The sequence below is a fragment of the Streptomyces sp. L2 genome, assembly GCF_004124325.1.
Classification (GTDB): domain Bacteria; phylum Actinomycetota; class Actinomycetes; order Streptomycetales; family Streptomycetaceae; genus Streptomyces.
Genome location: NZ_QBDT01000001.1, coordinates 6,102,256 through 6,216,915 on the forward strand (window position 1 = coordinate 6,102,256; position 114,660 = coordinate 6,216,915).

Annotated in this window: 104 protein-coding genes, 1 tRNA gene, 1 pseudogene and 1 riboswitch (1 of these 107 only partly in view); of the genes and pseudogenes, 58 read left to right on the forward strand and 48 right to left on the reverse strand. The window is 72.1% G+C overall.

Annotated elements, in window-relative coordinates; genetic code table 11:
- The first annotated feature begins 56 nt into the window (after positions 1-56).
- The 10 genes from uvrC (at position 57) to pgi (ending at position 11,395) form a co-directional block, all read left to right on the forward strand.
- A complete protein-coding gene (gene uvrC, locus DBP14_RS27260; RefSeq protein WP_129309748.1) occupies positions 57-2,171 on the forward strand; it encodes an excinuclease ABC subunit UvrC in 2,115 nt (704 codons plus the stop codon).
- A complete protein-coding gene (gene rapZ, locus DBP14_RS27265; protein ID WP_129309749.1) occupies positions 2,168-3,151 on the forward strand; it encodes an RNase adapter RapZ in 984 nt (327 codons plus the stop codon). Before uvrC ends, rapZ begins: the two co-directional genes overlap by 4 nt.
- Positions 3,148-4,191 (forward strand): uridine diphosphate-N-acetylglucosamine-binding protein YvcK, encoded by a 1,044-nt coding sequence (gene yvcK, locus DBP14_RS27270; RefSeq protein ID WP_129309750.1) that lies wholly within the window; start codon positions 3,148-3,150, stop codon positions 4,189-4,191. The genes rapZ and yvcK overlap by 4 nt, the downstream gene beginning before the upstream one ends.
- On the forward strand, positions 4,182-5,171 hold the full coding sequence (gene whiA / locus DBP14_RS27275; RefSeq protein ID WP_129309751.1) for a DNA-binding protein WhiA: 990 nt from the start codon (positions 4,182-4,184) through the stop codon (positions 5,169-5,171). Before yvcK ends, whiA begins: the two co-directional genes overlap by 10 nt.
- Before the next feature lie 330 nt (positions 5,172-5,501).
- Complete coding sequence (gene gap, locus DBP14_RS27280) at positions 5,502-6,509, forward strand: type I glyceraldehyde-3-phosphate dehydrogenase (RefSeq protein ID WP_129309752.1); 1,008 nt, start codon at positions 5,502-5,504, stop codon at positions 6,507-6,509.
- Between the two features lie 144 nt (positions 6,510-6,653).
- Positions 6,654-7,865, forward strand: a complete 1,212-nt coding sequence (locus DBP14_RS27285) for a phosphoglycerate kinase (RefSeq protein WP_129309753.1) — start codon at positions 6,654-6,656, stop codon at positions 7,863-7,865.
- A 2-nt stretch (positions 7,866-7,867) separates the two neighbouring features.
- A complete protein-coding gene (gene tpiA, locus DBP14_RS27290) occupies positions 7,868-8,644 on the forward strand; it encodes a triose-phosphate isomerase (RefSeq protein ID WP_129309754.1) in 777 nt (258 codons plus the stop codon).
- Between the two features lie 108 nt (positions 8,645-8,752).
- Entirely contained in the window at positions 8,753-8,989 is a 237-nt protein-coding gene (secG, locus tag DBP14_RS27295) for a preprotein translocase subunit SecG (protein WP_129309755.1), read from the forward strand.
- A 210-nt stretch (positions 8,990-9,199) separates the two neighbouring features.
- Entirely contained in the window at positions 9,200-9,535 is a 336-nt protein-coding gene (locus tag DBP14_RS27300) for an RNA polymerase-binding protein RbpA (protein WP_003976875.1), read from the forward strand.
- Positions 9,536-9,745: 210 nt separating this feature from the next.
- The gene (pgi, locus tag DBP14_RS27305) at positions 9,746-11,395 is read left to right on the forward strand and encodes a glucose-6-phosphate isomerase (RefSeq protein ID WP_129309756.1); all 1,650 of its coding nucleotides are present in this window, start codon (positions 9,746-9,748) and stop codon (positions 11,393-11,395) included.
- Between the two features lie 74 nt (positions 11,396-11,469).
- Here the strand turns inward: pgi and DBP14_RS27310 are convergent, their stop codons facing one another.
- The 3 genes from DBP14_RS27310 to DBP14_RS27320 form a co-directional block, all read right to left on the reverse strand.
- A complete protein-coding gene (locus tag DBP14_RS27310) occupies positions 11,470-13,752 on the reverse strand; it encodes an FtsX-like permease family protein (RefSeq protein ID WP_129309757.1) in 2,283 nt (760 codons plus the stop codon).
- Between the two features lie 139 nt (positions 13,753-13,891).
- A complete protein-coding gene (locus DBP14_RS27315) occupies positions 13,892-14,647 on the reverse strand; it encodes an ABC transporter ATP-binding protein (protein ID WP_129309758.1) in 756 nt (251 codons plus the stop codon).
- On the reverse strand, positions 14,644-15,159 hold the full coding sequence (locus DBP14_RS27320) for a PadR family transcriptional regulator (protein ID WP_129309759.1): 516 nt from the start codon (positions 15,157-15,159) through the stop codon (positions 14,644-14,646). Before DBP14_RS27320 ends, DBP14_RS27315 begins: the two co-directional genes overlap by 4 nt.
- A 129-nt stretch (positions 15,160-15,288) precedes the next feature.
- On the opposite strand from DBP14_RS27320, the gene DBP14_RS27325 reads away from it, so the two are divergent.
- The 5 genes from DBP14_RS27325 (at position 15,289) to DBP14_RS27345 (ending at position 21,987) form a co-directional block, all read left to right on the forward strand.
- A complete protein-coding gene (locus tag DBP14_RS27325; protein WP_129309760.1) occupies positions 15,289-16,560 on the forward strand; it encodes an ABC transporter substrate-binding protein in 1,272 nt (423 codons plus the stop codon).
- A gap of 211 nt (positions 16,561-16,771) precedes the next feature.
- On the forward strand, positions 16,772-18,379 hold the full coding sequence (locus tag DBP14_RS27330) for a glycoside hydrolase family 13 protein (protein ID WP_129309761.1): 1,608 nt from the start codon (positions 16,772-16,774) through the stop codon (positions 18,377-18,379).
- Between the two features lie 65 nt (positions 18,380-18,444).
- Positions 18,445-19,770, forward strand: a complete 1,326-nt coding sequence (locus DBP14_RS27335; protein ID WP_129309762.1) for an ABC transporter substrate-binding protein — start codon at positions 18,445-18,447, stop codon at positions 19,768-19,770.
- 7 nt (positions 19,771-19,777) lie between these two features.
- Positions 19,778-21,151: an ABC transporter permease subunit gene (locus DBP14_RS27340; protein WP_129309763.1), complete on the forward strand. Its 1,374-nt coding sequence runs from the start codon at positions 19,778-19,780 to the stop codon at positions 21,149-21,151.
- Complete coding sequence (locus DBP14_RS27345) at positions 21,148-21,987, forward strand: carbohydrate ABC transporter permease (RefSeq protein WP_129309764.1); 840 nt, start codon at positions 21,148-21,150, stop codon at positions 21,985-21,987. The genes DBP14_RS27340 and DBP14_RS27345 overlap by 4 nt, the downstream gene beginning before the upstream one ends.
- Positions 21,988-22,119: 132 nt before the next feature.
- Here the strand turns inward: DBP14_RS27345 and DBP14_RS27350 are convergent, their stop codons facing one another.
- The 6 genes from DBP14_RS27350 to tkt all read right to left on the reverse strand — a co-directional run bounded on the left by DBP14_RS27350 (position 22,120) and on the right by tkt (position 29,404).
- On the reverse strand, positions 22,120-22,617 hold the full coding sequence (locus DBP14_RS27350) for a lamin tail domain-containing protein (RefSeq protein ID WP_129309765.1): 498 nt from the start codon (positions 22,615-22,617) through the stop codon (positions 22,120-22,122).
- A gap of 146 nt (positions 22,618-22,763) precedes the next feature.
- Positions 22,764-23,546 carry a 6-phosphogluconolactonase gene (gene pgl, locus DBP14_RS27355; protein WP_129309766.1) on the reverse strand — a complete coding sequence of 261 codons (783 nt, stop codon included), beginning with the start codon at positions 23,544-23,546 and terminating at the stop codon, positions 22,764-22,766.
- Complete coding sequence (opcA, locus tag DBP14_RS27360) at positions 23,543-24,628, reverse strand: glucose-6-phosphate dehydrogenase assembly protein OpcA (protein ID WP_129309767.1); 1,086 nt, start codon at positions 24,626-24,628, stop codon at positions 23,543-23,545. Before opcA ends, pgl begins: the two co-directional genes overlap by 4 nt.
- Positions 24,625-26,163, reverse strand: a complete 1,539-nt coding sequence (zwf, locus tag DBP14_RS27365) for a glucose-6-phosphate dehydrogenase (protein ID WP_129309768.1) — start codon at positions 26,161-26,163, stop codon at positions 24,625-24,627. The genes opcA and zwf overlap by 4 nt, the downstream gene beginning before the upstream one ends.
- Position 26,164: 1 nt before the next feature.
- Positions 26,165-27,283 carry a transaldolase gene (tal, locus tag DBP14_RS27370; RefSeq protein ID WP_129309769.1) on the reverse strand — a complete coding sequence of 373 codons (1,119 nt, stop codon included), beginning with the start codon at positions 27,281-27,283 and terminating at the stop codon, positions 26,165-26,167.
- 33 nt (positions 27,284-27,316) lie between these two features.
- The gene (gene tkt, locus DBP14_RS27375; RefSeq protein WP_129309770.1) at positions 27,317-29,404 is read right to left on the reverse strand and encodes a transketolase; all 2,088 of its coding nucleotides are present in this window, start codon (positions 29,402-29,404) and stop codon (positions 27,317-27,319) included.
- Positions 29,405-29,829: 425 nt separating this feature from the next.
- Between tkt and DBP14_RS27385 the strand changes: the two genes are divergently transcribed.
- The 3 genes from DBP14_RS27385 (at position 29,830) to DBP14_RS27395 (ending at position 32,474) form a co-directional block, all read left to right on the forward strand.
- Positions 29,830-30,786 carry a heme o synthase gene (locus tag DBP14_RS27385; RefSeq protein WP_164992417.1) on the forward strand — a complete coding sequence of 319 codons (957 nt, stop codon included), beginning with the start codon at positions 29,830-29,832 and terminating at the stop codon, positions 30,784-30,786.
- An 81-nt stretch (positions 30,787-30,867) separates the two neighbouring features.
- Positions 30,868-31,188, forward strand: coding sequence for a hypothetical protein (locus DBP14_RS27390; RefSeq protein ID WP_129309771.1), 321 nt, complete (start codon positions 30,868-30,870; stop codon positions 31,186-31,188).
- A 173-nt stretch (positions 31,189-31,361) separates the two neighbouring features.
- On the forward strand, positions 31,362-32,474 hold the full coding sequence (locus DBP14_RS27395; protein WP_129309772.1) for an amidohydrolase family protein: 1,113 nt from the start codon (positions 31,362-31,364) through the stop codon (positions 32,472-32,474).
- Between the two features lie 12 nt (positions 32,475-32,486).
- Here DBP14_RS27395 and DBP14_RS27400 read toward each other — a convergent pair whose 3' ends face one another.
- The 3 genes from DBP14_RS27400 to DBP14_RS27410 all read right to left on the reverse strand — a co-directional run bounded on the left by DBP14_RS27400 (position 32,487) and on the right by DBP14_RS27410 (position 35,356).
- Positions 32,487-33,500, reverse strand: a complete 1,014-nt coding sequence (locus DBP14_RS27400; RefSeq protein WP_129309773.1) for a COX15/CtaA family protein — start codon at positions 33,498-33,500, stop codon at positions 32,487-32,489.
- Positions 33,501-33,570: 70 nt separating this feature from the next.
- Entirely contained in the window at positions 33,571-34,344 is a 774-nt protein-coding gene (locus DBP14_RS27405; RefSeq protein ID WP_129309774.1) for an ABC transporter permease, read from the reverse strand.
- Positions 34,345-34,432: 88 nt separating this feature from the next.
- Positions 34,433-35,356 carry an ABC transporter ATP-binding protein gene (locus tag DBP14_RS27410; protein ID WP_129309775.1) on the reverse strand — a complete coding sequence of 308 codons (924 nt, stop codon included), beginning with the start codon at positions 35,354-35,356 and terminating at the stop codon, positions 34,433-34,435.
- 571 nt (positions 35,357-35,927) lie between these two features.
- On the opposite strand from DBP14_RS27410, the gene DBP14_RS27415 reads away from it, so the two are divergent.
- The 11 genes from DBP14_RS27415 to dapD all read left to right on the forward strand — a co-directional run bounded on the left by DBP14_RS27415 (position 35,928) and on the right by dapD (position 44,526).
- The gene (locus DBP14_RS27415; protein ID WP_129309776.1) at positions 35,928-36,671 is read left to right on the forward strand and encodes an ArsR family transcriptional regulator; all 744 of its coding nucleotides are present in this window, start codon (positions 35,928-35,930) and stop codon (positions 36,669-36,671) included.
- Positions 36,668-38,089 carry a Fe-S cluster assembly protein SufB gene (gene sufB, locus DBP14_RS27420; protein WP_129309777.1) on the forward strand — a complete coding sequence of 474 codons (1,422 nt, stop codon included), beginning with the start codon at positions 36,668-36,670 and terminating at the stop codon, positions 38,087-38,089. The genes DBP14_RS27415 and sufB overlap by 4 nt, the downstream gene beginning before the upstream one ends.
- A gap of 59 nt (positions 38,090-38,148) precedes the next feature.
- Complete coding sequence (gene sufD / locus DBP14_RS27425; protein WP_129309778.1) at positions 38,149-39,333, forward strand: Fe-S cluster assembly protein SufD; 1,185 nt, start codon at positions 38,149-38,151, stop codon at positions 39,331-39,333.
- Positions 39,330-39,647 carry a non-heme iron oxygenase ferredoxin subunit gene (locus DBP14_RS27430; RefSeq protein WP_129309779.1) on the forward strand — a complete coding sequence of 106 codons (318 nt, stop codon included), beginning with the start codon at positions 39,330-39,332 and terminating at the stop codon, positions 39,645-39,647. Before sufD ends, DBP14_RS27430 begins: the two co-directional genes overlap by 4 nt.
- Before the next feature lie 7 nt (positions 39,648-39,654).
- On the forward strand, positions 39,655-40,419 hold the full coding sequence (sufC, locus tag DBP14_RS27435; protein ID WP_129309780.1) for a Fe-S cluster assembly ATPase SufC: 765 nt from the start codon (positions 39,655-39,657) through the stop codon (positions 40,417-40,419).
- Positions 40,416-41,672: a cysteine desulfurase gene (locus DBP14_RS27440; protein WP_129309781.1), complete on the forward strand. Its 1,257-nt coding sequence runs from the start codon at positions 40,416-40,418 to the stop codon at positions 41,670-41,672. The genes sufC and DBP14_RS27440 overlap by 4 nt, the downstream gene beginning before the upstream one ends.
- A gap of 11 nt (positions 41,673-41,683) precedes the next feature.
- Complete coding sequence (gene sufU, locus DBP14_RS27445; protein WP_129309782.1) at positions 41,684-42,157, forward strand: Fe-S cluster assembly sulfur transfer protein SufU; 474 nt, start codon at positions 41,684-41,686, stop codon at positions 42,155-42,157.
- Positions 42,154-42,486 carry a metal-sulfur cluster assembly factor gene (locus tag DBP14_RS27450; protein ID WP_129309783.1) on the forward strand — a complete coding sequence of 111 codons (333 nt, stop codon included), beginning with the start codon at positions 42,154-42,156 and terminating at the stop codon, positions 42,484-42,486. The genes sufU and DBP14_RS27450 overlap by 4 nt, the downstream gene beginning before the upstream one ends.
- Before the next feature lie 130 nt (positions 42,487-42,616).
- Positions 42,617-42,937, forward strand: coding sequence for a multidrug efflux SMR transporter (locus tag DBP14_RS27455; protein ID WP_129309784.1), 321 nt, complete (start codon positions 42,617-42,619; stop codon positions 42,935-42,937).
- Positions 42,937-43,491, forward strand: coding sequence for a TetR family transcriptional regulator (locus DBP14_RS27460; RefSeq protein WP_129309785.1), 555 nt, complete (start codon positions 42,937-42,939; stop codon positions 43,489-43,491). Before DBP14_RS27455 ends, DBP14_RS27460 begins: the two co-directional genes overlap by 1 nt.
- 45 nt (positions 43,492-43,536) lie before the next feature.
- The gene (gene dapD / locus DBP14_RS27465) at positions 43,537-44,526 is read left to right on the forward strand and encodes a 2,3,4,5-tetrahydropyridine-2,6-dicarboxylate N-succinyltransferase (RefSeq protein WP_129309786.1); all 990 of its coding nucleotides are present in this window, start codon (positions 43,537-43,539) and stop codon (positions 44,524-44,526) included.
- 54 nt (positions 44,527-44,580) lie between these two features.
- Here the strand turns inward: dapD and dapA are convergent, their stop codons facing one another.
- Entirely contained in the window at positions 44,581-45,495 is a 915-nt protein-coding gene (gene dapA, locus DBP14_RS27470) for a 4-hydroxy-tetrahydrodipicolinate synthase (protein ID WP_129309787.1), read from the reverse strand.
- A 146-nt stretch (positions 45,496-45,641) separates the two neighbouring features.
- Between dapA and DBP14_RS36235 the strand changes: the two genes are divergently transcribed.
- From DBP14_RS36235 to DBP14_RS27485, 4 genes are read left to right on the forward strand one after another with little or no spacing between them, the layout of a single operon-like run.
- Positions 45,642-45,803, forward strand: coding sequence for a hypothetical protein (locus DBP14_RS36235; RefSeq protein WP_164992215.1), 162 nt, complete (start codon positions 45,642-45,644; stop codon positions 45,801-45,803).
- On the forward strand, positions 45,800-46,495 hold the full coding sequence (locus DBP14_RS27475) for a hypothetical protein (protein ID WP_129309788.1): 696 nt from the start codon (positions 45,800-45,802) through the stop codon (positions 46,493-46,495). The genes DBP14_RS36235 and DBP14_RS27475 overlap by 4 nt, the downstream gene beginning before the upstream one ends.
- A gap of 51 nt (positions 46,496-46,546) precedes the next feature.
- Positions 46,547-46,966 (forward strand): phage holin family protein, encoded by a 420-nt coding sequence (locus DBP14_RS27480; RefSeq protein ID WP_129309789.1) that lies wholly within the window; start codon positions 46,547-46,549, stop codon positions 46,964-46,966.
- On the forward strand, positions 46,963-47,511 hold the full coding sequence (locus DBP14_RS27485; RefSeq protein ID WP_129309790.1) for a DUF3618 domain-containing protein: 549 nt from the start codon (positions 46,963-46,965) through the stop codon (positions 47,509-47,511). Before DBP14_RS27480 ends, DBP14_RS27485 begins: the two co-directional genes overlap by 4 nt.
- A gap of 122 nt (positions 47,512-47,633) precedes the next feature.
- Here DBP14_RS27485 and DBP14_RS27490 read toward each other — a convergent pair whose 3' ends face one another.
- The gene (locus DBP14_RS27490; protein ID WP_129309791.1) at positions 47,634-49,460 is read right to left on the reverse strand and encodes an endonuclease/exonuclease/phosphatase family protein; all 1,827 of its coding nucleotides are present in this window, start codon (positions 49,458-49,460) and stop codon (positions 47,634-47,636) included.
- A 282-nt stretch (positions 49,461-49,742) separates the two neighbouring features.
- On the opposite strand from DBP14_RS27490, the gene DBP14_RS27495 reads away from it, so the two are divergent.
- The 3 genes from DBP14_RS27495 (at position 49,743) to DBP14_RS27500 (ending at position 53,295) form a co-directional block, all read left to right on the forward strand.
- Complete coding sequence (locus tag DBP14_RS27495; protein WP_129309792.1) at positions 49,743-51,170, forward strand: hypothetical protein; 1,428 nt, start codon at positions 49,743-49,745, stop codon at positions 51,168-51,170.
- 104 nt (positions 51,171-51,274) lie between these two features.
- Positions 51,275-51,344: transfer RNA gene (locus DBP14_RS36240), tRNA-Lys, on the forward strand.
- A 367-nt stretch (positions 51,345-51,711) separates the two neighbouring features.
- Entirely contained in the window at positions 51,712-53,295 is a 1,584-nt protein-coding gene (locus tag DBP14_RS27500; RefSeq protein WP_129309793.1) for a TROVE domain-containing protein, read from the forward strand.
- A 106-nt stretch (positions 53,296-53,401) separates the two neighbouring features.
- Here the strand turns inward: DBP14_RS27500 and DBP14_RS27505 are convergent, their stop codons facing one another.
- From DBP14_RS27505 to DBP14_RS27540, 7 genes are all read right to left on the reverse strand, one after another.
- Entirely contained in the window at positions 53,402-54,568 is a 1,167-nt protein-coding gene (locus tag DBP14_RS27505) for a TerD family protein (protein WP_129312118.1), read from the reverse strand.
- A 127-nt stretch (positions 54,569-54,695) separates the two neighbouring features.
- Entirely contained in the window at positions 54,696-55,685 is a 990-nt protein-coding gene (locus DBP14_RS27510; protein ID WP_129309794.1) for a zinc-dependent alcohol dehydrogenase family protein, read from the reverse strand.
- Positions 55,682-56,527, reverse strand: coding sequence for a carbohydrate ABC transporter permease (locus DBP14_RS27515; protein WP_129309795.1), 846 nt, complete (start codon positions 56,525-56,527; stop codon positions 55,682-55,684). Before DBP14_RS27515 ends, DBP14_RS27510 begins: the two co-directional genes overlap by 4 nt.
- On the reverse strand, positions 56,524-57,462 hold the full coding sequence (locus DBP14_RS27520) for a sugar ABC transporter permease (protein WP_129309796.1): 939 nt from the start codon (positions 57,460-57,462) through the stop codon (positions 56,524-56,526). The genes DBP14_RS27515 and DBP14_RS27520 overlap by 4 nt, the downstream gene beginning before the upstream one ends.
- The gene (locus DBP14_RS27525) at positions 57,459-58,832 is read right to left on the reverse strand and encodes a sugar ABC transporter substrate-binding protein (RefSeq protein ID WP_129309797.1); all 1,374 of its coding nucleotides are present in this window, start codon (positions 58,830-58,832) and stop codon (positions 57,459-57,461) included. Before DBP14_RS27525 ends, DBP14_RS27520 begins: the two co-directional genes overlap by 4 nt.
- 107 nt (positions 58,833-58,939) lie before the next feature.
- Positions 58,940-59,710 carry a DeoR/GlpR family DNA-binding transcription regulator gene (locus tag DBP14_RS27530; protein ID WP_129309798.1) on the reverse strand — a complete coding sequence of 257 codons (771 nt, stop codon included), beginning with the start codon at positions 59,708-59,710 and terminating at the stop codon, positions 58,940-58,942.
- Between the two features lie 359 nt (positions 59,711-60,069).
- Positions 60,070-60,879 (reverse strand): NAD(P)-dependent oxidoreductase, encoded by an 810-nt coding sequence (locus DBP14_RS27540; protein WP_129309799.1) that lies wholly within the window; start codon positions 60,877-60,879, stop codon positions 60,070-60,072.
- Between the two features lie 209 nt (positions 60,880-61,088).
- Between DBP14_RS27540 and DBP14_RS27545 the strand changes: the two genes are divergently transcribed.
- The gene (locus DBP14_RS27545; protein WP_129312119.1) at positions 61,089-62,252 is read left to right on the forward strand and encodes a hypothetical protein; all 1,164 of its coding nucleotides are present in this window, start codon (positions 61,089-61,091) and stop codon (positions 62,250-62,252) included.
- Here DBP14_RS27545 and DBP14_RS27550 read toward each other — a convergent pair.
- Positions 62,189-63,421: an MFS transporter gene (locus tag DBP14_RS27550; protein ID WP_129309800.1), complete on the reverse strand. Its 1,233-nt coding sequence runs from the start codon at positions 63,419-63,421 to the stop codon at positions 62,189-62,191. The two genes, DBP14_RS27545 and DBP14_RS27550, sit on opposite strands and share 64 nt — an antisense overlap.
- Before the next feature lie 177 nt (positions 63,422-63,598).
- Between DBP14_RS27550 and DBP14_RS27555 the strand changes: the two genes are divergently transcribed.
- From DBP14_RS27555 to DBP14_RS27565, 3 genes and pseudogenes are all read left to right on the forward strand, one after another.
- Positions 63,599-64,180 (forward strand): TIGR03086 family metal-binding protein, encoded by a 582-nt coding sequence (locus tag DBP14_RS27555; protein ID WP_129309801.1) that lies wholly within the window; start codon positions 63,599-63,601, stop codon positions 64,178-64,180.
- A 47-nt stretch (positions 64,181-64,227) separates the two neighbouring features.
- Positions 64,228-65,026, forward strand: a pseudogene (locus DBP14_RS27560) (MBL fold metallo-hydrolase).
- 125 nt (positions 65,027-65,151) lie between these two features.
- A complete protein-coding gene (locus tag DBP14_RS27565; protein WP_129309802.1) occupies positions 65,152-65,949 on the forward strand; it encodes an HAD family acid phosphatase in 798 nt (265 codons plus the stop codon).
- 55 nt (positions 65,950-66,004) lie between these two features.
- Here DBP14_RS27565 and DBP14_RS27570 read toward each other — a convergent pair whose 3' ends face one another.
- The 4 genes from DBP14_RS27570 to DBP14_RS27585 form a co-directional block, all read right to left on the reverse strand.
- Positions 66,005-67,456, reverse strand: a complete 1,452-nt coding sequence (locus DBP14_RS27570; protein WP_129309803.1) for a penicillin-binding transpeptidase domain-containing protein — start codon at positions 67,454-67,456, stop codon at positions 66,005-66,007.
- Positions 67,457-67,511: 55 nt separating this feature from the next.
- The gene (locus tag DBP14_RS27575) at positions 67,512-68,171 is read right to left on the reverse strand and encodes a response regulator transcription factor (RefSeq protein WP_129309804.1); all 660 of its coding nucleotides are present in this window, start codon (positions 68,169-68,171) and stop codon (positions 67,512-67,514) included.
- On the reverse strand, positions 68,168-69,424 hold the full coding sequence (locus DBP14_RS27580; RefSeq protein ID WP_241741292.1) for a histidine kinase: 1,257 nt from the start codon (positions 69,422-69,424) through the stop codon (positions 68,168-68,170). Before DBP14_RS27580 ends, DBP14_RS27575 begins: the two co-directional genes overlap by 4 nt.
- Before the next feature lie 167 nt (positions 69,425-69,591).
- Entirely contained in the window at positions 69,592-70,362 is a 771-nt protein-coding gene (locus DBP14_RS27585; protein ID WP_129309806.1) for an IclR family transcriptional regulator, read from the reverse strand.
- Between the two features lie 130 nt (positions 70,363-70,492).
- Between DBP14_RS27585 and DBP14_RS27590 the strand changes: the two genes are divergently transcribed.
- The 5 genes from DBP14_RS27590 to DBP14_RS27610 all read left to right on the forward strand — a co-directional run bounded on the left by DBP14_RS27590 (position 70,493) and on the right by DBP14_RS27610 (position 75,319).
- Complete coding sequence (locus DBP14_RS27590; RefSeq protein WP_129309807.1) at positions 70,493-72,022, forward strand: aldehyde dehydrogenase (NADP(+)); 1,530 nt, start codon at positions 70,493-70,495, stop codon at positions 72,020-72,022.
- A gap of 148 nt (positions 72,023-72,170) precedes the next feature.
- On the forward strand, positions 72,171-72,779 hold the full coding sequence (locus DBP14_RS27595; RefSeq protein ID WP_129309808.1) for a DUF1349 domain-containing protein: 609 nt from the start codon (positions 72,171-72,173) through the stop codon (positions 72,777-72,779).
- A gap of 48 nt (positions 72,780-72,827) precedes the next feature.
- On the forward strand, positions 72,828-73,349 hold the full coding sequence (locus DBP14_RS27600) for a GNAT family N-acetyltransferase (RefSeq protein ID WP_206739365.1): 522 nt from the start codon (positions 72,828-72,830) through the stop codon (positions 73,347-73,349).
- A 76-nt stretch (positions 73,350-73,425) separates the two neighbouring features.
- The gene (locus tag DBP14_RS27605) at positions 73,426-74,142 is read left to right on the forward strand and encodes a DsbA family oxidoreductase (RefSeq protein WP_129309809.1); all 717 of its coding nucleotides are present in this window, start codon (positions 73,426-73,428) and stop codon (positions 74,140-74,142) included.
- Positions 74,143-74,254: 112 nt separating this feature from the next.
- Positions 74,255-75,319 (forward strand): aminotransferase class V-fold PLP-dependent enzyme, encoded by a 1,065-nt coding sequence (locus DBP14_RS27610; protein WP_129309810.1) that lies wholly within the window; start codon positions 74,255-74,257, stop codon positions 75,317-75,319.
- Positions 75,320-75,432: 113 nt separating this feature from the next.
- Here DBP14_RS27610 and thpD read toward each other — a convergent pair whose 3' ends face one another.
- Genes thpD through ectA form a run of 4 tightly spaced genes read right to left on the reverse strand, consistent with a single transcriptional unit; the run spans position 75,433 to position 78,591 of the window.
- Positions 75,433-76,332, reverse strand: coding sequence for an ectoine hydroxylase (gene thpD, locus DBP14_RS27615; RefSeq protein ID WP_206739366.1), 900 nt, complete (start codon positions 76,330-76,332; stop codon positions 75,433-75,435).
- On the reverse strand, positions 76,329-76,739 hold the full coding sequence (locus tag DBP14_RS27620; protein WP_129309812.1) for an ectoine synthase: 411 nt from the start codon (positions 76,737-76,739) through the stop codon (positions 76,329-76,331). Before DBP14_RS27620 ends, thpD begins: the two co-directional genes overlap by 4 nt.
- A gap of 48 nt (positions 76,740-76,787) precedes the next feature.
- A complete protein-coding gene (ectB, locus tag DBP14_RS27625; protein ID WP_129309813.1) occupies positions 76,788-78,059 on the reverse strand; it encodes a diaminobutyrate--2-oxoglutarate transaminase in 1,272 nt (423 codons plus the stop codon).
- 13 nt (positions 78,060-78,072) lie between these two features.
- Positions 78,073-78,591 (reverse strand): diaminobutyrate acetyltransferase, encoded by a 519-nt coding sequence (gene ectA / locus DBP14_RS27630; RefSeq protein WP_129309814.1) that lies wholly within the window; start codon positions 78,589-78,591, stop codon positions 78,073-78,075.
- A gap of 44 nt (positions 78,592-78,635) precedes the next feature.
- Between ectA and DBP14_RS27635 the strand changes: the two genes are divergently transcribed.
- Complete coding sequence (locus DBP14_RS27635) at positions 78,636-78,851, forward strand: hypothetical protein (protein WP_129309815.1); 216 nt, start codon at positions 78,636-78,638, stop codon at positions 78,849-78,851.
- Between the two features lie 47 nt (positions 78,852-78,898).
- Here the strand turns inward: DBP14_RS27635 and DBP14_RS27640 are convergent, their stop codons facing one another.
- Positions 78,899-80,020, reverse strand: coding sequence for an aminotransferase class V-fold PLP-dependent enzyme (locus tag DBP14_RS27640; RefSeq protein WP_241741047.1), 1,122 nt, complete (start codon positions 80,018-80,020; stop codon positions 78,899-78,901).
- Positions 80,021-80,177: 157 nt separating this feature from the next.
- Between DBP14_RS27640 and DBP14_RS27645 the strand changes: the two genes are divergently transcribed.
- From DBP14_RS27645 to DBP14_RS27670, 5 genes are all read left to right on the forward strand, one after another.
- A complete protein-coding gene (locus DBP14_RS27645) occupies positions 80,178-81,020 on the forward strand; it encodes a transporter substrate-binding domain-containing protein (protein WP_129309817.1) in 843 nt (280 codons plus the stop codon).
- Positions 81,021-81,022: 2 nt separating this feature from the next.
- On the forward strand, positions 81,023-81,856 hold the full coding sequence (locus DBP14_RS27650; RefSeq protein ID WP_129309818.1) for an amino acid ABC transporter permease: 834 nt from the start codon (positions 81,023-81,025) through the stop codon (positions 81,854-81,856).
- Positions 81,853-82,647, forward strand: coding sequence for an amino acid ABC transporter ATP-binding protein (locus DBP14_RS27655; protein WP_129309819.1), 795 nt, complete (start codon positions 81,853-81,855; stop codon positions 82,645-82,647). The genes DBP14_RS27650 and DBP14_RS27655 overlap by 4 nt, the downstream gene beginning before the upstream one ends.
- Positions 82,648-82,920: 273 nt before the next feature.
- Positions 82,921-84,012, forward strand: a complete 1,092-nt coding sequence (locus tag DBP14_RS27665; protein WP_129309821.1) for an amidohydrolase family protein — start codon at positions 82,921-82,923, stop codon at positions 84,010-84,012.
- Positions 84,013-84,169: 157 nt separating this feature from the next.
- A complete protein-coding gene (locus tag DBP14_RS27670; RefSeq protein ID WP_129309822.1) occupies positions 84,170-85,102 on the forward strand; it encodes an SCO1860 family LAETG-anchored protein in 933 nt (310 codons plus the stop codon).
- 53 nt (positions 85,103-85,155) lie between these two features.
- Here the strand turns inward: DBP14_RS27670 and cobC are convergent, their stop codons facing one another.
- From cobC to cobM, 6 genes are all read right to left on the reverse strand, one after another.
- Positions 85,156-86,217, reverse strand: a complete 1,062-nt coding sequence (cobC, locus tag DBP14_RS27675) for an Rv2231c family pyridoxal phosphate-dependent protein CobC (protein ID WP_129309823.1) — start codon at positions 86,215-86,217, stop codon at positions 85,156-85,158.
- Entirely contained in the window at positions 86,207-87,136 is a 930-nt protein-coding gene (locus DBP14_RS27680) for a sirohydrochlorin chelatase (RefSeq protein WP_129309824.1), read from the reverse strand. The genes cobC and DBP14_RS27680 overlap by 11 nt, the downstream gene beginning before the upstream one ends.
- On the reverse strand, positions 87,133-87,774 hold the full coding sequence (locus DBP14_RS27685) for a precorrin-8X methylmutase (RefSeq protein ID WP_241741048.1): 642 nt from the start codon (positions 87,772-87,774) through the stop codon (positions 87,133-87,135). Before DBP14_RS27685 ends, DBP14_RS27680 begins: the two co-directional genes overlap by 4 nt.
- Before the next feature lie 184 nt (positions 87,775-87,958).
- Positions 87,959-89,650: a precorrin-3B C(17)-methyltransferase gene (gene cobJ, locus DBP14_RS27690; RefSeq protein WP_129309825.1), complete on the reverse strand. Its 1,692-nt coding sequence runs from the start codon at positions 89,648-89,650 to the stop codon at positions 87,959-87,961.
- A complete protein-coding gene (gene cbiE, locus DBP14_RS27695) occupies positions 89,647-91,086 on the reverse strand; it encodes a precorrin-6y C5,15-methyltransferase (decarboxylating) subunit CbiE (RefSeq protein WP_129309826.1) in 1,440 nt (479 codons plus the stop codon). Before cbiE ends, cobJ begins: the two co-directional genes overlap by 4 nt.
- On the reverse strand, positions 91,083-91,901 hold the full coding sequence (gene cobM, locus DBP14_RS27700; RefSeq protein ID WP_129309827.1) for a precorrin-4 C(11)-methyltransferase: 819 nt from the start codon (positions 91,899-91,901) through the stop codon (positions 91,083-91,085). Before cobM ends, cbiE begins: the two co-directional genes overlap by 4 nt.
- Positions 91,902-92,014: 113 nt before the next feature.
- Between cobM and DBP14_RS27705 the strand changes: the two genes are divergently transcribed.
- A complete protein-coding gene (locus DBP14_RS27705) occupies positions 92,015-92,746 on the forward strand; it encodes a ZIP family metal transporter (RefSeq protein ID WP_129309828.1) in 732 nt (243 codons plus the stop codon).
- A gap of 17 nt (positions 92,747-92,763) precedes the next feature.
- Here DBP14_RS27705 and cobI read toward each other — a convergent pair whose 3' ends face one another.
- The 10 genes from cobI to DBP14_RS27755 form a co-directional block, all read right to left on the reverse strand.
- Entirely contained in the window at positions 92,764-93,495 is a 732-nt protein-coding gene (gene cobI / locus DBP14_RS27710; protein WP_129309829.1) for a precorrin-2 C(20)-methyltransferase, read from the reverse strand.
- The gene (locus tag DBP14_RS27715; protein WP_129309830.1) at positions 93,492-94,961 is read right to left on the reverse strand and encodes a cobyrinate a,c-diamide synthase; all 1,470 of its coding nucleotides are present in this window, start codon (positions 94,959-94,961) and stop codon (positions 93,492-93,494) included. The genes cobI and DBP14_RS27715 overlap by 4 nt, the downstream gene beginning before the upstream one ends.
- Positions 94,955-95,554: a cob(I)yrinic acid a,c-diamide adenosyltransferase gene (cobO, locus tag DBP14_RS27720; RefSeq protein WP_129309831.1), complete on the reverse strand. Its 600-nt coding sequence runs from the start codon at positions 95,552-95,554 to the stop codon at positions 94,955-94,957. The genes DBP14_RS27715 and cobO overlap by 7 nt, the downstream gene beginning before the upstream one ends.
- Entirely contained in the window at positions 95,554-97,566 is a 2,013-nt protein-coding gene (locus DBP14_RS27725; protein WP_129309832.1) for a putative cobaltochelatase, read from the reverse strand. Before DBP14_RS27725 ends, cobO begins: the two co-directional genes overlap by 1 nt.
- A 169-nt stretch (positions 97,567-97,735) precedes the next feature.
- Entirely contained in the window at positions 97,736-101,386 is a 3,651-nt protein-coding gene (gene cobN / locus DBP14_RS27730; protein WP_129309833.1) for a cobaltochelatase subunit CobN, read from the reverse strand.
- Positions 101,383-102,927, reverse strand: coding sequence for a cobyric acid synthase (locus DBP14_RS27735; RefSeq protein ID WP_129309834.1), 1,545 nt, complete (start codon positions 102,925-102,927; stop codon positions 101,383-101,385). The genes cobN and DBP14_RS27735 overlap by 4 nt, the downstream gene beginning before the upstream one ends.
- Positions 102,924-103,868: a cobalamin biosynthesis protein gene (locus DBP14_RS27740; protein ID WP_129309835.1), complete on the reverse strand. Its 945-nt coding sequence runs from the start codon at positions 103,866-103,868 to the stop codon at positions 102,924-102,926. The genes DBP14_RS27735 and DBP14_RS27740 overlap by 4 nt, the downstream gene beginning before the upstream one ends.
- Positions 103,869-103,964: 96 nt before the next feature.
- Positions 103,965-104,107, reverse strand: a riboswitch (cobalamin riboswitch).
- A 137-nt stretch (positions 104,108-104,244) separates the two neighbouring features.
- Positions 104,245-104,472: a hypothetical protein gene (locus DBP14_RS27745; protein ID WP_129309836.1), complete on the reverse strand. Its 228-nt coding sequence runs from the start codon at positions 104,470-104,472 to the stop codon at positions 104,245-104,247.
- A gap of 32 nt (positions 104,473-104,504) precedes the next feature.
- Positions 104,505-105,773, reverse strand: a complete 1,269-nt coding sequence (locus DBP14_RS27750; protein WP_129309837.1) for an inorganic phosphate transporter — start codon at positions 105,771-105,773, stop codon at positions 104,505-104,507.
- Between the two features lie 166 nt (positions 105,774-105,939).
- Entirely contained in the window at positions 105,940-106,719 is a 780-nt protein-coding gene (locus DBP14_RS27755; RefSeq protein WP_129309838.1) for a lysozyme, read from the reverse strand.
- A 158-nt stretch (positions 106,720-106,877) separates the two neighbouring features.
- On the opposite strand from DBP14_RS27755, the gene DBP14_RS27760 reads away from it, so the two are divergent.
- From DBP14_RS27760 to DBP14_RS27770, 3 genes are all read left to right on the forward strand, one after another.
- Positions 106,878-107,621: a class II aldolase/adducin family protein gene (locus DBP14_RS27760; RefSeq protein ID WP_129309839.1), complete on the forward strand. Its 744-nt coding sequence runs from the start codon at positions 106,878-106,880 to the stop codon at positions 107,619-107,621.
- Between the two features lie 285 nt (positions 107,622-107,906).
- The gene (locus DBP14_RS27765; protein WP_129312121.1) at positions 107,907-109,004 is read left to right on the forward strand and encodes an alpha/beta fold hydrolase; all 1,098 of its coding nucleotides are present in this window, start codon (positions 107,907-107,909) and stop codon (positions 109,002-109,004) included.
- A gap of 556 nt (positions 109,005-109,560) precedes the next feature.
- Positions 109,561-111,012 (forward strand): hypothetical protein, encoded by a 1,452-nt coding sequence (locus DBP14_RS27770; RefSeq protein ID WP_206739367.1) that lies wholly within the window; start codon positions 109,561-109,563, stop codon positions 111,010-111,012.
- 23 nt (positions 111,013-111,035) lie between these two features.
- Here the strand turns inward: DBP14_RS27770 and DBP14_RS27775 are convergent, their stop codons facing one another.
- A complete protein-coding gene (locus tag DBP14_RS27775; RefSeq protein WP_129309840.1) occupies positions 111,036-111,449 on the reverse strand; it encodes a VOC family protein in 414 nt (137 codons plus the stop codon).
- Positions 111,450-111,713: 264 nt separating this feature from the next.
- Between DBP14_RS27775 and DBP14_RS27780 the strand changes: the two genes are divergently transcribed.
- From DBP14_RS27780 to DBP14_RS27790, 3 genes are all read left to right on the forward strand, one after another.
- Complete coding sequence (locus DBP14_RS27780) at positions 111,714-113,312, forward strand: ABC-F family ATP-binding cassette domain-containing protein (RefSeq protein ID WP_129309841.1); 1,599 nt, start codon at positions 111,714-111,716, stop codon at positions 113,310-113,312.
- A 335-nt stretch (positions 113,313-113,647) separates the two neighbouring features.
- Positions 113,648-113,869, forward strand: coding sequence for a helix-turn-helix domain-containing protein (locus tag DBP14_RS27785; RefSeq protein WP_010355597.1), 222 nt, complete (start codon positions 113,648-113,650; stop codon positions 113,867-113,869).
- A gap of 138 nt (positions 113,870-114,007) precedes the next feature.
- Positions 114,008-114,660, forward strand: the 5' portion of a protein-coding gene (locus DBP14_RS27790) for an enoyl-CoA hydratase/isomerase family protein (RefSeq protein WP_129309842.1). 151 nt of this gene lie beyond the right edge of the window; only the first 653 of its 804 coding nucleotides appear in the window; its start codon is at positions 114,008-114,010; the stop codon falls past the right edge of the window.

The following is a 114,660-nucleotide window of genomic DNA, read 5'->3' on the forward strand; positions in this document are numbered from 1 at the left end:
CGGGCGTTGTCCACAGGCCCGGCGCGGTGTCGGTGCCCGCCAGTAGGGTGTGAGACATGGCCGATCCCTCCAGCTACCGCCCCAGGCCGGGTGACATCCCGGACTCCCCCGGGGTGTACAGGTTCCGTGACGAGCACCGCCGGGTGATCTACGTCGGGAAGGCGAAGAGCCTGCGCCAGCGCCTGGCGAACTACTTCCAGGACCTGGCGAACCTGCACCCGCGCACCCGGACGATGGTGACCACCGCCGCGTCCGTGGAGTGGACCGTGGTGTCCACGGAGGTCGAGGCACTGCAGCTGGAGTACTCCTGGATCAAGGAGTACGACCCCCGGTTCAACGTCAAGTACCGCGACGACAAGAGCTACCCGTACCTCGCGGTGACGATGAACGAGGAGTTCCCCCGGGTCCAGGTGATGCGCGGTCACAAGAAGAAGGGCGTGCGGTATTTCGGGCCGTACGCGCACGCGTGGGCCATCCGGGACACCGTCGACCTGCTGCTGCGGGTGTTCCCGGTGCGCACCTGCTCGGCGGGCGTCTTCAAGAACGCGGCCCGCACCGGCCGGCCCTGCCTGCTCGGCTACATCGGCAAGTGCTCCGCACCCTGCGTCGCCCGGATCGCCCCCGAGGACCACCGCGACCTGGCCGAGGACTTCTGCGACTTCATGGCCGGCCGCACCGGCGCCTACCTCCGGCGCCTGGAGAAGCAGATGATGGAGGCGGCCGAGGAGATGGAGTACGAGCGGGCCGCTCGCCTGCGCGACGACGTCGAGGCTCTGAGGAAGGCCATGGAGAAGAGCGCGGTCGTGCTCGCCGACGCGACCGACGCGGACCTCGTCGCGGTCGCCGAGGACGAGCTGGAGGCCGCCGTACAGATCTTCCACGTGCGCGGCGGCAGGGTGCGCGGCCAGCGCGGCTGGGTGACCGACAAGGTGGAGGAGATCACCACCGGCGCCCTCGTCGAGCACGCCCTGCAGCAGCTCTACGGGGAGGAGAGCGGGGACGCCGTCCCCAAGGAGGTCCTCGTCCCGGCGCTGCCCGAACCGGTCGAGCCGGTCCAGGAGTGGCTGACCGGCCGCCGTGGCTCGAACGTGTCGCTGCGCATCCCGCAGCGCGGCGACAAGAAGGCGCTCATGGAGACCGTGCAGCGCAACGCCCAGCAGTCACTCGTCCTGCACAAGACCAAGCGTGCCTCCGACCTGACCACCCGTTCGCGCGCCCTGGAGGAGATCGCCGAGGCCCTCGACCTGGACAGCGCCCCGCTGCGGGTCGAGTGCTACGACATCTCCCACCTCCAGGGGGACGACGTCGTGGCCTCCATGGTCGTCTTCGAGGACGGGCTGGCCCGCAAGAGCGAGTACCGGCGCTTCCAGATCAAGGGCTTCGCCGGGCAGGACGACGTGCGCTCCATGCACGAGGTGATCACCCGCCGCTTCCGGCGCTACCTCGCCGAGAAGGAGCGGACGGGGGAGTGGGCCGACGGAGCCGACGGAGCGGAGACCGCCGACGGAGCCGGGACGGACGCCGGCGCCGGGACCGTGCTGCCCGACGGCGACCCGCTGGGCGGCTCCCTCAAGGACGACGAGGGCCGTCCCAAGAAGTTCGCCTACCCGCCCCAGCTCGTCGTCGTCGACGGCGGCCGGCCGCAGGTCGCCGCCGCCCGGCGGGCCCTGGACGAGCTGGGAATCGACGACATCGCGGTGTGCGGTCTCGCCAAGCGCCTGGAGGAGGTGTGGGTGCCCGGTGAGGACGACCCCGTGGTCCTGCCCCGCACCAGCGAAGGCCTCTACCTGCTCCAGCGCGTCCGTGACGAGGCCCACCGCTTCGCGATCACCTACCAGCGGGCCAAGCGCGCCAAACGCTTCCGCACCGGCGCCCTGGACGACGTGCCGGGCCTCGGGGAGACCCGCAAGCAGGCCCTGATCAAGCACTTCGGCTCGGTCAAGAAGCTGCGGGCCGCCACCATCGACGAGATCCAGCAGGTCCCCGGCATAGGCCGCAAGACGGCCGAGACCATCGCCGTGGCCCTCGCCCGGGCGACCCCGGCCGCACCCGCCGTGAACACGGCGACCGGAGAGATCATTGAGGAGGAGGAACCCGAAACGACGGCGGGTTCCCCCGGGGAGCCCGTCACGGCGGGCCACCCGGACGAACGACGGGGGCAGGAGACATGAGCGAGCACGACGCACGGCCCGCAGCGGAGCGAGAACAGACGCACCCGGAAGCGGACGCGGTTCAGGAAAACGGAGCACAGGTGAGTACGGACGTCACGCCGGCCATGGCCCCCGAGGCGGCCATCCCCGAGCTGGTGATCATCTCAGGCATGTCCGGAGCGGGCCGCTCGACGGCGGCGAAGTGCCTGGAGGACCTCGGCTGGTTCGTCGTCGACAACCTGCCGCCCGCCCTCATCCCCACCATGGTGGAACTGGGCGCCCGCTCCCAGGGCAACGTGGCCCGGATCGCGGTCGTCGTCGACGTACGCGGCCGGCGCTTCTTCGACAATCTGCGCGAGTCCCTCGCCGACCTGGAGGCCAAGCACGTCACCCGGCGGATCGTCTTCCTGGAGTCCTCCGACGACGCGCTCGTGCGCCGCTTCGAGTCCGTGCGCCGCCCGCACCCCCTCCAGGGCGACGGCCGGATCGTCGACGGCATCGCCGCCGAGCGCGAACTGCTGCGCGAGCTGCGCGGCGACGCCGACCTGGTGATCGACACCTCCAGCCTCAACGTGCACGAGCTGCGCGCCAAGATGGACGCCCAGTTCGCCGGCGAGGAGGAGCCCGAGCTGCGGGCCACCGTGATGTCCTTCGGCTTCAAGTACGGCCTGCCCGTCGACGCCGACCTCGTCGCGGACATGCGGTTTCTGCCCAACCCGCACTGGGTCCCGGAGCTGCGGCCGTTCACCGGCCTGAACGACGAGGTCGCCGCCTACGTCTTCAACCAGCCCGGCGCCAAGGACTTCCTCGACCGGTACGCCGAACTGCTCCGGCTCATCGCGGCCGGCTACCGGCGTGAGGGCAAGCGGTATGTGACCATCGCCATCGGCTGCACGGGCGGCAAGCACCGCTCGGTCGCCATGTCGGAGAAGCTCGCCGCGCGCCTCGCGGCCGAGGGCGTGGAGACGGTGGTCGTGCACCGGGACATGGGACGGGAATGACAGAACGTACATCGCGGCTGAGCAGGCTGCGCCGGGCGGTGCCCGAGGCCCGCGGAGGCCGCTCCCGGCGGCGCGGGACCCAGCCCAAGGTCGTCGCGCTCGGCGGAGGCATGGGCCTGTCCGCCTCGCTCGCCGCGCTGCGCCGGATCACCGGTGACCTGACCGCCGTCGTCACCGTGGCCGACGACGGCGGTTCCAGCGGGCGCCTGCGCGACGAGCTGGGCGTGCTGCCGCCCGGCGACCTGCGCAAGGCGCTGGCCGCCCTGTGCGGGGACGACGACTGGGGGCAGACCTGGTCCCGCGTCATCCAGCACCGCTTCCAGTCCCAGGGCGACCTGCACGACCACGCGGTCGGCAACCTGCTGATCGTCGCCCTGTGGGAGCAGCTCGGCGACCACGTCCAGGCCCTGGACCTGGTCGGCAGGCTGCTCGGCGCGCACGGGCGGGTGCTGCCCATGTCCGCCGTGCCGCTGGAGCTGCAGGCCCTGGTCAAGGGGCACGACCCGACACGCCCGGAGGACGTGGACACGGTCCGCGGGCAGGCCACGGTCGCGCTCACCCCGGGCGAGGTGCAGTCCGTGCACCTGGTGCCGCACGACCCGCCGGCGGTGCCCGAGGCCGTCGAGGCGGTCCGGGACGCGGACTGGGTGGTCCTCGGCCCCGGCTCCTGGTTCTCCTCGGTCATCCCGCACCTGCTCGTCCCCGAGCTGCTGGACGCCCTCACCGAGACCAAGGCCCGCCGCGTGCTCTCCCTGAACCTCGCGCCGCAACCCGGAGAAACCGAGGGCTTCTCCCCGCAGCGTCATTTGGAGGTTTTGGGGCGACACGCCCCTAAACTCGCCCTGGACGTGGTGCTGGCCGACGAGGCCGCCGTGCCCGACCGCGAGTCGCTCGCCGAAGCCGCCAAGCGGCTGGGAGCCGCGGTCGAGCTGGCTCCGGTGGCCCGGACCGACGGTTCGCCCCGGCACGACCCGGAGCTGTTGGCCGCCGCGTACGACCGTATTTTCCGGATGCATGGAAGGATCGGCCCATGGCGATGACGGCAGCGGTGAAGGACGAGGTCTCCCGGCTCCCCGTCACCCGGACCTGCTGCAGGAAGGCGGAGGTCTCCGCCATTCTGCGGTTCGCCGGCGGCCTCCACCTGGTGAGCGGGCGCATCGTGATCGAGGCGGAGCTGGACACCGCGATGGCGGCCCGCCGTCTCAAGCGGGACATCCTGGAGATCTTCGGCCACGGCTCCGAGCTGATCGTGATGGCCCCCGGCGGACTGCGCCGCGGCTCGCGGTACGTGATCCGGGTCGTGGCCGGCGGCGACCAGCTGGCCCGGCAGACCGGCCTGGTCGACGGCCGGGGCCGGCCGATCCGCGGGCTGCCCCCGCAGGTCGTCTCCGGGGCCACCTGTGACGCCGAGGCGGCGTGGCGCGGGGCCTTCCTGGCGCACGGCTCGCTGACCGAGCCCGGCCGCTCCTCCTCGCTGGAGGTGACCTGCCCCGGCCCGGAGGCCGCGCTCGCCCTCGTCGGCGCCGCCCGCAGACTGTCGATCGCCGCTAAGGCCCGCGAGGTCAGGGGCGTGGACCGGGTCGTCGTCCGCGACGGCGACGCGATCGGCGCCCTGCTCACCCGCCTCGGGGCGCACGAGTCCGTGCTGGCCTGGGAGGAGCGCCGGATGCGCCGCGAGGTGCGGGCCACGGCGAACCGGCTCGCCAACTTCGACGACGCCAACCTGCGCCGTTCGGCCCGGGCCGCGGTGGCCGCCGGCGCCCGGGTGCAGCGCGCCCTGGAGATCCTCGCCGACGAGGTCCCCGAGCACCTCGCGGCCGCCGGGCGGCTGCGCATGGAGCACAAGCAGGCCTCCCTGGAGGAGCTTGGCGCGCTCGCCGACCCGCCGCTCACCAAGGACGCGGTGGCCGGCCGGATCCGCCGCCTGCTGGCGATGGCCGACAAGCGCGCCTCGGACCTCGGCATCCCCGGCACGGAGGCCAACCTGACCGAGGAGCTGGCGGACAACCTCGCGGGCTGACGGCCCGTCAGCACACCGTACTCGACAGGTGAGCGCGCCCCCCTCTCAACGGTGCGCGCGAACCCCGGTCCACAGGTGAGCGGACCCGCTCACGAACGAGTGAAATCGGCGTCAAAAACGGGCGACATTCCGGAGCGAATTCGGGTGAATCGACGGCCGTTCCCTGGTGGTCCGTACCCCTACTGACGGGTACGGACCACCTGCCCGTGTATGCGGCATCTCGATGTCACTCAGGGGGCATCAGAGGGGTAGGGTCGGGGGTGGTCGGGGACATCCCAAACAGAGCTCGCCGGCACCGCATGGCCGGCGTACCAACGAGGAGATCGGTTCGTGACGATCCGCGTAGGCATCAACGGCTTCGGCCGTATCGGTCGCAACTACTTCCGCGCGCTGCTGGAGCAGGGCGCCGACATCGAGGTTGTGGCCGTCAATGACCTGGGTGACACCGCGACCACGGCTCACCTGCTGAAGTACGACACGATCCTGGGCCGCCTGAAGCAGGAGGTCTCCCACACCGCCGACACCATCACGGTCGGCTCCCACACCATCAAGGTGCTCTCCGAGCGCAACCCGGCCGACATCCCCTGGGGTGAGCTGGGCGTCGACATCGTCATCGAGTCGACCGGCATCTTCACGAAGAAGGAGGACGCCGCCAAGCACATCGCGGGCGGCGCCAAGAAGGTCCTCATCTCGGCTCCGGCCAAGGACGAGGACATCACCATCGTGATGGGCGTCAACCAGGACAAGTACGACGCGGCCAACCACCACGTCATCTCCAACGCCTCCTGCACCACCAACTGTGTGGCGCCGATGGCGAAGGTCCTCGACGAGAACTTCGGCATCGTCAAGGGTCTGATGACGACGGTGCACGCGTACACGAACGACCAGCGGATCCTGGACTTCCCGCACAAGGACCTGCGCCGCGCCCGCGCCGCCGCCGAGAACATCATCCCGACCACCACCGGTGCCGCCAAGGCCACCGCCCTGGTGCTCCCGCAGCTCAAGGGCAAGCTGGACGGCATCGCGATGCGCGTCCCGGTCCCGACCGGCTCGGTCACCGACCTCGTCGTCGAACTGGGCCGCGAGGTCACGAAGGAAGAGGTCAACGCCGCCTTCCAGAAGGCCGCCGAGGGCGAGCTGAAGGGCCTGCTCGAGTACACGGAGGACGCGATCGTCTCCTCCGACATCGTCAACGAGCCGGCCTCCTGCACCTTCGACTCGTCCCTGACCATGGTCCAGGACGGCAAGAACGTGAAGGTCATCGGCTGGTACGACAACGAGTGGGGCTACTCCAACCGCCTCGTGGACCTCACGGTCTTCGTCGGCGGCCAGCTCTGATCGCCGAAGATCGCAAGCGCAGGACCTCGCAGTGACAGCAGGGCTCGGGCAGCGCACCGTCGCGCTGACCGGGCCCTGTCTCGCGCACGGAACACGCCCTCTTACGATCAAGGGCACCACGAGCCCTCCTCAGGAGTCCCCTCAATGAAGACGATCGACGAACTTCTCGCCGACGGCGTAAGCGGAAAGCGGGTCTTCGTCCGCGCCGACCTCAACGTGCCGCTGGCCGGCACCACCATCACCGACGACGGCCGCATCCGCGCGGTCCTGCCCACCGTCGAGGCCCTCGCCGACGCGGGCGCCCGGGTGGTCGTCGCCTCGCACCTGGGCCGCCCCAAGGGCGCCCCGGACCCCGCGTTCTCCCTCGCGCCGGCCGCCGCCCGCCTCGGCGAACTCCTCGGCTCGGACGTGGCCTTCGCGGCCGACACCGTCGGGCAGTCCGCCCAGGACACGGTCGCGGGCCTGAAGGACGGCCAGGTGGCGGTCCTGGAGAACCTGCGCTTCAACCCCGGCGAGACCGCCAAGGACGACGCCGAGCGCGACGCGTTCGCCGACCGGCTCGCCACCCTCGCCGACGTCTACGTCAGCGACGGCTTCGGCGCCGTGCACAGGAAGCACGCCTCGGTGTACGACCTGGCGAAGAAGCTGCCGCACTACGCCGGCCACCTGATCAGCACCGAGGTCGGCGTGCTGAAGAAGCTGACCGAGGACGTGCGGCGCCCCTACGTCGTCGCGCTCGGCGGCGCCAAGGTCTCCGACAAGCTCGCCGTCATCGACGAACTGCTCGGCAAGGCCGACCGCCTCCTCATCGGCGGCGGCATGGCCTACACCTTCCTCAAGGCCCAGGGCCACGAGGTGGGCATCTCCCTCCTGCAGGAGGACCAGATCCCGGCCGTCACGGAGTACCTGCGGCGCGCCGAGAAGCAGGGCGTCGAGCTGGTGCTACCCGTCGACGTCCTGGTCTCCCGGGAGTTCCCGGACCTGAAGACCAAGGCTCCGGCCGAGTACACCGTGGTCGACGCGGACAAGATCCCCGCCGACCAGGAGGGCCTCGACATCGGCCCGAAGACCCGGGAGCTGTACGCCTCGAAGCTCGCCGACGCCGCGACCGTCTTCTGGAACGGTCCCATGGGCGTCTTCGAGCACCCCGACTACGCCGAGGGCACCAAGGCGGTCGCCCAGGCTCTCCTCGACTCCGACGGCTTCACCGTCGTCGGCGGCGGTGACTCCGCCGCCGCCGTGCGTACGCTCGGCTTCGACGAGAACGCATTCGGCCACATCTCGACCGGTGGCGGCGCCTCCCTCGAATACCTTGAGGGCAAGACGCTCCCCGGCCTCGCCGCACTGGAGGACTGACCGTGAGTACCCGCACGCCGCTGATGGCGGGCAACTGGAAGATGAACCTCAACCACCTCGAGGCCATCGCGCACGTCCAGAAGCTCGCCTTCGCCCTGGCCGACAAGGACTACGACGCCGTCGACGTCGCCGTCCTGCCGCCCTTCACCGACCTGCGCTCCGTGCAGACCCTGGTCGAGGGCGACAAGCTGAGGATCAAGTACGGCGCTCAGGACATCTCGGCGCACGACTCCGGTGCCTACACCGGCGAGATCTCCGGCCCCATGCTGTCCAAGCTGAAGTGCACCTTCGTGGCCGTCGGGCACTCCGAGCGCCGCCAGTACCACGCCGAGACGGACGAGATCGTCAACGGCAAGGTCAAGGCCGCCTACAAGCACGGCCTGACTCCGATCATGTGCGTCGGCGAGGAACTGGAGGTCCGCGAGGCGGGCAACCACGTCGCCCACACCCTCGCCCAGGTCGAGGGCGGCCTGAAGGACCTCCCGGCCGAGCAGGCCGAGACCATCGTGATCGCCTACGAGCCCGTCTGGGCCATCGGCACCGGCAAGGTCTGCGGCGCCGAGGACGCCCAGGAGGTCTGCGCCGCGATCCGGGGCAAGATCGCCGAGCTGTACACGCAGGAGCTGGCCGACCGGGTCCGCATCCAGTACGGCGGCTCCGTCAAGGCCGGCAACGTCGCCGAGATCATGGCGCAGGCCGACATCGACGGCGCCCTGGTCGGCGGCGCCTCGCTGGACGCCGACGAGTTCGTCAAGATCGTGCGCTTCCGCGATCAGTGAGCCCGTCCGTGAGTAGGCGGTAGCGACGATACGTCGTACTCTTGCGGGGGCACGGCCGCTGTGCTGTGCCCCCGTCGTCCATCCGAGTCCGAGGAAGTTGGTCCAGCCGTGGTTTTGGGGTTCTCGATCGCCCTGATCGTCTTCAGCCTGCTGCTGATGCTGCTGGTGCTGATGCACAAGGGAAAGGGCGGCGGCCTCTCCGACATGTTCGGTGGCGGCATGCAGTCGTCGGTCGGCGGTTCCTCCGTCGCCGAGCGCAACCTCGACCGGATCACCGTCGTGATCGGTCTGCTGTGGTTCGCGTGCATCATCGTCCTCGGCATTCTGATGAAGTCGAACGCCTGACCCCCGCGTCACAAACACATACATTCCGGTACGTAAGGCCCCATGGTCGGCACGCGCTCCCGAGCGCGGCCTATCATGGGGCTCGCGGCTGAGCGGGCCCTTGTAACTCCAATCACTGGACGCGCGTTGGGCCTTACGTAGACTGAGGCGCTCGCGGCGAAGCGGAACGCCGACTCGCTTCGCGGCACCATCACGCAGGGAGTTACGACCGTGGCAAGTGGCAACGCGATCCGAGGAAGCCGGGTCGGGGCGGGGCCGATGGGCGAGGCCGAGCGTGGCGAGTCCGCGCCCCGGCTGCGCATCTCCTTCTGGTGCTCCAACGGGCACGAGACGCAGCCCAGCTTCGCCAGCGACGCGCAGGTCCCCGAAACCTGGGACTGCCCGCGCTGCGGCTTCCCCGCCGGACAGGACCGGGACAACCCGCCGGACCCGCCGCGCACCGAGCCGTACAAGACGCACCTCGCGTACGTACGGGAGCGGCGCAGCGACGCGGACGGCGAGGCGATCCTCGCCGAGGCACTCGCCAAACTGCGCGGCGAGATCTAGTACTTGACCGGCCGGACGCCTGTGGCGCCCGGCCGGAGGCGTATCCGGCGGCCCCGGGGCCGCCGGTGCGCCGTTCGGGCTGCGCGCGCCGGCCCACGCGCCGCCGCCGTGCTCCGCCTGCCCTCACCGCGCCCGCTGATCAACTAGGTTGGGACGAGCAGCGGGGCAGCACGCAAGCGGACAGGCGCAGGAAAGAAGGCTGACGTCGACATGAACGCAGACGGCCGGGCACGGCTCAACCAGACGCCCGAGTGGACCGCGCTCGCCAAGCACCGGGAGGAGCAGGCCGGCGTCCAACTGAGGGAGCTGTTCGCCGCCGATCCCGGGCGCGGTACCGGGTACACGCTGCAGGTCGGTGACCTGTACATCGACTACTCCAAGCACCTGGTCACCGACGAGACGCTGCGGTTGCTGCGTGAGCTGGCCGCCGCCACCGACGTCTTCGGACTGCGGGACGACATGTTCCGCGGCGAGAAGATCAACGTCACCGAGGGCCGGGCCGTCCTGCACACCGCGCTGCGCGCCCCGCGCGGCACGGTGATCGAGGTCGACGGGGAGAACGTGGTCCCGGCGGTGCACGCCGTGCTAAACCGGATGGCCGACTTCGCCGAACGGGTCCGCTCCGGCACCTGGAGAGGGCACACCGGCAAGCGCATCAAGAACGTCGTCAACATCGGCATCGGCGGCTCCGACCTGGGCCCCGCGATGGCCTACGAGGTGCTACGGCCCTACACCGACCGCTCGCTGACCGTCCGCTTCGTCTCCAACGTCGACGGCGCCGACCTGCACGAGGCCACGCGCGACCTCGACCCGGCCGAGACGTTGTTCATCATCGCATCCAAGACCTTCACCACCGTCGAGACGATCACCAACGCGACCTCCGCCCGCTCCTGGCTGCTGGCCGCGCTCGGCGACGAGGAGGCGGTGGCCCAGCACTTCGTGGCGCTGTCGACCAACGCCGAGAAGGTCGCCGGGTTCGGCATCGACACGGCCAACATGTTCGAGTTCTGGGACTGGGTCGGCGGACGCTACTCGTACGACTCCGCGATCGGCCTCTCGCTGATGATCGCCATCGGCCCGGACCGGTTCCGGGAGATGCTGGACGGGTTCCACCTGGTCGACGAGCACTTCCGCACGGCGCCCGCCGAGGCCAACGCCCCGCTGCTGATGGGCCTGTTGGGCATCTGGTACGACAATTTCCACGACGCCCAGTCGCACGCCGTACTGCCGTACAGCCACTACCTCTCCCGGTTCACCGCGTATCTGCAGCAGCTGGACATGGAGTCCAACGGCAAGCACGTGGCGCGGGACGGCAGGGAGGTGGACTGGCAGACCGGGCCGGTGGTGTGGGGCACGCCCGGCACCAACGGGCAGCACGCCTACTACCAGTTGATCCACCAGGGTACGAAGCTGATCCCGGCCGACTTCATCGGTTTCGCCGAGCCGGTCGCCGAGCTGAGCGGTGAACTCAAGGCTCAGCACGATCTGCTGATGGCCAACTTCTTCGCGCAGACCCAGGCGCTGGCCTTCGGCAAGACGGCCGAGGAGGTACGGGCCGAGGGGGTGCCGGAGGAACTGGTGCCGCACAAGACGTTCCGGGGCAACCGGCCTACGACGACGATCCTCGCCCGGGAGCTGACGCCGTCCGTGCTGGGACAGTTGGTCGCCCTGTACGAGCACAAGGTGTTCGTACAGGGGGCCGTGTGGAACATCGACTCGTTCGACCAGTGGGGTGTGGAGCTGGGGAAGGTGCTGGCCAAGCGGGTGGAGCCGGCGCTGAGCGAGGGGGTGGCTGTGCCGGGGCTGGACGCGTCGACGCTGGCGCTGGTCGAGAAGTACCGGTCGCTGCGCGGGCGTTGACCATTCTTTCCCACCCGCCCACCCGACTCGGTGGGTCTCATAGGCACCCTCCCAGTCAGGGTGCCTCGGGCCGTCTACCCCACCGCGCTCAGTGTGTCCGCTGATCTGCGGCGGGTTGCCCGGGACGCCGGGAGGGTGGAGAGGGCGGCTGCTCCGAGGACGGCGCCCGCGGTCAGCAGGGAGAGGACCGTGGGCGAGGGGAGCTGGGCGATGCCCGCGCCGATGCCCGTGGAGATGCCCTGGGCGTCGATCAGGTGGCGGGCCAGCGGGAGGCCGAGGGCCGTGGCGGCGAGGGTCGCCGTCACGGCCGTGCACGCCGTCGCCGTGACGGTGATCGCCGTGATCTGGCGCGGGGACATGCCGATCGCCTTCAGCGCCAGCAGGTCCCGCTCGCTCTCGCGGACGGTGCCGCCGATGGCGGTGAGCAGTTCGACGATGCCGATGAGGGCGAGGACGGCGACCAGACCCGCGATGACCCCGCGCAGCGGGGACAGCCCGTCGGCCGGGTTGGGGACCGCGTGGACGTCCAGGTGCCCCTGCCCGGCCTGGCCCAGATCGGCGGCGACGCGGTGCGGGTCGGCGCCGGGGCGCAGCCGTAGCTGGTAGAGGGTCGGGGTGATCCCGGGGTCGTTGGCGCGCAGCGTGTCCAGCGAGGTGGAGATGACGCGGCCCGCGTTCTCCGGCTCGATGCTGCGGCCCACGATGTGCAGGATCTGCGGCTGGTCGCCGACGGTCATCCGGACCCAGTCGCCGACGTGCACGTCCAGCAGGGTCAGCAGCCCCTGGCCGGCGACCGCCTCGTCCGGACCCCGGGCGGGACGCCCCTGGGCCAGCGCGTACGGATAGGGGTCCTGGCGGGTGCCGAGGCCGCGCAGCGCGATCGTGCTGGTCTGGCCGGGCACCAGCGCCGCCACCTCGACGCCGGGGTAGGCGGCGGCCACCTGCGGGTCGTGCGTCAGCAGGGCCCGGGTCCGCGCGTCGCTCAGGTCGCCGTCGGAGCGGACGGTCAGGGCGGCCGACAGGCCGATGCGCTCGGGGCTGCTGTGGAAGCGGTCGATGGTGGTCCAGGCGCTCAGCGCGACCACGATCAGCAGCAGCGGCAGGGTCAGCCTGCCCACCGTGGCCAGGGAGCGCCGGCCACCGGTGAACGTCCGGTGGCAGCCGAGGACGAGTGCGGGGGGCAGCCGCAGCCCCAGCGCCTTGCGGGCCACTGTGGTGAGCCGGCCGCCCGCCACCGCGCCGGGCCGCTGTACCGGCACCGGCGGCACGCGGCCCGCCCGCCAGGCGGCGAGTCCGGTGACCGCAGCGATGAACAGGACCGCGCCGACCGGCACGGCCACCAGCGCCACGGTGTGACCGGGCAGCCCCTGCCAGACCCCGACCGCGTCGCCGAGCCGTCCGGGCACCTCGCCGCCCAGCCCCTTGATCAGGGCGGCGGCGGCCACGGCGCCCAGGACGGCGTACGCGACATGCTGGAGCAGGAAGATCCGCACCACCTGCGCCGGGGTGAAGCCGATCGCCTTCAGTACCGAGATGTCCCTGAGGTGACCGCGTATCCGGGTGCCGATCGCCCCGTGCACCGCGAACCCGGCGGCGGCCAGCGCGCCCAGCCCGAACACGCCCAGCACTTGTCCGAGCAGCCGGTTGTCGCCCTGGGCCGCGGCCTGCGCCTGCCGCCAGGTGGACACCTCGTCGACGGCGCCGGCGCCCAGCACGGTGACGGCACGCTGGACGGCGTAGTCCGTGTCGGCCGGGTTCTTCAGCCGCAGCCCGACCACCTGGCTGCCGGGATTGCGTACGGCGGCGGGCGGCGCCCACACCAGGCCCCGCTGCTCGCCGGGGCTGTAGCGCCGCTCGGGGCGGTCGGCGATGCCGACGACGGTCAGGGTCCGGGCCGTGCCGGGCAGGCTCAGGGTGTCCCCGGGCTCGGCGAGCAGGGCGTGGGCGAGTCTGCTCTCCAGCACCACGCCGTTCGGCTCGGCGGGCGTCAGCCAGTGGCCGGCGACGAGCAGCGGCCGGCCCACGGTGGGCCGCTCCGGCGTGCCGCGCAGCTCCACGGAGGCCCGGGTGCCGCGGGAGGAGACGGTCGCGGACTCGGCCGGGTAGGGCCCGGCGATGTCCTCGACGCCGTCCAGCCGGGTCAGCTTGGCGGTGTCGGCGGACGGCACGGCGTGGATCCACACGTGCGCGCCGCGGGACTGGGTGAAGATGCGTTCCCACGGGTTGGTGGCATAGCCGAACAGCGCCGCCGCCAGCAGCAGCGAGGCGACGATGCCGGCGGTGGCGAGCACGATGAACAGTGCCTCGCCGCGGTGCGTGCGCAGATCGGAGTGGGCCCAGCGCAGGGTGGCTCGCACGGCCCTCAGCCCCTCGTCCCGGCCGGCACCCTCGGCCCCGACAGGCTCGTCCCGGCCGGCACCCTCGGCCCCGGCAGCGCCCTCGTCCCGGCCGGCAGGCCCGGCCCGCACCGCTGTGTCCGCTCGCCGTGCACCCCGCTCAGTCCTTCAGTCTCAGCACGCCGGAGACGCCGGTGCGGCGGGCCGGGGCGGTGTCGAGGGCGGCGTCGTCGGCTATGCGGCCGTCGAAGAAGCTGATCACCCGGTCCGCGGCGCTGGCCAGCCGGGCGTCATGGGTGACGAGGACGATGCTCTGCCCGCGCCCGTGGAAGCGGGACAGCAGCCGCATCACCTCGCGGGTGCCCTTGCTGTCCAGGCTGCCGGCGGGTTCGTCGGCCAGCAGCAGCGGGGGATGGTTGACCAGGGCGCGGGCCAGGGCGACGCGCTGCTGCTCACCGCCGGACAGCTCGCCCGGCATGCTGCGCTCCTTGCCCTCCAGGCCCAGCTCGGCCAGCAGCGCCTCGCGCTCGGCGCGGGCCCGCTTGGGCGGGACGCCGGCGAGCAGCGCGGGCAGCTCGACGTTGTCGGCGACCGACAGGTTCGACACCAGGTTGAAGAACTGGAAGACGATGCCGATGGCCTTGCGGCGCTCCACCGCCCAGCGGGCCTCGCTGTAGGAGTCGGTGCACTCGCCGTCCAGCCAGATGCTGCCCGCGTCCGCGCGCTGCAGCCCGCCCAGCAGGTGCAGCAGCGTCGACTTGCCGGCGCCGGACGGGCCGGTGACGGCGACGAACTCGCCCCGCCGCACCGACAGGTCCACCCCGCGGACGGCGTGCGCGGGCGCGCCCTCGCCGTAGTGGGTCTTGGTCAGGCCCTCGGCCCGGAGCAGGGGGGTGCCGGGGCTGTCGTCGCTCATCGCAGCTCCTCCAGTTCCTCCTGGCACCGCTCCAGCCAGTCGAGGTCGGCCTGCAGGTGCAGCATCGCGCCCTCGATGAGCAGGTGGGCGATTCGGTTGTCCCGGTTCTCGGCCGCGGCCAGTTTCGACAGATTGCGCATGGTGGTGAGGTACTGGCGCCGTTGCTTGTTGATGAGGGCGATCTGATCGGCGAGACCGGACTGCGGGGCGAGCGCGAGCTTCATGAAGAACTCGTCTCGCACCCGTGGCTCGTCCTCGGTCTCCTCGAACCAGGCGTGCAGCGCCTCGCGCCCGGCATCGGTGAGGTGGTAGACCTTTTTGTTGGGCCGGCTGGACTGCTCGACGTCCTCGCCCTCGATCAGTCCCGACTTCTCGAGGCGGCCGAGGGTCACGTAGATCTGGCCGACGTTCGGCTGAGGGTACGCGGAGCCCAGCACTTGCTCAAGGTCCTGCTTCAGCTCGTAACCGTGCGCCGGTCCGCGAGCGAGGAGTGCCAGGAGGGGCAGCCGCACTCGTGCTCTCCTCCTAGTCTTCTGCCTATTGTGCTCCAGGCCCTAGTATCGCCCATACCTAACAGGTATACATGGCCTCTGACTCCCGGGCGAGGGTGCCCGTGGTGCCGGGTGTGCAAGGAGGAACCTATGCGGTGGATACACGCCGCCGGTAGGGGGCTCCTCGTACTCGCCGTCGTCCTGACCGGCTACGTCGCCTCGGGTGCCCGTGCCGACGAGGGCGGCGGGGGCGGCCGTGGGCCCCTGACCCTGGCTACCGCCGGGGATCTCACCGGCTACCTCGCCCCGTTGCTGCAGGGCTGGAACCGCACCCACCCCGGCGAGAAGGTCACGCTCGTCGAGCTGCCGGACTCCGCCGACGAGACCCGCGCGCAGATGATCACCGACCTGCGCGGCGGTGACCGGGGCCGCTTCGACGTCCTCAACATCGACGTCGACTGGACCTCGGAGTTCGCCGCGGCGGGCTGGATACGCCCGCTGCCCCGCGACCGCTTCCCGCTGGGGAGCTTCCTGCCGCCGGTGGTGGGGACGGCCACGTACAACGGCCGGCTGTACGCCGTCCCCTACGTCACCAACGCCGGACTGCTGCTGTACCGCAAGGACGTCCTGGCCAAGGAGGGCGTGCCGCCGCCGCGCACCTGGGCCGAGCTGGAGCACGACGCGAAGACCATCGCGCCGAAGTACGGACTCGACGGCTACGCGGGCCAGTTCCTGCCCTACGAGGGCCTGACGGTCAACGCGGCCGAGGCCGTGTACTCCGCGGGCGGCTCGATCCTCGGCGGCGAGGGCACCCGTGTCACCGTCGACTCGGCGGCGGCCCGCGAGGGCATCGGCTTCCTCGTCCGGGGCTTCAAGGAGGGCTGGATACCCAAGGCGGCCCTGACCTACAAGGAGGAGGAGTCCAAGCAGGCCTTCCAGGACGGCCACCTCCTCTTCCTGCGCAACTGGCCCTACGCCTACGCCGTGGCCTCCGCCAAGGGCTCCAGGGTCGCCGGCAGGATCGGCGCCGTACCGCTGCCGGGACCGGACGGACCGGGCACCAGTGTGCTCGGCGGCTCCAACCTGGCCGTGAACAGCCATGCCCGGCACCCGGATTCGGCCGCGCGGCTCATCGCGTACCTCACCAGCGCGCCCGTGCAGCGCGAGGTGCTGACCAAGGGCGCGCTGCCGCCCGTGCGCGCCGCGCTCTACAAGGATCCCGCTCTGATCCGGCAGTTCCCGTATCTGCCCACGCTGCGGTCCGCCGTGCTGTCGGCCGCCCCGCGTCCCAAGAGCCCGCACTACGACCAGGTCAGCCTGGTGGTGCAGGCCGTCGTGCACGACGCGCTGACCGGACACGAGACGACCGAGCAGGCCGTCCGCCGGCTCGCCCGCGAGCTGCACGCCATCGCGCGCCGGTAGCGCGTCGGCAGCCCACCGGCAGCTCCGCGGGCTTCGCTAGTTACTCGTTAAGTAACGCGAGCATCACGACTCCACTTGGTTAGTCACCATCTGTCCGTATTTCTCAGGGCAACCCTCCAGTAGGTTCCGTTCTTTTCCTTGACGCTGTCGCGACACCGATACCTAACATGCATGCATAACAGCTGCCCTTCGCAGAGACAGGCTCAATGGGTTGAACAGGCACCACTGGTGGCGGGACGCGGTGATCTACCAGGTCTACGTCCGCAGCTTTCTCGACAGCACCGGCGACGGCATCGGCGATCTCGCCGGAGTCCGCGCGGGACTGCCGTACCTCAAGAAGCTGGGCGTCGACGGCATCTGGCTCAGCCCGTTCTATCCCTCGCCGCAGGCCGACCACGGCTACGACGTCGCCGACTACTGCGACGTCGACCCGGTCTTCGGCGACCTCGCCGAGTTCGACCTGCTCATGACGGCGGCCCGCCGGCTCGGGGTCAGGGTGCTCCTGGACATCGTCCCCAACCACTGCTCCACCGAGCACCCCTGGTTCCGGGAGGCGCTCGCCGCCGCGCCCGGCAGCCCGGCCCGCGCCCGCTTCCACTTCGCCGACGGCCGCGGCCCGGACGGCGCGGAGCCGCCCAACAACTGGCACGCCATGTTCGGCGGCCCCGCCTGGACGCGCGTCGAGGACGGCCAGTGGTACCTGCACATGTTCACGCCCGAGCAGCCCGACTGGAACTGGCGCGACCCCGAGGTCGCGGCCGAGTTCGACCGCGTCCTGAGGTTCTGGCTGGACCGGGGCGTCGACGGCTTCCGCATCGACGTCGCCGCCGGTCTCTACAAGCACCCCGGACTGCCCGACTCCGACGATCCGGAGGCCGACGCCCGCACCCGCGACTCGGTCAACCCGCTCGCCTGGAACCAGCCCGAGGTGCACGACGTGTGGCGGCGCTGGCGGACCACCTGCGAGGAGTACACCGCACATGACGGCCACGAACGGCTCCTCGTCGGCGAGGTCTCCGTCCCCACCGCCCGCGAACACGCCCTCTACGTCCGCCCCGACGAACTCCACCAGGCCTTCTTCTTCGACCTGCTCGGCGCCCCCTGGGACCCGGCCGCCTTCCGCAAGGTCATCAGCGAGGCCATGCAGGACATCGCCGGCACCGGCTCCACGGTCACCTGGGTCCTCAACAACCACGACCAGGTCCGCACCGTCACCCGCTACGGCGAACCCACCCCGCAGGGCAGCGGCCTCGGCACCGCCCGCGCCCGCGCCGCCGCGCTGCTGATGCTGGCCCTGCCCGGAGCGGCGTACATCTACCAGGGCGAGGAGCTGGGCCTGCCCGAGGTCGTCGACCTGCCCGACGACGTCCTCACCGACCCGATCTTCCGCCGCACCGGCAGCCGCGCCCGCATCCGCGACGGCTGCCGGGTCCCGCTGCCCTGGTCCGGGCAGGCGTCCCCGTTCGGCTTCACCTCCGGCGCCGAGGGCGCCAAGCCCTGGCTGCCGCAGCCCGACTACTTCGCCGAGTACGCCACCGACCGCGCCCTCGCCGACACCCGCTCCTTCTGGCACCTGTACCGCGAGGGCCTGCACCTGCGCTCCGCCCTGCCCCAGCTGGGCGAGGGCAGCCTGCGCTGGCTGGACACCGAGCCGGGCGTCCTCGGCTTCGTCCGCGGCGACGGCCTGGTCTGCGCCGTCAACTTCGGTACGGCCCCCACGCCCGCGCCGGTCTCCGGCACCCCCCTGCTGTCCAGCGGGCCCTGCCCGGCCGGGGTGCTGCCCGGCTCCACGGCGGCCTGGTGGCTGACCGACCTCTGATCCCCGCCCCCTCCCGGAAACGCCGAACCTCCCGAACTCCCACTCTCCCGAAGGGACATCCGACGATGATGCGACGACGTACCACCCTGCTCTCCGGCTGCACCGCCCTCGTCCTCGCGCTCGGCGCCACCGCCTGCGGCAGCGGCGACCCCGTCTCCGCCGGCGGCGGCAAGACGCTCAGCGGCCAGACCGTCACCGTGGCCGGCGTCTGGACCGGCAGCGAGCAGAAGAACTTCCAGAAGGTCCTCGACGCCTTCACCGCCAAGACCGGCGCCAAGACGCAGTTCGTCTCCACCGGCGACAACGTCTCCACCGTCGTCGGCAGCAAGATCGAGGGCGGCAACGCCCCCGACGTGGTGATGGTCCCGCAGGTCGGCGTGCTCCAGCAGTTCGCGAAGAAGGGCTGGCTCAAGCCGCTGTCCACCACCGCCCAGCAGACGATCACCGCCGACTACGCGCCCGTCTGGAAGAAGTACGGCAGCGTCGACGGCACCCTGTACGGCCTCTACTTCAAGGCCGCCCACAAGTCGACCGTCTGGTACAGCCCCACCGCGCTCGCCCAGGCCGGCGTCAAGCCGCCCACGACGTACGACGCGATGCTGAAGGCCGGGCACACCATCTCCGACTCCGGTCTCGCCGCCTTCTCCGTCGGCGGCCAGGACGGCTGGACCCTCACCGACTGGTTCGAGAACGTCTACCTCTCCCAGGCCGGACCCGAGAAGTACGACGCCCTCGCCGCGCACAAGCTGAAGTGGACCGACCCGAGCGTGGTCAGGGCGCTCGGCACCCTCGGCAAGCTGTTCAAGGACAAGCAGCTCATCGCGGGCGGCCAGAAGGAGGCCCTCAACACCGACTTCCCGGGCTCGGTGGAGAAGGTGTTCGGCCCCAAGCCCGAGGCCGGCATGGTCTACGAGGGCGACTTCGTGGCCGGAGTCGCCCACGACCAGTACGGCAAGACCATCGGCAAGGACGCGAACTTCTTCCCGTTCCCCGCCGTCGACGGCGGCAAGGCGCCGGTCGTCAGCGGCGGCGACGCGGCCGTCGTCCTCAAGGACGGCAAGAACGCCAAGGCCGGCATGAAGCTCCTGGAGTACCTGGCCACCCCCGAGGCCTCGGCCGTGTGGGCGAAGGCCGGCGGCTTCCTCTCCCCGAACAAGAAGCTCGACCTCTCCTCCTACGGCGACGACGTCACCCGCGCCACCGCCAAGTCCCTGATCGACGCGGGCGACTCGGTCCGCTTCGACATGTCCGACCAGGCGCCCGCGGCCTTCGGCGGCACGAAGGGCGCCGGCGAGTGGAAGCTGCTGCAGGACTTCCTGCGCGACCCGTCGAACCCGAAGGCGACCGCGGCGAAGCTGGAGTCCGCGGCGGCCAAGGCCTACCAGAACTGAGCGCGCCATGACCGCCACCGCACACGTGAAGGACCGGGGCGGCGCCCACTCGCCGCCCCGCGTCCAGCCCGCCGCCCCCCGGCGGCGCTCCCGCCGCCGGGCCCGGATCGTCGCCCTCGTCTTCGTCTTTCCGGCGCTGCTGCTGCTCGGCGCGCTCGTCGTCTACCCCGTGCTGTTCTCCGTCGGCCGCAGCTTCTTCGACGCCTCCGGCACCCGGTTCGTCGGCGGCGACAACTACGCCGAGATGTTCCGCGACCCGGCCACCCTGAAGGCCATCCGCAACACCACGATCTGGGTGGTCGTCGCCCCGGCCCTGCTCACCGGCCTGGGACTGATCCTGGCCGTGCTCGTGGAGAAGGTCCGCTGGGCCACGGCGTTCAAGCTGCTGCTGTTCATGCCGATGGCGGTCTCCTTCCTCGCCGCCGGCATCATCTTCCGGCTCGCCTACGACCAGGACCCGCACAAGGGCGTGCTGAACGCGGCCGTCGTCTCCGTCCACGACGCCTTCAAGGGCACCTCGTCGTACCCGACGGCCCGGGCGCGCGACGGGCACGGTCTGGAGAAGGGCCGCGACGGCTCCTACCTGACGAACGGCAGCGTGTCGCCGGGCGACACGACGGCCCTCGGGCTGGTCGGCGTGCTGCCGGGCGACCTGCCCAAGGGCGCCGAGCCCGCCTACGGGGCCTCCCGGCGCCCGGCCGCGGCGGGTGAGGTGCGCGGGGTCGTCTACCTGGACTTCACGCTCGGCGGGGGAGGAAAGCAGGGCCGGGTCGACCCCAAGGAGAGCGGGCTGCCCGGCATGAAGGTGGAGGCACTGCGCGACGGGCGGTCCGTGGCCAGTACGACCACCTCGGCCGACGGCTCCTTCCGCTTCGCCGGGCTCGGCGCGGGGTCGTACACGCTGAAACTGCCGGAGTCCAACTTCGCGCCGCCCTACCAGGGCGTCTCCTGGCTGGGGCCGACCCTCGTCACCCCGGCGATCATCGGCGCGTACCTGTGGATCTGGACCGGGTTCGCGATGGTCCTGATCGGCGCGGGCCTGTCGAGTCTGCCCCGGGACGCGCTGGAGGCGGCGCGGATGGACGGGGCCAACGAGTGGCAGATCTTCCACCGGATCACCGTGCCGCTGCTGGCACCCGTGCTCACCGTGGTCTTCGTGACCCTCGTCATCAACGTGATGAAGGTCTTCGACCTCGTCTACATCATCGCGCCGGGCCCGGTGCAGGAGGACGCCACCGTGCTCGCCACCCAGATGTGGCTGGTCTCCTTCGGCGGCGGCAACAACCAGGGGCTGGGCAGCGCGCTCGGGGTGCTCCTGCTGGCGCTGGTGATCCCGGCGATGGTGTTCAACGTCCGGCGGTTCCGAAGGAGTCAGCGATGAACGCGGTGCGGAAGGGGCTCGGCAACGGGCTGGTGCAGGCCTTCCTGGTGGTGATCGGCCTCGTGTGGCTGACCCCGCTGGCGGGACTGTTCGTCTCCTCGATGCGGTCGGCCACGGACACGGCGAAGGGCGGCTGGTGGACGGCGCTGGCCGCCCCGGGGCAGCTGTCCTTCGACAACTACTCGGCGCTGCTGAAGAACGCGGGGATGACCCAGGCGTTCTGGAACACGGTCATGATCTCGGTGCCGGCGACCACGCTCGTCGTCGTCATCGCCGCGCTCGCCGGATACGCCTTCGCCTGGCTGGACTTCCCCGGCCGTGAGCCGTTGTTCCTGCTGGTGGTGGCGCTGCTGGTGGTGCCGGTGCAGATCGGTCTGCTGCCGGTGGCCAAACTCTTCGGGCAGCTGGGCCTGTTCGGCACGATTCCCGGAGTCGTCCTCTTCCACGTCGCCTACGGGCTGCCGTTCGCGGTGTTCCTGCTGCGGAACTACTTCGCGGAGATGCCGAAGGAGATGCTGGAGGCGGCGCGGATGGACGGGGGCAGCGAGTGGCGGATCTTCACGCGGCTGGTGCTTCCGGTGGGGCGGCCGGCCATCGCCTCGCTGGCGATCTTCCAGTTCCTGTGGGTGTGGAACGACATGCTGGTCGCGTTGCTGTTCGCGGACAGTTCTTCGCAGCCGCTCACCGTGCAACTGCAGTCGCAGATACGGCAGTTCGGCAGCAATATCGATGTGCTGGCGCCGGGGGCGTTTCTGTCGCTGATCGTGCCGGTGGCGGTGTTCTTCGCCTTCCAGCGGCACTTTGTGCAGGGCGTGATGGCGGGGTCGGTGAAGTAGGGGAAGGGTGGGGTGCGGTGGGGTTTCTCGCCCCCGCCGCCCCTACCCTTCCCGTCCTTCAGGGGCTCCGCCCCTGGGACCCCGATCGGCCTTCGGCCTCGTCCTCAGACGCCGGACGGGCTGAATCCTGCCTCAGCCGTGGAACGTGATGTAGCCGTTGCCGTCGCGGTCGTTGTGGGACGCGGTGTACGAGTGGGTGTCCGCGTGGGCGCCGGAGGGCTTGTAGAGGCGGATCGTGTCCTTGTCGTTGTTCCAGATGAAGTTGCAGTTCTGGCGGTAGGCGACGTTCTTCGCGTCCGACTCGGTGCCGTGGCCGCCGCGCAGCACCACGTAGTCACCGGGCTGGAGGTAGTGGTTGTGGACGAACGTGTACTTGTTGGTGCTGGTGGCGTCCCGGACCACGTAGCCCTTCAGGTTCACGGTCGCCGTGTGCGAGTAGTTCTTGATCGTCAGGTACTCGTTCCTGGTGTTGCCGTGGGTGCAGCTGTTGGAGTCCGTCCCGGGCGCGTTGTACTGGACGCCCTTGATCTTCAGGGCGGAGGAGTACTCGGTGGCCTGGGCCGGGGCGGCGGCCAGGACGGCGAGAGTGCCGGCCGCGGCGGTGGCGGCGAGTGCGGTGCGTATACGCATGAGGTCCCCCCTCAGTGGTGCGAATGGAGCGCTCGGAGCTTATACGACCGGTGGGGGAGATGTGGCCGGTATGTGCGGGAAACGTGAAGGAGGGGCGGCGGGAACCCGGTGGTTCCCGCCGCCCCTCGTGCTTCAGAGGGCGCGCCTCACGGCGACGCCGGAGGATACAGCGAACGCGGCAACTGCGAGGCCGCCGCCGCGTCCAGCAGCCACAGGGTGCGGGAGCGGCCGTACGCGCCGGCCGCCGGCGCCTGGATCTCGCCCGCGCCCGACAGGGCGATGGCCGCGGCCCGCGCCTTGTCCTCGCCGGCCGCCAGCAGCCACACCTCACGGGCGGAACGGATCGCCGGCAGGGTCAGCGAGATCCGGGTCGGCGGCGGCTTCGGCGCGCCGTGCACGCCCACCACCGTGCGCTCCGTCTCCCGGACGGCCGGCAGCTCCGGGAAGAGCGAGGCCACGTGGGTGTCCGGGCCGACGCCCAGCATCAGCACGTCGAACGCCGGGACCGCGCCGTGGTTCTCGGGCCCCGCGGCCTTGGCCAGCTCCGCCGCGTAGGCCTCGGCCGCCGCGCCCGCGTCACTGCCGTACGGCCCGTCGGAGGCGGGCATGGCGTGCACCCGCGCCGGGTCCAGCGGCACGGCGTCCAGCAGGGCCTCGCGGGCCTGCGTGACATTGCGCTCCGGATCGCCCTCGGGCAGGAACCGCTCGTCGCCCCACCACAGGTCAAGACGGGACCAGTCCACGGCGTCCCGGGCCGGGGCGGCGGCCAGCGCGGCGAGCAGCCCGTTGCCGTTGCGGCCGCCGGTGAGGACCACGGACGCGTGGCCCCGCGAGGCCTGCGCGTCCACGATCTTCGTGATCAGACGGGCCGCCGCGGCCTGGGCCATCAGCTCCTTGTCGCGGTGCACGACCAGCTGAGGGGTGCTCACTTCGCGCCCGCCTTCCGCGCCGGGACCTTCTTGGCGGTCCGGGAGGCCGCCTTCTTCGCGGGGGCCTTCGCGGCCTCCTCGACCGGCTCGGGCTCGGCGCCGGGCCCGGGGTCCACCCGGCCCGCCTCCGCCTCGGCGGCCGGACCCTCCGGGGTCACGCCGGTGAGCCGGTCCACGCCGTACCGCAGCGCCGAGGCGTAGGTGTCGTCCGGGTCCAGCCGGCGCAGCTCCTCCGCGATCAGCTCGGCGGTCTCGCGCCGCTTGAGCGCCACCGCGCGGGCCGGCTGGCCCTCGATGGCGAGCGTGGCCAGCGAACCGTCCGCGCGGTCCAGCACGATCGGCCCGCGGTCCGTGTCCATCCGTACGGCGGTCAGGCCCGGCCCCGCCGACGGCGACCGCTTCACGGGCACGGCCAGCCGGTCCGCGAGCCACATCGCCAGCAGCTCGCAGCTCGGGTTGAACTCCTCGCCCTCCACCTCGACGGCCGTGACCTCGCACGTCACCTGGTCCAGGGCCGCCGCCAGCATCGAACGCCAGGGCGTGATCCGGGTCCAGGACAGGTCGGTGTCGCCGGGCGTGTAGGCGTCGGCGCGGGCGGACAGCTCCCGCACCGGCTGCTCGGCGGCGTAGGAGTCGGTGACCCGGCGCTGGGCGAGCGCGCCGAGGGGGTCCTTCGCCGGGTCCAGCGGCGCGTTCACCGGCCACCACACCACCACCGGCGCGTCCGGCAGCAGCAGCGGCAGCACCACCGAGTCGGCGTGCCCCACCGCCTCGCCGTACAGCCGCAGCACGACCGTCTCACCGGTGCCCGCGTCGGCGCCCACCCGCACCTCGGCGTCCAGCCGGGACGAGGTGCGGTCGCGCAGGGTGCGCGACACGCGCTTGATGACCACCAGCGTGCGCGAAGGGTGCTCGCGCGAGGCGTCGTTGGCGGCCCGCAGGGCGTCGTAGGCGTTCTCCTCGTCGGTGACGATGACCAGGGTGAGCACCATGCCGACGGCGGGGGTGCCGACGGCGCGGCGGCCCCGCACGAGCGCCTTGTTGATCGCCCCCGCCGTGGTGTCGGTCAGGTCTATCTTCATGGCCGGCGCCAGCTCCGTCCCTCTCGTGCGAGCATCTCGTCCGCCTCCGCCGGGCCCCAGGTGCCCGACTTGTACTGCGCGGGCCGCCCGTTGCCGTCCCAGAACTGCTCGATCGGGTCGAGGATCTTCCAGGACAGCTCGACCTCCTCGGTACGCGGGAAGAGGTTCGCGTCACCCAGCAGCACGTCCAGGATCAGCCGCTCGTACGCCTCGGGGCTCGACTCCGTGAACGACTCGCCGTAGGCGAAGTCCATGGACACGTCCCGGATCTCCATCGAGGTGCCCGGCACCTTCGAACCGAACCGGACCGTGATGCCCTCGTCCGGCTGGACCCGGATGACGACCGCGTTCGAGCCCAGCTCCTCCGTCGCCGTGTGATCGAACGGGGAGTGCGGGGCACGCTGGAAGACGACCGCGATCTCGGTGACCCGGCGGCCGAGCCGCTTGCCGGTGCGCAGGTAGAACGGCACGCCCGCCCAGCGGCGGTTGTCGATGCCCACCTTGATCGCCGCATAGGTGTCGGTCTTCGACTTGGGGTCGATACCGTCCTCTTCGAGGTAGCCGATGACCTTCTCGCCACCCTGCCAGCCGGCCGCGTACTGCCCGCGCACGGTGCTCAGTCCCAGGTCCTTCGGCAGCCGCACGGCCCCGAGCACCTTGGTCTTCTCCGCCGCCAGCGCGTCCGCGTCGAAGGAGGCGGGCTCCTCCATGGCGGTGAGCGCGAGCAGCTGGAGCAGGTGGTTCTGGATGACGTCACGGGCGGCGCCGATGCCGTCGTAGTAACCGGCCCGGCCGCCGATGCCGATGTCCTCGGCCATGGTGATCTGCACGTGGTCCACAAAGGACCGGTTCCAGATCGGCTCGAACATCGTGTTGGCGAAGCGGAGCGCCAGGATGTTCTGGACGGTCTCCTTGCCGAGGTAGTGGTCGATGCGGAACACCTGGTCGGAGGTGAACACCTCGTGCACGACCCGGTTGAGTTCCTCGGCCGACTTCAGGTCGTGCCCGAACGGCTTCTCGATGACCGCGCGCCGCCAGGAACCGCCCTGCTGGTCGGCCAGCCCGTGCTTCTTCAGCTGCTGGATGACCACCGGGAAGGAACGCGGCGGCACCGACAGGTAGAAGGCGAAGTTGCCGCCCGTGCCCTGCGCCTTGTCCAGCTCCTCGATGGTGCCGCGCAGCCGCTCGAAGGCGTCGTCGTCGTCGAAGGTGCCCTGGACGAAGCGCATCCCCTGGATGAGCTGCTGCCAGACCTCCTCCCGGAACGGCGTACGGGAATGCGCCTTGACGGCGTCGTGGACCTCGGCGGCGAAGTCCTCGTGCTCCCACTCGCGGCGGGCGAAGCCCACCAGCGCGAAGCCCGGCGGCAGCAGGCCCCGGTTGGCGAGGTCGTACACCGCGGGCATCAGCTTCTTGCGGGACAGGTCGCCCGTGACCCCGAAGATCACCAGACCCGACGGCCCCGCGATGCGCGGGAGCCGTCGGTCGGCGGGATCACGGAGCGGGTTCGCTCCGGAACCTGCGAGAGGTGACAACTCAGCCCTCCGAGGGAGCGAGGCGCTTGAGCTCCGCCTCGGTCGACTTCAGCAGGTCCTCCCAGGACGCCTCGAACTTCTCCACGCCCTCGTCCTCCAGGACCTTCACGACGTCGTCGTAGGCGATGCCGAGCTTCTCGACCGCGTCGAGGTCGGCGCGCGCCTGCTCGTACGTCCCGGTGACCGTGTCGCCGGTGATCTCACCGTGGTCCTCGGTGGCCTCCAGCGTGGCCTCCGGCATGGTGTTGACCGTGTTCGGCGCGACCAGGTCGGTGACGTACATCGTGTCCGGGTACGCCGGGTCCTTCACGCCGGTCGACGCCCACAGCGGACGCTGCTTGTTGGCGCCCGCGTTCTCCAGCGCGTTCCACCGGTCGGAGGAGAACACCTCCTCGTACGCCTGGTAGGCGAGGCGCGCGTTGGCGATGGCGGCCTTGCCCCGCAGCGCCTTGGCCTCGTCGGTGCCCAGCGCGTCCAGGCGCTTGTCGACCTCGGTGTCCACGCGGGACACGAAGAAGGACGCCACGGAGTGGATCCTGGAGAGGTCCAGGCCGCGCTCCTTGGCCTTCTCCAGGCCGGTCAGGTAGGCGTCCATGACCGCGCGGTAGCGCTGCAGGGAGAAGATCAGCGTGACGTTGACGCTGATGCCGTGGCTGATGGTCCGGCTGATCGCCGGCAGGCCGGCCTCGGTGGCCGGGATCTTGATCAGCGCGTTGGGGCGGTCGACCAGCCAGGCCAGCTGCTTGGCCTCGGCGACGGTCGCGTCCGTGTTGTGCGCCAGGCACGGGTCGACCTCGATGGAGACCCGGCCGTCCTGGCCGTCGGTGGCGTCGAACACCGGGCGCAGGATGTCGGCGGCGTCGCGGACGTCCGCCGTGGTGATCATGCGGATGGCCTCTTCGACGGTGACCCGGCGGGCGGCGAGGTCGGAGACCTGCTGCTCGTAGCCGTCGCCGTGCGAGATCGCCTTCTGGAAGATCGTCGGGTTCGTGGTGACGCCCACGACGTGCTGCTGGTCGATCAGCTCGGCGAGGTTGCCGGACGTGATCCGCTTGCGCGACAGGTCGTCCAGCCAGATCGCGACGCCCTCCTCGGAGAGGCGCTTGAGTGCGTCTGTCATGGAATTACATCTCCTACGTGTCGTATATGAGCGTCAGCGCTGGGCGTCGGCCAGGGATTCCCGGGCCTTGGCGGCCACGTTCTCGGGCGTGAAACCGAACTCGCTAAAGAGGACCTTGCCGTCCGCGGACGCACCGAAGTGCTCCAGGGAGACGATGCGGCCGGCGTCCCCGACGTACTTGTGCCAGGTGAGTCCGATGCCGGCCTCGACGGCGACGCGGGCCTTCACCGACGGGGGCAGCACCGAGTCCCGGTACCCCTGCTCCTGCTCCTCGAACCACTCCACCGACGGCATCGAGACGACCCGGGTCGGCACCCCGTCGGCCTGCAGCTGCTCGCGCGCCCCGACGGCCACGTGCACCTCGGACCCGGTGGCGATCAGGATCACCTCGGGCTCGCCGCCCTCGGCCTCGAACAGCACATACCCGCCGCGGGCGGCGTCGTCGTTCGGCTCGTAGGCCGGCACGCCCTGGCGGGTGAGCGCCAGACCGTGCGGGGCGCCCTTGCCGAACTCCTTGGTGTAACGCCCCAGGATTTCGCGCCAGGCGATCGCGGTCTCGTTGGCGTCCGCCGGGCGGACCACGTTCAGACCCGGGATCGCGCGCAGCGACGCGAGGTGCTCCACCGGCTGGTGGGTGGGGCCGTCCTCGCCGAGGCCGATCGAGTCGTGCGTCCACACGTACGTGACCGGCAGGTGCATCAGCGCCGACAGACGCACCGCGTTGCGCATGTAGTCGGAGAAGACGAGGAACGTACCGCCGTAGATCCGGGTGTGGCCGTGCAGCGCGATGCCGTTCATCTCCGCGGCCATGGAGTGCTCACGGATACCGAAGTGGACCGTGCGCCCGTACGGGTTCGCCTCCGGCAGCGGGTTGTCCGCGGGGAGGAACGAGCTGTCCTTGTCGATGGTCGTGTTGTTCGACCCGGCCAGGTCGGCCGAGCCGCCCCACAGCTCCGGGACGATGGCGCCGAGGGCCTGCAGCACCTTGCCGGACGCGGCACGCGTGGCGACCGACTTGCCCGCCTCGAACACCGGGAGCTTGTCCTCCCATCCCTCGGGCAGCTCGCCGGCGCTGATCCGGTCGAAGTCGGCGGCGCGCTCGGCGTTGTTCTCCCGCCACAGCCGGAACGACTTCTCCCACTCGGCCTTCGCCTCACGGCCGCGCTCCAGGGCCTGCCGGGTGTGCTTGAGGACGTCGTCCTCCACCTCGAAGGACTTCTCCGGATCGAAGCCCAGGACGCGCTTGGTGGCCGCGACCTCCTCCTCGCCCAGTGCCGAGCCGTGCGCGGCCTCGGTGTTCTGCGCGTGCGGCGCCGGCCAGGCGATGATCGAACGCATCGCGATGAAGGAGGGCCGGTCGGTGACCGCCTTCGCCTCCTGGATCGCCGCGTAGATCGCCTGCGGGTCCAAGTCGCCGTCCGCCTTGGGCTGCACCCGCTGCACGTGCCAGCCGTAAGCCTCGTACCGCTTCACCGTGTCCTCGGACACGGCCGTCTCGGTGTCGCCCTCGATCGAGATGTGGTTGTCGTCCCACAGCAGGACCAGGTTGCCCAGCTTCTGGTGCCCGGCCAGCGAGGACGCCTCCGCGGAGATGCCCTCCTGAAGGCAGCCGTCACCGGCGATGCAGAACACGAAGTGGTCGAACGGGGAGGCGCCCTCGGCGGCCTCCGGGTCGAACAGACCGCGCTCGTAGCGGGCGGCCATCGCCATGCCCACCGCGTTGGCCACACCCTGGCCCAGCGGGCCCGTGGTGGTCTCCACACCCTTGGTGTGCCCGTACTCCGGGTGGCCGGGGGTCTTCGAACCCCAGGTGCGGAAGGACTTCAGGTCGTCCAGCTCCAGGCCGAAACCGGCCAGGAACAGCTGCGTGTAGAGGGTCAGGGACGAGTGGCCGGCGGACAGCACGAAACGGTCCCGGGCCACCCACTCCGGGTCGGCCGGGTCGTGCCGCATCACCTTCTGGAAGAGGGTGTAGGCGGCCGGAGCCAGGCTCATCGCCGTACCGGGATGGCCGTTGCCGACCTTCTGTACGGCGTCTGCGGCCAAAACGCGGGCGGTGTCCACGGCCCGCTGGTCCAGCTCGGTCCACTCAAGGTCTGTGGTGGTCGGCTTGGTGCTCACCCTGGGTCAGGGCTCCTCTCCACATGTCGGTCGCCGGTCCGCGGGGCACGCGCCCACCCCCGGCCGGCCGGTGTGCTTCTGCCCACCGGCCGCTGTCGAGCCTACCCTCGTGAGGACGTGCGTTTTTTCGAGTCATTCCAGACTGCCGGGACTCTTCACGATCCGCCTCCCGACTGGCCGACAACGCATTCGGCACATGAATACGGAGCCGCTCATCTGACCGCTCAATCGAGCCCGACCGCGCACGTCGGACGGCACCTTTCGCGCCCCCTTCCACGCCTCCTTCCACACTGTCTCCCGCAGCCCCCTCCAACACGAGCCACCCCCGCGAAGGCCGAGGTATGGGCAACGTCTAAAGTGGCGTGGTACGCGCGAGCCCCGACCGGGACTTCACAGGGGGGGCTCGCTGGGAGTCTCTGTCAGGGGTGTGCGTGACGGCCGTCGAATCCCGTCCTGCGGGCGTGCTCGCTGGTACGAGCCAGGGCCCGGTTCACCGGCCGTTCGGGGCCCGTGTCAAGGCGTTCGTGGCGCTGACCAAGCCGCGGATCATCGAGCTGCTGCTCATCACCACCGTTCCGGTGATGTTCCTGGCCCAGCAGGGCGTGCCGGACCTCAAGCTGGTCCTGCTCACCTGCCTCGGCGGCTATCTCTCCGCGGGCGGCGCCAACGCGCTGAACATGTACATCGACCGGGACATCGACGCCCTGATGGACCGCACCTCGCAGCGCCCGCTGGTCACCGGCATGGTCAGCCCGCGCGAGTGCCTCGCCTTCGGCATCACCCTCGCGGTCGTCTCGACCCTGCTGTTCGGCCTCACCGTCAACTGGCTGAGCGCCTGGCTCTCCCTCGGCGCGCTCCTCTTCTACGTCGTCGTCTACACGATGATCCTCAAGCGGCGCACCTCGCAGAACATCGTGTGGGGCGGCATCGCCGGCTGCCTCCCGGTCCTCATCGGCTGGTCGTCCGTCACCAACTCGATGTCGTGGGCGCCGGTCATCCTCTTCCTCGTCATGTTCTTCTGGACGCCGCCCCACTACTGGCCGCTGTCCATGAAGGTCAAGGACGACTACGCGCGCGTGGGCGTGCCGATGCTGCCGGTCGTCGCCTCCAACAAGGTGGTGGCCAAGCAGATCGTGATCTACAGCTGGGTCATGGTCGCCGTGTCGCTGCTGCTGACCCCGCTCGGCTACACCGGCTGGTTCTACACCCTGGTCGCCCTCGCCGCCGGCGGCTTCTGGCTCTGGGAGGCGCACGGCCTGCAGAACCGGGCGAAGGCCGAGGTGACCGGCGCGAAGCTGAAGGAGATGCGGCTCTTCCACTGGTCGATCACCTACGTATCGATCCTCTTCGTCGCGGTCGCCGTCGACCCCTTCCTGCGCTGAGCCCCGGCCCGGTCCTGGGCGGGCATACGTCACACCGCCCTGGCCTCGCCAGGTGATCTACCCGTGAGTAGCATCCTGTTCATGGCAGACACGCAGCAGGTTGACCCCAAGGCCGAGCGCAAGGCGGCCCGGCTGGCCCAGCAGATCGGCTCCTTCGCCAAGGCCCACGGAGGGGCCGAGGGCCAGGTCGCGTACCTCGGCGACCGCGGCGCCCGCATCGCCCTCGTCGGCGAGGACGGCACCTGGGGCAACCTCGTCGCCCCCACCACCACCATCGCCCAGCAGGCCCTGGCAAAGGCCGGCATCACGGTCCACGAGGACTTCGACGGCGAATTCGCGGCGAAGGTGAAGACGGGGTCGTACGAGTGGAAGAGGATGGCGGGCATCCAGCTCGGCGGTTAGCTCGGGCGGTTTCGGTGGTGTGCCGACCGCGGGTCCGTCGTGGCTTGTCGCGCCCGCGCGGCGGAGCCGCATATTGATGCGGTCCCGCGCCCCTTTGGTCGGCTGCCGCCACCTGAGTCCCATTCACCCGTTAGGACGTGTAAGCAGCACAGCGCGTCCAACGGGAGCCCCGGATGATCGAAACGCCGTCCCTCGTGGACCAGTACTGCCACGGAGTGCTCCGCACCGAGCTGGGCCTGGGCACCTTCGAGGCCCAACTCGCCCGCACGGAGGGCCCCCCGGCCCCCGGAACCACCCTCTTCGACACGCAGACCGGCTTCGCCGTGCGCCGCTGGTGCCCGCCCCTCCTCGGCCTGGAACCCCACTGCCCGCCGGCCCGCTATCTGGCCCGGCGCCGCGAACTGGGCACCCCGGAAGCGGGCCGCAGGCTGCTGCGCGGCAGCGGGATCACGACGTACCTGGTCGACACCGGCCTGCCCGGCGACCTCGTCGGCCCGGCCGAGCTGGCCTCCGCCGGAGCGGCCCGCGCCCATGAGATCGTGCGGCTCGAACAGCTCGCGGAACAGGTCGCCGACACCTCCGGGACCGTCGAGTCGTTCCTCGCCAACCTCGCCGAGTCGGTGCACGGGGCCGCCGCGACCGCCGTCGCCTTCACCTCCGTCGCCGGCCTGCGGCACGGCCTGGCCGTCGTGCCGGAGCCGCCCGGGCCGGGGGAGGTGCGGGGCGCGGCGGCCCGCTGGCTGGCCGGACGCCGGGTCGGCGGTGAGCTGACCGACCCCGTCCTGCTACGGCACCTGCTGTGGATCGCGGTCGCCTCGGGGCTGCCGCTGCAACTGCACGCGGGCCTCGGCGAGCCCGGCGCGCGCATCGACCGTACGGACCCGGTGCTGCTGACCGACTTCGTGCGGGCCACGGCCGGTCTCGGCACCGATCTGATCCTGCTGCACGGCTACCCGTACCACCGTCACGCCGCCCATCTGGCCGGTGTCTTCCCGCATGTGTACGCCGACTCCGGGGCCGCGCTCGTGCGGACCGGCGCCCGCGCGGCCACCGTCCTCGCCGAGATCCTGGAACTGGCGCCCTTCGGCAAGATCCTCTTCTCCAGCGGCGCCCACGGACTGCCCGAACTGCACGTCGTCGGCGCGCACCTGTTCCGCGAGGCGCTCGGCCGGGTGCTGGGCACGTGGGTCGCCGAGGGCGCCTGGTCGCTGACCGACGCCCAGCGGGTGGCCGGACTGATCGCCTCCGGCAACGCGCGCCGGGTGTACGGCCTGGAGGCCGCCTGAGCGGTGGCCTGCCTACGCGCGCGTGCCGACCGTCACCTCGGCCGACGGACCCGGCAGGGCCGGCGCCCCGTCGTCCGGGCGCTCCCGCAGCGCCAGCAGCACGCGTACGACGTAGATCCACACCAGGCAGGAGCCGAGCATGTGCAGGCCGACCAGCAGTTCGGGCAGGTGCGTGAAGTACTGGACGTAGCCGATGACGCCCTGGCAGAGCAGGACGACGAACAGGTCCCGGGTCCGCGACAGCGGCCCCTTCGGCGCGTCCACGGCCTTCAGGACGAACCACAGGGCGAAGGTGAGCGTGACGACGATCCACGCGAGCACGGCGTGCAGCTTGGCCACCGTCTCCCAGTCGATCGGGATGCGCTTGACCTCGCTGGAGTCACCCGCGTGCGGGCCGGCCCCGGTCACGACCGTGCCGACGGCGATCAGCAGCAGGGACGCGGTCACGAGGAACCACACCAGCTGCTGCACCGCCTTGCCGACCAGCGGGCGGGGCGGCGCGTCACCCTCGCGGGTGCGCTGCCACATCACCACGGCGACCACGATCAGCGCCGACGCCAGCAGGAAGTGGGCCGCGACGGTGTACGGGTTGAGGCCCACGAGCACCACGATGCCGCCGAGGACCGCGTTGCCCATCACCAGCCAGAACTGCGCCCAGCCCAGCCGGGTCAGAGCGCGCCGGTACGGCTTCTCGGACCGCGCGGCGATGATCGCCCAGCCGACGGCGGCGCACAGCACGTACGTCAGCATGCGGTTACCGAACTCGATGGCGCTGTGGTACGTGAGCGCGTTCGTCGGCGTCAGCGAACCGGTGGTGCACTCGGGCCAGGTCGGGCAGCCGAGGCCCGAACCGGTCAGCCGTACGGCACCGCCGGTGACGACGATGACGACCGCCATGACGAGGGCGGCGAGCGCCGCGCGCTGGACCGTCCGGGGCCCGGGGGTCCAGCGGTCTGCGATGAAGGCGAGCGGGTTGCGCACGGCCGCTACGGCGTCGGCGGGGGTCAGCTTTGGCACGCCCACCATGGTAGGCCGCGGCTTGTGCACGCTTTCACGAGGGTCGGGCGCGGCCTTCGTGGGCTGGTTCATCGGGCCCTCACTCCCAGCGGAAGAACTTCCCGGCCGCGGCCAGGGCCACGACCGCCCAGACGGCGAGGATCCCCAGGTCGCCCCAGGGCATCCCGGCCCCGTGCTGGAGCACGTCCCGCAGGCCGTCCGACAGCGCCGAGATCGGCAGCAGCCCGAGTACGTGCTGTCCGGCCGAGCCGAACTTCTCCAGCGGGACGATGACGCCGCCGCCGACGAGCAGCAGCAGGAAGACCAGGTTGGCGGCGGCCAGCGTCGCCTCCGCCTTCAGCGTGCCGGCCATCAGCAGGCCGAGGCCCGAGAAGGCGGCCGTGCCGAGGACCATCAGCAGCAGTACGGCGAACGGGTTGCCGTGCGGCGACCAGCCCAGGGCGTACGCGATCACCACCAGCATGATCACCTGGAGCACCTCGGTGACCAGCACGGACGCCGTCTTCGCGGTCATCAGGCCCCAGCGGGGCAGCGGGGAGGAGGCGAGCCGCTTCAGCACGCCGTAGCGCCGCTCGAAGCCGGTCGCGATGGCCTGGCCGGTGAACGCCGTCGACATCACGGCGAGGGCCAGGATGCCGGGTGCCAGGAAGTCGACGGACTTGCCGGCGCCGGTGTCGACGATGTCGACGGAGCTGAACAGCACCAGCAGCAGCGTCGGGATCACGACGGTCAGCAGCAGCTGCTCGCCGTTGCGCAGCAGCATCTTCGTCTCCAGCGCCGCCTGCGCCCCGATCATGCGGGTCAGGGGCGCCGCGCCCGGCTTCGGGGTGTACGTACCCGGCACGGTGGTCATGAGCGCAGCTCCTTGCCGGTCAGCTCCAGGCTGTGCTTTCCCGGGGGACAACCCCCGGACCCCCGGCCGATGTCAGTGCGGGGCGGGATCATGAGCGCAGCTCCTTGCCGGTCAGCTCCAGGAAGACGTCCTCCAGGGTGTGGCGTTCGACCGAGATCCGGTCGGGCATCACCCCGTGCTGGGCGCACCACGAGGTCACGGTCGCCAGCAGTTGCGGGTCGACCTTGCCGACGACCCGGTAGGCGCCCGGCGTCAGCTCGGCGGCCGTGCAGTCGGCGGGGAGCGCCTTCAGCAGGGAGGCCACGTCGAGGCCGGGGCGGCCGGTGAAGCGCAGGGTGTTCTCTGCGCCGCCCTTGCACAGCTCCTCGGGCGAGCCCTGGGCGATGACCCGGCCGCCGTCGATGATCGCCACGTCGTCGGCGAGCTGCTCGGCCTCGTCCATGTGGTGCGTGGTGAGGATCACGGAGACGCCGTCGGCGCGCAGGTCCCGGACCAGGTCCCAGGTGGCCCGGCGGGCCTGCGGGTCGAGGCCGGCGGTCGGCTCGTCGAGGAAGACCAGCTCGGGACGGCCCACCACGGCCATGGCGAGGGCGAGGCGCTGCTGCTGGCCGCCGGACAGCCGCCGGTAGCCGGTCCGGCCGCAGGAGTCGAGTCCGAGCCGTTCGATCAGGGCGTCCACGTCGAGCGGGTGCGCGTGCAGCTTGGCCACGTGCCGCAGCATCTCGTCGGCTCTCGCGCCGGAGTACACCCCTCCCGACTGGAGCATCACCCCGATACGGGGACGCAGCTCGGCGGACTGCCGGACCGGGTCGAGGCCCAGGACGCGCACCGTGCCGGCATCCGGCCTCCGGTACCCCCCGCAGGTCTCGACCGTGGTCGTCTTCCCCGCCCCGTTGGGACCGAGTACGGCGGTCACGCCCGGCTCGGCGACCAGGTCGAGGCCGTCCACGGCGGTCTTCGTGCCGTACCGCTTCACCAGGGCCTGGACCTGGACCACGGGCTCACTTCGCATGGCCCCAGAGTCTAGGGAGCGGCAGTGGATCTCATGCGGCCGGGGCCGGAAAGCCCTCCGCACGGGTCCGGTGCACCGAAAGCCACCGTTCGGCGTAGCCCACCGCGTCGGCCACGGAGCGTGATCATCGGTGACGGTCCGCGCGCGGGGGCCGACCGTGGCGAAGGCGGTCTGCGGTGCGCTGCCATGCCGGCGTCGGCCGAGGTGCCCGGGGCTGGGTGCCTCTGCTCGGCGTTGTCAGGTGCCGTCGCGCCCACCCGTGCCGCCCCAGCGGCACGACTGCCCGCAGCTAGGTAGGTCGAACGCCGGGCGGCAACCTCCAGCCCGTCCGGCGTTTGAGGACGAGGCCGTTCAGGCCGACAGGGGGTCCGGGGGCGCAGCCCCGGGGGGTGACCGCGGCGCGGGGCGGCCTGGAAGGCACCGCAGACAGGGGGCCGCCTGGTGCCACCGAATTGATCGATCAAAGATCGTTCTCGCAGGTCAGGTTAGGTGGGCCTAAGTGACGCAGCGCACCGCGCGGTGATCCGGACGCCGCTTGCCCCGGTCCGCGGAATTACGCAACAATGGCGTTGTGAAAAACGTCGGTGAGGCTCGGGAGACTCCCCTGGGGGCCCCGCAGGAGGACCTCGCGACCGGTGAGCGCTCCACGCGCAACCGCGTCGCGCGATCCATCCTGGACCACGGGCCCTCCACCGTCGCCGAGCTGGCCGGCCGGCTGGGTCTCACCCAGGCGGCCGTACGGCGTCATCTGGACGCGCTCGTCGCCGACGACGTCGTGGAGGCCCGCGAGCAGCGCGTGTACGGCACGCGCACGCGTGGCCGCCCCGCGAAGGTCTTCGCGCTGACCGACTGCGGCCGGGACGCCTTCGACCAGTCGTACGACAAGCTCGCCGCGGACGCCCTGCGCTGGATCGCCGAGCGCGAGGGCGGCTCGGACGCGGTCGCCGCCTTCGCTCGCGCCCGGATCGCCGCCCAGGCGGGCGCGTACCGCCGGGCGATCGAGGCCGCCGGACCCGACGGGCGCGCGGAAGCCCTGGCCAAGGCCCTGACCGCGGACGGGTACGCTGCTACGGCGCGCAGCGCCCCCCTCCCGCACAAGGGCGAGCAACTGTGCCAGCACCACTGCCCGGTCGCCCATGTGGCGGAGCAGTACCCGCAGCTGTGTGAGGCGGAGACCGAGATCTTCGCCGAGCTTCTGGGTACTCACGTCCAGCGACTGGCGACGATCGCCCACGGCGACGGCGTGTGCACGACGTTCATTCCCAAGATTTCCACTGACGCACCTGCAAGCACGGCCGGGAGGAACCCCGCATGACGCTCCCCACGGAGACTGCCCACCCCGAACTTGAGGGCCTGGGCAAGTACGAATACGGCTGGGCCGACTCCGACGTGGCCGGTGCCTCCGCCCGGCGCGGCCTGAACGAGGACGTCGTCCGCGACATCTCGGGCAAGAAGTCCGAGCCCGAGTGGATGACCAAGCTGCGCCTGAAGGGTCTGAAGCTCTTCGAGAAGAAGCCCATGCCGAACTGGGGCTCGGACCTGTCGGGCATCGACTTCGACAACATCAAGTACTTCGTGCGCTCCACGGAGAAGCAGGCGGAGTCCTGGGAGGACCTGCCCGAGGACATCAAGAACACCTACGACAAGCTGGGTATCCCGGAGGCCGAGAAGCAGCGCCTCGTCGCCGGTGTCGCCGCGCAGTACGAGTCGGAGGTCGTCTACCACCAGATCCGCGAGGACCTGGAGGAGCAGGGTGTCATCTTCCTGGACACCGACACCGCGCTGAAGGAGCACCCGGAGCTCTTCAAGGAGTACTTCGGCACCGTCATCCCCGCCGGTGACAACAAGTTCGCCTCGCTGAACACCGCCGTGTGGTCGGGCGGCTCGTTCATCTACGTGCCGAAGGGCGTGCACGTCGAGATCCCGCTCCAGGCCTACTTCCGGATCAACACCGAGAACATGGGCCAGTTCGAGCGGACCCTGATCATCGTCGACGAGGGCGCCTACGTGCACTACGTCGAGGGCTGCACCGCCCCGATCTACAAGTCGGACTCGCTGCACTCCGCGGTCGTCGAGATCATCGTCAAGAAGAACGCCCGCTGCCGCTACACGACCATCCAGAACTGGTCGAACAACGTCTACAACCTGGTCACCAAGCGCGCCGTGGCGTACGAGGGCGCGACCATGGAGTGGATCGACGGCAACATCGGCTCCAAGGTGACGATGAAGTACCCGGCCGTCTACCTGATGGGCGAGCACGCCAAGGGCGAGACCCTGTCCATCGCCTTCGCCGGCGAGGGGCAGCACCAGGACGCGGGCGCCAAGATGGTCCACATGGCGCCGAACACGTCGTCCAACATCGTCTCCAAGTCCGTGGCGCGCGGCGGCGGCCGCACCTCCTACCGCGGTCTGATCGAGATCGGCGAGGGCGCCCCGGGCGCCAAGTCGAACGTGCTGTGCGACGCGCTGCTGGTCGACACCATCTCCCGCTCGGACACGTACCCGTACGTCGACGTCCGCGAGGACGACGTCTCCATGGGCCACGAGGCCACCGTCTCCAAGGTCTCCGAGGACCAGCTCTTCTACCTGATGAGCCGCGGCCTGACCGAGTTCGAGGCGATGGCGATGATCGTGCGCGGCTTCGTCGAGCCGATCGCCAAGGAGCTCCCCATGGAGTACGCGCTGGAACTCAACCGGCTGATCGAGCTGCAGATGGAAGGCGCGGTCGGTTAAGACCGCCGCCCGTCATCGTCAGCAGACGTCACACTCAGAAAGAGAGCACTACGACAGCCATGGCTGAGGCCCAGAACATCCCCGTGGGGTCGACCACCGCGGGCTCGATCGCGGTCGCCGCGGAGTCGACCGTCGTCTCGCGCATGAGCGCGCCCCCCTCCTTCGACGTGGCGGACTTCCCCGTCCCGCACGGCCGCGAGGAGGAGTGGCGGTTCACCCCGCTGGAGCGCCTGCGCGGACTGCACGACGGCACCGCCGTCGCCGACGGCGACGGCGTGAAGGTCGACATCGAGGCCCCCGAGGGCGTCACCGTCGAGACCGTCGGCCGGGACGACGCGCGGCTCGGCAGGGCGGGCACCCCGGTGGACCGGATCGCCGCCCAGGCCTACTCCCACTTCGAGCAGGCCTCGGTCGTGACCGTCCCGAAGGAGACCGTCCTCACCGAGCCGATCCGCATCGCGGTGCACGGCCAGGGCGGCACCCGCTTCGGCCACCAGGTGATCGAGCTGGGCGCCTTCGCCGAGGCCGTCGTGGTCATCGACCACACCGGTGACGCGGTCCTCGCCGCCAACGTCGACTACCTGCTCGGTGACGGCGCCAAGCTGACCGTCGTCTCCGTGCAGGACTGGGACGACAAGGCCGTGCACGTCGCCCAGCACAACGCGCTGGTCGGCCGCGACGCCTCCTTCAAGTCGGTCGTCGTCACCTTCGGCGGCGACGTCGTCCGCCTGCACCCGCGCGTGGAGTACGCCGGCACCGGCGGCGAGGCCGAGCTGTACGGCCTGTACTTCACCGACGCCGGGCAGCACCAGGAGCACCGCCTGCTGGTCACGCACAACGCCCCGCACTGCAAGTCGAACGTCGCCTACAAGGGCGCGCTCCAGGGCGAGTCCGCCCATGCGGTCTGGATCGGCGACGTGCTCATCGAGGCCAAGGCCGAGGGCACCGACACCTACGAGATGAACCGCAACCTGGTCCTCACGGACGGCGCGCGCGTCGACTCGGTGCCGAACCTGGAGATCGAGACCGGCGAGATCGTCGGCGCCGGCCACGCCTCCGCCACCGGCCGCTTCGACGACGAGCAGCTCTTCTACCTGATGGCCCGCGGCATCCCGGAGCAGGAGGCCCGCCGCCTGGTGGTCCGCGGCTTCTTCGCCGAGCTGGTCCAGCAGATCGGTGTCGCCGACATCGAGGAGCGCCTGCTCGCCAAGATCGAGGAGGAGCTGGAGGCTTCGGTCGCATGACCTTCGTACGCGCCTGTGGGCTGAGCGAGCTGGAGGAGGACACCCCGAAGCGGGTGGAACTCGACGGCACGCCGGTCTCGGTCGTCAAGACCGAGGGCGAGGTGTTCGCGATTTACGACATCTGCTCCCACGCGAACGTCTCCCTCTCCGAGGGCGAGGTGGAGGACTGCCAGATCGAGTGCTGGCTGCACGGCTCCAGCTTCGACCTCCGCACCGGCAAGCCGTCCGGCCTCCCCGCGACGCGCCCCGTCCCCGTATACCCCGTAAAGATCGAAGGGGACGACGTGCTCGTCTCCCTCTCCCAGGAGTCCTGAGGCACCCATGGCAACGCTTGAAATCCGAGACCTGCACGTCACCGTCGAGGCCGACAACGCCACGAAGGAGATCCTCAAGGGCGTCGACCTCACCGTGAAGCAGGGCGAGACGCACGCCATCATGGGCCCCAACGGCTCCGGCAAGTCGACCCTCGCCTACTCGCTCGCGGGTCACCCGAAGTACACGATCACCGGCGGCACCGTGCTGCTCGACGGCGAGGACGTCCTGGAGATGTCCGTCGACGAGCGCGCCCGCGCGGGCCTGTTCCTGGCGATGCAGTACCCGGTCGAGGTCCCCGGCGTCTCGGTCTCCAACTTCCTGCGCACCTCCGCCACCGCCGTCCGCGGCGAGGCCCCCAAGCTGCGCACCTGGGTGAAGGAGGTCAAGGAGACCATGGAGCGCCTCCACATGGACCCGTCCTTCGCCGAGCGCAACGTCAACGAGGGCTTCTCCGGCGGTGAGAAGAAGCGCCACGAGATCCTCCAGCTTGAGCTGCTCAAGCCGAAGGTCGCGATCCTCGACGAGACCGACTCCGGCCTCGACGTCGACGCGCTGCGGATCGTCTCCGAGGGCGTCAACCGCGTTCGCGAGACCGGTGAGGTCGGCACCCTGCTGATCACGCACTACACGCGCATCCTGCGCTACATCAAGCCCGACTTCGTGCACGTGTTCGCCGACGGCCGCATCGCGGAGTCCGGTGGCGCTGAGCTGGCGGAGAAGCTGGAGAACGAGGGCTACGAGGCGTACACGAAGGGTGGCGTATCCGCGTGACACAGCTGCCGGGCCTCCTCGACACCGAGGCGATCCGCAAGGACTTCCCGATCCTGGACCGGGTCCTCCATGACGGCAAGAAGCTCGTCTACCTGGACAACGCGGCGACCTCCCAGACGCCGCGCCAGGTGCTCGACGTGCTCAACGAGTACTACGAACAGCACAACGCCAACGTCCACCGCGGTGTGCACGTGCTCGCCGAGGAGGCCACGGCGCTGTACGAGGGCGCGCGTGACAAGGTCGCGGAGTTCATCAACGCGCCCAGCCGCGACGAGGTGATCTTCACCAAGAACGCCTCCGAATCGCTGAACCTCGTGGCGAACATGCTGGGCTGGGCCGACGAGCCCTACCGCGTGGACCACGAGACCGAGATCGTCATCACGGAGATGGAGCACCACTCCAACATCGTGCCGTGGCAGCTGCTCGCGCAGCGCACCGGTGCGAAGCTGAAGTGGTTCGGCCTCGACGACGACGGCAGGCTCGACCTGTCCCGCATCGACGAGGTCATCACCGAGAAGACGAAGATCGTCTCCTTCGTGCTGGTGTCGAACATCCTCGGCACGGTCAACCCGGTCGACGCGATCGTGCGCCGCGCTCAGGAGGTCGGCGCCCTGGTGTGCATCGACGCCTCCCAGGCCGCCCCGCACATGCCGGTGGACGTGCAGGCGCTGCAGGCCGACTTCGTGGCCTTCACCGGCCACAAGATGTGCGGCCCGACCGGCATCGGCGTCCTCTGGGGCCGCCAGGAGCTGCTGGAGGACCTGCCTCCGTTCCTCGGCGGCGGCGAGATGATCGAGACCGTCTCGATGCACTCCTCGACGTACGCCCCGGCGCCGCACAAGTTCGAGGCCGGCACCCCGCCGATCTCGCAGGCGGTCGGCCTCGGCGCGGCGATCGACTACCTCAACTCGATCGGCATGGACAAGATCCTCGCCCATGAGCACGCGCTGACGGAGTACGCCGTCCAGCGCCTGGCCGAGGTCCCGGACCTGAAGATCATCGGTCCGGCCACGGCCGAGGACCGGGGCGCGGCGATCTCCTTCACGCTGGGCGACATCCACCCGCACGACGTGGGCCAGGTCCTCGACGAGCAGGGCATCGCGGTCCGGGTCGGCCACCACTGCGCGCGGCCGGTCTGCCTTCGGTACGGAATTCCCGCGACCACGCGAGCGTCGTTCTATCTGTACTCCACGCCGGCCGAGATCGACGCCCTGGTCGACGGCCTGGAGCACGTACGGAACTTCTTCGGATGAAGGGCTGAGGCGTGAAGCTGGACTCGATGTACCAGGAAGTCATCCTGGACCACTACAAGAACCCGCACGGGCGGGGCTTGCGGGATGGCGACGCCGAGGTGCACCACGTCAACCCGACCTGCGGCGACGAGATCACGCTCCGAGTGAAGTACGACGGCTCGACGATCCAGGACGTCAGCTACGAGGGCCAGGGCTGTTCCATCAGCCAGGCATCGGCCTCCGTGCTGAACGAACTCCTCGTCGGCAAGGACCTCGCAGACGCGCAGAAGATCCAGGAGACCTTCCTGGAGCTGATGCAGTCCAAGGGCCGGATCGAGCCGGACGACGCGATGGAGGAGGTGCTGGAGGACGCGGTCGCGTTCGCCGGCGTCTCCAAGTACCCCGCGCGGGTCAAGTGCGCCCTCCTGAGCTGGATGGCGTGGAAGGACGCGACGGCCCAGGCGCTGGACGGCGCCGGCACGGACGCCGAAAGGAAGACGGCATGAGCGAGACCGTGGAGATGAAACCGGCCTCGGAGGAGGAGCTCCGCGAGGCCCTGATGGACGTCGTCGACCCCGAGCTGGGCATCGACGTCGTCAACCTCGGCCTGATCTACGGCATCCACGTCGACGACTCCAACGTGGCGACCGTCGACATGACCCTGACCTCCGCGGCCTGCCCGCTGACGGACGTCATCGAGGACCAGGCCAAGTCCGCCACGGACGGCCTCGTCAACGAGCTGCGCATCAACTGGGTCTGGATGCCGCCGTGGGGTCCGGACAAGATCACGGACGACGGGCGCGAGCAGCTGCGCGCGCTCGGCTTCAACGTCTGAGACGCAGCGTCCGGCACAGAGCCCGCAAGGGGGCCGCGGCATCGCGCCGCGGCCCCCTTCGCCGTGCGGACGGCCTGTGTACGTCCCTTGCGTGTGTACGCCCCCTGCGCTCATGTGTACGCTCGTACACATGGGATACCTCCTGCTTGCCGGCGCCATCGCCGCCGAGGTCGCCGCGACGACGGCGATGAAGTACAGCGAGGGGTTCAGCAGGCTCTGGCCGTCCCTGATCACGGCCCTGGGCTACGTCCTCTCCTTCGCGCTGCTCGCCCAGACCCTCAAGACCGTCGCCATCGGCACGGCGTACGCGATCTGGGCGGGCGTCGGCACGGCGACGATCGCCGTCATCGGCCTGATGCTGTTCGGGGAGGGGCTCAACCTGGCCAAGGTGGCCGGAATCGTGCTGATCATCGGCGGAGTGGTGGTCCTGAACCTCGGCGGGGCGCACTGATGTCCCGCCGCTACGACCCCGGCAGGCGGCAGCGGATCATCGACGCGGCGCTGCGGGTGGTGGGGGAGAAGGGCATCGCCGGGCTCAGTCACCGCTCGGTCGCGGCGGAGGCGGACGTGCCGCTCGGCTCGACGACGTACCACTTCGCCACCCTGGACGATCTGCTGGTGGCCGCGCTGGAGCAGGCCAGCGAGGGCTTCGGGGCCGCGCTGGACGCGAGCGGGGTCCTGGCGGAGGGCGGCGGCGACCTGGCGGCGGGTCTCGCCCGGGCCCTCGGCGAGTGGCTGGGCGGCGACCGGGCGGGCGCCGAGCTGGAGTACGAGCTGTATCTCGCCGCGCTCCGGCGCCCCGCCCTGCGTCCCGTCGCCGAGCGGTGGACCCGGGAGACGGCGCGGCGCCTGACCGCGCGCACCGATCCCACGACCGCACGGGCCCTGCTCGCGCTCATGGACGGCATCTGCCTGCAAGCGCTGCTCACGGGCGGTTCGTACGACGAGGCCCACACGCGCACCGCGCTGTCCCGGCTGATCCTCCGAGGTGCGCCCGGCACGTGAGACGCGGTTCGCTCCCACGCCCCGGCCCACGTTAGGTTTTCCCACATGACCGACACGACTGCTTCCCGCACCACCGGTGCCGTGGCCGCCGGCCTCGCCACCATCGCCTCCGACGGCACCGTCCTCGACACCTGGTTCCCCGCGCCCGAGCTGGCCGACCAGCCCGGCCCCTCCGGTACCGAGCGACTGTCCGCCGAGCAGGCCGCGGAACTCCTTGGCGGCGGCGCCACGGCCGCCACCGGCCCGGACGCCCGCCGGGGCGTCGAGGTCGTCGCGGTCCGTACGGTCATCGCCTCGCTCGACGACAAGCCGATCGACGCGCACGACACCTACCTGCGCCTGCACCTGCTCTCCCACCGCCTGGTCAAGCCGCACGGCCAGAGCCTGGACGGCATCTTCGGGCACCTCGCCAACGTGGCCTGGACCTCGCTCGGCCCGGTCGCCGTGGACGACGTCGAGAAGGTGCGGCTCAACGCGCGTGCCGAGGGCCTGCACCTCCAGGTCACCTCGATCGACAAGTTCCCGCGCATGACGGACTACGTGGCCCCCAAGGGCGTCCGCATCGCCGACGCCGACCGGGTCCGCCTGGGCGCGCACCTGGCCGAGGGCACGACGGTCATGCACGAGGGCTTCGTCAACTTCAACGCCGGCACACTCGGCACGTCCATGGTCGAGGGCCGCATCTCCGCCGGCGTCGTCGTGGGCAACGGCTCCGACATCGGCGGCGGCGCCTCCACCATGGGCACCCTGTCCGGCGGCGGCAACGTCCGCATCACCATCGGCGAGCGCTGCCTGGTCGGCGCCGAGGCGGGCGTCGGCATCGCCCTCGGCGACGAGTGCGTGGTCGAGGCCGGCCTCTACGTCACCGCGGGCACCCGCGTCACCATGCCCGACGGCCAGATCGTCAAGGCCCGCGACCTGAGCGGCGCCTCCCACATCCTCTTCCGCCGCAACTCGGTCACCGGCGCGGTCGAGGCCCGCCCGAACAACGCGGTCTGGGGCGGCCTGAACGACATCCTCCACACCCACAACTGATCGACCCCCTCCCCACGAAGCGCCTCCACACCGAGTGGGGGCGCTTTCGTCATGTCACGGCGCGGCGAGCAGGGCCTCGTAGTGGGCCAGGAGGCGGGCGGTCGTTGCGGTGTCGGCGGGGCGCAGGGGGGTGCGGACCGGGCCGGCGGGGTGGTGGAGGTGGTTGAGGAGGGCCTTGGTGGTGACCGCGCCGGGGAGGGGGGTGTTCATCATCGCGTCGGTCAACGGGGTGAGGCGGAGCTGGAGTTCGGTGGCGCGGGCGGTGTCGCCCGCGTCGTAGGCGGCGAGGACGGCGGCGACGTGGGACGGGACCGCGTTCGCGATCGTGGACACGCAGCCGGCCGCGCCGACCGCGCGCAGCGCGAGGATGTGCTCGTCGCAGCCCGCGTAGTACGCCAGGTCCGTGCGGGCCAGGACCTTCTGGGTGCCGAGGACATCGTAGGAGCAGTCCTTGACCGCCACGATCCGCGGATGCGCGGCGAGCCGGATCATCGTGTCCGGCTCGATGCGGGTGCCGGTGCGGCCGGGGATGTCGTAGAGCATCACCGGGACCCGGCTCGCGTCGGCCACCTCCAGGAAGTGCGCCTCCACCGCGTCCTGCGGCGGCCTGCTGTAGTACGGCGTCACCACCAGCACCCCGTCGGCGCCCGCCTCGCCGGCCGCGAGGGCCAGCTCGACGGTGTGCCGGGTGTCGGCGGTGCCGACGCCCGCGACCAGCGGCACCCGTGAGCCGACCGCGTCCCGTACGGCCGTGATCAGCTCCGCCTTCTCCGCGTCCGTCGTGGTCGGCGACTCGCCGGTGGTGCCGCTGAGCACCAGCCCGTCGCAGCCCTCCGCCACCAGGTGCCGGGCCAGCCGGCGGGCCCCGTCCGGGTCCAGCGCGCCCTGCGCGGTGAAGGGGGTGATCATCGCGCAGAGGACGCGGCCGAAGGGCGGGCGGGGGCGGGGCGAGGGCGTGTCGGTCGTCATGAAAGTAGTGTCGGCAGGACCGATCGTGTAGCTCCACTTAATTCTTCTACGAGGTATTGATAAGCATTGCTGGGAGAGGTTGAGGCCCTGTGTCCAAGCCGGCCTCCGTGCGGCACCATGGAAGGAGGTCACACCGACGTCAGGTCATGGGAGGCACCATGAAGCTCGGCAAGGCACTGGCCACCGGGGTCGCGGAGGAACGCCCGCTCGCCCGCGAGGGGGAGCGTGACCTCCCGGAGGAGATCACCGCCACCGAACCGGCCGCCGCGGCCGAACCGGCCCGCGAAGAGGTCCCGGCCGCCCGATGAGGCTACGGCTCCCCGCGGAACGCCCGACGGAGCCGCCGACCGGATACAAGATCGCCCACCCGGTGCTGTCCCAGGACGGCACCCGGGCCGGGTTCACCGGTGTGTCACTGGGCGGCACGCTGCCGTACGGCGTCCTCGACGACGCGTCCTGCGTCTACGGCCGCAGGCACCGGACACCCGCGCGCCACTGCGCCTGCGGCTTCCACTGCCTGCACGACCGCACGGCCGCCGAAGCCCTGCTCTGCACCGCCGAGCACCGCACCGCCGTCCTGCTCGAAGTGGCCGTACTCGGCCGCTACATCCGCTTCGAACGCGGCTACCGCTCCTCCCGGCAGCGCGTGCGCACCGTGACCGTGGGCCCCTGCGCCTGCGGCGCGCCCGCCGCCGCCCTCGCCGACGCCGGCTGGGGCAGACCCGGCTGGCGGGCCCTCGCCCCCGCCTGCGCCGGATGCGTCCACGCGCGTCCGTCCCGCTCGCTCGCCGGATTCGCCCGGCTCGCCGGCGAGGGAGTGCGCGTCGTCGCGGGCACCGCCATCGGCGCACCGCCCGGCGAAGCCGACGCCGCCGGCGGCGACCTCGGGGTGCCCGAACTCGTCGCGGAGGCCGCCCTGTTGCAGGCACGTCTCGACTGGTTCCAGACCCAGCTCGCCCACCTCGGTGAACGCGGGGGCGGCTCCGCCGGGCAGGGGTGACGACCGGGGGTCTGGGTACCCGGGGGTCCGTACCGAGAGGAGGCGGACACCGTGACCGGGACCACGCACGTACGGCCCGCCGCTGACGGGCACCCTTCGGTGGGCGAGCTCGTCAGCCGGGCGACAGAACAGATATCCCTGCTCGCACGGCAGGAAGTGGCCCTCGCCAAGGAGGAGTTGGCGGAGAAGGGCCGCCGCGCCGGGCGCGGCGGCGGACTGCTCGGGGCGGCGGGCGCCGTCGGCTACGCCGGACTGCTCGTCCTGGCGGGGGCGGGCGTCGCCGCACTCTCACTGGTCCTGCCCGTGTGGGCGGCGGCGCTGATCATGACGGGCGTCCTCTTCGCCCTCGCCGGCCTGCTCGCGCTCACCGGGCGCGCCCAGCTGCGCCACGCCACACCGCCCACACCGCAGGCCACGCTCGGCAGCGTCAGGGCGGACGTCGAGGAGATCAAGGGAAGGGCACACCGATGACGGACAGGAGCGCGCACGGCTCGGGCGCGAAGGGCCCCGACGAGCTGCGCCGGCAGATCGAGCGGACCCGCGGCCAGCTGGGCCACACGGTCGAGGAACTGGCCGCCAGGGCGGACGTCAAGGGCCGGGCCCGGGCCCGCGCCGTCGACCTCATGGACAAGGCCGGCGCGATGACCGTGCAACTGCGCAGCAGCGCCGCCCAGGCCGGCCACAGCGTGCAGGACCGCGCCACCCGGGCCGGACACCTGGTCCAGGAACGGGCCGGGCACGCCGGCCACACCCTGGGCGACCGGGCCCATCGGGCCGGCCACGCCGTGCAGGACCGGACGGGCGGCACGGCGCACGGCCTGCAGAGCAGGGCCGGCAGCACCGTGCACAGCGTCCGCGACAGGGCCCGGCACGCGGGGCACGTCGCCGAGCGGCAGGCACCGCCGCTGCGGTACGTGTTCCAGAACCCCCGGCCCGTGCTGATCGCGGGCGCGGCCGTCGCCGTGGTCGTCACGGCCGCCGTCGCCATGCGGCGGAGGTCCACGGACAACGGCTGACCCCGTCCGCGGGACCACGGCCCGACCGGGCCCGGAACGGCGAACGTGCCCCCGGCCCGCCGCACGAGGCGGCGGGCCGGGGGCACAGGCACGGGCACCGGAGCACGCCGGCCCGGCGGGCGCTACGGACGGAACCGAAGCACCTGCGGGTCGTGGTCGCTGATCTGGTCGTGGAACTCCGCGTTGATGTGCACGCTGTCGTACGCGAAGTCGTGGCCGCGCCGGATCGACGGGCTGATCAGGATCTGGTCCAGCACCTGCTCGTTGCCCTGGTAGTCGTAGGTGTAACGCTCGCTCCTGGGCAGCGACTTGATCGCCGACCACAGCACGCCGTCGTCCTGGAGAATCTGCGCCGTGCCGGAGAACTCGAAGTCGTTCATGTCGCCGAGCGCGATGACGTCCGCGTTCTTCTGGACGGACAGGATGTCCTTCGCGAACGCGTTCACCAGCGTCGCCTGCGCGTGCCGCTGGATCTCCGAGCTGCGGGTGGGCGGCTGGTACTGCGAGGTCAGCCCCTGGTCGCCGCCCTTGGACGTGAGGTGGTTGCCGATCACGAAGACCGTCTTGCCGCGGAAGACGAACTGGCCGACCAGCGGCTTGCGGCTGTCCTTCCAGGCCGCGTCCGACGGCGCGATCCGGCCCGGGGACGCCGTCAGCTGCGCCTTGCCGTGCACCTTGGTGACACCGACGGCGGTGGTGGAGTCGCCGCCCGCGCGGTCCACGAAGGACACCCGCTGCGGGTTGAACAGGAAGACGTTGCGGATGTTGCCGCCCGGCTCGCCGCCGTCCTGGTCGTTGACCGGGTTGATCGAGCGCCACTCGTAGTGCGGGCCGCCGGCCGCGACGATCGCGTCGATCAGCTTGTTCACGGTCGTGCTCGCGTCGACCGTGCCGTCGTCCTTGGCGCCGTTGTCGTCCTGGATCTCCTCCAGCGACACGATGTCCGGGGACTGCAGGTTGTGCACGATCGCCGCGGCGTGCGCGTCGAAGGTGCCGTCGGACGGGTCGAGGTTCTCCACGTTGTACGTCGCCACCGCCAGCTCGCGGTGCGACTGCTTCCGGGTGGTCTCCCGCTGCAGGCCACCGCTCTTGAGCGTGCCCAGCTCGCTCGCGACGAGGGTGTAGCCGCCGTACTGGTTGAAGTCGAGCGGGCCGGTGGTGGTGCCGATGAGGGTGTCACCGACGTCCGCCTTCGGGAAGTCCGCGGTCGAACCCAGCGACTGGATCTGCAGCCGGCCGGTGTTCTGCCCGTCGTAGGAGCCGTACACCGTGCCGCCGCGCCGGTTGGCGTGCTCGTGCGGCTTCACCGTCACCCACAGCTCGCTGTACGGGTCGGTGCCCGTGACCACGCGGGCGTCGGCGACCTGGACGTTCATGCCCTCCAGGGACTCGTAGTAGTCCAGGGCGTACGTCGACGGCCGCAGCGGCAGCCCGTCGATGGAGCCGCCGGCGGCGGTGTCACCGGCCGGCGTGTACCGGGACGGCACCGAGCGGGCGTCGATCACCGTCGGCGCGGGGACCGCGTTGCCGGTGGACACCGTGGTGATCGCCGGCTTGCTGATCTCCGTCAGCGACTGGTTCCCCGAGGACGTGCCGCCCGGGACGTACTCCGAGACCGTGCCGGACACCGTGACCGAGTCGCCGACGGCGACCTTCGGGTTGGACCCGGTGTAGACGAACACGCCCTCGCTGGTCGCCGGGTCGTCGTCCGGGTTCGGGTCCTGGAACCAGAAGCCCTTCGAGGAGCCGTAGGAGCGCGTGGCCGTGACGATGCCGGGTACGTCCGCGACCTTCTGCCCGGCGAGCGGCGATATACGGGTCGTGCCCTGGATGTCATGGATGCGCACCGAGTCGGCGTGCGCGGGGGAGGTGAGGACGACGGCGGACGCCGCGCTGCAGACGGCGGCGACGGTGAGCGCGGCGAGGCGCGCGGAAGACCTGCTCGGCAAGGGATCCCTCCGGGGACGTGCGTGAGCGCCGGGACGAGGGTGGAACGGCTGTGTGCGGGGCTGGTAGCCCTGTGTGACACGCGTAGCGAAGAGTGAACAGTTGTCCCCCCAACTTCTACGCGCGTCAATCTCCTGCTTGGGCCCCGCAGTTGTCAAGGTTTCGGCCATGCACGGAAGCTGACGAGGAGATGAACCGGGCGGCATGGGTGGAAATCCGTCTAGGCTGAGCGGTTGAGTCGCCACGGCCGCGTCGTGCGTCCGAGTCCCGAGGAGAACCAGCCGATGTCAGACAGCTCCCCCCTGCCGCCCGTACGGCTGCACCCCGAAGCGGAGCTGGCGCGCGCCGCCCTGTCCACCCCGTTGCTCTCCCGCGCCGCCCGGCTCGCCCGCTGGGCCGGCCCCGGGACCCGCGTGGACGCCGGTGGCGGGCTGGTGGAGGAGCAGCTTCCGGCCGCCGCCGAGGAACTGGGGCTCACCGGCGACGACGCGGCCGCCTACGCGAGCGAGGCGTGGCGGGTCGCCCTGGACGCCGGGCTGGTGGAGATCGCCGACGAGGAGACCGGCACCGTCGCCGCCGGGCCGGAACTGGCGCGGCTCACCGGCGGATCCCCGCACGACGTCCTCGCGGTGTGGCTCGCCGGACTGGAGACGGTCGTCGCCGACGCGACCGTGCCCGACCTGGACGGGCTCGCCGAGGTCCTGGAGGAGGGCGGCGAGGTCGATTTCTCGTCACTCGACTGGGACCCCGAGGCCGAGGCCGAGTTCCTCGACGGCGTCCTCGGCAACCTCTACCTGCTGACGGTCAGTGAGGACGGTCCCGGCGAGAGCCCGGTGCCGCTGCCCGCCCTCGCCGCCTCCATGATCGTGCCCAGCGACATGGGCGAGCCCACCAACGACGTCCTGGAGCAGGTCTCCGACGCGATGATGCGGCTCGACGACCAGTTCCGGATGCTGGAGCCGGCCGGACTGGTGGAGTACCAGCCGGTCGACGAGGCCCTGATGGCCGACGCCGACGAGGAGCCCGCCGCACCCGTCGACGACACCGACGTCGCCCGCTACGGCATGGTCCGGCTGACCCCGCTCGGCCTGTACGGGCTCCGGGCACGGCTGCTGGAGGCCGGCGTCGAGGCGCCCGCGGTCGGCGAACTCGCCGAGAAGGGCGCCGACGCGCTGCTCTCCGGCACCGCCCGGTTCGGTCAGTCGGCCGCCCAGGCCGAGACCGAGCAGTGGCTGACCCGGCGCGAACCCCTCGCCGCCGCCGCCGAGTTGCTGGCCGCGGCCCGCGGCGCGGACATCGGCGCGCCGCTGCGCAGGCTCCGCTGCCAGCAGGCACTGTCCCTGGTCGGCGCGGAGGCCGAACCGGCCCTGCGGGACGTCCTCGACGACCCTGAACTGGGCGGCCTCGCCCGGGTGTGGCTCAGCGAACGCGGCACCCCGGACGTGCCCGCCCCGTCGGAGCAGCTCGTCTTCTGGCTGACCATCGACACGATCGCCGCCCAGCTGGCCGCCGAGGGCAACTCGGAGGAGCTGCAACTGCTCGTCGAGGGGCTGGCCGGCCAGCACAGCGGATTCTTCGCGGTCGCCTGGCGCGTGGACCACCCGGCGACCGCCGACGTCCTGGAGGCGATGGGGCGGCTCCACCCCGACAAGAAGGTGGCGAAGGAAGCGCGGAAGGCGGCCTTCAAGGCGCGGTCTCAACAGGGGGGTTGAGCGCAGGGGTTGCGCAGGGGTCGAGCGGACAGTCGAAGAAGGGCACCTCTTCGGCTCCGATAATTCGCTCGCCCTACCCGCGGCCCCTCTCCTAGAGTGATCCACGTCCAGGTGCGAAGGCAGGACCTACTTCCACTCTTAATGGGGAGGCCGCGGGTTCGAATCCCGCCACCGGCTCAACGGGCCGGTGTAGCTCAGAGGCAGAGCACCAAACGTCGGTTCCGCCGCCCTCGATCTCTGGACACCGAAAACTTCACGCACCTCCCGGTGCGCCGGAAGCGGCTCCTTCCCTTTCCTGGAATCACCTGCCGCGGCCGAATCGATCTCGGGGGGCGCGGCACATGGTGGGTGCCCGGTGCGCAGGCAGCGGTTACTTCATCGGATCGGACGGGTGCGGGTTCGAGTCCCGCCACCGGCTTTCAGCCGGTGTAGCTCAATGGGTAGAGCATCTGGCTAAAGTCCGCCGCCGACCCCGGATCTCGGGCACCTTCCATTTGCCGCGCCTCCCTCCGAAAAGCAAGCGAATTCGGGGGAATTCATCATGGCGCGATTCAACACGCGTGCCGCCAAGGCACAGCCCACCTCCGCGGTCACCACGACGGGCCGCGTCCTGCGGACCCACCAGGGCGGCCGCGGCCGGGAGCGCGACGCGCGCTCCGAGCTCTTCCTGCTCGCCGTCTCCAATTTCGTCGGGCGGGACACCTTCTACGAGAGCGGCGCCGACCGCGACGACCGGTTCACCCGCCTGCTCCGCGGCCTCGCCGTCAGCGACCCGTCCTGGACGGCCGGACTGCTGGCCTGGCTGCGCGGCGAGGGCAACATGCGCACGGCCTCGCTCGTCGGCGCCGCCGAGTACGTCCACGCCCGGCTGGCCGCCGGCGCGACCGACGGCCCGTCCAACCGGCAGGTCGTGGCCTCCGTGCTCCAGCGCCCGGACGAGCCCGGCGAGTTGCTCGCCTACTGGACGGCGACGTACGGCCGTGCCGTCCCCAAGCCGGTCAAGCGGGGGATCGCCGACGCCGTACGGCGGCTGTACCACGCCAAGTCCCTGCTGAAGTACGACACCGCGTCCAAGGGCTACCGCTTCGGCGACATCCTCAACCTGGTGCACGCGGCTCCCGGCCCGGACAAGCCGTGGCAGGGCGAGCTGTTCCGGTACGCGCTCGACCGGCGGCACAACCCGGACACCGCCGTGCCCCCGGCGTCGCTGCCGGTGCTCACCGCACACCGTGAGCTGATGGCACTGCCCGTCGAGGAGCGGCGGGCGGTCGTCACGGCTCCCGGTGGCGCCGAGCGGCTGGCGGCGGCCGGGATCACCTGGGAGGCGCTGGCCGGCTGGCTGCAGGGGCCGATGGACCAGGCGGCCTGGGAGGCCGTCATCCCGTCCATGGGTCCGATGGCCCTCGTCCGCAACCTGCGGAACTTCGACGAGGCGGGCGTCTCGGACGAGGTCGCCGCACAGGTCGCGGCGAGCATCAGCGACCCCGCGCAGGTGGCCCGCTCGCGGCAGTTCCCCTTCCGCTACCTGGCCGCCTACCGGCACGCGCCCTCGCTGCGCTGGTCCTACCCGCTGGAGCGGGCGCTCGGTCACTCGCTGGCCAACGTGCCCGCCCTGCCGGGCCGGACGCTGGTGCTCGTCGACCGGTCGGGCTCGATGTTCTGGTCGCCGGTGTCGGAGCGCTCGCAGCTGACCCGGGCCGACGCCGCGGCGATCTTCGGCACGGCCCTCGCGCTGCGGGCGGCGGACGCCGACCTCGTCGAGTTCGGCTCGACCAGCCGGGCGGTGGAGTTCCGCGCGGGCGAGTCGGTGCTGAAGATCCTGGAGCGCTTCGGGAACCTCGGTGGCACCGACACCACCGAGGCGGTGCGGCGGCACTACGCGCGGCACGACCGGGTGCTGATCGTCACCGACGAGCAGTACGCGCCGAACCGGCACGGGGACCCGACGGCGCAGATCCCGGCCCATGTTCCGGTCTACACCTGGAACCTGGAGGGTTACCGCGCGGGCCACGGTCCCTCGGGCACCGGCAACCGGCACACCTTCGGCGGCCTCTCGGACGCGGCCTTCCGCATGGTGCCGCTCCTGGAGGCCGCGAAAAACGCCGAGTGGCCCTGGCAGCCGTGAACTGCCGGCCCGCCCCCGGCACCACGGCCGGCCGGGGGCGGGCCACGCTCACCGAATTCAGCTGCGGTCAGCCACAGCGGACCCGCAGTTGAAGTCGGCGGCCCGCCTACAGTGCACGGGCCCCCGGGTCGACCATGTTGCGGACGGTTCGGGCCTTCACGAAGTCGCCCAGGGCCGTCATGTCCCACTCGCCGGAGAACTGGCGGACCAGCTTGGCCATCAGGACGCCTGTCTGGGCCTCGGCGTTGGTGAGGTCGAAGCGGACCAGTTCCTCGCCGGTGGCGGCGTCGAGGAGGCGGCAGTAGGCCTTGGCGACCTCCGTGAACTTCTGGCCGGAGAAGGAGTTCACCGTGAAGACCAGGCCGGTGACCTCCTGGGGGAGGCGGCCCAGGTCGACGGTGATGACCTCGTCGTCGCCCCCGCCCTCGCCGGTGAGGTTGTCGCCGGAGTGCCTGACCGCGCCGCCCAGGATCGACAGCTTGCCGAAGTAGCAGCTGTCGATGGCGTTGCGCTGCGGGCCGTAGGCGATGACCGAGGCGTCGAGGTCGATGTCCTTGCCGCGGAACGCGGGCTCCCAGCCGAGGCCCATCTGGACCTGGCTGAGCAGCGGCTGTCCGCCCTTGACCAGCGACACGGTCTGCTTCTTCTGGAGGCTGACCCGCCCCTTGTCCAGGTTGATCTTCCCGGCGCCCGGAGCGGGTGCGGCCGGCGCCGGCGGGGCCGCCGGGACCGGCGGAGCCGCCGGCTGCGGTGCGGCCACCGGCTGCGGCGCCGCGGCCGGTTCCTCCACCGTCACGCCGAAGTCGGTCGCGATGCCGGCCAGCCCGTTGGCGTACCCCTGGCCGACCGCCCGGGCCTTCCACTGGCCGTTGCGGCGGTAGATCTCCACGATGACCAGCGCGGTCTCCGCGCCGAGCTGCGGCGGGGTGAACAGGCCGAGGACCGAGCCGTCGGCCGCGTCCCGGATCGTGGCCGTCGGCTCGATGCCCTGGAAGGTCTGGCCCTGCGCGTCGGGGCTCGCGGTGACGACGATCTTCTCGATGTCCGGCGGCACGGCCGCGGTGTCCACCGTGATCGCGTCCGGCCCGGCACCGCCGCCGGACCGGTACGTCACGCCCGGCCCGGCCGGCTGGTTGTAGAAGATGAAGTCGTCGTCGGAGCGCACCTTGCCGTCGGCGGTGAGCAGCAGGCTCGACACGTCGAGCCGCACCGGCGCGGCGACGTCCACCGTCACGCGGGCGGCCGACAGAGGGATGTTCGAGCCAGGGGTCATAGCTGTCATGCCGGGTGAACGAACGACATCACTTTGCCGTTCCCTTACCGCCGGGCCACCCGCGAACCGTCCCCCGATCGGCGCAGACCGCCCCGGTACAGCACCGCCCGGTTCGGGCCACCCCCGCTCAGGGCACCACCACGATCTTGCGTCCCACGCCCGCCGCGAACTGCTCCAGCGCCTGCGGGTAGCGCTCCAGCGGGATGCGGTCGCTGATGAACACCTCCGCGTCCAGCACCCCGTTCGCGAACAGTTCCGCGGCCCGCTCGAAGCTGTGCAGGACGGCCATGGAGCCGGTGATGGTGATCTCCTGGTTGTAGATGCGGTACGGGTCGATCGTCACCCGGGTCGCGTAGTCGGCGACGCCGAACTGCAGGAACGTGCCGGCCTTGGCGACCCGGTCCAGGCCGTCCTGGATCGCGGCCGCGTTGCCCGTGGCGTCGACGACGACGTCCCAGCCCTGCGGCCGGTCCAGTTCGTCCGCCCCGGTGGCCGCGCCGGAGACGCCGAGCCTGCGGGCCGTCTCCAGGCGGGCCGGGTTGACGTCGACCATCTCCACGCTCGCCGAGCCGGTGCGCTTGGCCAGCTCCAGCATCATCAGGCCCATGGTCCCGGAGCCGTAGATCAGCACGTGGGCGCCGAGCCGGGACTGCAGCACGTCGTAGCCGCGGACCGCGCAGGACAGGGGCTCGACGAGGGCCGCGTCCTCGGTGCGGACGTGCTCGGGGAGCCGTACGCAGTTGGCGACGGGGGCGACCGCGTAGCGGGCCGCGCCGCCGGCCGTGGTCACGCCGATCGCGGCCCAGCGCTCGCACAGGTTGTTGTGCCCGGTGCGGCAGTGCCGGCACTCGTAGCAGTACAGGGAGGGGTCGACGGCCACCCGGTCGCCGGCCGCGAGTTCGGTGACCTGGGTGCCGACCCCGACGACCGTGCCCGCGAACTCGTGCCCGGGGACGATGGGCAGCTTGGGCGCGAACTCGCCCTGGAGGATGTGCAGATCGGTGCCGCACAGACCGCAGGCGGCCACCTCGACGACGACCTCGCGGGGCCCTGGCGTCGGGTCCGGGACCTCGGTGACGACGGCGCGGCCCACGGACTCGATGACGGCGGCCTTCATTTCACGGCTCCCAACGACAGGCCCTGGACCAGCTTGTCCTGGGCGGCGAACCCCGCGGCGAGCACCGGCAGGGAGATGACGAGCGACGCGGCGCACACCTTGGCCAGGAACAGGCCCTGGCTGGTGATGAAGCCGGTCAGGAAGACGGGGGCCGTCTCGGCCACCACGCCGGTCAGCACGCGCGCGAACAGCAGTTCGTTCCAGCTGAAGATGAAGCAGATCAGGGCGGTGGCCGCGATGCCCGGCAGGGCGATCGGCGCGACCACGCGCGCGAGGACCGTCGGCAGCCGGGCGCCGTCCACCGTCGCCGCCTCGATGACGGCGACCGGCACCTCGGCGAGGAAGGACTGCATCATCCACACCGCGATCGGCAGGTTCATGGAGGTGTAGAGGATGACCAGCAGCCAGATGTTGTCGAGCATCCCGGCGTTCTTGGCGAACAGGTAGATCGGCAGCAGGCCCGCCACGGCGGGGAGCATCTTGGTGGACAGGAAGAAGAACAGCACGTTGGTCCACTTGCGGACCGGGCGGATCGACAGGGCGTACGCCGCCGGGAAGGCCAGCAGCAGGACGAGGGCCGTCGACGCCACCGAGGCGACCGCCGAGTTGATCAGCGCGGGCCAGGGGCTCGCCCCGCCGCCGGTGCCGAAGAACTCGCGGTAGCCGTCCAGGGTGAGGGAGGCCGTGAAGGACGGCGGGTTGGTCGCCGCGTCGCTCTCCGAGTGGAAGGACGTCAGCGCCATCCAGGCGATGGGCAGGAAGAACAGGATGCCGGCCAGCCAGGCCACCAGGCCCAGACCGAGTCCGCCGCGCGCTCTGCGCCGAGGCGATGCGGTGCTCATGCGCGGGACACCTCCTCGCGGAACAGGGACGACACCACGCGCAGGGCGAAGGTCGCGATGACGATCGAGCCGATGACCACCAGGACCCCGGCCGCCGAGGCGAGGCCGTTCTCGTGGGCCTGGTAGAAGCTCTGGTAGACGGTGTAGGGCAGGTTCGCCGTGCCCAGGCCGCCGGACGTGATCGTGAAGACCGCGTCGAAGTTCTGCACGATGTAGATCGAGCCCAGCAGGGCGCCGAGTTCGAGGTAGCGGCGCAGATGGGGCAGGGTCAGGTGGCGGAAGATCTGCCAGTCGTTCGCGCCGTCGACCCGGGCGGCCTCGATCTGCTGCTGGTCGCGGCTCTGCAGGCCGGCCAGCAGGATCAGCATCATGAACGGCGTCCACTGCCACACCAGGGAGGCCTCGACGGCGAGCAGCGGGGTGTTGGAGATCCAGTCCGGCTGGGGACCGCCCACATAGTGCAACAGCCCGTTGAACAGGCCGTATTCGGGGTTGTAGAGCACGTGCTTCCAGAGCAGGGCGGCGGCCACGGGGACCACCAGGAAGGGCGCGATGAGCAGGGTGCGCACGATGCCCCGGCCGCGGAACCGCCGGTCCAGCAGCAGCGCCAGCGCCAGGCCCAGGACCAGGCTGGCCAGCACCACGCCGACGGTGAGCAGCACGGTCGTCCACACCGAGTGGCGCAGGTCGGCGTCGGTGAGTACCTGCTGGTAGTTGTCGAGGCCGGTGAAGCGGCGGGCCTTGGGGTAGAGGGCGTTCCAGTCGAAGAAGGAGATCACCAGCGTGGCCACGAAGGGCAGCTGGGTCACCACGATCATGAAGACCAGGGCGGGCAGGAGCGGGGCCCGGGTGGCCCAGGCGCGCAGCCGGGCCGAGGGCTGTTTCAGTGCTCTCACGGGGGTCGCGGCCACGGGGGCCGTGGTCGTCGCTGTCATCGTCCCTCGTACTCCTTGGAGATCTTCTCTGCGAGTGCCTGCGACTTGTTCAGGGCCGACTCGACGGACTGGCGTCCGGCGATGGCCGAGCTGATCTCCTGGGAGACCTTGGTGCCGAGGTCGGTGAACTCGGGGATGCCGACGAACTGGATGCCGGGCGCGGGCCGCGGCTGTACGCCGGGGTCGTTCGGGCGGGCGTTCTCGATGGACTCCTTGGTCATCTCCTGGAACGCGGCGGCCGACTTGCGGTAGTCGGCGTTGCCGTAGGTGGAGGCGCGCTTGCCGGCGGGGACGTCCGGCCAGCCGCTGGTCCGGCCGACCAGTTGCTCGTAGCCCTTGCCGGACGCCCAGGAGACGAACTTCCAGGCCTTGTCGGGGTTGTGGGAGGCCTTCTGGATGCCCCAGGCCCAGGTGTAGAGCCAGCCGGAGGACTTCGTCTTCTCGACGGGCGCGGGGGCGTAGCCGAGCTTGCCCTTGACCGGTGAGCCGGCGGCCTCCAGCAGGCCGGCCGCGCTGGTGGCGTCGTACCACATGGCGACCTTGCCCTGGGTCATGTCGTTCAGGCACTCGGCGAAGCCGGACTGGGCGGCGCCGGACTCGCCGTGCTGCCGTACCAGGTCGACATAGAACTTCGTCGCCTTGACGAACTCGGGGGAGTTCAGGTGGGCGTGCCACTTCGTGTCGAACCAGGTGCCGCCGAAGGTGTTGACCACGGTGGTGAGCGGTGCCATCAGCTCGCCCCAGCCGGGCAGTCCGCGCAGGCAGATGCCCTTCATACCGGGCCGGGCGCCGTCCGCCTTCGCGGCGAGGCCGGCGACCTGCTGCCAGGTCGGGTGGGCGGGCATGGTCAGGCCCTTCGCGGCGAACAGGTCCTTGCGGTACATCAGGAACGACGACTCGCCGTAGAAGGGCTGCCCGTAGAGCTTGCCGTCGTCCGCGGTGAGGGACTGGCGCATCGGCTTGAGGACGTCCTGCTCGTCGTACGAGGGGTCCTTGGCGACGTAGGAGTCCATCTCGTGCAGCCAGCCGTTGCGGGCGTAGATCGGTATCTCGTAGTTGGACAGGGTGGCCACGTCGTACTGGCCGGCCTGGTTGGCGAAGTCCTGGCTGATCTTGTCGCGGACGTCGTTCTCGGGCAGGACGGTGAAGTTGACCTTGATGCCGGTCTCTTTGGTGAAGTGGGCGGCGGTGAGCTTCTGCAACTCGGTCATCTGGGGGTTGTTGACCATCAGCACGTTGATCGAGTCGCCGCCGGAACCGGTCCCGCCCGCGCCGGCCCAGCAGCCGGAGAGCAGCGGGGCGAGCAGCGTCCCCGCGGCGGCCGCGGCGAGTGTGGCCCGCGGTGGCCGCCGTCGGTTCGGGATGCGCATGGATCGCTCCTGGGTACGTGAGGGAGACGGGGGAGGTAAGTGGAGTTAGGCGGATATAAGGGGCGGTCAGGGGCGGGGTGTGCCCCTGCGGGCGGTGAGTCGGTGGGTCAGACCCGGATGACCTGCGGGCCCAGCAGGGAGTAGCGGTGGGCCTCGGCCGTCGGGAGCAGGGTGCTGGTCACGATCGCCTCCAGGGCGCCGACCTCGGCGAACCGGCAGAAGCTGACCGCCCCGAACTTGGTGTGCACGCCCGCGAAGACGGTGCGCCGGGCCGCACGCACGGCCTGCGTCTTGACGTCGCTCACGGCGGGGTCCGGGGTGGTCAGGCCGTGTTCGCGGGAGATGCCGTTGGCGCCGATGAAGGCGAGGTCGAGGACGAAGCCGGAGAGCATCTTCGTCGTCCAGTGGTCGACGGTGGCCAGCGTCCCGGAGCGGACCCGGCCGCCGAGCAGGAGCACCTGGATGTTCCCGGCCTCGGCGAGGCCGCCCGCGACCGGCAGGGACGCCGTGACCACGGTCAGCGCGCGGTCCCTCGGCAGAGCCTCGGCGATGAGCTGCGGGGTGAAGCCCTCGTCGACGAAGACCGTCTCGGCGTCCCCGAGCAGCTCGGCCGCGGCGGCCGCGATCCTGCGCTTCTCGGGCACGTGGCTGGTGGCCCGGACGGCGAGCGTGGTCTCGAATCCGGCGCTCTCCACCGGGTAGGCGCCGCCGTGGGTGCGCCGGATGAGCCCGTGGTCCTCCAGGGCGCGCAGATCGCGCCGTACGGTCTCCTTGGCCACGCCCAGCTCGGCGGCGAGCGCGGTGACGTCGACGGATCCGGTGGCGCGCGCCGCCCGCACGATGTCGCGCTGGCGTTCCTCCGCCGTCCTCGTCCTCATGATCGTCACCCACTTCCCGCGGAACTGCCCGTTCGGGCTCCTGGGGGAAGTTCTACAGTGGGGCGGCGGCGCTGACCAGGTCTGTTGCGGGCCCGATACTGCCCGTATGGGCCCGTTCGCGGCGCGGTGTGCCCGGCGCGGACCTGCGGGGCTGCCGGGCGGGGAGTGCGAGCGGGCTGCCCGGATGCCCGGATACGGTGGCGGGCGGGACCGTCCGGTGCCCGCCCGCACGCGTGAGCGATCGTTTCGAGCCGTAGCCGTAGCCGTAGCCGTAGCCGTAGCCGTAGCCGTAGCCGTAGCCGTAGCCGTAGCCGTAGCCGTAGCCGCCCCGCCGCGGGCGGAGGGGTCTCGGCCGGGCGTCAGTACGGCCAGATCGGCGGGTCGGTCACGAAGTGCCCGCCCAGGTGGCTGTGGGCCGGGTCCGCGGGGTCCAGCTCGCCCTGCTCGGCGATCAGCTTCTCCGCGTACGGCTCGGAGTCGTCCCGGGGCTCGTACCCGAGCGCCCGCGCGCTCGTCAGGTCCCACCACAGGCGGGTGTTGGCCGAGGAGCCGTAGACCACGGTGTGGCCGACGCCCTCGGCGGTCAGGGCCGCGTGGAAGAGGCGGGCGCCGTCGGCGGGGCTCATCCACACCGACAGCATCCGCACGCTGGTCGGCTCGGGGAAGCAGGAGCCGATGCGCACGGAGACGGTCTCCAGCCCGTGCTTGTCCCAGTAGAACTGGGCGAGGTCCTCGCCGAAGGACTTCGACAGGCCGTAGAAGGTGTCGGGGCGGCGCGGGGTGTCGACCGGGATCAGCGGCTCGCCCGCGCGCGGGGCGGGGGTGAAGCCGACGGCGTGGTTGGAGGAGGCGAAGACGATCCGCCGCACGCCCTCCTGCCGGGCGGCCTCGTAGAGGTGCTGGGTGCCCTCGATGTTCGACGCGAGGATCTTCTCGAAGGGCGCTTCCAGGGAGATGCCGGCGAGGTGGATGATCGCGTCCGTGCCGCGCACGGCCGCGCGCAGGGCGTCCATGTCGGCGAGGTCCGCGGTGACGGCGTCCGGCGCGCCCTCGACGGGACGCACGTCGAACAGGCGCAGCGTGTAGCCGTACTCCGGCAGCAGGGACCGCATCAGGGTGCCGAGGCCGCCGGCGGCGCCGGTGAGCAGGACGGTGCGGGGAGCGGGCATCCTCGGTTCTCCTTGTGGCCAGCATTCACATACATGCACACGCTAGGGAGCCGCCCCGGCGGCGTCAAGTGTCGCGCGCGCCAGGGCGTTTCGCTCACCCAGGGCCCACAGGGCCGCTTGACCTGCCGTACGGGGCCCCGTAGCGTGCGCATGTTCATGAATGTGGACGTAGATCAGAAGAATGCATCAGCGTGAGCGAGGGAGTGCCCGTGAAGGCCTCGGCGTTCGTCTACCCCTGGGACGTGGTCGGCGATCCCGCGGCCCCCGGGCGGCTCGCCGCCCTCGGCGTCGAGCAGGTGACCCTCGCCTCCGCCTACCACTCCACCCGGGCCCTGACCCCCCGCCACCCCCGCCACCGCGTCGTCACCGCCGAGTACGCGGCCGTCCTCTACCCGCCCGGCGACCGCTGGTCCGGCCGCGGCCTGCGGCCCTGCCCCGCCGGCCGCTGGGCCCCCGCGGACGCCTACGGCGAGGCCGCGGCGGCCCTCGCGGAGGCCGGCCTCCCGGTGCACACCTGGGTCGTGCTCGCGCACAACTCCCGTCTGGGCGCCGAGCACCCCGACACCTCGGTCGTCAACGCCTACGGCGACCGCTACCCCTGGGCGCCCTGCATCGCCCAGCCCGCCACGCGCGCGTACCTCGTCGACCTCGCCGCCGAGGCCGCCGTACGCCCCGGCGCGCAGGGCACCGAACTGGAGTCCCTCGGCTGGTACGGCCTCGCGCACCTGCACGCCCACGACAAGACCGCCGGCGTCGCCCTCGGGGACGCCGGGCAGTACCTGATGTCCCTGTGCTTCTGCCCGTCCTGCCGCACCGGCTACGGCGCGCACGGCCTGGACGCCGACGCGCTCGCGGTGGCCGTGCGGGACGCGCTGGAGCCGCTGTGGCGCGGGGAGGCCGACGGCGGAGGCTGGACCGGCGTCGCCAAGCGGCTCGGCGAGGACACCGCGGCCGCCACGCGCGCGTGGCGTGAGCACACCGCGCGCACCCTCCAGGAGGAGGCCGTCGCCGCCGTACGCGCCGGCGCCCCACACGGCTTCCAGGTCCTGCTGCACGCCGACCCCGTCTCCCACCACTGCGGCGCCAACGCCGGCGTCGACCCCGCCCACATCCTGTCCGTCGCCGACGGCGTGGTCGTCCCCTGCACCGGGGGCCCGGACCTGCTGGCCCCGTTCGCCGCGCAGGGACACGCGGACGCCGTCCTGGCCGCCAACTTCACGATCGTCTCCGGCATGGGCGGCAGCCCGGCCACCCTCGCGGCGGACGCCGCCCGCGCCGGTGCGCACGGGGCGACGGAACTCCGCCTCTATCACGCGGGGTTGGCCTCCGACACCGACCTAGCGGCGGTCCGCGCGGCCCTGTCGGCGCGCTGAGCGAGCGGAACAGCCGTCGCCAGCAGCACCAGCCCGTACACCGGGCACAGCAGCCCGGGCCCGGCCATTTCGACCAGACCGGCCCCGGCGGCCAGCCCGAGCACGTTCGGCGTGAACAGCAGCGCGTTGGCGGTGGCCGTCACCCGCCCCAGCAGCGGCCCGGGCGTCGCACGCTGTACGGCGGTGAGCGCGGCGATCAGCACACAGGGCAGTCCCAGACCGCCCGCCGCGCTCGCCACCAGAGCCACCGGGGTCGAGGCGACGGCCCGCGCGGCCACCGCGAGAGCCGTCAGCGCGATCCCCGCCGCCGCGAACCGTCCCGCGCCGAGCCGGCGCAGCGCGGGCCCCGAGACCAGCCCCACCGCCACCGAACCCGCGCCCTGGACGGCGTACAGCACACCTACGAACGTCGGCGGGTGGCCGAGGCGGTCCACGACCGCGTACAGCGTCGTACTGTTCAGCGCGGCCAGCAGCATCGTCGTGCCGCCCGCCAGGACCAGCGGGCGCAGCGCCGGGTGCCCCCACAGATGGCGGGCGCCCTCGGCGGTCTCCGCCCACCAGCCGCCGGCGGAGCGGACCGGCCGCTCCTCGCGCACGCGCAGCAGCGCGCACAGCCCGGCGGCGGCGGCGAACGTGGCCGCGTCCAGACAGGCGACGCCCGCCCCGCCGTACACCGCGTACAGCCCCGCGCCCGTCAGCGGGGCCACCAGCTTCATGCCCTCCGTGAGGGTCATGCGCAGCCCGTTGACGTCGGCGAGCAGCTCCGGGCCGACGGCGGCGGACAGCAGGGCGGACTCGGCCGCGTCCTGGACGACACCGGTCGCGCCGTACACGACCAGCACGGCGAACAGCAGCCACAGCCGGCCGGGGGAGTCCACCATGCACAGGGCGAGCACGGCACCGGCCAGGCCCAGATCGCCCGCCACGAGCAGCGTTCTGCGGCGGACCCGGTCGGCGAGCGTGCCCAGCGCCGGTCCGGCCAGAGTGGGCGCCCACAGGGCCGCCGCGCACAGCGCGGCCAGGCCGTCGGATCCGGTGAGGTCCTTGACCCACACGCCCGACGCCAGCCACAGCGCGGAGGTGCCGAAGCCGGACACCACCACGGCGGTGAGATACAGCCCCGCGTCCCGGTCGCGCACGACGCGGGCCACGGTCCAGGAAGTCGTCATGCACGCCGATCGTGGGTCTAAGGGGGGTGCTCCGGGATCGGGAAGACGCCGTAGATCCGGCTGCCGTCCGGGGCCGTTCGGAACTCTCGGCCGCGGCACCGATGAGTTCCGGCGGGCCGGCCGGTCAGCACTTCGTACCCCTACCGCTACAGCTACCGCGATCCCGAGGAGCACCGGATGACCGACACCCTTCTCGATCTCGGCCCGCAGGCCCTGATCGTGGCCCGGCTCGCCGAGAACGTCACCGACGAGCAGCTAACGGCCGCCACGCCGTGCCCCGACTACGCGCTGCGGAACCTGCTGGGCCATCTGCTCGGGCTGTCCGTCGCCCTCCGGGACGCCGCCCGCAAGGACCTCGGCGCGACGACCGACACGCCCCCGGCCTCCGCCGTCCCCGACATCGGCCCCGACTGGCGCGCGGAACTGCCCAAGGCGCTCGACGAACTCGCCGAGGCGTGGCGGGACCCGGCCGCCTGGACCGGCGCCACCCGCGCGGGCGGCGTGGACCTGCCGGGCGCGGTCGCGGGGGCCGTCGCCACCGACGAACTCGTGATCCACGGCTGGGACCTGGCCCGCGCCACCGGCCAGGACTACGCCCCCGACCCCGCCGCCCTGGAGTCGGCCCACGGCTTCCTCCTGGCCGCCGCCGACGGCCCGAACGGCGGCATCTTCGGACCCGTCGTGCCGGTTCCCGCCGAGGCGCCGCTGCTGGACCGCGCGGTGGGGCTGAGCGGCCGCGACCCGGGGTGGCGTCCCTGAGGCCGTAAACCGTCACCGGTGAGCGCGCGCCGTCGTACCCTCCCTGCATGCCGCTCACCCTGACCGTCCTCGGCACCGCCTCGCCGCACCCCGGCCCGGACCGGCCCTGCTCCGGCTACCTGCTGAGCGGCGGCGGCGCCGAGGTGTGGGTGGACGCGGGGCCCGGTACGTTCGCCGCGCTGCAGCGGCACACCGACCCCGCGCGGCTCACCGCGATCTGGATCTCCCACCTGCACGCGGACCTCCCCCAGTCTCGGCTTCGCTCGACCGGGCGGTGCCCCCATCGCCGACCTGCTGGCCGCCGCCTACGCCTTCGCGTTCGGCGGCATGACCCCGGCCGCGCCCCTGCCCGTCTACGCCCCGCAGGACTGCGGACGGCGGCTGGCGGGCTTCTTCGGGCGGTCCGACGTGGAGTTCCTGAAGGACGTCTTCGACTTCCGCGCCCTGTACGACGGCCATGACGTGCGGCACTGGAACCTCCGGCTCACCGCACGGGCCGTCGCCCACGACACCGAGTCGTACGGGCTGCGCGCCGAGTGCCAGGGCAGCGTGCTGGCCTACTCCGGGGACAGCGGGCCCTGCCCGGCGCTGGGCGAACTCGCCTCCCGCGCCGATCTGTTCCTGTGCGAGGCGGACGTCGACGGGCATCGCGACGGCGCACAGTTCCCCCCGGTGCACCTGACGCCCGAGGACGCCGGCCGCATCGCCCGCGAGGCACGCGTACGTGAACTGCTCGTCACCCACGTCGGACCGTGCCTCACCCGGGAGGCGGCCGCCGCCCGCGCCGCCGAGGCCGCGGGCCGGCCCACGCACGCCGCCGTCGAGGGCGGGAGCAGGACCTTCTGAGCCCGCCCTGGCTGACGTCCGCTCAACTCCCTTCGCAGCCGAGTGCGGGCCGTCCGGAGCATGGCTTGATATCGATCGCGCAACGGTCCTCGCGCACGACCGGGTGACGCGCGTAGAAACCTGTCATGCATAAAACACTGCGGATCGCGGCGGCCACCGCCGCATGTGCCATCGCCGGCACCGCCCTCTACGGCGCGGGCGCGGCCACCGCCGGCCAGAGAACGGCGAACTCGACCCACGAGCCCTACAACATCGGGGTCCTGGTCAAGGACATCGACACCTACTACGGCACCCACGCCGACAGCGACGGTGTCTACCAGGCGTCCCCGGACAGCCCGTACGCCAAGGACCTGGCGGCCATCGACCGCGCCGCCGAGCGCTACATCGACAAGGCCGCCCGCAAGGCCCACCACCGGGGCGAGAAGCCGGCCGTCGTCTTCGACATCGACGACACGCTGCTCCTCAGCCTCGACTACGAGAAGCGCTACAACTACACGTACAACCCGGCCACCTGGAACGACTACGTCAACCGGGCCGACCGCCCCGCCGTCTTCGGCAGCCCCGAGCTGGTGCGCTACGCCCGGTCCAAGGGCGTCGCGGTGTTCTACAACTCCGGGCTGAGCGAGTCCCAGCGCGCCGGGGCCGTGGAGAACCTGAAGAAGATCGGCGCCGACGTGAACCTCGACGCCGGCCACATGTTCCTCAAGGACAAGGACAACCCGCCGGCCTACCTCGCCGGCTGCGCCACCCCGGGCACCTGGAACTGCACCACCGTGCAGTTCAAGTCCGGCACCCGCAAGCACATCGAGCACGACCTCGGGTACGAGATCATCGCCAACTTCGGCGACCAGTACTCGGACCTGGACGGCGGCCACGCCGACCGCACCTACAAGCTGCCGAACCCGACGTACTTCGTCAGCTGAGAACCGCCGTCCCGCCGCCCGGCCGGCTTCCCGGCCGGGCGGCGTCCGGTCTGCCTCAGCTCTTCAGCGCGGCCCGCATCATCGCCTTGGCCACCGGCGCGGCCAGCCCGTTGCCGCTGACCTCGGAGCGCGCCGCGTCCGACTGCTCGACCATCACGGCGACGGCGACCTCCTTGCCACCGGACTTCCCGTACGACGTGAACCAGGCGTACGGCGTCTTGCTGTTGTTCTCGCCGTGCTGGGCGGTGCCCGTCTTGCCGCCCACCGTGACCCCGTCGATCAGCGCGTTCGTGCCCGTACCGTCCTTGACGACCGTCTCCATCGCCGACCGCAGTTGCGCGGCCGTGCGCGAGCTGACGATCCGCGTGGTGTCCGTGTCGTCGCCGTAGTCCTTCAGCACGGACCCGTTGCCGTCGGTGATCCGCGACACCATGTGCGGGGAGAGCAGCTCGCCGTCGTGCACGATCGCCGCCGACACCAGCGCCATCTGCAGCGGCGTGGCGGTGACGTCGAACTGGCCGATGCCGGACAGCGCGGTCTGCGCCTTGTCCATCCCGGACGGGTACCCGCTCGTGTACGCGCGCACCGGCACGTCCTGCTTGTCGTCGTCGAAGCCGAACTTCTCGGCCATCGCCCGCACCTTGTCCTGCCCGAGGTCGACGGCCATCTTGCCGAAGACGTTGTTGCAGGAGTACTGCAGCGCCATCCGGATCGTGGCGTTCTCGCAGGGAGCGGACTTGTTCTCGTTCGTCAGGGGCACCGTCGTGTCCGGCGCCGTGTACGGGTCGGGGCTGTCCGTGTGCTGGTTCACGTTGTCGTACAGCCCGTCCTCCAGCGCGGCCGCCGCCACGACCAGCTTGAACGTCGAGCCCGGCGGCAGCGGCTGGCGCAGCGCGCGGTTGGTGAGCGGCTTGTCCTTGTCGTGGGTGAGCCGCTTCCACGCGGAGCCCGCCGTGTTGGCGTCGGTGAGCGTCGAGGGGTCGTACGACGGGGTCGACACCACCGCCAGGATCTTCCCGGTCTTCGGGTCGATCGCGACGGCCCCGCCCTTCTTCCCGCCCAGCGCCTCGTACCCCGCCTTCTGCACCGCCGGGTCGATCGTGGTGAGCACGTCACCCGGCTCGGCGCGCTTGCCGGTGACCGTGTCCAGCACGTTCTTCAGCCGGGTGTCCGTGCCGTTGAGCAGATCCTGGTAGATGCCCTCCAGTTGCGTCGGCGCGTACGCCTGCGAGGCGTAGCCGGTCACCGCCGCGTACAGCGGGCCATCGGTGTACGTCCGCTTGTAGGCCAGGTCACCGCCCTTCGTGCGGGCCGAGCCGGTGACTGGCTTTCCCGCCACGATGATGTTCCCGAGCGGCTGTGAGTACGTCTGGATCACGTTCCGCCGGTTGTCGTTGTCTTCCGCGAGGGCCTTGCCGTCGTAGAACTGCAGCCAGGTCGCCCTGATCAGCAGAGCGAACACGAGCAGCAGTGTGAAGACGGACGCCCGCCTGATCGTCTTGTTCATCCCGCAGGTGAAGACGAGCCGGACGGGGGCGATCGTTCCCGTACGCCCGCATTTCTCATCGCGCGTTCAGGAAGCCCGCCTCGTACGCGGCGATCACCGCCTGGGTGCGGTCCCGGGTGCCGGTCTTGGCGAGGACGGCCGCCACGTGCGTCTTCACCGTGGCGGGACCCACCGCCATCAGCCGGGCGATCTCCGCGTTGGTGAGCCCCGCCGCCAGGTGCCGCAGCACCTCGCTCTCCCGGCAGGTGAGACGGCCCACCCAGGCCGGGGGCGCCGCCGAGCGCCGGGCGTGCTCCGCCGCCAGGGCGCGCACGGCCGACGGGAACAGCAGGCTGTCGGTGCGCGCGACCAGTCGTACCGCCTGGACGAGCGCGTCGGCCTCGGCCCGTTTCAGCAGGAAGCCGGCCGCTCCGACGCGCAGCGCCTCGTACACGTACGCGTCGTTCTCGAAGGTGGTCACGACCACGATCCGGGGCGGGTCGTCCAGGGTGGCGAGGATCTGTTCGGTGGCCCGGATTCCGTCGGTCTCCGGCATGCGCACGTCCATCAGCACCACGTCCGGCCGTACCGCGCGGACGACGGACACCGCCTCCGCGCCGGTCGCGGCCTCGCCGACGACCTCCAGGCCGGGCTCGGCGGACAGGATGGCGCGCAGCGCGGTGCGGACCATGCGCTCGTCGTCGGCGAGGACGACACGGATGGCGGGCGGGGTCATGCGGTTCCCTTCAGCGGCAGTCGGACGTGCAGGCGCCAGCGGTCCCCGGCCGGGCCGGCCTCGGCGGTGCCGCCGAGCAGCCGGACCCGGTCGGCGATGCCGCGCAGGCCGTGTCCGCCGCCGGGACGGGGAGCGGGGGCGGCGGGAGGGGCGCCGAGCGGGTTCTCCATGGTGAGTTCCAGCTGGCCGTCGGCGGTGGTGGTGAGGGTCAGGGCGACCGGCCGGCCGGCGTGCCGCAGGGCGTTGCTGAGGCCCTCCTGCACGATCCGGTACGCCTCCCGGGAGACCAGCGGCGGCAGGGCGGCCGGGTCGGTGCCGACGGTGGCCGTCACCCGCTGGCCGGCCGCCCGGGTCCGGCTGAGCAGGCCTTCCAGGTCGGCCTCCAGGGTCGGCGCGGGCGCCGTGCCGGGCGCGTCCCCGTCCCGCAGCACGCCCAGGACCGCGTCCAGTTCACCGACGGTGCGCCGGGTGGTGTCCTCGATGGCGGCCAGCGCCTCGCGCACGAACTCCGGGTCGCTGTCCAGGACCCGGCGGGCGGCGCTCGCCTGGAGGGTGACCGCGCTCAGGGCGTGGCCCACACAGTCGTGCAGCTCGCGGGCGAGCCGGTTGCGTACGGCGAGATCGGCGGCCCGCGCCTCCGCCGCCGCCAGCCGGTCCTCGGGGGTGGGCCCCAGCAGGGCGGGCGCCCAGCGGGCCAGCAGCGCCCCGCAGCCGGCGGCGCACGCGGCCAGGGCGAGCAGCATGGCCAGTCCGGCGACCGGGGAGAGCGCCAGCGCCCAGCCGTGGTGGACGAAACCGGGCAGGGCGAGCGGGCTGTCGTGCATCGAGGCGAAGACCGGCAGCACCATCAGGACCAGCGCGAACGGCGGCACGGACAGCGACATCCCGGAGATGATCCCGCCGAGCCCCAGGTGCAGCGTGAACCAGGCGGCCGTACGCCCACGCGCGGCCCGCGTCCGGGCCGGCCCGTGGGCGAGGGCGTCCCCCTCCACACCGCACAGGGCACGGACGGCCGCGGACTCCAGCGGCCGGGTCAGCGGGAACACGGAGGTGGCCGCGGCGAGCGGCAACCCGACCGCGAACGAGCCGAGTTGGAGGGCGAGAGAGCCGAACACGTCGTCCGTGCCGGTGAGCGGCCCAACGATCACCGAGCCGACGAAGACGTACGGCATCGCGAGCGCGCCGCCCAGGATCAGATGGATCCAGCGCCGCCGCGCCCGCCCTCCGAACAACAGCCGCAACGCCCCCGTCACCGGCGCGGGGGCCGTGGGGGCGAGGGCAACCGTGTTCCGTGCGGGGTCGGTTGAGGGCGGCATGCACCCATGCTCCCGCGCCGGCCCGTGTGTTCACGTCCTGCTCGCCGGTGATCTCCCTCCGCCGGACGGGGGAGGAGGGGGAAACGGATCGGGGCGCGGCGGGGTCAGAGACGGCGGGTGGCCAGGGTCAGGCGGTCGCGGGCGTCGAAGAGGGCGTCCTTGATCATCTGCTCGTGGGACGGGGTCAGCCGGGCCACCGGGACCGAGCAGCTGATCGCGTCGCGGGCCGGGGTGCGGTACGGCACCGCCACGCCGAAGCAGCGCAGGCCGAGCGTGTTCTCCTCGCGGTCGACCGCGAAGCCCTGCTCCCGTACCTGGTGCAGTTCCTCGATCAGCTTCTCGCGGTCGGTGATCGTGTGCTCGGTGAGGGCCGGCAGCGTCTCCGGCAGCAGCTTGCGCACCTGCTCGTCGGTGTGCGTGGCGAGCAGCGCCTTGCCGAGGGACGTGGAGTGCGCGGGCAGCCGACGGCCGACCCGGGTGAACGGGCGGAGGTAGTGCTGCGACTGCCGGGTGGCCAGGTACACCACGTTCGTGCCGTCGAGACGGGCCAGGTGGATGGTCTCCGTCGTGTCGTCGGAGAGCCGGTCCAGGGTGGGACGCGCCGCCGCCACCACCTCGTCACCGTCGATGTAGGACGTGCCCACCAGCAGCGCGCGCACCCCGATGCCGTACCGCGTGCCCGTCGCGTCCGTCTCCACCCAGCCCAGCTCCACCAGCGTCCGCAGCAGCATGTACAGGCTGGACTTGGGGTAGCCGACCGCCTCCTGGACGGCCGCGAGGGAGTGCATACCGGGGCTGCCGGCGAAATACTCGAGCAATTCCACGGTCCGCACAGCGGACTTGACCTGCGCGCCGCCTGTCTCGCCTGCCGACATCGCCCTTGACCCCTTCGTTGGACGGCAAATAGTCTCCGAGCAGCACATTCATCATCAGAGACAGTGTTCAGTATATCGAACGCGGCTGATACTGGCCTAGACAGTGCGGCACTACTTGGAGGGACCCGCGGTGGCAGCAGCACCAGTGTGGAGTGTCGACCCGCGCACCGGGAAGCAGCGTGAACAGGTTGCGGTGGAGGCCACAGCGCAGGAGGTGGACGCGGTCGTCCGCGCGGCCCACGCCGCGCGCGGCGCCCTCGCCGACCGTGCCGTCCGCTCCGCCTTCCTGCGCTCGGCCGCCGACGGCCTGGAGGGCGCCCGCGACCAGCTCGTCGAGGCCGCCGACGCCGAGACCGCGCTCGGCCCCGTCCGGCTGACCGGCGAACTCGCCCGCACCTGCTACCAGCTGCGGGCCTTCGCCGACATCGTCGACGAGGGCGCCTTCCTCGACGTCGTCATCGACCACCCCGACACCACCGCCACCCCGCCGATCCCCGACCTGCGCCGCTACAAGGTCCCGCTGGGCGTCGTCGCCGTGTACTCCGCCTCCAACTTCCCGTTCGCCTTCTCCGTCGCCGGCGGCGACACCGCGAGCGCGCTCGCCGCGGGCTGCCCGGTCGTCGTCAAGGCCCACCCCGACCACCCGGCCCTGTCCGAGCTGGTCGCCAAGGTGCTGCGGCGGGCCGCCGCCGGGCACGGCATCCCCGAGGGCGTCCTCGGTCTGGTGCACGGCTTCGAGGCGGGCGTCGGGCTGATCGGGCACCCGCTGGTCGCCGCCGCCGGCTTCACCGGTTCCGTACGGGGCGGACGGGCCCTGTTCGACGCGGCGGCCGCCCGCCCGGTGCCAATCCCCTTCCACGGAGAGCTGGGGTCGCTGAACCCCGTCCTGGTGACCGAGGCGGCCGTGGCCGAGCGGGCGGAGGCCATCGGCGCCGGGCTCGCCGGGTCCATGACGCTCGGCGTCGGCCAGTTCTGCGTCAAGCCCGGACTGGTCCTCGTACCGGCGGGTGAGGACGGCGACGCCCTGGTCAAGTCCCTCACCGCCGCCGTGAGCGACACCGACGCGGGCGTCCTGCTCGACCACCGCATGCGGGACAACTTCCTCGCCGGGGTCGCCGAACGGGCACGGCTGGACGGCGTGGAGTCCCCGGTGACGCCGGGCGCGGGCGGCGAGCACACCGTCAGCGCCGGCTTCCTCACGGTCGCGGCCGGCCGGCTGGCCGAGGAGGGGGCGTACGACCTGCTCCTGGAGGAGTGCTTCGGGCCGGTCACCGTGGTGGCCCGCTACGCGGATCAGGGCGAGGCGACGGCGGTGCTGTCCCGGCTGCCCGGCAACCTCACGGCGACGGTGCACCTGTCCGAGGAGGAGGCGTCCGGCGGAGGCCGGGGCGCGGAGATCCTCGCGGAACTGACGCCGCTGGCGGGGCGCGTGCTGGTGGATGGGTGGCCGACGGGGGTTGCTGTGGCCCCGGCCCAGCATCACGGGGGGCCTTATCCCGCGACCACGTCGACGTCCACGTCCGTGGGGGGTACGGCCATCGAGCGGTGGCTGCGGCCTGTGGCGTACCAGAACGCGCCGGAGGGGTTGCTTCCCGCGGAGCTGCGGGACGGCAATCCACTGGGGGTGCCTCGGCGGTTCAATGGGGTTCTGGAGCGGTAGTGCGGGGGCGTGAGGGCTGACCTCGCGTGCAGGTGCGTTGTGGTTGCTCGCGCCCACGCGGCGGAGCCGCACATCGATACAGCCCCGCGCCCCTTTCGGGGCGCTTGTACCTGCCGGGGTTGGATAGTTATCTTGCGATAATCAGACCATGGACCTGGAGCTTCCTGAACTGCCGTTCCTGCTGCGGACGTACGGGCCCGGGGGGCACTGGCGGTATGAGGACGGGGTGCTGGCCGGGTGGGCCGGGGCTCGGCAGGACCGGTTCGTGACGCCTACCGGGGAGGCGCTGGACCCCGCCTCCGACGCGCCCCGGCTGCTGGGGGCGCCGGAGGGAGACTTCCAGCTGATCGCCCGGGTCACCGTGGGGTTCAGGGCGTCCTTCGACGCCGGCGTGCTCTACGTCCACGTCGGCGACCGCGCCTGGGCCAAGCTCTGCCTGGAGTACTCCCCGAAGGTGCCCACCGTCTGCACGGTCGTCACCCGGGGGCACTCCGACGACGCCAACTCCTTCACCGTGGACGGCAGTTCGGTCTGGCTGCGGATCAGCCGGACCGGCCGCGCCCTCGCCTTCCACGCCTCCCGGGACGGCCGCCGCTGGACCTTCGTGCGCCTGTTCACCCTCGGCGACGAGAAGGAGACGGAGTCGGCCCTCGTCGGCTTCATGGCCCAGTCACCGATGGGGGAGGGGTGTGTCGTCACCTACGACCACATCGAGTTCAGGCCCGAGTGGCCGTCCGATCTGCGGGACGGCAGCTGAGCGGCCCCCGCGCGGAACCGTGCCGGGCGCCGCCACGTCCTCCGTTGCATGATCAGTGACCGTGTGACCGGCAGCCGCGTGATCCGCACCGCCGTGGCCGCCGAGGCCGAGGCCATCGCCGATCTGCATCTGAGAGCCCGCTCGACCTACTACCCGGACGGCGTCCCCCAGGACGGCACGGACTGGGGCGCGGCCTGGAGAGGGGCCGTCGAGCGGCCCGACGGGCATGTGCTGTGCGTCGTCGAGCGGGGCGCGATCGTCGCGATCGCCTCCTTCCGCGTCCCGGAGGACGGCGGTGCCGACACCGTGAAGCTGTACCAGTTCCACGTCGACCCCGACCGCTGGCGCTCCGGCATCGGTACGGCCCTGCACGCGGCCTGCGTGGAGCAGTGGCGGGCCGACGGCAGGCGAGCGGCCGTACTCGACGTGCACGTGGACAACGAGCGCGCCCAGGCCTTCTACGCCCGCCAGGGCTGGATTCCCGACCCGGAGAACCCGCCGGCCGAGGACGACCACCACCTGTTCCTGCGGTACGCCGTGCCGGCAGCCGGGGAAGGAGCCGGGGAATGAAGGCGACTGTTTGAAGGTTCACGTACCGGGTGGAGAGAGCCTCCGCACCCGTACGACCTGGAGAAGAGCCGAGAGCATGCGCGTCGAGATCTGGACGGACATCGCCTGTCCCTGGTGTTACGTCGGCAAGGCCCGCTTCGACAAGGCGCTGGCGGCCTTCCCGCACCGCGACCGGGTCGAGGTGGTGCACCGCTCCTTCGAGCTGGACCCGGGCCGCGCCAAGGGCGACGTCCAGCCGGTCCTCGCCATGCTGACCAGGAAGTACGGCATGAGCGAGGCGCAGGCGCAGGCCGGTGAGGACAACCTGGGCGCCCAGGCAGCCGCCGAGGGCCTGGACTACCGGACCCGGGACCGCGACCACGGCAACACCTTCGACATGCACCGCCTGCTGCACCTCGCCAAGGAGCGGGGCCGGCAGGACGAGCTGGTCCAGATCCTGTACCGGGCGAACTTCGCCGAGGAGCGGTCGGTCTTCAGCGAGGGCGACGAGCGGCTGGTGGAGCTGGCGGCCGAGGCCGGCCTGGACGAGGCGGAGGTCCGCCGGGTGCTGGCCGACCCGCAGGCGTACGCCGACGACGTCCGCGACGATGAGCGCGAGGCCGCGCAGCTCGGCGCGAACGGCGTGCCCTTCTTCGTCCTCGACCGCGCCTACGGCGTCTCCGGCGCCCAGCCCACCGAGGTCTTCACCCAGGCACTGACCCAGGCGTGGGGCGAGCGCTCCCCGCTGAAGCTCGTCGACCAGGGCGACGCCGAGGCGTGCGGCCCGGACGGGTGCGCGGTGCCGGGGCACTGAGCAGCCAGGCACTGAGAAACCGCAGGTCGGCGGGGACGTATAAGGGAAACTGAGAGGAACTGCGTAAAAATCCGCAATGGACGGGGGGTTCCCGGGGCCGCACAGTGGGGTCATGGAGACCACGGAGACGACGTTCGACAGCCTCGTCCGCGCCGAGTTCACCCCGGCGGGCATCTACCTCAACACCGCGAGCAACAGCCTGCTGCCCGCGCGCAGCGTCGCCGCCCTGCACCGGGCGGCGCTTCTGCGGGCCGAGGGCCGGCCGCTGACCTCCCTGTACGACGACGTGGAGGCCTCCCGGGCCGCCTACGCGCGGCTCGCCGGGGTGCCCGTCGCCCGGGTGGCCGCGGGCGCCTCGGTCGCCGCGCACTCCGGCCTGATCGCCGCGTCGCTGCCGGCCGGCGCCGAAGTCCTCACCGCCGAGGACGACTTCACCTCCGTACTGAACCCGTTCCACGTCCGCGGCGACCTGAAGGTCCGCACGGTCCCGCTGGAGCGGATCGCCGAGTCCGTCCGGCCCGGTACCGCGCTCGTCGCGGTCAGCGCCGCGCAGTCCGCCGACGGACGTCTCGCCGACCTGCCCGCCCTGCGCGAGGCCGCCCGCGCGCACGGCGCCCGCACCTACGTCGACTTCTCCCAGTCCGCGGGCTGGCTCCCGATGGACGCGGACCGCTACGACTTCACGGCCGCCGTCTCCTTCAAGTGGCTCCTGGGCCCGCACGGCGCGGCCTTCCTCACCGTCCCCGAGGACCTCGGCGGGCTGACCCCCGTCCTGGCGGGCTGGGTGGCGGCGGAGGAGCCGTGGAACAGCTGCTACGGCCCCGTCACCGAACTCGCCCGCTCCGCGCGGCGGTTCGATGTCTCGCCGGCGCTGTTCACCTTCGCGGGGCTGCGTCCCTCGCTGGAGTTGATCGAGGAACTGGGCGTGGAGGCCGTGCACGCCCACGACGCCGGGCTCGCCGACCGGTTCCGCAGCGGGCTCGCCTCCCTGGGCCACGAACCGGTGCCCGCCCCCGGCTCGGCGATCGTCTCCGTGCCCGGACTCGGCGGCCGCCAGGAGGAGTTGAGCCGCGCCGGCATCGAGGTCTCCGACCGCGCGGGCAACCTGCGGGCCTCGTTCCACCTGTTCAACACCGCCGCCGACGTGGACCGCCTGCTGGACGCGCTCGCCGGGTGAGCGCAGGGACCGCGTGATCGCGCGACCGTGTGGCCGCGTGATCACGTGAACACGACCGGGCCGAGGCCCCCCGTCCCACACGAGGAGGCCCGGCCCGGTGATTGGGGGGTGTGTTACCTGACGGGCGTGAAGTCCCGCGCCCCGATGAACTCCGGCCGGCGGATCGGGGCCGCGAACGGCTCCACCGCCGTGTTCTCCACGCTGTTGAACACGATGAAGACGTTGCTGCGCGGGAACGGCGTGATGTTGTCGCCGGAACCGTGCATGCAGTTGCAGTCGAACCAGGTCGCCGAGCCGGCCTTGCCGGTGAACAGCCGGATGCCGTGCTCGCCGGCCAGGGAGGTCAGCGCCTCGTCGGACGGGGTGCCCGCGTCCTGCATCTGCAGCGACTTCTTGTAGTTGTCGGTGGGCGTGGCCCCCGCGCAGCCGAGGAACGTCCGGTGCGAACCCGGCATGATCATCAGGCCGCCGTTGGTGTCGTGGTTCTCGGTCAGCGCGATCGAGACGGACACCGTGCGCATGTTGGGCAGGCCGTCCTCGGCGTGCCACGTCTCGAAGTCCGAGTGCCAGTAGAAGCCGCTGGCACCGAATCCGGGCTTGACGTTGATCCGGGACTGGTGGACGTACACGTCCGAGCCCAGGATCTGCCGCGCGCGGCCCACGACCCGCTCGTCGCGCACCAGTCTCGCGAACACCTCGCTGATCCTGTGCACCTCGAAGACCGAGCGGATCTCCTTCGACTTCGGCTCCACGATGGAGCGCTCGTCGGCGCGGACCGCCGGATCGCCGACCAGCCGGTCGAGCTCACGCTTGTAGACGTCGACCTCGTCCGGGGCGATGAGCTGGTCGATGGCGAGGAAGCCGTCGCGCTCGAAGCCCTGCAGATCGGCGGCCGCGATCGGACCGGGCGTGTCCGGGGATCCCCAGACGACCGGGTCCTGGCGCGGGACGGTCACCTCGGTGGTGCCGCGGGTGGGATAGAGATCGGTGACGGTGCTGGTCATGCGGATCACACCTCCTCGGGCTCGGGTTCGGTGAGCAGGGGGTAGACGCCGTTCTCGTCGTGGTCCTCCCGTCCGGTGACGGGCGGGTTGAACACGCAGATGCAGTGGAAGTCCTCCTTGACCTTGAGCGTGTGCCGCTCGTGGCCGTTCAGGAGGTACATGGTGCCGGGCGTGATCGTGTAGGTCTTCCCGGTCTCGCGGTCGGTCAGTTCGGCCTCGCCCCGCGTGCAGACGACGGCCTCGATGTGGTTGGCGTACCACATCTGCGTCTCGGTGCCGGCGTACAGGATGGTCTCGTGCACGGAGAAGCCGACCCGCTCCTTGGCGAGGACGATGCGCTTGCTCTCCCAGGTGCCGGACTTCGACTTGATGTGCCGGTCGGTGCCTTCGATGTCCTTGAACGATCGGACGATCACGGTGCTGTACTTCCTCCTAGCTGGGTGGAACTGGCCGGGTGCGAGGGGTCAGGCGGTTTCCCGGACGGCGCGCGCCAGGATGCGCAGGCCCTCGTCCAGTTCCTCGGGTGTGACGGTGAGCGCGGGCAGCAGTTTGACCACCTCGCTCTCCGGGCCGGACGTCTCGATGAGCAGCCCGAGTTCGAAGGCGCGGCGGGCGATGCGCGAGGCGCGGTCCTTGGCGTGGAACTCCAGGCCCCACACCAGGCCCCGGCCGCGGTACTCCTTGACGTCGGCGAGGTTCTCCTCGGTGATGGAGATCAGCGCCTGCTCGACCTGCTCGCCGCGGGCCCGGGTCTGCTTCTCCATGGCGGAGCCGTCGGTCCAGTACGTCTCCAGGGCCGCCGTCGCCGTGACGAACGCGGGGTTGTTGCCGCGGAAGGTGCCGTTGTGCTCGCCGGGCTCCCACACATCCAGCTCGGGCTTGAACAGGCACAGCGACATCGGCAGGCCGTAGCCGCTGATGGACTTGGACACGGTGACGATGTCCGGCGTGATCCCCGCCTCCTCGAAGGAGAAGAAGGCGCCGGTGCGGCCGCAGCCCATCTGGATGTCGTCGACGATCAGCAGCATGTCCTGCCGCTCGCACAGCTCCTTGAGCGCGCGCAGCCACTCGGGCCGGGCGACGTTGATGCCGCCCTCGCCCTGCACGGTCTCCACGATCACGGCGGCCGGCTTGTTCAGGCCGGAGCCCTGGTCCTCCAGCAGCCGCTCGAACCACAGGAAGTCCGGGACCGTGCCGTCGAAGTAGTTGTCGAACGGCATCGGGGTGCCGTGCACCAGCGGGATGCCGGCGCCCGCCCGCTTGAAGGCGTTGCCTGTCACCGCGAGCGAGCCCAGCGACATGCCGTGGAAGGCGTTCGTGAACGACACGATCGCCTCGCGGCCCTTGACCTTGCGGGCCAGCTTCAGCGCCGACTCGACGGCGTTGGTGCCCGTCGGGCCCGGGAACATGACCTTGTACGGCAGGTCGCGCGGGCGCAGCACCAGGTCCTGGAAGGTCTGCAGGAAGGTCCGCTTGGCCGTGGTCGACATGTCCAGGCCGTGGGTGACCCCGTCCCGGGACAGGTAGTCGATGAACGCCCGTTTGAGCACCGGGTTGTTGTGGCCGTAGTTGAGTGAGCCGGCACCGGCGAAGAAGTCGAGGTACGCGTGGCCGTCCTCGTCGTACATCCGGCTGCCCTGGGCGCGGTCGAAGACGGCGGGCCAGCCGCGGCAGTAGCTGCGCACCTCGGACTCGACGGTCTCGAAGACACTCAGATCGGGCTGGGTGATGGTCACGGTGATTCGCTCCTCAGTGCGCGGTGGGGTCGGTCAGGGGGCCGATGCGGTACAGGACCTCGGGGTCGTGCGGGCCGTCCGGGAACACCTCGGTGGGGAACAGCACCTCGCGGGTCAGGCCGGCGCCGTGCCGGTCGGCGAACGAGGTGAAGAGGCGCTCGGAGGCCGTGTTGCCCGGCGTGATCGTCGTCTCGACGCCGGTGACGCCCCGCTCGGCGGCGAGGCGCGCGACGAGCCCGTCCAGCAGCGCGGCCGCTATGCCGTGGCCGCGGTACGCGGAGTCGACCGCCACCTGCCAGACGAGCAGGGTGCGGGGGTCCTCCGGCCGCACGTACCCGGTGACGAAGCCGACCGCCTCCCCGTCCGCGCCCCTCGCCACCACCGAGGTGCCGGCGAAGTCCCGGCACCACAGCAGATAGCTGTACGAGGAGTTCAGGTCGAGGGTTTTCGAGTCCTTGGCGATACGCCAGAGCGAGGCTCCGTCGGTCACCGCCGGTCGGTCGATGAGCAGGTCTGCTGGTGCGGCAGTCATGCGGCACGAATTTAGCGAGCGAAATTCAATAATGCACGGCCGTCATGATCGACAGGACCGTGAACGAGTGCGATATGCCGGAATTAGCCCACGTCAAACCGGGGCATAACGCTCCGTTTGTGGAGTACGTCACAGCCCGAAAAGTCGCCGGAAAACTTCCCGGTTTAGCCTCGAAAAAAGCGGGCAGAAGAAGACGGGAAGCTGACATGAAAGAATCCGGGGTATCCGGTGAATTGGCGGGAATTGGAAAACCGACGTGAATTCTGGCGCCCGTGGCCCCGTCGATTCCCTCACACGGAAATGTGATTTACGACGCGCTCCCGGCGCGGCCCCAGACCTGCTCCGCCTCCCGCAGGGCCGCCGCCTCGTCCACCGGGACGCCGACGCCGGCCAGGGACGCGGCGAGGGCCGACAGGGAGGCCCGTACCGTTTCCGGGGTCGCGGCGGGGCCGTAGTGGTTGACGCGGACCATCTCCTTCGCCAGGGCGCCCCCGCCGGCCGCCAGCGGCAGCGAGGGGTCGCCGGCCAGGGCGCCGGCCACCAGCTCCGACGCCACCACCCCGGAGGGCACCCGCAGGGTCGTCGCCACCGGCGCCGCGTCCCGCGCCTCGTACACGTACGGCTCCAGGCCCCCGCCCAGGGCCACCGCCCCGGCCCGCGTGGCCAGCGCCGCCGCGCGGTGGCGCGCCATCACCGTCTCGGCGCCCGCCTCCGCGATCCGCTCCAGGCAGGCCTCCAGGGCCAGCGTCTCCAGCTGGGCGGGGGCGTGCGGCAGCGCCGTACGGCCGGCGTCGATCCAGCGTTCCTTCCAGTCCAGCAGGGAGAGGTAGGAGCGGCGCGGGGCGTCCGGATTCGCCGCCATCCGGGCCCAGGCGCGCTCGCTCACCGAGATCGCCGACACCCCCGCCGGGCCGCCCATCGCCTTCTGCGCCCCGATCACGCACAGGTCCACGCCCCACGCGTCCGGCAGCACCGGCTCCGCGCCCACGGACGCCACCGCGTCCAGGTAGAACAGCGCCCCCTGCTCCCGCACCGCCTCGCCGATCTCCGCGACCGGGTTGGTGTTGCCGGTCGCCGCCTCGGCGTGCACGAGCGACACGAAGTCGATCTCCGGGTGCGCGGCGAACGCCTCCCGGACCTGCGCGGCCGTCACCGCCGTGTGGAACGGGACGGCGAGGTCGTACACCGTCGCGCCGCAGTCCCGCAGCCAGTCGCCGAACGTCTGCCCGTACGGGCCCGTGATCACGTTGAGCGCCACCGTGCCCGGGCCGGCCGCGCCGCGGATCGCTGCCTCCAGCGGCAGCAGCGCCTCGCCCTGCGTGATCAGCACGTCCTGCCGGGTGCCCAGCAACCGGGCCACCCGGTCCTCGACGACGGCGAACCGCGCGGCGCTCAGCGGGGGCAGGTCCAGAAGGGGGTGCGTCGTCAAGATCCTGCTCTCTTCCTCGTCGGATGTGGGACTTGTGTGGGGATCGACTCCATCGATCCTAGGTCGTAGCCCCTCACAACCATCGGTTTGGTTTGAGAGACTCAAACTCTTCCTTATAATCGGAAGCCTCAGACACCCCACAGGGAGACCTCCCCCCATGAACACGCTCCTCGGGCGCCGGACCCGCCTCCTGGCCGCCGTCACCGCCACGGCCGGACTCGCACTCGTCGCCGGCTGCTCCTCCGGCGGGGGGAGCGGAAAGACCACCGTCAAGGGGGTCCACCTCGTCAAGGCCGGTCAGCTGACCACCTGCACCCACCTGCCCTACCCGCCGTTCCAGTCGGAGATCGACGGCAAGGTGCAGGGCTTCGACGTCTCCCTCATCGATCTCGTCGCCAAGGACCTCGGCGTCAAGCAGAACATCGTCGACACGCCGTTCGAGAACTTCAAGACCGGCGCCTTCCTCAACTCCGGGCAGTGCGACCTCGCCGCCGCCGGCATGACCATCACGCCCGAGCGCAAGAAGAACGTCGACTTCTCCGACCCCTACTTCGAGGCCACCCAGGCCGTCCTCGTCGACAAGAAGAGCGGCATCACCTCGCTCGCCGACGTCAAGACCAAGGGCAAGAAGCTCGGCGCGCAGGCGCAGACCACCGGCGAGGACTACGCCAAGGGCAAGGGCTACGACCCGGTCTCCTTCGAGTCCTCCGACGCGGTCCTCAACGGCCTGCGCACCGGACAGGTCCAGGCCGTCATCATCGACTACCCCGTCGTCCAGGGCTGGCTGAAGGACAAGGCCAACGCGGACGCCTTCAAGGTCGTCGACAACCTCAAGACCGGTGAGCAGTACGGCTTCACGGTCAAGAAGGGCAACACCAAGCTGCGCGAGGCCATCAACAAGGCGCTCGGCCAGGCCAAGGCCGACGGCACGTACAAGAAGCTGTACGAGAAGTGGATCGGCCCCTACGACGCGTCCGCCGCCTCCCCGGCCGCCTCCTGACCATGGCCGACACCGAGGTACGACGGCAGCCGGTCAAGCAGGGGCTGACGCGCCGCCAGAAGCGCCGGCTGTCACGGGGCATCCAGTACGCCGTCTTCGTCGCCGCCGTGGCCGCCGTCGCGGCCACGGCGGACTGGGGACGGCTGCAGAACCAGTTCGCGCAGACGGACATCGCCGGGCAGATGTTCCCGGACGTCATCACGCTCGCACTGAAGAACACCGTGCTGTTCACGGCGACCGGCTTCGCCGTAGGGCTGGCCCTGGGCCTCGTCATCGCGCTGATGCGGCTGTCCTCCGTGGGCCCCTACCGCTGGCTCGCCGGCATCTACATCGAGGTCTTCCGCGGCCTGCCCGCCCTGCTGATCTTCGTGTTCATCGCGGTGGCGGTGCCGCTGGCCTTCCCGGGCACCGAGATCCCCGGCGGCACCTACGGCAAGGCCGCCCTCGGCCTCGGCCTCATCGGCGCCGCCTACATGGCGGAGACGTTCCGCGCCGGCATCCAGGCGGTGCCCAAGGGGCAGATGGAGGCCGCCCGTTCGCTGGGCTTCTCGCCCGCACGCGCGATGGTGTCCATCATCATCCCGCAGGCCTTCCGGATCATCCTGCCGCCGCTCACCAACGAACTGGTGATGCTGTTCAAGGACTCCTCGCTGGTGCTGCTCCTCGGCGTGACCCTGGAGGAGCGCGACCTGTCCAAGTTCGGCCGGGACCTGGCCAGCACGACCGCCAACTCCACGCCGATCCTCGTCGCGGGCCTGTGCTACCTGCTGGTCACCATCCCGCTCGGCTTCGTCGTGCGCCGCATGGAGGCCAAGGCCCAGGAGGAGATCAAGTGAGCCGTCCCGAGATACAGGTCCAGGGCCTGCACAAGTCCTTCGGCGACAACCACGTCCTGCGCGGCATCGACCTGGAGATCGGCCAGGGCGAGGTGGTCTGCGTCATCGGCCCCTCCGGCTCCGGGAAGTCCACCCTGCTGCGCTGCGTCAACCTGCTGGAGGAGCCCACCGAAGGCGCGGTCTTCGTCGGCGGCGCCGAGATCACCGACCCGGACGTCGACATCGACGCCGTACGCCGCCGTATCGGCATGGTGTTCCAGCAGTTCAACCTCTTCCCGCACCTCACGGTGACCGAGAACCTCACGCTGCCGCAGCGGCGGGTACTCAAGCGCGGCAAGGCGGAGGCGGGCCGGATCGCCGCCGAGAACCTGGCCCGCGTCGGCCTGTCCGACAAGGCGGACGCCTACCCCTCCGCCCTGTCCGGCGGCCAGCAGCAGCGCGTGGCCATCGCCCGCTCCCTGGCCATGGGCCCCGAGGTGATGCTCTTCGACGAGCCGACCTCCGCGCTCGACCCCGAGCTGGTCGGCGACGTCCTCGCCGTGATGCGGATGCTGGCCCGCGAGGGCATGACGATGATGGTCGTCACCCACGAGATGACCTTCGCCCGCGAGGTCGCCGACCGGGTCGTCTTCATGGACGGCGGCGTGATCGTCGAGGACGGCAGCCCCGAGCAGGTCATCGGCGCCCCCCGGCACGAGCGGACCCGCCACTTCCTCTCCCGCCTGCTCGACCCGGCGATGGCCGACGTCGAGGAGGAGACCTCGGACCAGGTGGGGAAGGCACAGGCGTAGCTCACCAGGCCCTGTCGTCAAAGTCCCGTCGTCGCCCGGAGGGCGGGCCGCGCGGCGTCAGGTGCGTGCTCTGGGGGTCCCCCGGCCGGAGGCTGGGGGAGTGCCGGCCCCAGATCCTCGTACTGGACGTACTTGGGTCTGGGGCCGGTGCGGCGAGTGGGGGCACCTCCCGGCCGGAGGCTGGGGGAGCGTGCATGGCGTCGCGCGGCTGGGGGCACCACCCGGCCGGAGGCTGGGGGAGGGACTTTGACGACAGGGCCTAGGGTGCGGTACATGAGCGATTCTGCGGTGCTGCACCTGAAGGGGCGGGTCCTGGCCGGACCCGAGGACGTCCGCGACGAGCTGTGGGTGGTCGGGGGACGGATCACCTACGACCGCCCGGCCGGCGCGCGGGACGTCACCACCGTCGACGGGTGGGTCCTGCCCGGCCTCGTCGACGCGCACTGCCACGTGGGCCTCGGCACCGAGGGCCCGGTCGACGCCGAGGCGGCCGAGAAGCAGGCGCTCACCGACCGCGAGGCGGGCACCCTGCTGATCCGCGACGCGGGCTCGCCCTCCGACACCCGCTGGATCGACGACCGCGACGACCTCCCGAAGATCATCCGGGCCGGCCGGCACATCGCCCGCACCCGCCGCTACATCCGCAACTTCGCCCACGAGATCGAACCGGAGGATCTGGTCGCCTACGTCGCCCGGGAGGCCCGGCGCGGCGACGGCTGGGTCAAGCTGGTCGGCGACTGGATCGACCGCGACCTCAGAGACCTCGCCGCCTGCTGGCCCCGCGACGCCGTCGAGGCCGCCATCGCCGAGGCACACCGGCTCGGCGCCCGCGTCACCGCGCACTGCTTCGCCGAGAGCTCCCTGCGCGACCTGGTCGAGGCCGGCATCGACTGCATCGAGCACGCCACCGGCCTCACCGACGACCTCGTCCCGCTGTTCGCCGAACGCGGCGTCGCCATCGTCCCCACCCTGGTCAACATCGCCACCTTCCCGCAGCTCGCGGCCGGCGGCGAGAAGCGGTACCCGGGCTGGTCGGCGCACATGCGGCGGCTGCACGAGCGGCGCTACGACACCGTGCGCGGCGCCTACGACGCCGGGATCCCGGTGTTCGTCGGCACGGACGCCGGCGGTTCACTGGCCCACGGGCTGGTCGCGGCGGAGGTCGCCGAACTGGTCACCGCCGGCATCCCGCCCGTCGAGGCCCTGGCCGCCACCAGCTGGGCCGCCCGGAGCTGGCTGGGCCGCCCGGGCCTGGAGGAGGGCGCCCCGGCCGACCTCGTCCTCTACGGGGACGACCCGCGGGCCGACGTGCGGGTGCTGGCGGCACCGCGACGGGTGGTGCTGAACGGGCGGGTCGTCGAGTAGGCGAGAGGGGCAGGGGGGAACTGCTGTGCCCGGTGATTCGAAGAGGCATGCGGATAATCCACTTACGGGTGAAGTAACCCAGGATCGCTGACCGTTCACCCACAGTGCGTACAAGGTTGACGGGTCCCAAGCAATTTTCTCTGGGGGTCCCACCGCCTTGAACAGCAACAACTTCCGTATGCCCGCACGCCGTCTCGCCACGATCGCGACGGTCACCGCCCTGACCGCCGCTCCCGCGGTCCTCGGCGCGGGCGCCGCGCATGCCACCGCCGACCACGGTCGCGCCTCCGCCGTCGTCCTGCGCACGGGGCTCGACGTGTCCCTGCTCAACAAGACCGTGAACGTCCCGCTCGCGGTCACCCTCAACGAGGTCCAGGCACCGCGCAGCGCCGACAAGACCGCCCTCACCGCCCGGCTCGACGGCGTCGACGCCGGCCGGCCGTTCAACGTCCTCTCCGCCCAGGTCGCCTCGGCGAAGGCCACGGCGACCGCCGAGCGCGCCGAGGGCTCGGTCCGCCTGGTCCACGCCAGGCTGCACGTCCCCGGCCTGCCCCTGCTGTCCCTGATCGAGGTCGGCACCGTCACCGCCAAGGCCACCTGCGAGGCGGGCAAGCGGCCGGTCGCCTCCGCGAACGTCCTCGGCACCGTCACGGCCCTCGGCAAGCGCGTCACCCTCAGCGCCGGCGGCCCGACCGAACTGAAGGTCCCCGGCGTCGGCGAGATCCGCCTCGACCTCGCCCAGCGCCGCACCACGAGCCGTACGGCGGCCGCGACGGCCCTGGAACTCAAGGTCTCCGTCAACCCGCTGAAGCTCAACGTGGCCGACGTGGAGGGCACCGTCACCCTGGCCAAGGCCACCTGCGAGACCCCGAGGCAGGCACAGGCCACGACACCGGCCTCCGCACCGGCGCACCACACCGTCCCGAGCCACGACCCGGCCGCGGACCCCAAGCCCCAGGGCGGCCACAGCGAGGCCGGCCTCGCGGAAACGGGCGGCAGCGCGGCCACGCCGTACATCGCGGGCGGCGCACTCGCCCTGCTGCTGTTGGGCGGGGGAGGGGTGGCACTGGCCCGCAGGCGCAGGAACTGAGGCCTCCCGGAAGCCAATTGGGCTGACGGATCGGTGGGCGGGTGCGAACGGGACTACGGCAGCACGGCCGACAGCGCCCGCAGGAACCCGCTCACCGTCCCCCGGTCCCGCACGGCCACCCGCACCCAGTCCTCCCCGAGCCCGGGAAACGTGTCCCCGCGGCGCACGGCGTAGCCGGCCTCACGCAACCGGTGCCGTACCCCCGCCGCCCCCGGAATCCGCACCAGCACGAACGGACCCTCCGCGGGCTCCACGACGCGCACCCCGCGGCCGGCGAAGTCCCGCAGCCCGGCCACCAGGTGCGCCCGGTCCGCCGCGATCCGGTGCGCCGCGTGCCCGGCCTCGGCCAGGGCCCGGGGCGCCACGCACGCCTCGGCGGCGGCCAGCGCCGGTGTCGACACCGGCCACAGCGGCTGGGCGCGCTCCAGCTCGGCGATCACGTCCGGCGGGCCCAGCACGTACCCGATCCGCAGCCCCGCCAGCCCCCACGTCTTGGTGAGGCTGCGCAGCACCACGAGACCAGGCACGTCCGTCCGCCCGGCCAGCGCCTCCCGCTCGCCCGGCACGGCGTCCATGAACGCCTCGTCGACCACCAGCGTCCGCCCCGGCCGGGCCAGTTCGGTGATCGACTCCGCCGGATGCAGCACCGACGTCGGATTGGTCGGGTTCCCGATCACCACCAGGTCGGCGTCCTCGGGCACCGACCCCGGGCGCAGCCGGAAGCCGTCCTCCGCGCGCAGCAGCACCCGGTCCACGGCGTGCCCCGCGTCCCGCAGCGCCGCCTCCGGCTCGGTGAACTGCGGATGCACGACCACCGGGCGCCGGACCTTCAGCGCCCGCGCCAGCAGCACGAACGCCTCCGCCGCGCCCGCCGTCAGCAGCACCCGCTCCACCGGCACCCCGTGCCGCGCGGCGACGGCCGCCCGCGCGGCCCGCCCGTCCGGATAGGCGGCGAGCAACGCCAGCGAACCGGCGATCTCCTCCCGCAGCCAGGCCGGCGGCGTGTCCGCGCGGACGTTCACGGCGAGGTCGACCAGCGCCGCCCCGTCGTCACGCACCTCGGCGTCCCCGTGGTGCCGCAGATCGTGCCCGCCGGCACCGGCCTCAGTGCGCATGGCTGTGGCTGTGCCCGCCGTGATGGTGGTGTCCGTGCCCGTGACCGTGGCCGTCGTCGTCGGGGTGGAAGTGCGGCTGCTGCGGCAGCCCCACCTTGTCCTCGAAGCCGGGCAGCGCGATCCGGTACACGCACGAGTCGCAGTTCATCCGCAGGTCGCCCTGCACGGCCTCCGCGTAGCGCTCCATCACCAGGTCCAGCAGCTCCGGCTCCGGCCCGATGACGTCCGCCGACCGCACCTCGACCTCCGGGTGCGCCGCCGCCCACTCCTCGGTCTGGTGCCGAACCCGGTCGGGGAGGATGCCGGTGAACAGGAAGTACGGCAGGACCACGATCCGCCGGGCGCCGAGGCGCGCGCACCGGTCGAGGCCGCTCGGCACGTCCGGCGCCGCCAGCGACACGAACGCCGTCTCCACCCCGGCGTACCCGCGCCCCTCCCACAGCAGCCGCGCCGCCTTGTGCACCTCGGCGTTGGCGTCCGGGTCGGTCGAGCCGCGCCCCACCAGCAGCACGGTCACCGTGGACCGGTCGCCGTCGCTGCCGGCCAGCGCCTCGTCGAGGCGCCGCTCCAGCACGCTCAGCAGCGCCGGGTGCGGGCCCAGCGGACGGCCGTAGGTGTAGGAGATGCCCGGATGCCGCTCCTTCTCCCGGGCCAGCGCGGCCGGGATGTCACCCTTGGCGTGCCCGGCGGACACCAGCATCAGCGGTACGGCCGCGAACCGCCGTACGCCCCGCTCCACCAGCTCGGCGACGGCGTCGCCCAGCGGCGGCGGGGACAGCTCGATGAACCCGCCCGCGACGGGGAGTCCGGGGTTGCGGCGGCCCAGCTCGCGCACGAAGTCGCGGAACGCCTCGGCTCCGGCGTCGTCCCGGGTGCCGTGACCGGCGATGAGCAGGGCGGGCGGCGTCGGGGTGGTCACAGGGTCTCCTCGGTCGAGTCGGTGCAAACACGTGGAACAGGTGGAACAGGTGGAACAGGTGGAACAGGTGAAACGGGGTGGTACAGCAGGGCGTTGAGGGCGGCGGCGGCCACGGCCGAGCCGCCCTTCTCGGACACGTTGCTCACGGCGGGCAGCCCGCTCTCCCGCAACGCGGCCTTGGACTCGGCCGCGCCGACGAAGCCGACGGGCAGGCCGATGACGAGCGCCGGGGCGGCGTCCAGGGTGAGCAGCTCCTCCAGCGCGGTCGGCGCACAGCCGATCACCCACAGGGCGCCCGGCCCGACCTGCTCGTAGGCGAGCCGCACGGCGTGCGCGGACCGCGTCAGCCCCGGGCCGGAGGCGGCGTCCTTCAGCCGGCACACGGTCTCGCGCCGGGTGATGCCGGCCGCGACCATCTCCACGTCCACGACGAGGGGCGCCCCCGCGTGCAGCGCCGCGTGCGCCTTCACCAGGTCGTCCTCGTCGGTCACCAGGTCGGTCGCGTACTCCAGGTCGGCGGCGGAGTGGATGACCCGCTCCACCACCGCCCGCGTCAGCGGCGGGAAGTGCGAGATGTCCAGCCGCGCCCGCAACCGCCGGAAGGACTCTTGCTCGATCGGGTGAATCACGCGGTTCACCAGGCCTCCCGCTGGTAGGGTCGCCGCGTGCTGCGCGAGAACCAAGCCGGCACAGCAACCTCCAATCTCTGGGGAAACCGGGCTGGTTCCAACCCGGCTGGTGTTGATCGCGGAAGCCTCGACCGCTCGCAGAGCGACCGAGCAGCGTGAGCCAGGAATCCTGCTCGTTCGCGAGGAGGAGGGTTCAATTGGGCTCCTCCTGCCAGCGGTAGCCGCGCGGGGTCACCATGCGCCCCGCGATGTTCCGGGTCGCCGTGTTGCCCACGGTCACGACCGTCATCATGTCGACCGTCGCGGGGTCCAGTTCACCGAGCGAGGTCAGCCGGCTGGACTCGTCCGGGCGCGAGGCGTTGCGGACGACCCCGACGGGCGTCACCGGTTCCCGGTGCTCCGCGAGGATCGCCAGCGCCTTCGGCAGCTGCCAGTCGCGGCCCCGCGAGCGCGGGTTGTAGAACGTCACGACGATGTCCGCCTCGGCCGCCGCCCGCACCCGCCGCTCGATGACCTCCCACGGCGTGTGCAGGTCGGACAGGCTGATCGACACGTGGTCGTGGCCCAGCGGCGCGCCCAGGATCGCCCCGGCCGCCAGCGCCGCCGTCACCCCGGGCACCCCGACCACGTCGATGTCGTCGGACGCCTCCGCGAGCGCGGGTGAGGCCATGGCGTAGACGCCCGCGTCCCCGCTGCCGATCAGCGCGACCGCGTGCCCCGCGCGCGCCTCGGCGACGGCGGTGCGGGCCCGCTCCTCCTCCGCGCCGAGCCCCGACTCCAGCACCCGGGTGCCCGGCCGCAGCAGGTCACGGATCTGGCCCACGTACTGGTCGAGCCCGACCAGCACCGAGGCCCGCCGCAGCTCCGCCTGCGCGCGCGGGGTGAGCAGGTCCCGGGCACCGGGCCCCAGCCCGACCACCGCGAGCCGTCCGCGCCCCGGACGCCGGACGACCGCGCAGGTCGCCATCGCCGACTGCCCGTCGGCCCGCTCCGACTTCCGCTTGGGCACGAGGAGTTCACCGCCGCGCACCAGCGCCGCGGCCTCCGCCACCGACGGGGTGCCGACGGCAGCGAGCGGCGCGTCCGACGGGTTCGGCACCTCGACGGCCGCCAGCTCGCCGGAGGTGTACGTCACCAGCGGCACCCCGAGCCGCTCGGCGGCGGCCAGCAGCCCCGGCTCCCCGGACTTCGCTTCCACGGTGGCGAGTTCGGCCACCGACCGCGGCGACAGCCCCGCCTCCCGCAGCACGCCCTCCACCAGCCCGAGGACCTCCTCGACCGGCGCGCCCTTGGACGCGCCGACCCCGACCACCAGCGACGGCGGCCGCAACAGCACCTCGCGCTCGCCCGGTTCGACGGCCCGGTCGGTGACCCGGATCGTGTACGACCCCTGCGGCGCGGTCGGCAGCGGCGGCAGCGGCCACGCAACCTCGGCGGCCAGGGCCACGGGTTCGCCGTCCAGCAGGGCCCGCGACACCGCCGCCACCGCCCCCTCGAAAGGCAGCCCGAGCGTGTCCAGGCCCGGCAGCCCGACGGCGTCCGTCGCCGTCGTCACCACCGGCTCGGCACCGAGCAACGCGCCCACCTCGTGGGCGAGTTCGTTGGCGCCGCCGCCGTGCCCGCCGGCCAGCGACACCGCGAACCGGCCCGCCTCGTCGACGCACACCACGCCCGGGTCGGCCGCCTTGTCGCCGAGGAGCGGCGCGAGCAGCCGTACCACAGCGCCCGTGGCCAGGAAGCACACCAACTGCTCGCACTCCGCGAACGCCGACCGGACGGCCTCCCCGACCGGACCGTCGTACACCCGCGTGCGGTCCGGCCAGGCGGCGGCGAGCCGGTCGCGGGCCACCGCCCCCGCCGCGGTGGCTGAAATGAGGCCGATCACTGCGCAACTCCTTCGTCGGACACGGGGGTTCTCTCGCCCCACAGCAGGAAAACGGGATTGGTCGCCGCGAGCCGGGACACCTCGCCCGGCAGCGGCGCGAGCCGGGACGACTGGAGCAGCACCCCGTCGCAGGCCAGCCCCGCACTCGTCAGCGCCTCGCGCGCCGCCGGCACCCGGTCCAGCGCGGCCATGGCGACCACCACCGCACGCCGGGCGCGGCGCGCGCACGCGGCGACGATGCCGGGCAGCTCACGGCCGCCACCGCCGACGAACACGGCGTCGGGGTCGTCGGCCAGACCGGACAGCACGTCCGGCGCCGCCCCGTGCACCGTGCGCACGTCGACGCCGTGGGCGCGGGCGTTGGCGCGGATCCGCTCGACTCCGTCGGCCGTCTTCTCTACGGCGACGACGGCCGCGCCGAGCCGCGCGCACTCCACGGCCACCGAACCCGAGCCCGCGCCGACGTCCCACACCAGGTCGCCGGGGCGCGGCCCGAGCCGGGCCAGCGCGAGCGCCCGCACCTCGAACTTGGTGATCATCGAGTCCCGGTGCGCGAACGCGTCCTCCTCCAGGGCCCACCGCGCGGGCGGCGCGTGCACCCCGGCGACGGTACGCACCGGGCCGAGCGCCCGCTCCTCGTCCAGGCACAGCACCACACTCACCGCCGCCCCCCAGTCCCGCCCGGCCGCCTCGGCCGGCGTGACCCGCTCCACACGCTCCCGCTCCGGATCACCGAGAGCGGTCGCCACGACGAGGACACGGTCCGCGCCGCCGGGCCGGGGGGAGCCGCCGGGCACCTGGCCCGTGCCGGTCTGCCTGCCGTAGCCGGGCTGCTGGGACCCGCCGGGCACCTCGCCCACACCGGTCTGCCTGCCCCGGCCGGGCTGGTGGTCCTCGCCGGACCTCTGGTCCTCGCCGGCCACTCCGCCTTCGGTGCGTACCCGGCCCTCGCCCGGCACTCCCCCCTCGCTGAGCGCCGCGCCCAGTTCGGCGGGGCCGGCGCCCGGGCCTGTCAGGACGGCCACCTTCGGGTGGGCGCGGCACAGGTTGACCGCGGTGCGCAGGTCGCGGCCGTGGGCGCTGACCACGACCGCGTCGTCCCACGGCAGACCGACGCGGGCGAACGCGGCCGCCACCGAGGACACCCCCGGCCGTACGTCCAGCCGTCCGGCGCCGAACCGCTCCGCCAGCGCCCGCACGATCCCGAAGAACCCGGGATCGCCCGAGGCGAGCACGACCACCGGCAGGTCCTTGCCGACGTACGTCTCCATGGCGTCCAGCGCGGGCGCCAGCGGCCCCAGCACGATCCGCTCCGCGCCCTCGGGCAGCGCGACGGCGTCCAGGTGCCGCCGCCCGCCGACGACCAGCGCGGCCCCCGCGCACACGCCGGGGGAAGGCGGCGCGCCGCCCGTCCCCGTGCCGACGACGGTGATCAACTGCTCGCACCCCGCTCACGCAGCGCGCGCCGCGCCTCCGGATCGGCCTTGCGGTAGCCGTGGAAGTGACCCGGGTGGTACAGGTGCGAGCGGGTGCCGTGGGCGGCCAGCGCCGGGCCGACCAGGAACAGCGTGTGCTTCCACAGCTTGTGCTCCTTGACCGTCTCCTCCAGCGTGCCGATCGTGCACCGCGCGACCAGCTCCTCCGGCCAGGTCGCCTGGTAGGCGACGACCACCGGGGTGTCCACCGGATAGCCGCCCTCCAGCAGCTCGCGCACCAGCTGGCCGCTGCGGGCCGCCGACAGGAACACCGCCATCGTGGTGCCGTGCCGGGCGAACTCGCGCACCTCCTCGCCGGGTGGCATCGGCGTCTTGCCGCCGCCCAGCCGGGTCAGCACGACCGACTGCGCCACCTCGGGGATGGTCAGCTCCCGCTGGGCCAGCGCGGCCACCGCCGAGAACGAGGACACGCCGGGCACCACCTCGGTCGCGATGCCTATCTCCGCGCACCGGTCCAGCTGCTCCTGCGTGCCGCCCCACAGCGCCGGATCACCGGAGTGGATCCGGGCCACCCGCAGCCCCTCGGCGTGCGCCCGCCGGTACACGGTGACGACGTCCTCCAGCGACATCGCCGCCGAGTCCAGCACCTCCGCACCCTCGCTCGCGTGTTCGAGAACCTCGGCCTGGACCAGGCTCGCCGCCCAGATCACCACGTCGGCCTCCGCGATGGCGCGCGCGGCACGGAACGTCAGCAGATCGGCGGCGCCGGGGCCGGCGCCGACGAACGTCACCTTGCCGGTGGGGGCATCGGCCATGGGAAGGGGTCCTCTCGTACAGGAAAGCGATTCGGGCGGATGTGTCATGGTCTGGGGCCCCGGCGACGGCACCGGATGTGCGCGAAGGCACCTTCATCGGATAGCAAGTCCCTATGGCGGTCTTCGTCGCGCTCGGCGCGTTCCTGATGACGCTGGCCGGCGGCTGGACGGCACAGCGCGTGACCGACCGTCGCCACCTGGTCCTGGGCCTCGCGGGCGGCCTGATGCTGGGCGTGGTCGGCCTCGACCTGCTGCCGGAGGCGCTGCGCGCGGCCGGCCGCGAGATCTTCGGCGTACCCGCCGCCCTGCTGCTGTTCGTGGCCGGATTCCTGCTGGCCCATCTGGTGGAGCGCACCCTCGCCGCCCGCCAGGCGGCCCACGGCGGCGACGAGCACCACGGCCACCGGGCGCCCGAGGTGGGCCTGACGGCGGCCGGCGCCATGGTCGGCCACAGCGCCATGGACGGCGTCGCGATCGGCGCGGCCTTCCAGGTCGGCGGCACCATGGGCACCGCCGTGGCGCTCGCCGTGATCGCGCACGACTTCGCCGACGGCTTCAACACCTTCACCATCACGAGCCTGTACGGCAACGCGCGCCGCCGGGCGATAGCGATGCTGGTGGCCGACGCCTGCGCACCTGTCGTGGGCGCCCTGTCGACCGCCTTCATCCACATTCCGGAAGCCGTGCTCGGCGGCTATCTCGGCCTCTTCGGCGGCGTCCTGCTCTACCTCGCCGCCGCCGAGATCCTCCCCGAGGCCCACCACGAACACCCCGCCCGCTCCACCCTGCTGTGCACGGTGGCGGGCGCGCTGTTCATCTGGCTGGTCGTCGGCGTCTCCAGCTGACCCCCGGCCCGGGACGCTCACAGCTTCCCGCCCCGCCCGCCGTCCCGCCTCGGCGGCGCGATCAGGGTCGACAGGTACGGCAGCGGCGCCCCGCCGAGTTCGCCCGCCGGACGCACCGACTCCTCCGGCAGACCCAGCGCCGACCCCCACACGGCGTCGTCGATCCGCCCGGTCTCCCGCAGCGCCTCGGCGACCTCGGCGGCCTGCCGCCCGAACTTGTACGCCACCACCGTGCCCGGACCGGCCAGCGCCTCCTTCAGCACAGTCGCCCCCGCCGTCACCGGCACCAGCGTCAACGGCTCGGTCCCCTCGGTCAGCACCGCACCCGACCGCGCGGCCAGGTCCTGCATGGCGGTGATCCCGGGCACGGTCTCCACGACGACACCGGGCACGACCTCCGCGATGGTCTGCGCGAGATAGGTGAACGTCGAGTACACGTTGGGATCGCCGATCGTCGCGAACGCCACCGACCCGTGCGCCCGCAGCAGCTCGGCCACCTTCGCGCCGGCCGCGTCCCAGGCCGCCTCCCGCCGCCTCCGGTCGGTCCGCTCGTTCAGCGCGAACACCACCCGGACGACCTTGTCCCCGGGCACGTAGTGCAGCACGGTCGCCTCCGCCCGCCCGCGCTCACCCGTGTCCATCACGGGGACGACGACGACCTCGGCGGCCCGCAGCGCGTTGACCCCCTTGACGGTCACCAGCTCCGGATCACCGGGACCGACCCCGACCCCGACCAGCCTGCTGCTCATGACGTCCGGCACCTCTCGACGAACCGACGGGCCACACCGGGCGTGGCCGCCCAGTGCGTGTGCAGATAACTCGCGTGCACGCCCTGCTGTACGAAACCCTCGACCCGCCGCACCGGCGAGGTGAGCCCCCAGGCCGGGGCCGCCCCGGCCCCCGGCTCGACCACGGTCCGGTGGAACTCGTGGCCCCGCGTCCGCGTCCCGGCCGCCGCGAGCACACTGTCCCCGACCGCCACGGCGTCCCGGTAGCCCAGGGTCAGCCGTTCCGTCATCCGCGCGGTCGCCTCCAGCACCCCGCACATCGGCAGCCCGTCCAGCTCCCGGCACAGATACAGCAGCCCGGCGCACTCGGCGGCCACGGGCGCCCCGGAGAGCGCGAGCCCGGCAACGGCCTTCCGCAACGGCTCGTTCGCCGACAGCTCGGAGGCATACACCTCCGGAAACCCACCCCCGATGACGAGACCGTCGGTGCCGTCGGGAAGCCCCTCGTCCCTGAGCGGATCAAAGGCGACCACCTCGGCCCCGGCCGCAGCGAGCAACTCACTGTGCTCGGCATAGGAAAAGGTGAAGGCCGGTCCGGATGCGAGGGCGACAAGGGGGCGCCCCGTCAGGGGCGCGGGGAACTGCGCGACCAGCCCAGACGCACCCGCAGCCGACAACGCACCCCGGGGGTTCTGGGGGGCGGAGCCCTCCAGGGACGGGACGGGAAGGGGCGGCGGGGGCGAAACACTCAAGGCCTCAGCCGCGTTCCAGGCGACCGCCCCCACAGACCCTGCCCCCCGCGCCAGCGCGAAAATCGCATCCAGATCGCACCCGGCCGCCACCACCGCCCCCATCGCGGCCACCGCCTCCACCGCCTGAGCACCCCGCTCCGCGACAGGAACCAACCCCAGATGCCGAGACGGCGTCGACACAGCCGCGCCCCGCCGCAACACCCCCAGCACCGGCACCCCCGCCGCGTCCAACGCCTCGCGCAGCAAAACCTCATGCCGCGACGACCCCACCTTGTTCAGGATCACGCCCCCGACCCGCACCCCCGGATCCCACGACGCGAACCCGTGCACCAACGCCGCCACCGACCGCGACTGCGACGACGCGTCCACGACCAGCACCACCGGCGCCCCCAGCAGCTTGGCCACATGGGCGGTGGACGCCAGCTCCCCCTGGCCGGCCGCCCCGTCGTACAGCCCCATCACGCCCTCGACGACGGCGATGTCACACCCGCGCGCCCCGTGCAGGAACAGCGGAGCGACCAGCTCCGGCCCGCACAGGTACGCGTCGAGGTTGCGCCCCACCCGCCCGGTGGCGAGCGCGTGGTACCCGGGGTCGATGTAGTCCGGCCCGACCTTGTGCGGGGACACCGCGAGCCCCCGCGCGGCGAACGCGGCCATCAGCCCCGTGGCGACGGTGGTCTTCCCGCTGCCCGAGGAGGGCGCGGCGACGACCAGCCGGGGAACGGCACTCACCACTCGATGCCCCTCTGGCCCTTCTGGCCCACGTCCATCGGGTGCTTGACCTTGGACATGTCCGTCACCAGGTCCGCGAGGTCCACCAGCTTCTCCGGAGCGTTCCGCCCGGTGATCACCACGTGCTGGGTACCGGGCCGGTCCCGCAGCACGGAGATCACCTCGTCGGTGTCCACCCACCCCCAGTGCATCGGATAGGCGAACTCGTCCAGCACGTACAGCCGGTACGTCTCGGCGGCGAGGTCCCGCTTGACCTGCTCCCAGCCCTCGCGGGCCTTCTCCTCGTTGTCCATCTGGGCGTCCCGCTGCACCCAGGACCAGCCCTCGCCCATCTTGTGCCAGTCGACCGAGCCGCCCTCGCCGGAGGCGCCCAGCACCCGCAGCGCGTTCTCCTCGCCGACCTTCCACTTCGCCGACTTGACGAACTGGAACACCCCGATCGGCCAGCCCTGGTTCCAGGCGCGCAGCGCGAGCCCGAACGCGGCGGTCGACTTGCCCTTGCCGACGCCCGTGTGCACGACGACCAGCGGCCGGTTGCGGCGCTGGCGGGTCGTCAGTCCGTCGTCCGGTACGACACTCGGCTGTCCCTGCGGCACTATGCGGCCCTCCTGTTGCCCTGAACGTCCTTCACCAGCCCGGCGATCGAGTCCGCCCGCAACTCGTCCAACGTCACCGCCGTACCGCCCAGCTCACCCGCGAGCTGCCCGGCCAGACCCAGCCGTACCGGACCCGACTCGCAGTCCACGACCACCGAGGCGACCCCCTCGGCCGCGAACAGCCGGGCCGCCCGCCCGGCCAGCGCGACCGGCTCCGGACCACCCGTGGCCCGCCCGTCCGTCACCACGACCACGAGCGCCCGCCGCGCCGGGTCCCGCAACCGCTCCACCCGCAGCACCTCATGCGCCTTGAGCAGCCCGGCGGCGAGGGGCGTGCGCCCACCGGTCGGCAGCGACTCCAGCCGCGCGGCGGCGGCATCGACGGACGAGGTCGGCGGCAGCACGACCTCACCGGCCGACCCCCGGAAGGTCACCAGCCCCACCTTGTCCCGCCGCTGGTACGCGTCCAGCAGCAGCGACAGCACAGCGCCCTTCACGGCGCTCATCCGCTGCCGCGCCGCCATCGACCCGGAGGCGTCGACAACGAACAGGACGACATTGGATTCGCGGCCCTCGCGCAGCGCCTGCCGCAGATCGTCCCGCCGGACCACAAGCCCCGGCCCGGACCGCCCCCGCGCCCGCTGGTGCGGCGCGGCCGCCTGCACGGTCGCCGCCAGGTGCAGCTTCGTCAGCGCGCCGCGCGGACGCCGGGCCCCGGTCGTCCGCCCCTGCTCGGTCCGCGCCCGGGACCGCCGCCCGGCCGCCCCTTCGCCGAGACCGGGCACGCTCAGCACCTTCGTACGGAACGGCTCGGCGGCCCGTACGGGCGACTGCTCCCGCCCACCGGAGGCCTGCGGCTCGCCGCCCTCACCGGCCTCGGGCTCGGCAGCGGCGCCACCGTCCTGCTGGGGACCGTCCTCGGGCGCCGGCTGCCCACCGCCCCCGTCCGGGCCGCCCCCGTCCGGGCCGCCGTCGGGGTCCGGATCGTCGTCCGGGGACTCCCCGGAGAACTCCTCCAGCGTCTCGTCCAGCTTGTCCTCGTCGAGCCCGGGCGCGTCGAAGGGGTTACGCCGCCTGCGGTGCGGCAGCGCCAGCAGCGCCGCCTGCCGGACGTCCTCGGCGAGCACGTCCGTCCGCCCGGCCCACGCGGCCAGCGCGGTCGCCGTGCGCGCCATCACGATGTCGGCGCGCATCCCGTCCACCTCGAAGGCCGCACAGGTCGCCGCGATCTGCCGCAGCGCGGCGTCACCCAGCCGCACCGACGGCAGCAACTCCCGTGCCGCCACGATCCGTTGCCGTACGGCGGCCTCCTCGTCGGCCCACCGGGCGGCGAACGCGGCCGGATCGTCGTCGTACGCCAGCCGCCGCCGCACGACCTCCACCCGCTGATCGGGCTCCCGCGAGGCGGCGACCTCCACGGTCAGCCCGAACCGGTCCAGCAACTGCGGCCGCAGCTCGCCCTCCTCCGGGTTCATGGTCCCGACGAGCAGGAACCGCGCCGCGTGCCGCACGGAGACGCCCTCACGCTCGACGTAGGACGCGCCCATCGCGGCGGCGTCCAGCAGCAGGTCGACCAGGTGGTCGTGGAGGAGGTTGACCTCGTCGACGTAGAGGATCCCGCGGTGCGCGTCGGCCAGCAGGCCCGGCTCGAACGCCTTCACGCCCTCGGCGAGCGCCCGCTCGATGTCGAGCGCGCCCACCAGCCGGTCCTCCGAAGCGCCGACCGGCAGTTCGACCATCCGCGCCGCGCGCGACTCGAACGCCCCCGGCTCGTGGGGGCCGTCAGGGCACGCGGGGTCGGGCGAGCCGGGGTCGCAGGAGAAACGGCACCCGGAGACGACGTCGACCTCGGGCAGCAGCGCCGACAGCGCCCGCACGGCCGTGCTCTTCGCGGTCCCTTTCTCACCCCGGACCAGGACTCCACCGACGACGGGGCTCACGGCATTGAGAAGCAAAGCCAGGCGAAGGTCGTCCTGACCCACGACAGCGGTGAAGGGATAGGGCGTGCTCACGCGGCGATCACTCCTTCGGATGACTCAGGGTGGAACGGTTCGCGGCCAGGGCGACGGCGGGTCGGATTGGTGGCGTGCTCCCCGCACGCGCGGGGGTGATCCGGCGCCGTTGTATCCGTGACGGCGGATCGCAGCCTCCTCCCCGCCGCTGCGGGGGTGTCCAGGGAGATCACGCGTCTCCCTCCAGATCTCCCTCAAGTTCGAGGTAGGTCGCCCGGAGCCGGTCCAGGGTCTCCTGGTCCGGCTCCGCCCAGAGCCCGCGGTCCGCTGCCTCCAGCAGACGCTCCGTGATGCCTCTCAGCGCCCAGGGATTCGAGCGCTTCATGAAGTCCCGGTTCTCCGGGTCGAAGACGTACTCGGCGCTGAGCTTCTCGTACATCCAGTCGTCCACCACGCCCGCCGTGGCGTCGTAGCCGAACAGGTAGTCCACGGTCGCAGCCATCTCGAAGGCGCCCTTGTAACCATGCCTTCTCATGGCGCTCATCCAGCGCGGGTTGACCACCCGGGCCCGGAACACGCGGTGGGTCTCCTCGCCCAGCGTGCGCGTCTTCACCTGGTCCGGTACGGCCGAATCACCCACGTAGGCCTCGGGGTTGGCGCCCGTCAGATGCCGGACCATGGCGACCATGCCGCCGTGGTACTGGAAATAGTCGTCGGCATCAGCGATGTCATGCTCTCTCGTATCCACGTTCTTCGCCGCCACCGCGATCCGCTTGAACGCCGTCTCCATGTCCCCGCGCGCCGCCCGCCCGTCGAGCCCGCGCCCGTACGCGTACCCGCCCCACACCGCGTACACCTCGGCGAGGTCGGCGTCGGAGCGCCAGTTGCGGGCGTCGATCAGCGGCAGCAGGCCCGCTCCGTACGCGCCCGGCTTGGAGCCGAAGATGCGGGAAGTGGCCCGGCGCCGGTCGCCGTGCCCGGCGGTGTCCTCGTCGGCGTGCGCCTTCACGAAGTTCCGCGAGGCGGGTTCGTCCAGCTCCGCGACCGCCCGTACCGCGTCGTCGATCAGCCCGACGACGTGCGGGAACGCGTCCCGGAAGAAGCCGGAGATGCGGACTGTGACGTCGATGCGCGGCCGGCCCAGCTCGGCCAGGGGGACCACCTCGAAGCCGGTCACCCGGCGCGAGGCGTCGTCCCAGACGGGGCGGCAGCCCAGCAGGGCCAGGATCTCGGCGATGTCGTCGCCCTGGGTGCGCATCGCGGACGTGCCCCACACCGTCAGCCCGACGGACTTCGGGTACTCCCCGGTGTCCGTCAGATACCGCTGGACCAGGGAGTCCGCCAGCGACTGGCCGACCTCCCAGCTGAGCCTCGACGGAATCGCCTTGGGGTCGACCGAGTAGAAGTTCCGGCCGGTCGGCAGCACGTTGACCAGGCCGCGGGTCGGCGAACCCGAGGGACCGGCCGGCACGTAACCGCCGTTCAGGGCGCGCAGGATGTGCCCGATCTCGTCCGTCGTGCGGGCCAGGCGCGGCACGACCTCGTCGCAGGCGAACTCCAGCACCGCGACCGCGTCCGGCAGTTCGGTGCCGAGCACGTCCCGCAGCAGGGCCGGTACGGCGACTCGCGCCCAGGCCCGCTCCTCCATGCCCTCGGCGAGCCGCCGGCACAGCTGCTCCAGCAGGTCGATCGTGTCGGCGGCCGTACGGGCCGGGCCGTCGGCCAGGTCCGTCAGCTCCACCGGCGCCTTCACCGGCGCGCCCGGCTCGGCCAGCAGCTCTTTCTCCACCAGCCCGAAGTACGCGGCCAGGGAGGCCCGGAGGCCGGGCAGGGCGTTGGCCTGGCCGCCCCACACCTGCGAGGCGCGCAGCACGGCCAGCACCAGGTTCACGCGGGGCTCGCCGACCGGTCCGCCGCCGAGGATGTGCAGGCCGTCGCGGATCTGGACGTCCTTGATCTCGCACAGGTAGCCGTCGATGTGCATGACGAACGAGTCGAAGTCGTCGTCGCCCGGCTGCTCGTCCACGTGCAGGTCGTGGTGCAGTTCGGCGGCCTTCACCAGCGTCCAGATCTGCGCCCGCACCGCCGGTGCCTTCGTCGGGTCGAGGTCGCTCACCAGGGCGTACTCGTCGAGGAGGTGCTCCAGTTTGGCCAGGTCCCCGTAGGTGTCGGCCCGCGCCATCGGCGGGACGAGGTGGTCGACGACCGTGGCGTGCCCGCGTCGCTTGGCCTGGGTGCCCTCGCCGGGGTCGTTGACGATGAACGGGTAGACGAGAGGGAGGTCGCCGAGGACCGCGTCGGGCGCACAGCCGCCCGACAGGCCCAGCCCCTTGCCGGGCAGCCACTCCATCGTGCCGTGCTTGCCCATGTGCACGATCGCGTCCGCGCCGAAGCTGTTGTCCAGCCAGCGGTAGGCGGCCATGTAGTGGTGGGAGGGAGGCATGTCGGGGTCGTGGTAGATCGCGATCGGGTTCTCCCCGAAGCCGCGCGGCGGCTGGATCATCACGACGACGTTCCCGAACTGGAGGGAGGCCAGCACGATGTCGTCGCCGTCGACGTACAGCGAGCCCGGCGGCTCGCCCCACGCCTCGGTCATCGCGTCCCGCAGCTCCGGGTCGAGCTTCTCGAACCAGGCCCGGTAGTCGGCGAGCGGCACCCGCGCGGGCGCGGCGGCCAACTGGTCCTCGGTCAGCCACTCGACGTCGTGTCCGCCGGCCTCGATGAGGCGGTGAATCAACTCGTCGCCGCCGGAGGGGTATTCGGTGAGCGAGTAGCCGTACTCCCGCAGCGCGTCCAGCACCCGGACCGCCGAGGCGGGGGTGTCCAGGCCGACCGCGTTGCCGACCCGCGAGTGCTTGGTCGGGTAGGCCGTGAAGACGAGGGCGATCTTCTTCTCGGCGTTCGGCTTGTGCTTCAGCCGGGCGTGCCGGACCGCGATCCCGGCGACGCGGGCGGCCCGCTCGGGGTCGGCGACGTACACGGGAACGTCGTCCGGGCCCTGCTCCTTGAAGGAGAACGGGACCGTGATCAGGCGGCCGTCGAACTCCGGGATGGCGACCTGCATCGCCGCGTCCATGGGGGAGAGGGCGGCGTCGGACGCGTCCCAGGCGCCGCGGGAGGAGGTGAGGCACAGTCCTTGCAGCACCGGGATGTCCAGGTCGGCGAGCGCCCCGATGTCCCAGGACTCCTCGTCGCCGCCCGCCGAGGCCTGCGAGGCGTGGGTGCCGCCGGCGGCGAGCACGGTGGCGACCAGGGCGTCGGCCCGGCCCAGCAGCTCGTACAGCCCGGAGTCCGCGCCGCGCAGCGAACCGCAGTACACGGGGAGCGCGTTGGCGCCCTGCGCCTCGATCGCCTCGCACAGCGTGTCGACGAAGCCGGTGTTGCCGCTCAGCTCGTGCGCCCGGTAGAAGAGCACGCCGACGGTCGGGCGGCGCTCCCGCACGGTGTACGAGCCGTGGAGGCCGTACTCCGGCATCTTGTGGGGCTCCTCGAAGCCCTCGCCGGTCAGCAGCACGGTGTCCGACAGGAACCGGGACAGCTCCAGCAGGTTGGCCGGGCCGCCCTCGACCAGGTACCTCAGCGCCTCGGCCACGACACCGGCCGGCACGGACGACTCGGCCATCAGCTCGGCGTCCGGCACGGCCTCGCCGCCCAGCAGCACGGTCGGGATGCCGGCCGCCCTCAGCGCGGCCAGCCCGTCCTCCCAGGCGCGCTTGCCGCCCAGCAGCCGTACGACCGCGAGGTCCGCGCCCTCGATCAGCGCCGGCAGTTCACCGGTCACGTCTACCCGGGTCGGGTTGCCGATCCGGTAGCCGGCGCCGGAGGCCCGGGCCGCCAGCAGATCGGTGTCGGCGGTCGACAACAACAACACTGTGCTCATGCGGGCGCTCCCGGTGGGATGAAGGGCAGTCCTTGCGGCGCGCCCGACTCGATGAGCCGCCAGAGCGCGTCCGTGTCCGCGTGCTGTTCGATCAGGTCGCCGAGCCGGTCGAGCTGCTCCTCGCGCAGCGCGGCGAACGAGGTGTCCGGCGCGGGCGTGAAGCGGCGGCCCGCGGCGGCCGCCACCTCCCGCAGGAAGGCCCGGCGGAAGCCGTCCGACTCCAGCGAGCCGTGCCAGTGCGTGCCCCAGGTCTCGCCGACCCGGCAGCCGTCCAAGAAGGGTGCACCGCCGGTCACTTCGGCGATCCCGTGGTGGATCTCGTAGCCCTCGACCCGCTCGCCGAGGGCCTCGCCGACCGGCCGGGTCAGGGTCTTCTCGCGGGCGAACCGGACCCGCACGGGCAGCACACCGAGCCCGGCGACCTCGCCCGCCCCGGACTCGACGTCGTCCTCGATGTGCTCGCCGAGCACCTGGAAGCCGCCGCAGATCCCGAGGACCGGACGCCCCTCGGCGGCCCGTCGGACCAGCGCGTCCGCGAGTCCCCGCTCGCGCAGCCACTCCAGCGCCCGCACGGTCCCGCGCGTGCCCGGGACCACCACCAGGTCGGCGTCGGCCAGTTCCTCGGGCCGGTCCACGAACCGGACGACGACGCCGGGTTCGGCGGCGAGGGCGTCGACGTCCGTGAAGTTGGACATCAGCGGGATCGCGCAGACGGCGACCCGGAGCACGTCCTCGCCGACCGGCGGGGCGACGTTCGACTCCCGGACCGTGCCGCGCAGGGACACCCTCCCCCACGCTCGGCTTCGCTCGCGCGGGGGGACCCCCATCCCGTCCTCCTCGTCGATGCCGAGGCCGTGCCGGTACGGCAGCACGCCGTAGGTGTGCCGCCCGGTGAGCCCGTGCAGCATGTCCAGGCCCGGCTCCAGCAGGCTGACGTCGCCGCGGAACTTGTTCACCAGGAAACCGGCGACCAGGTCCTGGTCCTCGGGGGAGAGCAGGGCGACGGTGCCGAAGAAGGAGGCGAAGACGCCGCCCCGGTCGATGTCGCCGACGACGAGGACGGGGAGCCGCGCGCCGCGCGCGATGCCCATGTTGACGATGTCGGTCCGCCGCAGATTGATCTCGGCCGGGCTGCCCGCCCCCTCACAGATCACCGCGTCATACGTGCCCCGCAACTCGGCCAGGCAGTCCAGCACGGTGCCGAGCAACTGCTGCTGTCTGCCCCCGTGGTAGCCGCGGGCGCTCAGCTCGCCGACCGGCTTGCCGAGCAGCACCACCTGGCTGCTGCGCTCCCCGCCGGGCTTCAGCAGGACGGGGTTCATCAGCGCGGTCGGCTCGACGCGGCACGCCTGGGCCTGCATGGCCTGGGCCCGGCCGATCTCCGCTCCCTCGCGGGTCACGAACGAGTTGAGGGACATGTTCTGCCCCTTGAACGGCGCGACCTTCACGCCCTGGCGGACCAGCCACCGGCAGATCCCGGCCGTCACGACGCTCTTGCCGGCGTCGGAGGTGGTGCCGGCGACGAGGAGACCCCCGCTCACTTCCCACGTCCCTTCAGGAGGAGGCGCCCGGCGACGGTGACGCCGAGCGCGAGGAGGCCGACCCGGCGGGAGAGCCGTACGGCCCGGTCGACGTCGGTGACGCGGACGGCGCGTCCGGCGTCGCCGTTCAGCACGGGCCGGTGCTCGACCCGGCCGCCGTAGGAGAGGGTGCCGCCCAGCCGCACGCCGAGGGCGCCCGCGAACGAGGCTTCGACGGGCCCGGCGTTGGGGCTCGGATGCCGGCGCGCGTCCGCCCGCCAGGCGCGTGCGGCACCGCGCGGATCGGGTCCCGCGAGCGTGGCGAGTACGGCGGTCAGGCGCGCCCCCGGCCAGCCGGCGAGGTCGTCGAGGCGGGCGGAGGCCCAGCCGTAGCGGCGGAAGCGGGGGGACTTGTGACCGACCATCGCGTCCAGCGTGTTGACGGCCCGGAAGCCGAGCAGGCCCGGCACTCCGCCGACCGCACCCCACACCAGGGCGCCCACGACCGCGTCGGAGGTGTTCTCGGCGACCGACTCGACCACCGCCCGCGCGATCCCGTCGGCGTCCAGGGCCTGCGGGTCCCGGCCGCACAGGTGCGGCAGCCGCGCGCGGGCCGCCGCCACGTCACCGGACTCCAGGGCGCGGCCGATCGTCCGCGCCTCCCGGGCGAGTGACGTGCCGCCGACCACCGCCCAGGTGGCGGCCGCGGTCAGGGCCACGGAGGCGGCGGGGGAGCGGCGTACGGCGCGTGTGGCGAGCGCCCCGAGGGCGACGGCGCCTCCGGCGCACACGGCGGTGTGCAGCGCGCCCCAGCCGCGGTGGTCGTGCCACAACGCGCTCTCCACGGCCGCGGCCGTCCGTCCGAACACGGCGACCGGGTGCCCGCGGCGCGGGTCGCCGAGGAGCAGGTCACCGAGGAGGCCGGCGGCGGCGCCGTACGCGTATGTGCGATCGGCACCCATCGGCTCAGCCGGCCGTGGGCACGGGGAAGCGCCGGTGAAGGGTCCTTCGGCAGCCGAGCATGGCGGTATGTCCTCACTCAGGGTGTCCGCGCCCTGGGTTGACGAGACCGGCGGTGAGAGTTCCTGGCTCCCGGGGATCGCTACCCCGGTGACAGTGGCGGGACCGCGCCGGATTCACACCGGCTTCCTCTGCTGCCGCCGTACATGGCCCGGGCAGTCCACCACGCCCCCGGAACGGCCGTCAACTTGCCGTTGACCTGCGGGGGGAGAGTGTGCCGATCCCCACACCGGCGGCGTGTCTCCTCGGACATGCGAAAGGCCCCACCCCGGTGTGCACCGTGGGGTGGAGCCTTCCAGACGGTCGGTCAGGACGTGGTCAGGACTTGCCGACGATCAGGTAGAGGCCGTACGCCACCGCCGCCGCGCAGGCCGCGAAGCAGACGTAGGCGCCGGTCACGGCGAGCGCGGCGGAGTTGCCCTCGGCCGCGGCCCGCTCGCGGCGGGCCAGGCCGGTGACGCCGAGGGTGAACAGGGTCACCAGGCCCACGGTGACCACGAGGCTGACGCCGAAGACGGATCCGATGGCCGCCCAGTCGATCTTCATGTCGTTTCCTTGGTTGTCCGGAGTGACCGGGGTCAGACCGCGGCGGCCGGCGGCACCGCGGGGGCGGCGGCCGGTGCGGAGGTCTCGACGGGGGCCGGGATGGTGGCCGTCAGGCCGGCGGGGACCGGGCCCACCGGGGGCGGGGTCACCATGGCGATGGCGGTGGTCACCACGCCGGCCGGCTCCTCGGCGGCGTCGGCGTCGACGTCGTTGACGTTGGAGCTGTCGACGACCTCGCGGCGGGACCGCTTCCAGATCGCGGCGCTGGAGGCGACCAGGAACACGGCGACGGCCCCGGTGCCCCAGTCCCCGAGATCCGTCACGGATTCGGCGAGCGCCCCGACCAGGGCGGCGGCCGGCAGGGTCAGCACCCAGGCGACGACCATGCGGGTCGCCGTGGACCAGCGGACCACACCGCCCTTGCGGCCGAGGCCCGCGCCCATCACCGAGCCGGAGACGACGTGCGTGGTGGAGAGGGAGAAGCCGAGGTGGGAGGAGGCCAGGATGGCCGTGGCCGCGCTGGTCTGGGCGGCGAAGCCCTGCTGCGGCTGCAGGTCGGTGAGGCCCTTGCCCATGGTGCGGATGATGCGCCAGCCGCCGATGTAGGTGCCGAGCGCGATCGCCATGCCGGCGGACAGGATCACCCAGGTGGGAGGGTTGGAACCGGGGGCGAGGGCGCCGCCCGCGACGAGCGCGAGGGTGATGATGCCCATCGTCTTCTGCGCGTCGTTGGTGCCGTGGGCGAGGGAGACCAGGCCGGCGGAGGCGATCTGGCCGGCGCGGTAGCCCTTGCGGGTGGCCTCGCCGCCGGCGTTCTTGCCGACGTTGTAGGAGAGTCGGGTGGCGAGCATCGCCGCGATGCCGGCCACGACGGGCGCGGCGACCGCGGGGAGCAGCACCTTGGTGACGAGCACGTCACCGTGGACGGCGCCGAAGCCCGCGGAGGCGATGGTGGCGCCGACCAGGCCGCCCATCAGGGCGTGGGAGGAGCTGGAGGGGAGACCCACCAGCCAGGTCACCAGGTTCCAGAGGATCGCGCCGACCAGGGCGGCGAAGATGACCTCGGGACGGATGCCGTTCTCATCGACGAGCCCCTTGGAGATCGTGTTGGCAACCTCCACGGAGAGGGAAGCGCCTACAAGGTTCAGTGCGGCGGACATGCCGACCGCGACCTTGGGCTTGAGGGCACCGGTCGAGATGGTGGTGGCCATCGCGTTGGCGGTGTCGTGGAAACCGTTCGTGAAATCGAACGCAAGTGCGGTTACGACCACAATCGCGAGGATCAGCGAGAAGCTTTCCATTTACCCAGGCAATCGTTCGAGCGTCATTGGCTCGTCGAACGTAGGCAATCTGAGTGAACGGAAGGTGAACTGGGCCGGGACTCGCGATGTCGGTAACGGGGGGCCGTGCTTCCGCCTGCGATTCCGTGGTGCGCCGGTGTGCGCCCCGGTCCCGCGAGCCCCTCGGTCACCACCCGCGCGCGAAGGTCCGCAGCCGGCTCGGCGAGCCGTTGAAGAGGTTCTGGTCGCCCGGCAGGCCGCCCTTGGTGTCGTACTGCCAGAAGGTCCAGTACGCCCAGCCGGCGGGCAGTGCGCCAGGCCCCCGCGAGCCGTGCCGGGCGATCCACAGGGCGTGCGAGCGGGCGAAGGACGTGCTGCGCCCGGTGCACGTGTCCCACCAGTGGGTGGTGGTGTAGATCACCGGGCGGCGCCCGGTCTCCCGCTTGATCTCGTCGCTGAAGGACCAGATCCAGTCGACCATCTGCCCGTGGCTCAGCCCGTAGCACTCGTGCTTCGGGTCGTACGGGTTGTACTCGATGTCGAGCGCGGGCGGCAGGGTCTGCCCGTCCGCCTGCCAGTCGCCGCCGTTGCGCACGAAGAAGGCGGCCTGCGCGGCGCCCGAGGACCGGTCGGGGCGCGCGAAGTGGTACGCGCCCCGGATCACGCCCGCGTCGCCGGCGCCGCCGTACTGCTCGGCGAAGTACGGATTGCGGTACGTCGTGGACTCGGTCGCCTTGATGTACACGAACCGGGATCCGTTGGCGCGGGCCTCGGGCCAGTCGACGTTGCGCTGGTGCGAGGAGACGTCGTGGCCCCGGGGCAGGCTCGCCACGGCGGCGGGCGGTCCCCCGGCCGGGACCGCGGTCGCCGTGGCGGCGGTGAGGAGGGTGAGCGCGGAGGTGGTCACCGCGAGCACGCCGAGACGGCGGCGGGGGCGGCGACGGGAAGGTGTGCGATGACGGGCCATGCGTCCCCCCAGCTGTGGCGGTGAAACATCGTCCAGCGAGCAAGAGGGATCATTGAATGCCGACTGATCATCCAATGAACGGATTTTCGCGGCGTTTCGTACGGGTCCACTCGTTCGGCGGTACGACGATCGGACCGGCCGGCTGGGAGGATCACGGCATGGCTGAACCGCTGCGGGACACGGGAGACGAAGAGACGCGGGCTTCGGAGGCGGGCACGCCGGAGGCCCGGGCTTCGGAGGGGGGCACGTCGGAGGCGCGGGAGTCGGAGGCGCGGGCCTGGGAGGCGGTGGTCGCGACGGCCCGGCGCAGCGTGGCCGACGGGCTCGTCGTCGGCACGTCCGGCAACGTCTCGGCACGTGTCGGGGACGTCGTGCTGGTCACCCCGTCCGGCGTGCCCTACGACCGGCTGACCCCGGACGACCTCACCGGCGTGGACCTCGCGGGCCGGCAGGTGCGCGGCACGCTGGTGCCGACCAGCGAGCTGCCGATGCACCTGGCCGTCTACCGCACGACCGGCGCGCGGGCCGTCGTCCACACCCACGCCGTGCACGCCACGGCCGTCTCCACCCTCGTCACCGAACTGCCCCCGATCCACTACATGACCAGCGCCCTCGGCGGCCGCGTCCGCGTCGCCCCGTACGCCACCTACGGCACCGACGAACTCGCCGAGAACATGCTCCGCGCCCTCGACGACCGCTCCGGCTGCCTCCTGCGGAACCACGGCACGATCACGTACGGCGCCACCCTCGACCAGGCATACGACCGCACCGCCCAGCTGGAGTGGATGTGCCGCCTGTGGCTGACCGCGTCCGGCGTGCCCGGCCTGACGCCTTCTCTGCTGACGGAGGCACAACTGGCCGAGACCGGGGAACGCCTGAAGGGATACGGCCAACGGAGGTAGCCCGTGCCCACACCACCCGCCCGCAGTCCCCTTCGCGCCCTGCTGTCGGCCCGCCCGGGGTCGTCACCCCGCCCGGGGGCCTCACCCGGCCCGGGGGCCTCACCCGGCCCCCGGCCGTCACCCCGTCCCGGGCCGTCAGCCCGCTCCGGGGCGTCAGTCCGCTCCGGGCCGTCACCCCGTCCCGGCGTTCCGCTGGCCGGTCGTGGGGTGCGCCGGGACACTGGAGCCGTGCGCACCGTCACAGCGACCGCCGCCCTCAGAGCCACCGCCGCCGCGTTCACCGGGATGCTCGCGGCCGGCGCGGCCTCCGTCGCCGTCGGCCGGCTCGCCAGCGATGCCGCCCTGAAGGCGCCCGCCGGCCGTCCCCTGCCGACCGAACCCCGGCTCACCGTGCACCGCACGGCCGCGGGACAGGTCACGCTCACCCGTGACCTCGCCACCCTGCGACCCGGGACCTACGGCCTCGCCGGGAACGGCTCCCACGCCGTCGTCGGCGACGTCCTGCACTCCGCCGAACACACCGCCGACACCGTCGTCCGCCGGCTCCAGGGCGTCACGCACGGCACCCTCGCGCCCGGCGACTCCGTCTGGCTCACCCCCAACCTGCACGTCGGCAACCCCGGCACCGCCCTCGGCCTCGACCACGCCGACATCGACGTGCCCGGCGAACTCGGCTCCCTGCCCGCCTGGTTCGTGCCCGGCGCCCGGGACACCTGGGTGATCGCCGTGCACGGCCTCGGCACCACCCGCGAACACGCCCTGAACGTCATGCGGTTCCTGCACGAACGCCGCCTGCCGGTCCTCGCCCTCGCCTACCGCGGCGACCTCGGCGCCCCCCGTCCGCCGGACGGCCTCCACCACCTCGGCGAGACCGAGTGGCGCGACGTGGACGCCGCCATCCGCTACGCCGTCCGCTACGGCGCCCAGCGCGTCGTCCTCCTCGGCTGGTCCACCGGCGCCACCATGGCGCTGCGCGCCGCCGAGCGGTCCGCCGTACGGGACCGGGTGGCCGGGCTGGTCCTGGACTCCCCGGTGCTCAGCTGGGAGGCCACGCTGCGCGCCCTCGCCCGGGCCCGGCACACCCCCGGGCCGCTGCTGCCGCTCGCGGTGCGGGCCGCCCAGGGCCGGGCCGGACTGCACGCCGACCGGACGCGCGGCCCCGACGCGGCCGACGGCCACGAGCGGCTCGCCGTGCCCACCCTGATCCTGCACGGCCCGGGGGACGCGGTGGCCCCCTGGGAGTACTCGCGCCGGATGGCCGCACACCAGCCGCACCTGGTCGCGCTGCACACCGTTCCGCACGCCCCGCACGGCGCCATGTGGAACCCCGACCCAGAGGGGTACGAGGAGCGCGTGCGCCGGTTCCTGACCCCGCTGATGTGAGCCCCCGCCCCGCCTCCGGTCCGCTCCCGGCCCACCACCGGCCCGCCCCGACCCGGTCCGCTTCCGACCCACCACCGGCCCGCCCCGACCCGCTTCCGGCTCGTACCCGGCCCGCTTCCGGCTCGTGCCTGGGCCGCCCCGACCCGCCCCCGGGCCGCCCCCGGCTCGTACCCGGCCCACCACCGGCCCGCCCCGACCGGGGCCGCTTCCGGCCCACCACCGGCCCGCCCCGACCCGCTTCCGGCCCGTACCCGGGCCGCCCCCCGGCCGCCCCGGGCCCGTACCCGGGCTGCCCCGGGCCCGTACCCGGGCTGCCCCGGGCCCGTACCCGGGCTGCCCCGGCCCGTACCCGGGCTGCCCCGGGCCGTCTCCCGCCTCCGCGGCGCCCCCACCGGGTACGGGCGGGAAGCGCCGTTTCCCGGCATTCCGTTCAAGGTCGTACGACTGGCCTGAACCCGCCGCCCGGACCGCCGTCGACCGGGCGCGCGGGCCTGTCCACCCGCCCCCCGCGGCATTCCGTTTGGGTTTTCGGACCGTCAGCAGGAAGACTGCAGCCGTGACGTCCCGTATCCCGCGCGACTCCAGGCTCCGACTCGTCCGACCGCGGCCCCTGGCCGCCGTCCCGAGAGCTGTGAACCAGCGGCGCCCGCGCCGCCCCGCACCCCGGCCCCCGGAGGGCACCCCCGCCCCGGCCGAACTGGCCAGAATGGCCCGCACCGGCCTGGCCGGCGCGGTCCGCGTCGCCTGCTGGGCCGACGCCGCCCTCGGCCCCGGCAGCGACGGCGCCACCGGAGACGGCAAGGCCACACTCTCCGAGGCCACCGCCGAACGCGCCGCCGCCCACCTCGACCTGAGCGTCGCTCAGGTCCGCACCGACTGGGACACCGCCCGCCTCGCCGGACTCGTCGAGGTGCACGGCGACAGCGCCCGCCCCGGCTGGCGGCTGCGCGCCTGGGACCGCGACGACAGCGCCGTGCTGCGCGGCTGGGTCGCCCTGTTCGACGCCTGGTCGCTGGCCAGCCCGGAACCCGACGGCCACGAGCCCGCCGCCGTCGCCGAGGTCGTCTCGGCCATGCCCCAGGTGCTCTCCTTCCTCCAGCTGTCCGCCGGCCCCGTCCCGGTCGCCCAGCTCCTCGACCTGCTCCAGCAGCGCGTCACCGAACTGCGCACCGAACGCTGCGAGGTCCCCTACGAGCCCGGACCGGCACCGGCCGGGTTCGCCCACCTCGCCGGCCCCGCACCGACCGCCCTGCCCCCGGCGCCCGCGGAACCGGCCGTGCCGGCCGACACCCCGCTCGCCCCGCTGCTCGACTGGGCCCTGGGCGCGCTCGCCTCCGTCGGCGCGCTCACCTGCGACGGCGGCCAGGCCACCCTCACCCCGCTGGGCAACTGGGCGGTCTGGGTCAAGCTGGAGCAGATCTGCGTGGCCGCGCAGAGCCCGGCCGGCAACATCGAGCAGTCCGCCGAGGACATGCTGCGCGGCTGCGCCCAGCTCCGCCCCAACGCCGCCCGCGCCGAATACCGCGCCTGGCTCGCCGCCCGTCCCGTCGGCGGCGCCGTCGCCGAACTCGTGGACGCCGCCCGGGGCGACGACGCCCTGCTGCGCGGCCTCGCCTTCGAGGCGCTCCGCGTCGTCGGCGCCCCCGCCGAGCCCGACGTGCACGCCGTCGTCGACGAGCCGGCGCTGCGGCCGTACGCCCTGCTGTGGCTCGCCGAGCACGACGGGGCCGACCCGGAGGACGCCCACGAGGTGCTGACCCGTGAGGAGGCCACCTGGCTGTGGGTGGACACCGCCGCGGCCGTCTCCGACCACGGCGAGGCGTCGATGCTGGTACGGCACCTGGAGTCCGCCGTGCAGCCCACCGTCCCGATGCTGCTGGACGAGGTGTGCGCCGTCGGGCACCCCCGCACCGTGCAGGTGCTGGTCGCCCTCGCCGCGGCCCACCCCGACCCGGCCCTCGCCAAGGCTGTCCGCCGAGCCGCCTTCCAGGTACACACGGGCGGCTGAGCGGCTGGCCGGGCGGCGCGCCGTCAGGTGGTGATCTCCGGGCAGTACGTGCCAAAGCTCCAGATGTTGCCCTCGGCGTCGCGGGCCATGTAGTCCCGGGAGCCGTAGTCCTGGTCCGTCGGGGGCATCACGATCTCCACGCCGTGCTCGACGGCCCGCTGGTGGTGGGCGTCGACGTCGTCCACGGCGATGTACACCCCCGTCGGGCCCGCGTCCTTCATCACCGTGTCGAACAGCCCGCCGCGGCCCTTGGAGCCCAGCATCACCGCGCCGTTGCCCTGGGCCAGCTCGGCGTGCATCACCTTGCCGTCCTCCGTCTCGTACACCGACAGCTCCGTGAAGCCGAGGCCTTCCGTGAGCTGCCGGATCGCCGCCTTCGCGTCCGCGTACAGCACCGTCGGATAGATGCTGGGCCGTCCGCCGCCCGTGCCTGCCATGCCGATCACTCCCTCGTGATTCCGGTCGTCCGATGCCCGCCATTCAGCATCGCAGCCACCACTGACAACGCCCCCGCCGAGCGCGCCGCGCCGCCCCGCCCCCCGAACGGACGACGCACCCGCGGCCACCCGCCACCGGGCGTGCCGGAAAACCGCTTGCCCGGCCCCGTTAGACTTGGCCCATGGCCATTCTCCTCGCGCATTAGACGGCGGGAACGTCCTCAGCCGCCCACCGCCAATCCCCGTACGCCCTGGAGTCTGTCCGTGATCTCCGCCTCCGGTATCGAGCTGCGCGCCGGTGCCCGCATCCTCATCGAGAACGCCACCTTCCGCGTCGCCAAGGGCGACCGCATCGGCCTGGTCGGCCGCAACGGCGCCGGCAAGACCACCCTCACCAAGTGCCTGGCCGGCGAGGGCATCCCGGCAGCCGGCCAGATCGCCCGCTCCGGCGAGGTCGGCTACCTGCCCCAGGACCCGCGCACCGGCGACCTGGACGTCCTCGCCCGCGACCGCATCCTCTCCGCGCGCGGCCTCGACGTACTGATCCGCAAGATGCGCGACAACGAGCAGCGCATCGCCAACGGCCAGGGCGCCACCCGCGAGAAGGCCCTGCGGCAGTACGAGCGCCAGGAGACGGAGTTCCTCACCAAGGGCGGGTACGCCGCCGAGGCCGAGGCCGCCACCATCGCCGCCGCGCTGAACCTGCCCGACCGCGTGCTCGGCCAGCCCCTGCACACGCTCTCCGGAGGCCAGCGCCGCCGTATCGAGCTGGCCCGCATCCTGTTCTCCGACGCGGACACCCTGCTGCTCGACGAGCCGACGAACCACCTCGACGCCGACTCGATCATCTGGCTGCGCGACTACCTGAAGACCTACCGCGGCGGCTTCATCGTGATCTCCCACGACGTCGACCTGGTCGAGACGGTCGTCAACAAGGTGTTCTACCTGGACGCCAACCGCGCCCAGATCGACGTCTACAACATGGGCTGGAAGCTCTACCAGCAGCAGCGCGAGGCCGACGAGAAGCGCCGCAAGCGGGAGCGGGCCAACGCCGAGAAGAAGGCCGCCGCCCTGCACTCGCAGGCCGACAAGATGCGCGCCAAGGCCACCAAGACCGTCGCCGCGCAGAACATGGCCCGCCGCGCCGACAAGCTCCTGGCCGGCCTGGAGGCGGTCCGCCAGTCCGACAAGGTCGCCAAGCTCCGCTTCCCCGACCCGTCCCCCTGCGGCAAGACCCCGCTGATGGCCGAGGGCCTGTCGAAGTCGTACGGCTCCCTGGAGATCTTCACCGACGTCGACCTGGCCATCGACAAGGGCTCCCGGGTCGTCATCCTCGGCCTCAACGGCGCCGGCAAGACCACCCTGCTGCGCCTCCTCGGCGGTGTGGAGACGCCCGACACCGGCGAGGTCGTCCCCGGTCACGGCCTCAAGCTCGGCTACTACGCGCAGGAGCACGAGACCCTCGACCCGGACCGCACGGTCCTGGAGAACATGCGCTCGGCCGCCCCCGACATGGACCTCGTCGAGGTCCGCAAGGTGCTCGGCTCCTTCCTGTTCTCCGGTGACGACGTCGACAAGCCGGCCGGGGTCCTCTCCGGCGGCGAGAAGACCCGCCTCGCCCTGGCGACCCTGGTCGTCTCCTCCGCCAACGTGCTGCTGCTGGACGAGCCGACGAACAACCTCGACCCGGCCAGCCGCGAGGAGATCCTCGGCGCACTGCGCACTTACAAGGGCGCCGTCGTCCTCGTCACCCACGACGAGGGCGCCGTGGAGGCACTCCAGCCCGAGCGGATCATCCTGCTGCCGGACGGCGTCGAGGACCTGTGGGGCGCCGACTACGCGGACCTCGTCGCCCTCGCTTGATCGAATGCCTGATCCACTGGGTATGGATCATTCGGCCTAGCCGTGATCCATCATCTGTGTGAGATCTCCTCGTATCGAGGTGTGTCGTACACGTATTTCGCGGCCGATCCCTGCTGTGCCAAGGGGTCGGCCGCCGTGCTGCGCTGACCTGGCTCTTTGCGGAACCACTCGTTCGGCTGTACGGACGCCACCTCGCGGAATCCCGGATTCCGCATGTGGGGACGCGCTCCTGTCGTCACAACCTTGTCCCACGGACCTTGCCGAATGGGTGGCCATCCCGCCCCGGAGGGGTGATCATGAGGAGACCAGAGCGCACTTCCCATGAGGAGGCACGGGTGGCCGAGACTCTGAAGAAGGGCAGCCGGGTGACCGGCGCCGCGCGCGACAAGCTCGCGGCAGACCTGAAGAAGAAGTACGACTCCGGTGCGAGCATCCGGGCGCTGGCCGAAGAGACCGGCCGCTCGTATGGCTTCGTACACCGGATGCTCAGCGAGTCGGGCGTCACGCTCCGTGGGCGTGGCGGAGCGACCCGGGGCAAGAAGGCCGCTACGTCCTGACTCCGGGCGGCCCATCGGCTTCGATGGTGGCCACCCGGTCGGCCGACTGAGCGGCCGGGTGGTTACTGTGCAGTCACTTAGCATGCCGTGCGTGCAGTACGGCACCGCGTGGATGACCGCACCCATCGGAGGCGCCCCATGGCTTCGCCCGACCAGGACCTCGCTCCTGTACTCGACAAGGACGGCGTACGGCTCACCGTCGACGACGCGCTCGCGACGGTGACGCTGACCAATCCGGCCAAGCGCAACGCGCAGAGCCCCGCTTTGTGGCGGGCGCTGGCCGAGGCGGGCCGGCTGCTGCCGGGCACCGTCCGTGTCGTGGTGCTGCGCGGCGAGGGCCGTTCCTTCTCCGCCGGGCTGGACCGTCAGATGTTCACCCCGGAGGGGATCGAGGGCGAGCCGTCCTTCATCGATCTCGCGCGCCGTGACGACGCCGGGCTCGACGCGACCATCGCCGAATTCCAAGAGGCGTTCACCTGGTGGCGGCGCAACGACATCGTGTCTATCGCCGCCGTCCAGGGGCACGCCATCGGGGCCGGCTTCCAGCTCGCGCTGGCGTGCGATCTGCGGGTCGTCGCCGATGACGTGCAGTTCGCCATGCGCGAGACCAGCCTGGGCCTCGTCCCCGACCTGACCGGCACGCATCCGCTGGTCGGGCTGGTCGGGTATGCCCGCGCGCTGGAGATCTGCGTGACCGGGCGGTTCGTGCAGGCGGAGGAGGCGGTGGCGTCCGGGCTGGCGAACCTCGCGGTGCCGGCGGGGGAGCTGGAGGGGGCGGTGCGGGATCTTGC

Coding starts and splice junctions, on each gene's coding strand:
- uvrC (WP_129309748.1), top strand. CDS start 57: ATGGCCGATCCCTCCAGCTACCGCCCCAGGCCGGGTGACATCCCGGAC.
- rapZ (WP_129309749.1), top strand. CDS start 2,168: ATGAGCGAGCACGACGCACGGCCCGCAGCGGAGCGAGAACAGACGCAC.
- yvcK (WP_129309750.1), top strand. CDS start 3,148: ATGACAGAACGTACATCGCGGCTGAGCAGGCTGCGCCGGGCGGTGCCC.
- whiA (WP_129309751.1), top strand. CDS start 4,182: ATGGCGATGACGGCAGCGGTGAAGGACGAGGTCTCCCGGCTCCCCGTC.
- DBP14_RS27285 (WP_129309753.1), top strand. CDS start 6,654: ATGAAGACGATCGACGAACTTCTCGCCGACGGCGTAAGCGGAAAGCGG.
- pgi (WP_129309756.1), top strand. CDS start 9,746: ATGAACGCAGACGGCCGGGCACGGCTCAACCAGACGCCCGAGTGGACC.
- DBP14_RS27315 (WP_129309758.1), bottom strand. CDS start 14,647: ATGAGCGACGACAGCCCCGGCACCCCCCTGCTCCGGGCCGAGGGCCTG.
- DBP14_RS27325 (WP_129309760.1), top strand. CDS start 15,289: ATGCGGTGGATACACGCCGCCGGTAGGGGGCTCCTCGTACTCGCCGTC.
- DBP14_RS27335 (WP_129309762.1), top strand. CDS start 18,445: ATGATGCGACGACGTACCACCCTGCTCTCCGGCTGCACCGCCCTCGTC.
- DBP14_RS27340 (WP_129309763.1), top strand. CDS start 19,778: ATGACCGCCACCGCACACGTGAAGGACCGGGGCGGCGCCCACTCGCCG.
- DBP14_RS27345 (WP_129309764.1), top strand. CDS start 21,148: ATGAACGCGGTGCGGAAGGGGCTCGGCAACGGGCTGGTGCAGGCCTTC.
- DBP14_RS27350 (WP_129309765.1), bottom strand. CDS start 22,617: ATGCGTATACGCACCGCACTCGCCGCCACCGCCGCGGCCGGCACTCTC.
- opcA (WP_129309767.1), bottom strand. CDS start 24,628: ATGAAGATAGACCTGACCGACACCACGGCGGGGGCGATCAACAAGGCG.
- tal (WP_129309769.1), bottom strand. CDS start 27,283: ATGACAGACGCACTCAAGCGCCTCTCCGAGGAGGGCGTCGCGATCTGG.
- DBP14_RS27390 (WP_129309771.1), top strand. CDS start 30,868: ATGGCAGACACGCAGCAGGTTGACCCCAAGGCCGAGCGCAAGGCGGCC.
- DBP14_RS27395 (WP_129309772.1), top strand. CDS start 31,362: ATGATCGAAACGCCGTCCCTCGTGGACCAGTACTGCCACGGAGTGCTC.
- DBP14_RS27400 (WP_129309773.1), bottom strand. CDS start 33,500: ATGGTGGGCGTGCCAAAGCTGACCCCCGCCGACGCCGTAGCGGCCGTG.
- DBP14_RS27405 (WP_129309774.1), bottom strand. CDS start 34,344: ATGACCACCGTGCCGGGTACGTACACCCCGAAGCCGGGCGCGGCGCCC.
- DBP14_RS27410 (WP_129309775.1), bottom strand. CDS start 35,356: ATGCGAAGTGAGCCCGTGGTCCAGGTCCAGGCCCTGGTGAAGCGGTAC.
- sufB (WP_129309777.1), top strand. CDS start 36,668: ATGACGCTCCCCACGGAGACTGCCCACCCCGAACTTGAGGGCCTGGGC.
- sufD (WP_129309778.1), top strand. CDS start 38,149: ATGGCTGAGGCCCAGAACATCCCCGTGGGGTCGACCACCGCGGGCTCG.
- DBP14_RS27430 (WP_129309779.1), top strand. CDS start 39,330: ATGACCTTCGTACGCGCCTGTGGGCTGAGCGAGCTGGAGGAGGACACC.
- sufC (WP_129309780.1), top strand. CDS start 39,655: ATGGCAACGCTTGAAATCCGAGACCTGCACGTCACCGTCGAGGCCGAC.
- DBP14_RS27450 (WP_129309783.1), top strand. CDS start 42,154: ATGAGCGAGACCGTGGAGATGAAACCGGCCTCGGAGGAGGAGCTCCGC.
- DBP14_RS27455 (WP_129309784.1), top strand. CDS start 42,617: ATGGGATACCTCCTGCTTGCCGGCGCCATCGCCGCCGAGGTCGCCGCG.
- DBP14_RS27460 (WP_129309785.1), top strand. CDS start 42,937: ATGTCCCGCCGCTACGACCCCGGCAGGCGGCAGCGGATCATCGACGCG.
- dapD (WP_129309786.1), top strand. CDS start 43,537: ATGACCGACACGACTGCTTCCCGCACCACCGGTGCCGTGGCCGCCGGC.
- dapA (WP_129309787.1), bottom strand. CDS start 45,495: ATGACGACCGACACGCCCTCGCCCCGCCCCCGCCCGCCCTTCGGCCGC.
- DBP14_RS36235 (WP_164992215.1), top strand. CDS start 45,642: ATGGGAGGCACCATGAAGCTCGGCAAGGCACTGGCCACCGGGGTCGCG.
- DBP14_RS27475 (WP_129309788.1), top strand. CDS start 45,800: ATGAGGCTACGGCTCCCCGCGGAACGCCCGACGGAGCCGCCGACCGGA.
- DBP14_RS27485 (WP_129309790.1), top strand. CDS start 46,963: ATGACGGACAGGAGCGCGCACGGCTCGGGCGCGAAGGGCCCCGACGAG.
- DBP14_RS27495 (WP_129309792.1), top strand. CDS start 49,743: ATGTCAGACAGCTCCCCCCTGCCGCCCGTACGGCTGCACCCCGAAGCG.
- DBP14_RS27500 (WP_129309793.1), top strand. CDS start 51,712: ATGGCGCGATTCAACACGCGTGCCGCCAAGGCACAGCCCACCTCCGCG.
- DBP14_RS27505 (WP_129312118.1), bottom strand. CDS start 54,568: ATGACCCCTGGCTCGAACATCCCTCTGTCGGCCGCCCGCGTGACGGTG.
- DBP14_RS27510 (WP_129309794.1), bottom strand. CDS start 55,685: ATGAAGGCCGCCGTCATCGAGTCCGTGGGCCGCGCCGTCGTCACCGAG.
- DBP14_RS27515 (WP_129309795.1), bottom strand. CDS start 56,527: ATGAGCACCGCATCGCCTCGGCGCAGAGCGCGCGGCGGACTCGGTCTG.
- DBP14_RS27520 (WP_129309796.1), bottom strand. CDS start 57,462: ATGACAGCGACGACCACGGCCCCCGTGGCCGCGACCCCCGTGAGAGCA.
- DBP14_RS27525 (WP_129309797.1), bottom strand. CDS start 58,832: ATGCGCATCCCGAACCGACGGCGGCCACCGCGGGCCACACTCGCCGCG.
- DBP14_RS27530 (WP_129309798.1), bottom strand. CDS start 59,710: ATGAGGACGAGGACGGCGGAGGAACGCCAGCGCGACATCGTGCGGGCG.
- DBP14_RS27540 (WP_129309799.1), bottom strand. CDS start 60,879: ATGCCCGCTCCCCGCACCGTCCTGCTCACCGGCGCCGCCGGCGGCCTC.
- DBP14_RS27550 (WP_129309800.1), bottom strand. CDS start 63,421: ATGACGACTTCCTGGACCGTGGCCCGCGTCGTGCGCGACCGGGACGCG.
- DBP14_RS27555 (WP_129309801.1), top strand. CDS start 63,599: ATGACCGACACCCTTCTCGATCTCGGCCCGCAGGCCCTGATCGTGGCC.
- DBP14_RS27565 (WP_129309802.1), top strand. CDS start 65,152: ATGCATAAAACACTGCGGATCGCGGCGGCCACCGCCGCATGTGCCATC.
- DBP14_RS27570 (WP_129309803.1), bottom strand. CDS start 67,456: ATGAACAAGACGATCAGGCGGGCGTCCGTCTTCACACTGCTGCTCGTG.
- DBP14_RS27575 (WP_129309804.1), bottom strand. CDS start 68,171: ATGACCCCGCCCGCCATCCGTGTCGTCCTCGCCGACGACGAGCGCATG.
- DBP14_RS27585 (WP_129309806.1), bottom strand. CDS start 70,362: ATGTCGGCAGGCGAGACAGGCGGCGCGCAGGTCAAGTCCGCTGTGCGG.
- DBP14_RS27595 (WP_129309808.1), top strand. CDS start 72,171: ATGGACCTGGAGCTTCCTGAACTGCCGTTCCTGCTGCGGACGTACGGG.
- DBP14_RS27600 (WP_206739365.1), top strand. CDS start 72,828: ATGATCAGTGACCGTGTGACCGGCAGCCGCGTGATCCGCACCGCCGTG.
- DBP14_RS27605 (WP_129309809.1), top strand. CDS start 73,426: ATGCGCGTCGAGATCTGGACGGACATCGCCTGTCCCTGGTGTTACGTC.
- DBP14_RS27610 (WP_129309810.1), top strand. CDS start 74,255: ATGGAGACCACGGAGACGACGTTCGACAGCCTCGTCCGCGCCGAGTTC.
- ectA (WP_129309814.1), bottom strand. CDS start 78,591: ATGACTGCCGCACCAGCAGACCTGCTCATCGACCGACCGGCGGTGACC.
- DBP14_RS27635 (WP_129309815.1), top strand. CDS start 78,636: ATGATCGACAGGACCGTGAACGAGTGCGATATGCCGGAATTAGCCCAC.
- DBP14_RS27645 (WP_129309817.1), top strand. CDS start 80,178: ATGAACACGCTCCTCGGGCGCCGGACCCGCCTCCTGGCCGCCGTCACC.
- DBP14_RS27650 (WP_129309818.1), top strand. CDS start 81,023: ATGGCCGACACCGAGGTACGACGGCAGCCGGTCAAGCAGGGGCTGACG.
- DBP14_RS27665 (WP_129309821.1), top strand. CDS start 82,921: ATGAGCGATTCTGCGGTGCTGCACCTGAAGGGGCGGGTCCTGGCCGGA.
- cobC (WP_129309823.1), bottom strand. CDS start 86,217: ATGCGCACTGAGGCCGGTGCCGGCGGGCACGATCTGCGGCACCACGGG.
- cobM (WP_129309827.1), bottom strand. CDS start 91,901: ATGGCCGATGCCCCCACCGGCAAGGTGACGTTCGTCGGCGCCGGCCCC.
- DBP14_RS27705 (WP_129309828.1), top strand. CDS start 92,015: ATGGCGGTCTTCGTCGCGCTCGGCGCGTTCCTGATGACGCTGGCCGGC.
- cobI (WP_129309829.1), bottom strand. CDS start 93,495: ATGAGCAGCAGGCTGGTCGGGGTCGGGGTCGGTCCCGGTGATCCGGAG.
- cobN (WP_129309833.1), bottom strand. CDS start 101,386: ATGAGCACAGTGTTGTTGTTGTCGACCGCCGACACCGATCTGCTGGCG.
- DBP14_RS27740 (WP_129309835.1), bottom strand. CDS start 103,868: ATGGGTGCCGATCGCACATACGCGTACGGCGCCGCCGCCGGCCTCCTC.
- DBP14_RS27745 (WP_129309836.1), bottom strand. CDS start 104,472: ATGAAGATCGACTGGGCGGCCATCGGATCCGTCTTCGGCGTCAGCCTC.
- DBP14_RS27750 (WP_129309837.1), bottom strand. CDS start 105,773: ATGGAAAGCTTCTCGCTGATCCTCGCGATTGTGGTCGTAACCGCACTT.
- DBP14_RS27755 (WP_129309838.1), bottom strand. CDS start 106,719: ATGGCCCGTCATCGCACACCTTCCCGTCGCCGCCCCCGCCGCCGTCTC.
- DBP14_RS27760 (WP_129309839.1), top strand. CDS start 106,878: ATGGCTGAACCGCTGCGGGACACGGGAGACGAAGAGACGCGGGCTTCG.
- DBP14_RS27765 (WP_129312121.1), top strand. CDS start 107,907: ATGCTCGCGGCCGGCGCGGCCTCCGTCGCCGTCGGCCGGCTCGCCAGC.
- DBP14_RS27775 (WP_129309840.1), bottom strand. CDS start 111,449: ATGGCAGGCACGGGCGGCGGACGGCCCAGCATCTATCCGACGGTGCTG.